The organism is Caulobacter sp. GW821-FHT11A05, from assembly GCF_058809015.1.
Window position 1 is genome coordinate 166,144 of the sequence record NZ_JBXASF010000007.1, and the last position, 86,567, is coordinate 252,710.

General features: G+C 69.4%; 75 protein-coding genes (1 of these 75 running past the window's edge). 36 read left to right on the forward strand and 39 right to left on the reverse strand.

Annotated features, from left to right (window positions below):
- A protein-coding gene (locus AC1RSK_RS12145) for a crotonase/enoyl-CoA hydratase family protein (RefSeq protein ID WP_492907803.1) crosses the window boundary here: on the forward strand, nt 1-422 show its final stretch. It extends 454 nt beyond the left edge of the window; 422 of the gene's 876 nt are visible here — the last part of the coding sequence; the start codon falls outside the window, past its left edge; its stop codon occupies nt 420-422.
- A 2-nt stretch (nt 423-424) separates the two neighbouring features.
- Here the strand turns inward: AC1RSK_RS12145 and AC1RSK_RS12150 are convergent, their stop codons facing one another.
- The 4 genes from AC1RSK_RS12150 to AC1RSK_RS12165 all read right to left on the reverse strand — a co-directional run bounded on the left by AC1RSK_RS12150 (nt 425) and on the right by AC1RSK_RS12165 (nt 4,866).
- Nucleotides 425-1,633 carry a pentapeptide repeat-containing protein gene (locus tag AC1RSK_RS12150; protein ID WP_492907805.1) on the reverse strand — a complete coding sequence of 403 codons (1,209 nt, stop codon included), beginning with the start codon at nt 1,631-1,633 and terminating at the stop codon, nt 425-427.
- 131 nt (nt 1,634-1,764) lie between these two features.
- Nucleotides 1,765-2,730 (reverse strand): magnesium transporter CorA family protein, encoded by a 966-nt coding sequence (locus AC1RSK_RS12155; protein WP_492907806.1) that lies wholly within the window; start codon nt 2,728-2,730, stop codon nt 1,765-1,767.
- A gap of 293 nt (nt 2,731-3,023) precedes the next feature.
- The gene (locus AC1RSK_RS12160) at nt 3,024-3,698 is read right to left on the reverse strand and encodes a CHAP domain-containing protein (protein ID WP_492907807.1); all 675 of its coding nucleotides are present in this window, start codon (nt 3,696-3,698) and stop codon (nt 3,024-3,026) included.
- 70 nt (nt 3,699-3,768) lie between these two features.
- The gene (locus AC1RSK_RS12165; protein WP_492907808.1) at nt 3,769-4,866 is read right to left on the reverse strand and encodes an acyltransferase family protein; all 1,098 of its coding nucleotides are present in this window, start codon (nt 4,864-4,866) and stop codon (nt 3,769-3,771) included.
- A gap of 77 nt (nt 4,867-4,943) precedes the next feature.
- On the opposite strand from AC1RSK_RS12165, the gene AC1RSK_RS12170 reads away from it, so the two are divergent.
- Entirely contained in the window at nt 4,944-5,711 is a 768-nt protein-coding gene (locus tag AC1RSK_RS12170) for a TerC family protein (RefSeq protein ID WP_492907809.1), read from the forward strand.
- Between the two features lie 185 nt (nt 5,712-5,896).
- A complete protein-coding gene (locus AC1RSK_RS12175; protein WP_492907810.1) occupies nt 5,897-10,618 on the forward strand; it encodes a beta strand repeat-containing protein in 4,722 nt (1,573 codons plus the stop codon).
- A 175-nt stretch (nt 10,619-10,793) separates the two neighbouring features.
- Here the strand turns inward: AC1RSK_RS12175 and AC1RSK_RS12180 are convergent, their stop codons facing one another.
- Nucleotides 10,794-12,422, reverse strand: coding sequence for an ABC-F family ATP-binding cassette domain-containing protein (locus AC1RSK_RS12180; protein WP_492907811.1), 1,629 nt, complete (start codon nt 12,420-12,422; stop codon nt 10,794-10,796).
- A 176-nt stretch (nt 12,423-12,598) separates the two neighbouring features.
- Here AC1RSK_RS12180 and AC1RSK_RS12185 point away from each other — a divergent pair, with 176 nt between their 5' ends.
- Nucleotides 12,599-12,958 carry a hypothetical protein gene (locus tag AC1RSK_RS12185; protein ID WP_492907812.1) on the forward strand — a complete coding sequence of 120 codons (360 nt, stop codon included), beginning with the start codon at nt 12,599-12,601 and terminating at the stop codon, nt 12,956-12,958.
- 153 nt (nt 12,959-13,111) lie between these two features.
- On the opposite strand, the gene AC1RSK_RS12190 is transcribed toward AC1RSK_RS12185, so the two are convergent.
- Both AC1RSK_RS12190 and AC1RSK_RS12195 read right to left on the reverse strand, forming a co-directional pair.
- Nucleotides 13,112-15,184, reverse strand: a complete 2,073-nt coding sequence (locus tag AC1RSK_RS12190; RefSeq protein WP_492907813.1) for a M13 family metallopeptidase — start codon at nt 15,182-15,184, stop codon at nt 13,112-13,114.
- Between the two features lie 124 nt (nt 15,185-15,308).
- Complete coding sequence (locus tag AC1RSK_RS12195; protein ID WP_492907814.1) at nt 15,309-17,471, reverse strand: primosomal protein N'; 2,163 nt, start codon at nt 17,469-17,471, stop codon at nt 15,309-15,311.
- Nucleotides 17,472-17,717: 246 nt separating this feature from the next.
- Here AC1RSK_RS12195 and fsa point away from each other — a divergent pair, with 246 nt between their 5' ends.
- The 4 genes from fsa to AC1RSK_RS12215 all read left to right on the forward strand — a co-directional run bounded on the left by fsa (nt 17,718) and on the right by AC1RSK_RS12215 (nt 20,489).
- The gene (fsa, locus tag AC1RSK_RS12200) at nt 17,718-18,371 is read left to right on the forward strand and encodes a fructose-6-phosphate aldolase (protein WP_492907815.1); all 654 of its coding nucleotides are present in this window, start codon (nt 17,718-17,720) and stop codon (nt 18,369-18,371) included.
- Nucleotides 18,372-18,388: 17 nt separating this feature from the next.
- Nucleotides 18,389-19,072, forward strand: a complete 684-nt coding sequence (locus tag AC1RSK_RS12205; protein ID WP_492907816.1) for a DUF484 family protein — start codon at nt 18,389-18,391, stop codon at nt 19,070-19,072.
- The gene (locus tag AC1RSK_RS12210; protein WP_492907817.1) at nt 19,069-19,989 is read left to right on the forward strand and encodes a tyrosine recombinase XerC; all 921 of its coding nucleotides are present in this window, start codon (nt 19,069-19,071) and stop codon (nt 19,987-19,989) included. Before AC1RSK_RS12205 ends, AC1RSK_RS12210 begins: the two co-directional genes overlap by 4 nt.
- 191 nt (nt 19,990-20,180) lie before the next feature.
- Nucleotides 20,181-20,489 (forward strand): hypothetical protein, encoded by a 309-nt coding sequence (locus AC1RSK_RS12215; protein WP_492907818.1) that lies wholly within the window; start codon nt 20,181-20,183, stop codon nt 20,487-20,489.
- On the opposite strand, the gene AC1RSK_RS12220 is transcribed toward AC1RSK_RS12215, so the two are convergent.
- Nucleotides 20,490-20,963: a GFA family protein gene (locus AC1RSK_RS12220; RefSeq protein ID WP_492907819.1), complete on the reverse strand. Its 474-nt coding sequence runs from the start codon at nt 20,961-20,963 to the stop codon at nt 20,490-20,492. It lies immediately after the preceding gene.
- Entirely contained in the window at nt 20,960-21,328 is a 369-nt protein-coding gene (locus AC1RSK_RS12225; protein WP_492907820.1) for a hypothetical protein, read from the reverse strand. Before AC1RSK_RS12225 ends, AC1RSK_RS12220 begins: the two co-directional genes overlap by 4 nt.
- A 226-nt stretch (nt 21,329-21,554) precedes the next feature.
- On the opposite strand from AC1RSK_RS12225, the gene AC1RSK_RS12230 reads away from it, so the two are divergent.
- Both AC1RSK_RS12230 and AC1RSK_RS12235 read left to right on the forward strand, forming a co-directional pair.
- Nucleotides 21,555-23,174, forward strand: a complete 1,620-nt coding sequence (locus AC1RSK_RS12230; RefSeq protein WP_492907821.1) for a cisplatin damage response ATP-dependent DNA ligase — start codon at nt 21,555-21,557, stop codon at nt 23,172-23,174.
- A 24-nt stretch (nt 23,175-23,198) separates the two neighbouring features.
- Nucleotides 23,199-23,855: a glutathione S-transferase family protein gene (locus AC1RSK_RS12235; protein WP_492907822.1), complete on the forward strand. Its 657-nt coding sequence runs from the start codon at nt 23,199-23,201 to the stop codon at nt 23,853-23,855.
- A gap of 204 nt (nt 23,856-24,059) precedes the next feature.
- On the opposite strand, the gene AC1RSK_RS12240 is transcribed toward AC1RSK_RS12235, so the two are convergent.
- Entirely contained in the window at nt 24,060-25,220 is a 1,161-nt protein-coding gene (locus tag AC1RSK_RS12240) for a DegT/DnrJ/EryC1/StrS family aminotransferase (protein WP_492907823.1), read from the reverse strand.
- A 132-nt stretch (nt 25,221-25,352) separates the two neighbouring features.
- Here AC1RSK_RS12240 and AC1RSK_RS12245 point away from each other — a divergent pair, with 132 nt between their 5' ends.
- Entirely contained in the window at nt 25,353-26,294 is a 942-nt protein-coding gene (locus AC1RSK_RS12245) for a mechanosensitive ion channel family protein (RefSeq protein WP_492907824.1), read from the forward strand.
- Here the strand turns inward: AC1RSK_RS12245 and AC1RSK_RS12250 are convergent.
- The 5 genes from AC1RSK_RS12250 to AC1RSK_RS12270 form a co-directional block, all read right to left on the reverse strand.
- Complete coding sequence (locus AC1RSK_RS12250; RefSeq protein ID WP_492907825.1) at nt 26,209-27,387, reverse strand: cystathionine gamma-synthase; 1,179 nt, start codon at nt 27,385-27,387, stop codon at nt 26,209-26,211. The genes AC1RSK_RS12245 and AC1RSK_RS12250 overlap by 86 nt on opposite strands.
- Nucleotides 27,387-27,824, reverse strand: a complete 438-nt coding sequence (locus tag AC1RSK_RS12255; RefSeq protein ID WP_492907826.1) for a GFA family protein — start codon at nt 27,822-27,824, stop codon at nt 27,387-27,389. The genes AC1RSK_RS12250 and AC1RSK_RS12255 overlap by 1 nt, the downstream gene beginning before the upstream one ends.
- Nucleotides 27,824-29,206 carry a pyridoxal-phosphate dependent enzyme gene (locus tag AC1RSK_RS12260; RefSeq protein ID WP_492907827.1) on the reverse strand — a complete coding sequence of 461 codons (1,383 nt, stop codon included), beginning with the start codon at nt 29,204-29,206 and terminating at the stop codon, nt 27,824-27,826. The genes AC1RSK_RS12255 and AC1RSK_RS12260 overlap by 1 nt, the downstream gene beginning before the upstream one ends.
- Before the next feature lie 85 nt (nt 29,207-29,291).
- Nucleotides 29,292-29,816 (reverse strand): D-glycero-alpha-D-manno-heptose-1,7-bisphosphate 7-phosphatase, encoded by a 525-nt coding sequence (locus AC1RSK_RS12265; protein ID WP_492907828.1) that lies wholly within the window; start codon nt 29,814-29,816, stop codon nt 29,292-29,294.
- A 42-nt stretch (nt 29,817-29,858) separates the two neighbouring features.
- Nucleotides 29,859-31,103 (reverse strand): glycosyltransferase, encoded by a 1,245-nt coding sequence (locus AC1RSK_RS12270; protein ID WP_492907829.1) that lies wholly within the window; start codon nt 31,101-31,103, stop codon nt 29,859-29,861.
- A 71-nt stretch (nt 31,104-31,174) separates the two neighbouring features.
- Here AC1RSK_RS12270 and AC1RSK_RS12275 point away from each other — a divergent pair, with 71 nt between their 5' ends.
- From AC1RSK_RS12275 to AC1RSK_RS12305, 7 genes are all read left to right on the forward strand, one after another.
- On the forward strand, nt 31,175-31,528 hold the full coding sequence (locus AC1RSK_RS12275; protein ID WP_492907830.1) for an ASCH domain-containing protein: 354 nt from the start codon (nt 31,175-31,177) through the stop codon (nt 31,526-31,528).
- A 218-nt stretch (nt 31,529-31,746) separates the two neighbouring features.
- On the forward strand, nt 31,747-34,044 hold the full coding sequence (locus AC1RSK_RS12280; protein WP_492907831.1) for a bifunctional salicylyl-CoA 5-hydroxylase/oxidoreductase: 2,298 nt from the start codon (nt 31,747-31,749) through the stop codon (nt 34,042-34,044).
- Nucleotides 34,041-34,802, forward strand: coding sequence for an SDR family NAD(P)-dependent oxidoreductase (locus AC1RSK_RS12285; RefSeq protein ID WP_492907832.1), 762 nt, complete (start codon nt 34,041-34,043; stop codon nt 34,800-34,802). Before AC1RSK_RS12280 ends, AC1RSK_RS12285 begins: the two co-directional genes overlap by 4 nt.
- Entirely contained in the window at nt 34,799-35,299 is a 501-nt protein-coding gene (locus AC1RSK_RS12290) for a MarR family winged helix-turn-helix transcriptional regulator (RefSeq protein WP_492907833.1), read from the forward strand. Before AC1RSK_RS12285 ends, AC1RSK_RS12290 begins: the two co-directional genes overlap by 4 nt.
- Nucleotides 35,296-36,105 (forward strand): enoyl-CoA hydratase family protein, encoded by an 810-nt coding sequence (locus AC1RSK_RS12295; RefSeq protein ID WP_492907834.1) that lies wholly within the window; start codon nt 35,296-35,298, stop codon nt 36,103-36,105. Before AC1RSK_RS12290 ends, AC1RSK_RS12295 begins: the two co-directional genes overlap by 4 nt.
- Before the next feature lie 4 nt (nt 36,106-36,109).
- Nucleotides 36,110-37,699: an AMP-binding protein gene (locus tag AC1RSK_RS12300; protein ID WP_492907835.1), complete on the forward strand. Its 1,590-nt coding sequence runs from the start codon at nt 36,110-36,112 to the stop codon at nt 37,697-37,699.
- A 1-nt stretch (nt 37,700) separates the two neighbouring features.
- Nucleotides 37,701-38,087 carry a RidA family protein gene (locus tag AC1RSK_RS12305; RefSeq protein ID WP_492907836.1) on the forward strand — a complete coding sequence of 129 codons (387 nt, stop codon included), beginning with the start codon at nt 37,701-37,703 and terminating at the stop codon, nt 38,085-38,087.
- 55 nt (nt 38,088-38,142) lie between these two features.
- Here the strand turns inward: AC1RSK_RS12305 and AC1RSK_RS12310 are convergent, their stop codons facing one another.
- Nucleotides 38,143-38,652: a DUF1993 domain-containing protein gene (locus tag AC1RSK_RS12310; protein ID WP_492907837.1), complete on the reverse strand. Its 510-nt coding sequence runs from the start codon at nt 38,650-38,652 to the stop codon at nt 38,143-38,145.
- A 251-nt stretch (nt 38,653-38,903) separates the two neighbouring features.
- Here AC1RSK_RS12310 and AC1RSK_RS12315 point away from each other — a divergent pair, with 251 nt between their 5' ends.
- The 3 genes from AC1RSK_RS12315 to cysN all read left to right on the forward strand — a co-directional run bounded on the left by AC1RSK_RS12315 (nt 38,904) and on the right by cysN (nt 43,132).
- Entirely contained in the window at nt 38,904-40,046 is a 1,143-nt protein-coding gene (locus AC1RSK_RS12315) for an AGE family epimerase/isomerase (RefSeq protein WP_492907838.1), read from the forward strand.
- 148 nt (nt 40,047-40,194) lie between these two features.
- Complete coding sequence (gene cysD / locus AC1RSK_RS12320) at nt 40,195-41,103, forward strand: sulfate adenylyltransferase subunit CysD (protein ID WP_492907839.1); 909 nt, start codon at nt 40,195-40,197, stop codon at nt 41,101-41,103.
- 136 nt (nt 41,104-41,239) lie between these two features.
- The gene (cysN, locus tag AC1RSK_RS12325) at nt 41,240-43,132 is read left to right on the forward strand and encodes a sulfate adenylyltransferase subunit CysN (RefSeq protein ID WP_492907840.1); all 1,893 of its coding nucleotides are present in this window, start codon (nt 41,240-41,242) and stop codon (nt 43,130-43,132) included.
- Nucleotides 43,133-43,342: 210 nt separating this feature from the next.
- On the opposite strand, the gene AC1RSK_RS12330 is transcribed toward cysN, so the two are convergent.
- The 8 genes from AC1RSK_RS12330 to AC1RSK_RS12365 all read right to left on the reverse strand — a co-directional run bounded on the left by AC1RSK_RS12330 (nt 43,343) and on the right by AC1RSK_RS12365 (nt 51,995).
- Nucleotides 43,343-44,629: a hypothetical protein gene (locus tag AC1RSK_RS12330; RefSeq protein ID WP_492907841.1), complete on the reverse strand. Its 1,287-nt coding sequence runs from the start codon at nt 44,627-44,629 to the stop codon at nt 43,343-43,345.
- Nucleotides 44,626-45,618 carry a polysaccharide pyruvyl transferase family protein gene (locus AC1RSK_RS12335; protein ID WP_492907842.1) on the reverse strand — a complete coding sequence of 331 codons (993 nt, stop codon included), beginning with the start codon at nt 45,616-45,618 and terminating at the stop codon, nt 44,626-44,628. The genes AC1RSK_RS12330 and AC1RSK_RS12335 overlap by 4 nt, the downstream gene beginning before the upstream one ends.
- Nucleotides 45,619-45,650: 32 nt before the next feature.
- Nucleotides 45,651-46,706 (reverse strand): EpsG family protein, encoded by a 1,056-nt coding sequence (locus AC1RSK_RS12340; protein ID WP_492907843.1) that lies wholly within the window; start codon nt 46,704-46,706, stop codon nt 45,651-45,653.
- A gap of 95 nt (nt 46,707-46,801) precedes the next feature.
- On the reverse strand, nt 46,802-47,740 hold the full coding sequence (locus tag AC1RSK_RS12345) for an FkbM family methyltransferase (RefSeq protein WP_492907844.1): 939 nt from the start codon (nt 47,738-47,740) through the stop codon (nt 46,802-46,804).
- A 9-nt stretch (nt 47,741-47,749) separates the two neighbouring features.
- A complete protein-coding gene (locus AC1RSK_RS12350) occupies nt 47,750-48,760 on the reverse strand; it encodes an NAD-dependent epimerase (RefSeq protein ID WP_492907845.1) in 1,011 nt (336 codons plus the stop codon).
- A 36-nt stretch (nt 48,761-48,796) separates the two neighbouring features.
- Nucleotides 48,797-50,074 (reverse strand): nucleotide sugar dehydrogenase, encoded by a 1,278-nt coding sequence (locus tag AC1RSK_RS12355; protein ID WP_492907846.1) that lies wholly within the window; start codon nt 50,072-50,074, stop codon nt 48,797-48,799.
- Nucleotides 50,075-50,090: 16 nt separating this feature from the next.
- A complete protein-coding gene (locus tag AC1RSK_RS12360; RefSeq protein WP_492907847.1) occupies nt 50,091-51,452 on the reverse strand; it encodes an O-antigen ligase family protein in 1,362 nt (453 codons plus the stop codon).
- Nucleotides 51,453-51,539: 87 nt separating this feature from the next.
- Nucleotides 51,540-51,995, reverse strand: coding sequence for a hypothetical protein (locus tag AC1RSK_RS12365; RefSeq protein ID WP_492907848.1), 456 nt, complete (start codon nt 51,993-51,995; stop codon nt 51,540-51,542).
- 491 nt (nt 51,996-52,486) lie between these two features.
- Between AC1RSK_RS12365 and AC1RSK_RS12370 the strand changes: the two genes are divergently transcribed.
- From AC1RSK_RS12370 to AC1RSK_RS12395, 6 genes are all read left to right on the forward strand, one after another.
- On the forward strand, nt 52,487-53,326 hold the full coding sequence (locus tag AC1RSK_RS12370) for a class I SAM-dependent methyltransferase (protein WP_492907849.1): 840 nt from the start codon (nt 52,487-52,489) through the stop codon (nt 53,324-53,326).
- Between the two features lie 11 nt (nt 53,327-53,337).
- On the forward strand, nt 53,338-54,372 hold the full coding sequence (locus AC1RSK_RS12375; protein ID WP_492907850.1) for a glycosyltransferase: 1,035 nt from the start codon (nt 53,338-53,340) through the stop codon (nt 54,370-54,372).
- A gap of 5 nt (nt 54,373-54,377) precedes the next feature.
- Nucleotides 54,378-56,363, forward strand: coding sequence for an asparagine synthase (glutamine-hydrolyzing) (asnB, locus tag AC1RSK_RS12380; RefSeq protein ID WP_492907851.1), 1,986 nt, complete (start codon nt 54,378-54,380; stop codon nt 56,361-56,363).
- The gene (locus tag AC1RSK_RS12385) at nt 56,360-57,538 is read left to right on the forward strand and encodes a glycosyltransferase family 4 protein (RefSeq protein ID WP_492907852.1); all 1,179 of its coding nucleotides are present in this window, start codon (nt 56,360-56,362) and stop codon (nt 57,536-57,538) included. Before asnB ends, AC1RSK_RS12385 begins: the two co-directional genes overlap by 4 nt.
- A 360-nt stretch (nt 57,539-57,898) precedes the next feature.
- Nucleotides 57,899-59,056, forward strand: coding sequence for a M23 family metallopeptidase (locus tag AC1RSK_RS12390; RefSeq protein WP_492907853.1), 1,158 nt, complete (start codon nt 57,899-57,901; stop codon nt 59,054-59,056).
- 68 nt (nt 59,057-59,124) lie between these two features.
- On the forward strand, nt 59,125-60,120 hold the full coding sequence (locus tag AC1RSK_RS12395; protein ID WP_492907854.1) for a GSU2403 family nucleotidyltransferase fold protein: 996 nt from the start codon (nt 59,125-59,127) through the stop codon (nt 60,118-60,120).
- A 106-nt stretch (nt 60,121-60,226) separates the two neighbouring features.
- Here the strand turns inward: AC1RSK_RS12395 and AC1RSK_RS12400 are convergent, their stop codons facing one another.
- The 4 genes from AC1RSK_RS12400 to AC1RSK_RS12415 all read right to left on the reverse strand — a co-directional run bounded on the left by AC1RSK_RS12400 (nt 60,227) and on the right by AC1RSK_RS12415 (nt 65,602).
- Nucleotides 60,227-61,516, reverse strand: coding sequence for a hypothetical protein (locus AC1RSK_RS12400; RefSeq protein WP_492907855.1), 1,290 nt, complete (start codon nt 61,514-61,516; stop codon nt 60,227-60,229).
- Nucleotides 61,517-61,519: 3 nt separating this feature from the next.
- On the reverse strand, nt 61,520-63,871 hold the full coding sequence (locus tag AC1RSK_RS12405) for a GumC family protein (RefSeq protein WP_492907856.1): 2,352 nt from the start codon (nt 63,869-63,871) through the stop codon (nt 61,520-61,522).
- A gap of 195 nt (nt 63,872-64,066) precedes the next feature.
- Complete coding sequence (locus AC1RSK_RS12410) at nt 64,067-64,765, reverse strand: polysaccharide biosynthesis/export family protein (RefSeq protein ID WP_492907857.1); 699 nt, start codon at nt 64,763-64,765, stop codon at nt 64,067-64,069.
- A 42-nt stretch (nt 64,766-64,807) separates the two neighbouring features.
- A complete protein-coding gene (locus AC1RSK_RS12415; RefSeq protein WP_492907858.1) occupies nt 64,808-65,602 on the reverse strand; it encodes a tyrosine-protein phosphatase in 795 nt (264 codons plus the stop codon).
- Between the two features lie 379 nt (nt 65,603-65,981).
- Here AC1RSK_RS12415 and AC1RSK_RS12420 point away from each other — a divergent pair, with 379 nt between their 5' ends.
- On the forward strand, nt 65,982-67,067 hold the full coding sequence (locus tag AC1RSK_RS12420) for an MraY family glycosyltransferase (protein WP_492907859.1): 1,086 nt from the start codon (nt 65,982-65,984) through the stop codon (nt 67,065-67,067).
- Here AC1RSK_RS12420 and pseC read toward each other — a convergent pair.
- Together pseC and pseB are read right to left on the reverse strand one after the other, a co-directional pair.
- The gene (gene pseC / locus AC1RSK_RS12425; RefSeq protein WP_492907860.1) at nt 67,064-68,221 is read right to left on the reverse strand and encodes a UDP-4-amino-4,6-dideoxy-N-acetyl-beta-L-altrosamine transaminase; all 1,158 of its coding nucleotides are present in this window, start codon (nt 68,219-68,221) and stop codon (nt 67,064-67,066) included. The genes AC1RSK_RS12420 and pseC overlap by 4 nt on opposite strands.
- Nucleotides 68,221-69,258: a UDP-N-acetylglucosamine 4,6-dehydratase (inverting) gene (gene pseB / locus AC1RSK_RS12430; protein ID WP_492907861.1), complete on the reverse strand. Its 1,038-nt coding sequence runs from the start codon at nt 69,256-69,258 to the stop codon at nt 68,221-68,223. Before pseB ends, pseC begins: the two co-directional genes overlap by 1 nt.
- 96 nt (nt 69,259-69,354) lie before the next feature.
- On the opposite strand from pseB, the gene AC1RSK_RS12435 reads away from it, so the two are divergent.
- Complete coding sequence (locus AC1RSK_RS12435; RefSeq protein ID WP_492907862.1) at nt 69,355-69,747, forward strand: Tat pathway signal protein; 393 nt, start codon at nt 69,355-69,357, stop codon at nt 69,745-69,747.
- Between the two features lie 16 nt (nt 69,748-69,763).
- Here the strand turns inward: AC1RSK_RS12435 and AC1RSK_RS12440 are convergent, their stop codons facing one another.
- The 4 genes from AC1RSK_RS12440 to AC1RSK_RS12455 are packed head-to-tail and all read right to left on the reverse strand — an operon-like array spanning nt 69,764 to nt 71,964.
- Nucleotides 69,764-70,549, reverse strand: coding sequence for an SDR family oxidoreductase (locus tag AC1RSK_RS12440; protein WP_492907863.1), 786 nt, complete (start codon nt 70,547-70,549; stop codon nt 69,764-69,766).
- Nucleotides 70,550-70,583: 34 nt separating this feature from the next.
- Nucleotides 70,584-70,880, reverse strand: coding sequence for a 4a-hydroxytetrahydrobiopterin dehydratase (locus AC1RSK_RS12445; protein ID WP_492907864.1), 297 nt, complete (start codon nt 70,878-70,880; stop codon nt 70,584-70,586).
- Nucleotides 70,877-71,302 carry a hypothetical protein gene (locus tag AC1RSK_RS12450; protein ID WP_492907865.1) on the reverse strand — a complete coding sequence of 142 codons (426 nt, stop codon included), beginning with the start codon at nt 71,300-71,302 and terminating at the stop codon, nt 70,877-70,879. Before AC1RSK_RS12450 ends, AC1RSK_RS12445 begins: the two co-directional genes overlap by 4 nt.
- A gap of 2 nt (nt 71,303-71,304) precedes the next feature.
- A complete protein-coding gene (locus AC1RSK_RS12455) occupies nt 71,305-71,964 on the reverse strand; it encodes an HAD-IA family hydrolase (protein WP_492907866.1) in 660 nt (219 codons plus the stop codon).
- A 109-nt stretch (nt 71,965-72,073) separates the two neighbouring features.
- Between AC1RSK_RS12455 and AC1RSK_RS12460 the strand changes: the two genes are divergently transcribed.
- Both AC1RSK_RS12460 and AC1RSK_RS12465 read left to right on the forward strand, forming a co-directional pair.
- Nucleotides 72,074-72,433 carry a VanZ family protein gene (locus AC1RSK_RS12460; RefSeq protein WP_492907867.1) on the forward strand — a complete coding sequence of 120 codons (360 nt, stop codon included), beginning with the start codon at nt 72,074-72,076 and terminating at the stop codon, nt 72,431-72,433.
- 93 nt (nt 72,434-72,526) lie between these two features.
- A complete protein-coding gene (locus AC1RSK_RS12465; protein WP_492907868.1) occupies nt 72,527-73,114 on the forward strand; it encodes a hypothetical protein in 588 nt (195 codons plus the stop codon).
- Here the strand turns inward: AC1RSK_RS12465 and modA are convergent.
- On the reverse strand, nt 73,111-73,863 hold the full coding sequence (gene modA, locus AC1RSK_RS12470; RefSeq protein WP_492907869.1) for a molybdate ABC transporter substrate-binding protein: 753 nt from the start codon (nt 73,861-73,863) through the stop codon (nt 73,111-73,113). The two genes, AC1RSK_RS12465 and modA, sit on opposite strands and share 4 nt — an antisense overlap.
- A gap of 295 nt (nt 73,864-74,158) precedes the next feature.
- On the opposite strand from modA, the gene AC1RSK_RS12475 reads away from it, so the two are divergent.
- The 4 genes from AC1RSK_RS12475 to AC1RSK_RS12490 all read left to right on the forward strand — a co-directional run bounded on the left by AC1RSK_RS12475 (nt 74,159) and on the right by AC1RSK_RS12490 (nt 79,097).
- The gene (locus AC1RSK_RS12475) at nt 74,159-76,387 is read left to right on the forward strand and encodes an AsmA family protein (RefSeq protein ID WP_492907870.1); all 2,229 of its coding nucleotides are present in this window, start codon (nt 74,159-74,161) and stop codon (nt 76,385-76,387) included.
- 195 nt (nt 76,388-76,582) lie between these two features.
- On the forward strand, nt 76,583-77,743 hold the full coding sequence (rlmN, locus tag AC1RSK_RS12480) for a dual-specificity RNA methyltransferase RlmN (protein WP_492907871.1): 1,161 nt from the start codon (nt 76,583-76,585) through the stop codon (nt 77,741-77,743).
- An 84-nt stretch (nt 77,744-77,827) separates the two neighbouring features.
- Nucleotides 77,828-78,256, forward strand: a complete 429-nt coding sequence (locus tag AC1RSK_RS12485) for a DUF350 domain-containing protein (RefSeq protein ID WP_492907872.1) — start codon at nt 77,828-77,830, stop codon at nt 78,254-78,256.
- Nucleotides 78,257-78,260: 4 nt separating this feature from the next.
- Nucleotides 78,261-79,097, forward strand: a complete 837-nt coding sequence (locus tag AC1RSK_RS12490) for a S1 family peptidase (protein ID WP_492907873.1) — start codon at nt 78,261-78,263, stop codon at nt 79,095-79,097.
- 294 nt (nt 79,098-79,391) lie between these two features.
- Here AC1RSK_RS12490 and AC1RSK_RS12495 read toward each other — a convergent pair whose 3' ends face one another.
- The 3 genes from AC1RSK_RS12495 to AC1RSK_RS12505 are packed head-to-tail and all read right to left on the reverse strand — an operon-like array spanning nt 79,392 to nt 83,955.
- Nucleotides 79,392-81,476 carry an AmpG family muropeptide MFS transporter gene (locus AC1RSK_RS12495; RefSeq protein ID WP_492907874.1) on the reverse strand — a complete coding sequence of 695 codons (2,085 nt, stop codon included), beginning with the start codon at nt 81,474-81,476 and terminating at the stop codon, nt 79,392-79,394.
- A 39-nt stretch (nt 81,477-81,515) separates the two neighbouring features.
- Entirely contained in the window at nt 81,516-83,024 is a 1,509-nt protein-coding gene (locus AC1RSK_RS12500; protein ID WP_492907875.1) for a response regulator, read from the reverse strand.
- A 25-nt stretch (nt 83,025-83,049) separates the two neighbouring features.
- A complete protein-coding gene (locus AC1RSK_RS12505; protein ID WP_492907876.1) occupies nt 83,050-83,955 on the reverse strand; it encodes a helix-turn-helix transcriptional regulator in 906 nt (301 codons plus the stop codon).
- 116 nt (nt 83,956-84,071) lie between these two features.
- On the opposite strand from AC1RSK_RS12505, the gene AC1RSK_RS12510 reads away from it, so the two are divergent.
- A complete protein-coding gene (locus AC1RSK_RS12510) occupies nt 84,072-84,914 on the forward strand; it encodes an outer membrane beta-barrel protein (RefSeq protein WP_492907877.1) in 843 nt (280 codons plus the stop codon).
- Here AC1RSK_RS12510 and AC1RSK_RS12515 read toward each other — a convergent pair whose 3' ends face one another.
- The gene (locus AC1RSK_RS12515) at nt 84,915-86,372 is read right to left on the reverse strand and encodes a serine hydrolase domain-containing protein (protein WP_492907878.1); all 1,458 of its coding nucleotides are present in this window, start codon (nt 86,370-86,372) and stop codon (nt 84,915-84,917) included.
- Between the last annotated feature and the right edge of the window lie 195 nt (nt 86,373-86,567).

Sequence of the window (86,567 nt, forward strand, 5' to 3'; positions counted from 1 at the left end):
TCTTCGTCATCCAGGAGATCAACATCGGCATGACCGCCGACGTCGGCACCTTCCCGCGCCTGTGCAAGCTGATCCCCGAGGGCTGGGTGCGCGAGCTGGCCTACACCGGCCGCCGCCTGCCGGCCGCCAAGGCGCAACAGATCGGCCTGGTCAACGAGGTGTTCGAGACCCACGACCAATGCGTCGAGCACGCCCTGGCCACCGCCCGCGAGATCGCGTCGAAGTCGCCGCTGGCCGTCGCCGGCTCCAAGGTGATGATCAACTACGCCCGCGACCACACCATCAAGGACGCCCTGGACTACATCGCCGTCTGGCAGACCGGCATGTTCAGCGGCCCGCACATGGCCGAGGCCTTCAAGGCCAAGGCCGAAAAGCGCGACGGCGACTTCCCCGACCTGATCCCACTGCGCAAGGGGATGTGAGCCTAGAACTCCCGCTCCGCCCCGGACAGGTCGGCGCCGGCCAGCTTGGCGCCGGTGAGGTCGGCTTCCAGCAGCCGGGCCCGCGGGGCCCGGGCGTCGCGCAGGTCGGCCTGGTGCAGGACGGCGCGGGTCAGGTTGGCGCGCAGGTAGCGGCCCTCGCCGATCAGCAGGGGGCCGAGGTTGGCGCCGCGCAGATCGGCGCGGTCCAGCCGGGCGTCCTGCAGCTTCACGCCGCGCAGGTCGGCGCAGCGCAGGTTGGCGCCGCGCAGGTCGGCGCCGGAAAGGTCGCAGCCCTGCAGCTCGACGCCCTCCAGGTCCATGCCGAAGAACACCGCGCCAGGGGCCTGCATGCCGGTCAGCACCCGCCGGCGCAGCTGGCGCATGCTTCGGAAGTCGACCCGGGAGACCTTGGCGGCGACGCCGGCGGCGCCGTGTGTGGCGCAGAACCGCTCATGGTCGGCCAGCACGTCGCCGAGCGGCAGATCGTCGATGTAGACGATCGGCGGCGGAGCGCGCAGCACGTCAGTGAGGTCGGCCCGCTCCATGTTGGCCGTCGAGGTGTCGACCCCGGCCAGCACCGCTCGCTTCATCGAGGCGCCCGAGAGATCGGCGTTGAACACCTCGGCGTCGGACAGGTCGGCCCCGTCGAGCAGGGCCTTGACCAGCCGCGCCCCTCCCAACTGGGCCCCCAGAAGAACGGCGTCGGTGAGGTCGGCCGAGCGCGACTCGTCGGAGAGCTGGGCCCCGTCGAGGGTGGCGCCGGACATCACCGCATAGCCCAGCTCCCCCGGGCGGGCGTCGTGGGTGAGGATGCGGAAGCCCAGGGCGTTGTCCTGCACGGCGATGCGGCCCTCGCGCAGGTCGGCCCCGGTCAGGTTGGCGTAGGAGAGGTTGGCGCCGCGCAGGCAGACGCCGCGCAGGTCGGCCTTGCTGAGGTTGGCGGTGCGCAGGTCGGCGTCGCGCAGGTCGGCCCCGAACAGCACGGCGCGGGACAGATCGCCGCCCATCAGGCTGGCCCCGTTCAGCCGCGCCCCGGTCAGCTCCGCCTCGGAGAGGTTGACCCCCTCCAGCATGGCGTTGCTGAGGTCGGCATGCGCCAGGTTGGCCCGCTTGCCGCCCGGCCGGCCGGTGAGGAATCGCTGATGCGCGTCCAGCGTCTGCTTGAGGCTGGCGTGTTCGAGCGCACGGAGCAGGTTGGGGGCGGCCGACATCGAACAGCGATATTTGGTCGCAGGCCCTTAAGGAAGGGTGAGACCCCAGCTAAAATCCTCGTTTTTAGTCACGTCTCTTAGCGCCCGTCCGGGCGGCGGAACCGCACACACTTCCGCCTGACGGGCGCGCCTCAGAACCAGCCTTTGCGCTTGAACCACAGCATCGGCAGCACGATGGCCACGACCATCAGCCCCAGGGCCAGCGGCTCGCCCCAGGGCAGGTCGAACTCGGCCATATGCTTGAAGTTCATGCCGAAATAGCTGGCCACCAGGGTCGGCGGCAGGAAGATCACGGCGGCAATCGAGAAGAATTTGATGATTCCGTTCTGCTCGATGTTGATCATGCCCAGGGTGGCGTCGAGCAGGAAGGTGATGTCGCCCGACAGGTGGCCGGCGTGGTCGGTCAGGCTGGCCACGTCCCGCTGCAGCGACTTGATGCGCACCGTGTCGTCCTGGCCCTCGGCGATGGACGGCGACAGGTTGGCGTAGACCAGCAGGCGCGACAGGCTGATCAGGCTGTTGCGGACCTTGGCGGTGATGCCGCGCCAGCGGCCCAGCTTGCCGAGGATGATCTCGAAACGGGCCGTGCGGCGGGGCCGCTCGAAGATGTGGTTGGAGAGGTTCTCGACCTGCTCGGAGGCCGATTCGAGGATGTCGGCCACCCGGTCGACGATGGCGTCGAGCAGGCCCAGGAACACCGACTCGCCTTTTGCGCAGAGCGCGCCTCCGCGCTCGGCCAGGGTCGCCTCGAACAGGGTGAAGGCGCGGGGGTGGGCGTAGCGGATGGTGATCAGCCGGTCGCGGATCAGGACGAAGGTCACCGGCGCCAGCCTGGGCGCCTCGGCCGCCGCCCCGGTGATCACCTCGACGGTCAGGTAGGTGGCGGCGCCCTCGCGATAGAGCCGCGAGGTGGCCTCGATCTCGGACATGTCCTCGCGGGTCGGCAGTTCCAGCTTGAGCTGCCGCTCGATGAGGATCTCCTCCTCGCGGGTCGGCTCGACCAGGTCGATCCACACCGTCTGTTCGGGCAGGACCCAGTCCTCGCCCGGGGTGATCTCCTCCACCGTCTGGGCGTCGCGCTGGAGCAGTCGGATCATCTTGGTGTCCTGGCCGTGGCGTCGCCCGAGCCATGGCGCGGGTCGGCGGCGGCGTCAACGGAGGCGCATCGAAGCGGCAAGCCATTATAGCAGGTCCTGCGGCCTGAAAATCCCTGAAATACCTTATGATTCAATGAGTAAAGCATGGGGATAGGCTGGCGGTCGGCTCGGCAAAACGCAGGGACGGGATAGGAGCGCCATAGGGGTTTTTCGGCCCGACGCCGGGCTTGGCCACATAGCAAAGGGGCCGGCGTTTCCACCGGCCCCCGCAAGCTTTTGAATTCCGGGTACGGCTACTTCTTGTCGCCGCCGGTCGCCTTCTGGATCATGTCGGCGATGGTGTCGGTGGTCTCGGCGGCCTTGTTGAGGATGGCCAGCGGCGAGGCGCCCGGCTGCACCGAGCCGACGACATGGCCGGCGGCGCTGTTGGCCACCAGGGTGGCGGTGTCCTGGGCCAGGGCGAAGCGGCCGGAAGCCTGGGCCAGCTTCTGGGCCTGGCCGTCGGGATAGATGAAGCCGTGGGTCGGATAGACGCTGGTGCCGAGATCGCGGATCGGGTCGTACCAGACCTTGACCATGGTCCAGTCGCCGGAGGGCGAGACATCGACCACGGTGACGTCCTTCTCGACCTTGCCGCGGGCCCCGCCGATGGCCGACCAGTTGGCGTGGGTGATCTGGATGACGCGGTCGGTCAGCACCCGGGAAACCACGGCCACATGGCCGAGCTTCATGCGGGCGGTGGCCTTGAAGCTGAGCACGGCGCCCATCTGCGGGATGCTGCCGGTCTGGTAGCGCTGCACGGCCTGGCCCCACCAGGTGTGGGCGTCGCCGAAGATCTGGATGCCCGACAGCAGGCGGGCGAAGGGCACGCATTGCCAGTAGGTTTCAGCGGACGAGACCGCAGGGATCAGGCTGATCATCAGAGCAGCGGTCAGTGACCCGAGAACGGTACCAGCCCGTGAACGCATGCTGGAGTGCTCCCCCGCGGAAACGATCGGTAACGCTTAGTCATCTCACAGGGGAATGAAAAGACTCTTTTCACGCTGCCGGCGCGACAGATCGTCTTTTGGCCCATAAATCGAGCATCAGCTTCATGCGGGCGCGGGCCGGTCGTTCGATCAGGTGATAGCTGGCGGCGGCCAATGGAACCACCGAGACGATGAACAGCAGCCAGATGTACCAGGGCAGTCGATCGCCTTCTGTATTAAGAAGCTTTGTTGCTGCATTCACAAACAGAAGCTTCCAGGGCACACAAACCATATAGACCGAATAGCTGATCTCACCGAGATAAACGAAGCTTTGGCCACTGGCGAATCGCGATCCATGCTCCGCCATCCCCGCCAGGCACAGGATCAGCCCACCGAACCCGGCCACGGCCAGCAGATCAGGCGCGCCCGACACCGCCGCCATCAAGGCGCCGGCGCCCATAAAAGCGGCGCCGACGGCCCCTGTGCGCAGATTCTTGACCGCCCCGGCCCGCCACAGGCCGTGCATGGCGCAGCCCAGGGCGAAGCAGGGAACGATGCGCAGGGCCCCCCAATGGATGGTGGCCTCGGTCAGGCTCTCGCCGGTCAGGGCGGTGTAGGCCGGATAGAGGATGGCCATGAAGCCGAGCGCCAGGGCGGCGCCCAGCCAGGCGCGGTGGCGCAGCTTCCAGGACACCCAGGCGAAGAGCGGGAAGCTCAGATAGGCGAACCACTCGGCCGAGATCGACCAGCTGGGATGGTTGAAGGCGGCCTGCGGCGCGAGTCCCCAGGCCTGCAGCAGCAGCAGGTTGGCCGGCAGCGACTCCCAGCTGAGGATGTTGCCGTCGATGGCGAAGCCGGCGGCCGTGGCGGCCAGGCCCAGGGCCATCACCCCCAGCAGGGTGGCCAGGTGCAGCGGATAGACCCGCGCCAGCCGGTTCCACAGGAAGGCGCCATACTTGAAGCGCCCCTCGCCGAAGCTCTCCAGATAGACGTGGCAGAGGATGAAGCCCGACAGGGTGAAGAACAGCTCGACCCCCAGGTAGCCCTTCTCGACCAGGGCCGGGCTGAGGCCCACCTGCAGGTTCGGCCAATAGTGGTAGAGCACCACCCACATGGCGGCGAAGAAGCGCAGCGCCGTCAGCGGCTTGATGTGGGCGGCGTCATTCATTGTGGCCGGATGCTTCCAATTGTCGCAGTCGACCCCAAGTATGCCCCCACGAAGGTTTAGGGAGGCTTGAGAGCCACGTGGACGGTATCGCGCAACTTCTGACGGATCCGGCGGCCTGGGCGGCCCTCGTCACCCTGGTGGTGATGGAGGTGGTGCTGGGCATCGACAACCTGGTCTTCATCTCGATTCTCTCGAACAAGCTGCCCGAGGCCAACCGCCAGAAGGTGCGGCGGCTAGGGATTGGTCTCGCCCTGGTCATGCGGCTGGTGCTGCTGTCGACCATCGCCTGGATCGTCGGGCTGACGCAGCCGGCCCTGACCCTGCTGGGCAACGAGTTCAGCTGGAAGGACCTGATCCTCATCGCCGGCGGCCTGTTCCTGGTCTGGAAGGCGACCAAGGAGATCCACCACACGGTCGACCCGGCCGAAGGCAACGGCGGCGTGCTCGACAAGACCGACGTGGTCATCTCCAACGTCGGCTCGGCCATCTTCCAGATCGTGCTGCTCGACATCGTCTTCTCGATCGACAGCATCCTGACCGCGGTCGGCATGACCGACGAGCTGCCGATCATGGTGGCGGCGGTGCTGGTGGCGGTGACGGTGATGCTGCTGGCCGCCGACCCGCTGGCCAACTTCATCAACAAGAACCCGACGGTGGTGATGCTGGCGCTGGGCTTCCTCTTGATGATCGGCATGGTGCTGATCGCCGACGGCTTCGGCATGCATGTGCCCAAGGGGTATATCTACGCGGCCATGGCGTTTTCGGCCGGGGTCGAGGCGCTGAACATGTGGAGCCGGGCCCGGGCGGCGAAGCGGAAGGCGCCGCCGGAGGAGACGCTGCACTAGGCTCGCGCATGGCGCGTTGGCAGGATGCGAAAGCCGCGGCGTACGGACCTCGTTCGCCGACCACTAATCGATGAGAAAGTCCTGCGCCTCTCTCGCCCGGTGATTGCAGCGTTCATGAAGCCGTGCTGGATTAAGCGCGGGGGCTGTCCCAGTCGGGCGTGCCAGTAATTCGACAGGGAACTAGCGTGGCTACCATCACGGGCACGACGGGCGACGACACTCTGGTGGGCACCGGAGTCGCCGACACCATCACCGGCCTGGCCGGCGCCGACACCATCAGCGGGGGCGCCGGCAACGACACGATCGACGGTGGGGACGGCGACGACAATCTGGATGGCGGAACCGGCAGCGACGTCCTCAGCGGCGGGACGGGCAACGACACCCTCAATGGCGGCTCCGGAGATCCGGCGGGCATTCTGGATACGGCGAGCTACGCCGCGGCCACGGCCGGAGTGCAGGTCAACCTCGGCATCCAGGGCGTAGCCCAGGACACCATCGGCGCCGGCGTCGACACGCTGATCAGCATCGAGCAGATCATCGGCTCGGCCTACAACGATGTGCTCATCAGCGGCGCGGAGGCCGGTCGGCTGACCGGCGGAGCCGGGGATGACCAACTTCTGGGTAACGACGGCAACGACTTGCTGACCGCCGGCCTCGGCGACGATCTGGTCGATGGCGGCGCCGGCACCGATCGAGTGCTCTACACCGACGCGACGGCTGGCGTGACCATCGACCTGAGGACCCAGGGCGTCGCCCAGCAGACCGGCGGCGGCGGCGTCGACACCCTGATCGGGATCGAAGGGATCACCGGCTCCAACTTCGACGACACCCTGACGGGCTCGGGCGGCGCCAACCTGCTCTTCGGCGGTCTCGGCAACGACGTGATCGACGGCAGCGACGGAGACGATCAGCTCAGCGGCGGCCTGGGCGACGACACGCTCATCGGCGGCGGCGGCGTCGACTGGGTCAACTACGACCCCGCACCGTCCTCCATCTCCGTCAATCTCGCCCTCGGGATCGCCATCGGCGCTCAGGGCTCCGACACCCTGAGCGGCATCGAGAACGTAACGGGATCGTTCGGCAACGACACCATTATCGGCGACAGCGCCGACAACATCATCGATGGCCGCGATGGCCACGACCACCTGGAGGGCGGCGCCGGGGTCGACACCGTCACCTATTCCAGCGTGACCAGCGCCACCCTCTTCGTCGACCTGGTGGAAGGCTACGGCTTCGCGAGTTTCCAGAGCAGCTATTTCCAGGACAGCTTGACGGGCTTTGAAAACGTCACCGGCGGCGCGCTCAGCGACACGATCAAGGGCGATCTCAAGGCCAACCGCCTGACCGGCGGCAGCGGCGACGACACGCTGGAAGGCGCGGCGGGCGACGACCTGCTCAATGGCGGCTCCGGGAACGACACCCTGGATGGCGGCGAGGGCGTCGACACCGCCACCTACGTGACCGCCGCGTCCGGCGTGGCGGTCAGCCTGGCGGTGGACGGCGTGCAGCAGAATACCGGCGGCGCGGGACTGGACACCCTCAGCCGCGTCGAGAATCTGGAGGGCTCCGCCCACGCTGACACCCTCACGGGCAACGCTGGCGCGAACCGCCTGACCGGCGGCCTGGGCGACGACACTCTGAACGCCGGCGACGGGGCGGACGTGCTGGACGGCGGCGAAGGGGCGGACACCCTGGACGGCGGCGAGGGCGCGGACGTGCTGAATGGCGGCGCGGGCGCGGACGCGCTGGATGGCGGCGCTGCGGATGACGCCATCACCGCGGGCGCGGGCGACGATACCGTGACGGGCGGCGAAGGGAGCGACCGCCTGGTGCTGAGCGGAAACTTCGCCGACTACACCATCGTCGAAGACGGCGGGGTCTTCACCGTCAGCGACAATCGCGCCGATGGCGACGGCGTCGACACCGTCACCGGCATCGAGGTCTTCCAGTTCGCGGACGGCGACATCGCGGCCGAGGCGTTGATCATCAAGCCGATCGAACTGCACGACGACGAACTGGTCATCACCCGTGGCGTGGCGAGCGCGATCAGGGCGACGACGCTGTTTGGCAACGACACCGTCAACTACAACAACGTGGTGGGCTCGGTCTCCAACGCCGAGGGCGCGACGGTCAGCCTGATCGACGGGCGGCTGGTCATTCTGGCGACGGGCGAAAGCGCCTCGTTCGATTACACCGTGGTCGGCGAGGAAGGCCCGCGCACCGCCCATGTGGTGGTGCGAACCGTGCCCGCCGGGACAGCCGCCGACACCCTGACCCCCGGGGTGACGGCGACCGGCGCCGACTTCCAGGGCCTGGCCGGCAATGATGTGCTGCATGGCACGGCCGGGCAGGACCGGCTGGTCGGCGGCATCGGCAACGACACCCTCTACGGCGGCGCGGGCGACGAACTGATCGGCGGGGCCGGCAACGACATCTACCGCCTGTCGGGGACGCTGCGGACCCTGATCATCGAGCAGGCCGGCGAAGGGACCGACAGCGTCGAGGCCGATGGCGACCATGCGCTGTCCCAGAACGTCGAGAACCTGCTCCTGACGGGGACCGGGAACTGGAGCGGCACGGGCAACGCCCTGGCCAACAAGATCACCGGCAACAGCGGCGCCAACCTGATCGACGGCGGCGCGGGCGCCGACACCCTGAATGGCGGCGCCGGGAACGACACCTATGTGATCGACGACCTCGCCGACCGCGTGATCGACATCGCGGGCATCGACGAGGTGCGCACGGCGCTGGCGACCTACACCCTCGCAAGCGTGGTGGAAAACCTCACCTACACCGGCTCGGGGAATTTCCACGGCATCGGCAACGCGGCGGCCAACGTCCTGGTCGGCGGCGACGGCGACGACATCCTCGACGGCAAGGGCGGCAGCGACCGGCTGGTCGGCGGCGCCGGCGCGGACGCCTACCATGTCGACCGCAGCACGGACGTCGTCGTCGAAAGCAAGGACGACGAGGACCTCGATGTCGTCTATGCCTCCGTGACCTACGCGCTCGGCGTGGGCGTCGCGGTGGAGCTGTTGCAGGCCACCGGGACCGCCGCCGTCAAGCTGACCGGCAACGAACGCGACCAGGCCCTGATCGGCAACGCCGCCAACAACGTCCTGGACGGCGGCGGCGGCCTGGACATCCTGGCGGGCGGCCTCGGCGACGACACCTACTACGTCCATGAGCAGGACGAGGACGAGGACCAGTACGCGGTCATCGTCGAGCTCGACGGCGGCGGGTACGACACCGTCATGGTCGACGGCTACTATTCGATGGACGATTACGTCGAACGCGCCATCCTGACGGCAACCGGCCGGTCCATCTACGGCAACGACCAGAACAACGTCCTGGTGGGCAACGCCCTGGCCAATACCCTGAACGGCGCGGCCGGCGCGGACCTGATGCAGGGTGGGGCCGGGAACGACCTCTACAAGGTCGATAACGTCGGTGACGTCGTCCAGGACAGCAGCGGTGTCGACACGGTCGAGATCACGATCGGGGACTATACGCTCGGGACGGGTCTGGAGAACCTGCGCGTGACGGTGACGGTCGGTGACACCCAGACCCGCGTGCTGACTGGCAACATCCTGGTCAACACCATCCAAGGCGGGGACGGCAAGGACACGATCTACGGCCTGGCGGGCAACGACATCCTTATCGGCGATACCTACTGGGAGGGCGCCTGGGGCGACGACACCCTCGACGGCGGGGACGGCAACGACCGGCTCGACGGCCGGCGCGGCAATGACACGCTGATCGGCGGGGCCGGCGACGACTACCTCGACGGCGGCATGAACGACGACGTCCTGAACGGCGGCGCGGGGAACGATACCTACGTCATCAACTCGCTGCAGGACGTCATCATCGACTCCGGCGGCTACGACACGGTGAGATCCGCCAGTCTGGACTATACGATGGCCGAAGGCATCGAGCGCTTCGTGCAGTATGTCCCGTTCAGCGTCACCATCAGGGGCAATAGCGCCGACAACGAGATAGCCATCGAGAACGCCGCCGGCTCCGGCAACGGCACCTTCTTCGGCATGGGCGGCGATGACCGCCTGGTCGGCATGAACGGCAACGACTGGTTCTTCGGCGGGGAGGGCGACGACGTCCTCGTCGGCGGCGGCGGCGGCGACTACCTCGACGGCGGCGACGGTAACGACAGACTCTATGTGACGGGGCCCAACGGGGGCACCCTGGTCGGAGGCGCGGGCCACGATAGCTACTACCTCGACGCAGCGTTCTACACGATCAACGAAGCGGTCGGCGGCGGGGTGGACACCATCTACGCCCGCGCCGGAACCGGGGTCAGCTTCACCCTCGCCGATAACGTGGAACGGCTTACCGTCACCGGTTCGGGCGACTTCACCGGCGTCGGCAATGGCGACAACAACCTTATCCGCGGCGCGGCCGGCAAGGACGCCCTGTCGGGCCTGGGTGGCAACGACACCCTCTATGGCGACGCCGGCGATGACGAGCTCCGGGGCGAAGACGGCAGCGATGTGCTGAACGGCGGCGACGGGGAGGATACCCTCTACGGCGGCGCGGGCAACGACCGGCTTGCCGCCGGGGCAGGCGATGACAGCCTGTTCGGCGGCGCCGGCGTCGATGTCTTCATCTTCAGCGCGGTCGGCGACAGCACTGGCGGCGACGTGATCCAGGACTTCGACGCCTCCGACATCATCGACCTCGCGAAGATCGACGCCGACAACGGCGCGGCCGGCGACCAGGCCTTCGCCTTCATCGGCGCGGCCGCGTTCAGCGGGGTCGCGGGCCAACTTCGCTCCAGCTACGACGGCGCCTTCACGCACCTGCTGGCGGACGTCGACGGCGATGGCCAGGCCGACTTCGATCTGCTGCTCTCCGGCAACATCGCGCTGAACATCAACGACTTCCTGCTCTGAACGCGGCGAGCGGGACGGCGCCCCTGCCTCCGCCAGGCAATCGAGGTCACAGGAAGCTGTACGGGTCGGTGTCGATGGTCAGGCGGGGGGGCAGGCAGGGACACACGGTGACGGTGCGCCAATTGCCGAAATCTGGGCGATCGAATGATCGGATTCGCTACCGTCCGACCTGCCCCTACCCTCCCGGATGCAGCCCCGGCGCTTCCTGACCCGTGCGGGCGACGTATTCGGTGTAGCCGCCGCCGTACTGGTGGACGCCCTCGGGGGTCAGTTCCAGCACCCGGTTCGATAACGCCCCGAGGAAGCGGCGGTCGTGGCTGACGAAGAGCATGGTGCCTTCGAAGTCGGCCAGGGCCGTGACCAGCATCTCCTTGGTCGCCATGTCGAGGTGGTTGGTCGGCTCGTCGAGGACCAGGAGGTTGGGCGGATCGAACAGCATCTTGGCCATGACCAGCCGCGCCTTCTCGCCGCCGGACAACACGCGGCAGGGCTTTTCGACGTCGTCGCCGGAGAAGCCGAAACAGCCCGCCAGGGTGCGTAAAGCCCCCTGGCCCGCCTGCGGGAAGGAGCGGTCCAGGGACTCGAAGATGGTCTCTTCGCCGTCCAGCAGGTCCATGGAGTGCTGGGCGAAATAGCCCATCCTGACGCCGGCCCCGATGTTGACCACGCCTTTGTCGGGCGTCGTGGCGCCGGCCACCAGCTTCAGCAGCGTCGACTTGCCGGCCCCGTTGGCGCCCAGGACGCACCAGCGTTCCTTGCGGCGCACCAGGAGGTCGAGGCCCTCATAGATGGGCTGGTCGCCGTAGCCCTTGTGGACCTTGCGCAGGCTGATGACGTCGTCGCCGGACCTGGGGGGCTTGAGGAAGTCGAACTGCACCGACTGGCGACGGCGCGGCGCCTCGACCCGTTCGATCTTGTCGAGCTTCTTGACCCGGCTCTGGACCTGGGCGGCGTGGCTGGCGCGGGCCTTGAACCGCTCGATGAACTTGATTTCCTTGGCCAGCATGGCCTGCTGGCGCTCGTACTGCGCCTGGCGCTGGGCCTCGCCGAGCGCCCGCTGCTGGTCGTAGAAGTCGAGATCGCCCGAGTAGGTGATGAGCGAGCCGCCGTCGATCTCCACCACCTTGCCGATGACGCGGTTCATGAAGGCGCGGTCGTGCGACGTCATCAACAGGGCGCCGCCGTAATTCTTGAGGAAGGCCTCCAGCCAGATCAGGCTTTCCAGGTCGAGGTGGTTGCTGGGCTCGTCGAGCAGCATGCCGTCGGGCCGCATCAAGAGGATGCGGGCCAGGGCCACGCGCATCTTCCAGCCGCCGGACAGCAGGCCGACATCGCCGTCCATCCGCTCCTGGCTGAAGCTCAGGCCGGCCAGCACCTCACGCGCCCGCGCCTCCAGCGCATAGCCGTCCAGCGCCTGGAACTGCTCCTGCACCTCGCCGTAGCGTTCGATGATGGCGTCCAGCTGGCCCTCCTGGTCCGGATCGACCATGGCCGCCTCCAGCCTGGTCATCTCGGCGGCCAGGGCGCTGACGGGACCGACGCCGTCCATCACCGCGGCGACCGCGCTCTGGCCCGACATCTCGCCGACGTCCTGGCTGAAATAGCCGATGGTCAGGCCCGGATCGATGACGACCAGTCCGTCGTCGGGCTGTTCCTGGCCGGTGATCATGCGGAACAGGGTGGTCTTGCCGGCCCCGTTGGGGCCGACCAGCCCGACCTTTTCACCCTTCTGGATGCCCATCGAGGCGTCGATGAACAGGAGCTGGTGGCCGTTCTGCTTGGAGATGTTGTCGAGGCGGATCATGGGGCGGTCTGCTAGCCCGGGGTTGCGAAGAGCGCCAGCCTTGGAGCCTTGCCATTTCGCGGTGCGATGATTGGTCCATCCTCTCGCCCCGCGACGACGGGGCCGGGAACCCCCGATTTTGGGGCGACAGGGCCCGGGCGTCGGCTAGATTGACGGCCTCACGTTCGAGGGTCGCCATGTCCAGAGTTTCCGCCGCGTTCGCCGCCCCCCTGCTGATGCTGTCGTTGACGGCCGGGCCGACCCCCGCCCTCGCCGCCCACGGCGAGGAGGGCAAGCCGGTCTATGAGGAGTGCATCCGCCAGGAGATCGAGATGGACCAGTGCCGCTGTTACAGCCGCTACGTCCGGCTCAACGGCGGCGAATACATGGACCAGACCCTGCTGGTCCGGATCATGGGCCACTACCCCCTCAGCCAGAAGCAGAAGATCGGCGATGAGGTCTTCAAGAAGGTCTATGCGCCGAGCACCGAGGCCATGTGGGGGGCGGTGACCGTGCTGACCGACGCCGCCAACCACTGCTCGCGCAGCGACCCCTAGAGCCGATCATTCAGCTTTCTACTTCGGCCATCCCGGGGACCCGAAGGGCGGCGAAGCCAATGCCCGGGTGGCCGAAGTGGTGACACACACCACGTTCATCCCGTGGCCTCTCCAGACACGAAAGTGGTGCGTTCCCCCACCCACTGCATCGCATCACCAGACGCGCACCCGCTGCGCCGGATCGAGATAGAGCCGGTCGCCGGGCTGCACGGAGAAGGCCTCGTACCAGGCGTCCAGATTGCGGACGACGCCGTTGACCCGGAACTCGACGGGGCTGTGAGGATCGGTCAGCACGTCCTTTCGAAGCTGGGCCTCGCGGACCTTGCCGCGATAGGTCTGCGACCAGGAGAGGAAGAAGCGCTGCTCGCCCGTGAAGCCGCCGAGGACCGGCGCCGGCCGGCCGCCGAGCGAAAGCCGATAGGCGTCGAGCGCGACGCTGAGCCCGCTGTTGTCGCCGATGTTCTCAGCCAGGGTCAGGGCCCCGTTGAGGCGCAGGCCGGGCAGAGGCTCGTAAGCCGCGAATTGCGCCACGAGGGCGCCCGTCCGCGCCTTGAAGCGGGCGACATCCTCGTCGGTCCACCAGGCGCGCAGGACGCCGTTCTCGTCCGACTGCGAGCCCTGGTCGTCGAAGCCGTGACCCATCTCGTGACCGATCACCCCGCCGATGCCGCCATAGTTGACCGCGGCGTCGGCGGCCGGGTCGAAATAGGGGGGCTGCAGGATGGCGGCCGGAAACACGATCTCGTTGAAGAAGGCGTTGTAGTAGGCGTTGACCGTCTGGGGCGTCATGCCCCAGGCGTCGCGGTCGGTGGGTTGGCCGAGGCGGCCGGCCTTGCGCCGCCACGCCCACAGCCTGGCGCGGGCGCGGTTGCCGACCGGGTCGCCGGCCCGGACCTCCAGGCCGGCGTAGTCGCGCCAGGTATCGGGATAGCCGATCTTCACCCGTAGCCTGTCCAGCTTGCGCTGCGCCGCCTGTCGGGTGGCCGGGGCCATCCAATGGGCCTCAGCGATACGGGTCCGGTAGGCGGCGCGCAGGGTCTCGACCAGGGCGACCATCCGGGCCTTGGCGTCGGCGCTGAAATGGCGGTTCACATAGAGCCTGCCCACGGCTTCCCCGAGCGCCGTATTGAGCGCCGCGGTGGCGCGTTTCCAGCGTTCCCGCTTGCGGGGCTGGCCGGACAGGGCGGCGCCGTTGAAGGCGAACGCCAGGTCGTCGAAGGCCAGCGGCAGCAGGTCGGCGGTAGCGTTCAGGTAGTGGAAGGTCAGATAGGCGCGCCAGGTCTGGACGGATGTCGTGCGAAACAGCCTGGCCAGGCCCTGGATGGCATCGGGCTGCTTGGCGCCGAACAGGTCGTGATCGTCCGGGATCTCCAGGGTCGCGAAGACGTCTTCCCAGGGGAACTCCGGCGCCAGCGCCTTGAGGCCGGCGCGGGTCTTGGGGTTGTAGGTGAGGTTGCGGTCGCCGCGTTTCTCGGCTGGCCAGTGCAGGGCGGCGATGGCGGTCTCGAGCGCCAGGATCGACGCCGCGGCCGGCGCCGGCTCGGGGTCGCCGGCCATCGACAGCATGGCTTCGATATAGGTCCGATACCTGTCCCGCGCGTCCGTGAAGCTCGCGCTGGCTTTCAGATAGTAGTCGGGGCCCGGCATGCCCAGGCCGGCCTGGCTGACGTTGACGGCATGGCGGTCCGGATCCCTGTCGTCGGCCCAGATGTCGATCGAGAGGGGCCCGCCGGCCCCGAGGTCGACGCGCATGGTCAGCCGGGCGATCTCCTCGTGGGATCCGGCCCGGGCGATCAGGGCCAGGTCTGCCTGGACGGGACGCAGGCCGGCCGCTTCGATCGCGGCCGTATCGAGCCAGGCGGTGTAGAAATCGGCGATCTTCTGTTCCGCGGAGCCCGGCGCCCGGGGCCGGCGGATCAGGTCGTCGAGGATCGCCTTCACATCGGCCTCGGCCTTGGCGCGCAGGGCGTAGAACGGCCCCCAGGAGGCGCGGTCGGGTGGAATTTCGGTGGTCTTCAGCCACGACCCGCCGCCGTAGCGAAAGAAGTCGTCGCCCGGCCGGACCGCCCGGTCCATGCCCGCGACGTCGAAACCCCAGGCCCCGATGGCCGGCCTGGTCGCCGCGGCGATCGCGCGCTTCGGCGGCAGGGGAAGGCAGAGCGCGGCGCCGGCGGAGGCGAGCAGGCCACGCCGGCTGGCCCCTCGTGACGGGCCTTTGCTGTCCATGGACTCCCTCACCGCCTCGAAGCCTGATGTGACATGAGTAGGCGCCTACGGACTTTTGGGGGTCAAATGAATTCCTGGACACCCTTTCGGCCGAAGGTGGCGTCCCGCTCGAATGGGGGAACGCCTACAGGAAGCTGTAGGGGTCGATGTCGATGGTCAGGCGCAGGGCCCCGCGCGGCTTCACCCTGGCCTTCCACGCCGCCATGTAGGCGGAGAGATCGACATTGCGGTCGGCGCGGACCAGCAGGCGTTTGCGGCGGCGGCCGCGGATCAGACCGAGCGGGGCGTCGGCGGGGCCGAAGATCTCGACCCCCGCGGTATTGGGGGCGACGCGGGCCATGTCCTGGGCGAAGGCCTCCAACTGGGCGGCGTCGGGGCCCGACAGGATGACGGCGGCGAGGCGGCCGAACGGCGGCAGGCCCGACAGCCGGCGCAGCTCCATCTCGGCCTCGACGAAGCTGTCGCGGTCGGAAGCGGCCAGGGCCTGCATGACCGGGTGGTCAGGGGCGTAGGACTGCATGAGGACGCGGCCCGGGCGGTCGGCGCGGCCGGCCCGGCCGCCGGCCTGGGCCAGCAGCTGGAAGGTCCGCTCGCCGGCCCTTAAGTCCCCGCCACGCAGGCCCAGGTCGGCGTCGACCACCCCGACCAGGGTCAGGCCCGGGAAGTTGTGGCCCTTGGCGGCCGCCTGGGTGGCGACCAGGATGTCGATCTCGCCGCGCTCCATGGCCTCGACCAGCTCGCGGGCCGACTGGCTGGAGAACATGGTGTCGGAGGAGAAGATGGCGGTGCGGGCCTGCGGGAACAGGCGCTTGGCCTCCTCCTCCACCCGCTCGACGCCGGGGCCGATGGAGACCAGGCTGTCCTTGGCGCCGCAGTGGGGACATTTGTCCGGCTTGGGCATCGAGAAGCCGGTCAGGTGGCAGACCAGCCGGCCGGTGTAGCGGTGCTCGACCAGCCAGCTGTCGGTGTCCGGCGCGGTCAGCCGCTCGCCGCAGGCCCGGCAGAGGACGACAGGGGCATAGCCCCGGCGGTTGAGGAACAGCAGGGTCTGCTCACCGCGCTCGAAGGTTTCGACCATGGCCTGGACCAGGGGCGGCGAGAGCCAGTGGTCGCGCTCGGGCGGGGTCTCGCGCAGGTCGATCATCGTCACCTCGGGCAGGGTGGCGACGCCGTGGCGGGCGACGAGCTTCAGCCAGCCGTAGCGGCCCTGTTCGGCGTTCCAGAGGGTCTCCAGGCTGGGGGTGGCCGAGGCCAGGACGACGGCGCAGCCCTCCAGGTGGGCGCGGGCCACGGCCAGGTCGCGGCCCTGGTAGATGAAGCCGTCCTCCTGCTTGTAGGACCCGTCGTGCTCCTCATCGACGACGACGAGGGCGAGCTTGGTAAAGGGCAGGAACAGGGCCGAGCGGGCCCCGACGACGATGCGGGCCCGGCCGGCGGCGACGTCTTCCCAGAGGGTGCGGCGGCGGGGCGGGGGGACGGCGCTGTGCCACTCGCCGGGGGGGCTGCCGAAGCGCTGCGTCACACGGGCGATGACGGCCTGGGTGAGGGCGATTTCGGGCAGCAGGATCAGGACCTGGGCCTCGGGATCCCTGGCCAGCGCATGGGCGGCGGCCTCGAGGTAGACCTCGGTCTTGCCCGAGCCGGTGACGCCGTCGAGCAGGGTGGCGGAGAAGGCGTTCGTATCGAGCTTCTTGATCAGTTCGGCAGCGGCGGCGGCCTGGCCGGGGTTGAGGGTGTCAGCGCGGGGGGAAAGGTCGAGCAGGGGCGGGGTGCGGTCGGGGAGGCGCTCTTCGATGGCCAGGCAGCCCTCGTCGACGAGACCTTTGACGACGCCGGAAGAAACGCCGGCGGCTTCGGCCAGGCGCGGACCGGGGAGAGCCTCGCGGGCGGCGGCTTCGAGGACCTTGGCGCGGGCCGGGGTCGGGCGTTTGGGCGCGACGCCGGTCGGGACGAGGACACGCTCGGGCTTGGGCTTCGGCGCGCGCAGGCCGCGCAGGGCCATGGCCAGGGGGAAGCCCGGCGAATCGGCGGCATAGCGGGCGGCCCAGTCGATGAAGGCCAGGGTCGAGAGGGGGAGTGGGGGATCGTCAATTCGGTGGTCGATGGGCTTCAGCGGCCGGTTGCCGCCGGTCCCGTCGCGCAGGGCGGTGACGACGCCTCTGAGGAGGCGCGGACCGAGCGGGGCGGCAACCTGGTCGCCGACGACCAGATCCATGCCCTCGGGCTCGGCGTAGTCGAAGGCCTCGGGCAGCGGCATGGGCAGGAGGACGGAGGCGATGCGGCTCACTGGTCCTTCTCCCGCTTGTCGGGAGAAGGTGGCCCCCGAAGGGGGTCGGATGAGGGCAGCGCCAGATCGGAAAGGTCAGCGACGGCTCCGAACGCGCCAGAACGTGCATAAACGCAGAGAGCCGGTGCTGCCCTCATCCGACCGCTTCGCGGCCACCTTCTCCCGACAAGCGGGAGAAGGGATCGTGATGCATCGGCCGCCGCCTTGGTGTAGAACGCCCGACCCAAACCTGTGGACACCTTCGCGATGCAGCTCTTCCTCGACACCACCGACACCGCCGTCCTGGCGGACCTGGCCAAGACCGGTCTTGTGGACGGGGTCACCACCAATCCCACGCTGATCGCCAAGTCGGGTCGTCCCATGGCGGAGGTCATCGCCGAGATTTGCGGTCTCGTCGAGGGGCCTGTCAGCGCCGAAGCCGTCGCCACCGACGTCGACACCATGATCGCCGAGGGCCGCAAGCTGGCCGACATCGCCGGCAACGTGGTTGTGAAACTGCCGCTGACCCGCAACGGCCTGGTCGCCTGCGCCCAGTTCGCCGCCGACGGCATCGCCACCAACGTCACCCTCTGCTTCTCGGTGGCCCAGGCGCTGCTGGCCGCCAAGGCCGGCGCCACCTATGTTTCGCCCTTCGTCGGCCGGCTGGACGACCACGGGGCCGACGGCTGCGGCCTGATCGGCGACATCCGCACCGTCTACGACAACTACGGCTACGACACCGAGATCCTCGCCGCCTCGATCCGTTCGACCGAGCACATCGCCCGTTGCGCCGAGCTGGGGGCCGACTGCGCCACCCTGCCGCCGAACGTCTTCGAGGCCCTCTTCAAGCACCCCTTAACGGACAAGGGGTTAGAAGCCTTCCTGAGCGACTGGACCAAGACGGGCCAGACCATCCTCTAGAAGAGAGTTAAGCGGGCATGTCGGACGGGGCGCGGATCAAGAGACTGGATGGCGCCCCGGACCTGGCGGCGCTGCGCGAGCTGATCCGCGACAACGGCGCCCTGCTGCGCGACGATCCCGAGCTGCTGGCCGACCTGGGCCTGCGGCTCGACGCCGCCAACCTGGTCGACTTCGGCCCAGCGGCCCTGGCCCGGGTGGCCGCCACCGCCAAGCGCGAAACCAAGGCCCGGCGCATGCTGGAGGCCACCGCCCGCGCCAACTTCTCGGCCCAGGCCCAGACCCACGCGGCGGTCATCGACCTGCTGGAAGCCCGCAACCATTCCGACCTCGCCCGCCGGGTGGACGAGGTGGCGACCCTGCGCTTTGGCCTGACCGGCGCGGCGATCGCCCTGGAAGGCCCCGAGCGCGTTCCGGCCGGCTGGCATCCGCTGGTCGAGGGACAGGTGGACCTTATCCTCGGACCGCAGAAGCTGGCGCGGATGGGTTTCCACGCCCCGGCCCTGGGCCTGTTCGGCGACAAGGCCGCCCATGTGAAATCCATGGCCATGGTCCGCATGGCCATCTGGGAGCCGGCCCGCCAGGGCGTGCTGGCCTTCGGCTCGCCGGAGCCGGAAGGCTTCACCAGGGACATGGGCCACGAACTGGTCGACTTCATCGGCCGGGTGTTCGAACGGACGGCCGAACGCTGGCCGGTGCTGTGACCGCCGATCAAGCGCTAGAGACCTGGATCACCCATCTGGCGGCCGAACGGCGCGCCTCGCCCCGGACCTTGGAAGCCTACCGCGCCGGCGCCGCCTCCTACCTGACCTTCCTGGCCCGCCATCGCGGCGAAACCATCACCGTAGAGGCCCTGGGCACGGTGTCGGCCGCCGAGGTGCGCGCCTGGCTGGCCGACAAGCGCGAGCGGGCCGATGGCCGGCAGCTGGCCGCCCGCTCGCTGTCGCAGGCCCTGTCGGCGGTGCGCAGCTTCCATGGCTTCGTCGACCGACGGATGGGCGTCCCCTGCCCGGGCCTGGCCCTGGTGCGCGGTCCCAAGGTGGCGCCCGGCGCCCCCCGGCCGGTCAGCGAGGACCAAGCCCGTGGCCTGCTCATCGAGGCCGGCGCCGACCCCGACCGCGATCCCTGGGAAGGCCTGCGCGACCAGGCGGTGCTGACCCTGCTCTACGGCTGCGGCCTGCGGATTTCGGAGGGCCTCAGCCTGACCCGGGGCGACGCGCCCCTGGGCGATGCCCTGCGCATCACCGGCAAGGGCGGCAAGACCCGCATCGTGCCGGTGCTGCCGGTCGTCCGCGAGGCGGTGGACGCCTACCTCGCCGCCCTGCCCTGGCCGACCGAGCGGGGCGACCCGCTGTTCATCGCCAAGCGCGGCGGAGCCCTGTCGCCGCGCCACGTCCAGGCCGCTATGCAGCTGCTGCGCGGCCGCCTCGGCCTGCCCGACCGCGCCACGCCGCACGCCCTGCGCCACAGCTTCGCCACCCACCTGCTGGGAGCCGGCGCCGACCTGCGGGTCATCCAGGAACTGCTCGGCCACGCCTCGCTGTCGACGACCCAGCGCTACACCCAGGTCGACGCGGCGGGCCTGCTGGCGGCCTATTCGGCGGCCCATCCGCACGCCTAGCGGTGAGGCGCATTCATCGTGCTTTTAAGATGTTTTTCGCAACCCGATTGAATTTAACAGTTAACTTGCGATTAATGTATTGAAGATGCGCGTTAACTCCCCGTTAAGCACACGAGGCCATAGTAAAGTGGCAGGATTTTCGTGGTTAACTTTCCACGTAATCATGCTATGTCATGTCTCGCAGGCGAGACATGACCACGGACATCAACGAGCCCCTTGAAGCTTTGCCCACCCCCCTCACCGGAGGGGCGCCTCCCCCAGCGATTCCGCATCCTTACTTCACCGCGATGCTTTTCGAAATTATGGGACCCGGGCGTGTGCGGAGGGCTCTTATGAGGAATGTTTGGCAGGGTGGAGAAGTGGAAGCTGCTCAGAAGTGGCTAGCGCTGGCTGATGCAGCACGCAAAGAACAGCTTGATAGGATACGCAATTGGCTCGCGGCGGCGGCGGTCGCGGCAACGGCCATCGGAATTCTCATCCACTGGATGTTGACCAGCTAGTCAGTCGAGTTCAACAGGATCCAGCCGCTTCTTGCGCGGCCGCTCGCGCATCACCCCCGGATAGCCCTTCAGCGGGCCCAGCGGCTCGCCCCAGTAGGTCCAGTCGGCGCGTTCGGTCAGGTTCATGTGGTAGCGGGGCTCGCGGCCGGTCCGCTGCGGGAACAGGCTGCGGGGGATGTTGATGAAGCGCGGCGAGCGGGCCTTCTCATAGGCCACCGGCGTGCCGCAGCGGCGGCAGAAGCTGCGGGTGGTGCGGGCCTCAGCGTCCTCGTAGCGGGTAAGCTCCTCCTCGCCCTCCAGCCAGCGGAAGCGGCTTTTCCAGGTTCCGACATAGGTGGCGTAGGCGCAGCCCTGGGCCCGGCGGCTGGCCTCGGAATGGTCATGCCAGGCCCAGACGGCGGGCACGTCGATCTCGAAGCGGACCGCGCCGCAGACGCACTGGCCTTCGGACTGGACGGCGGAGGCCTTGCTCATCGGCGGCTGCGCAGCAGGTAGGTGAGGAAGAGGCCGGCGAAGGCGAGGTCAGCGAGGCTCAGCCAGAAGCTCGACATCGGGGCGCGGCCGGCCTGGACGTTCAGCCAGACGATCAGCGGCAGCGGCGTCTTGCCGATCACCCCCAGCCAGAGAATACCTCGATGGGCCACCGGATCGCGGGCCACCATGGCGTATCCGAGGCCGAAGACGGCGATCAGCAGGCCGGCCGTCTGGCTGGACAGGATGTCGGGGGGCGGCGGCTGGCCGAGGGCGGCGTAGAAGGCGGCCGGGGCGATGAGCAGCGGCAGGCCGACCAGCAGATTGAACAGCGCGGCGACGGCGAAGACGGCTTTCCACAGGCGCATGCTGGTTTTCTCCCGACGGGCAGGCTGGGGCTTCCGCGGGACCGGCGCAAGACCACCCTTCTTTCCGATTTCCCCGACGAAAGTCGGGGCCCAGTGTCCACTCCCGCAAGAGGCGCGGCTCTGATCAGCGCCCGCTCGTCTTCTGGTTTGCCAGCTGGGCCCCGACTTTCGTCGGGGAAATCGGTGGTGGTGTTGAACTGCTGGCCGCGCGCTACATTCCCCCTCCATGCGCGCCCTCGCCCGCCTGCTCGACCGGCTCAGCCTCACCGCTTCGCGCAACGCCAAGCTGGTGCTGGTGCGCGACTTTCTGAACGGCCAGCCGGACCCGGACCGCGGCTGGGCGCTGGCGGCGATGACCGGCGACCTCAGCTTCTCCGCCGCCAAGCCGGCGGCCATCCGCAAGGCGGTGGAGGCGCGGATGGATCCAGTGCTGTTCGGCTGGTCCTACGACTATGTCGGCGATCTGGCCGAGACCGTCGCCCTGGTCTGGCCGGCCGAGCGCGGGGCCAACCGCGAGCCGGAACTGTCGGAGGTGGTCGAAGCCCTGCGCACCGCCAAGCGGGCCGAGGTGCAGCCGATGATCGAGCGCTGGCTCGACGCCCTGGAGCCGGACGGACGCTGGGCCCTCTTGAAACTGCTGACCGGTGGCTTGCGGGTCGGATTCTCGGCCCGGCTGGCCAAGCAGGCCTGCGCCGATCTGGCCGCCCTGCACGGCCAGGCCATAGGCGTCCCGCAGATCGAGGAGGTCTGGCATGCGATGGAGCCTCCCTACGAGGACCTGTTCGCCTGGCTGGAAGGCCGCTCCGAGGCGCCGAGCGCCGACCATCCCGGCCGTTTCCGCTCGGTGATGCTGGCCCATCCGATCGACGAGGAGACCCACTTCCCCAAGCTGGACCCGGCCGACTATGCGGCCGAATGGAAATGGGACGGCATCCGCATCCAGGCGGTCAGCGAACGAGGAGAGCGGCGGCTCTACACCCGCACCGGCGACGACATCAGCCATACGTTTCCGGACGTGCTGGCCCATATGAGCTTCGAAGGCGCGATCGACGGCGAGCTGCTGGTCATCCGCGACGGGGCGCTGGCCAGCTTCGGCGATCTGCAGCAAAGGCTGAACCGCAAGGCCGTCGACGCCAAGCTGATGGAGCTCTACCCGGCCGCCATCCGCGCCTACGACCTGCTGCTCGACGGCGAGACCGACCTGCGGGACATGAGTTTCGCCGTGCGCCGCAAGCGCCTGGAAGCCTTTGTCGCAGGCGCCGCCTCGCCGCGCATCGATCTGTCGCCCATGCAGCCCTTCGCGTCCTGGGAAGAGCTGGCGGCCTTGCGGGCCCATCCGCCCGAGGGCGACGCGGCCCTGTCCGAGGGGCTGATGCTCAAGCGCTGGGACAGCCTCTATGAGGCCGGGCGGCCGAAGGGGCCGTGGTTCAAGTGGAAGCGCGATCCGCACCTGATCGACGCGGTGCTGATGTACGCCCAGCGCGGCCACGGCAAGCGGTCGAGCTTCTATAGCGACTACACCTTCGGCGTCTGGCGCGAGGACGAGGCCGGCAACCGGGCGCTGACGCCGGTCGGCAAGGCCTATTTCGGCTTCACCGACGAGGAGCTGAAACAGCTCGACAAGTTCGTCCGCGACAACACCGTCGACCGCTTCGGCCCGGTGCGGTCGGTGAAGGCGAACCTGGATTTCGGCCTGGTGCTGGAGGTGGCCTTCGAGGGGCTGCAGCGCTCCAGCCGCCACAAGAGCGGGGTGGCCATGCGGTTTCCGCGCATCAGCCGCATCCGCTGGGACAAGCCGGCCCGCGAGGCGGACGAACTGGAGACACTGGAGCGAATGCTCGATTAGGGTAGGCGCAAACGGAGACGCCCGATGCTCGCCCTCTATGGCCACCACTTCTCGTCCTACACCCAGAAGGCCAAGACCGCCCTCTACGAGAACGACACCCCGTTCGAGTTCCGCGAGATCGGGCCGGACACGCCGCAGCACGTCGGGGTCTGGCTGGAGAAGTGGCCGCTGGCCAAGTTTCCGATGCTGGTCGACGGCGACACCACCGTGGTCGAGGCCAGCATCATCATCGAGTACCTGCAGCTAAAGCATCCGGGGCCGGTGCGGCTGATCCCGGACGATGCGATGAAGGCGCTGGACGTGCGCTTCATGGACCGCTTCTTCGACCTGCATGTGATGGACGCCATGCAGGTGGCGGTGGCCAGCAAGATCGGCCAGATCCCGATGAAGAGCGCGGACGGCCTGATCCTGGCCCACGAGCGGCTGCGCAAGGCCTACGGCTGGCTGGACGGGGCTTTGGCCGGAAAGACCTGGGCCTGCGGCGACGACTACAGCATGGCCGACACGGCGGCCTCGATGTCGCTGTTCTATGCCGACTGGGTGCTGGAGATCACCGACGAATGGCCGGTGCTGCGGGGGTACCGACAGCGGCTGCTGAAACGGCCGTCGTTCGCGCGGTGCGTGGAAGAGGCGCGGTATTTCCGGGCGTTCTTCCCACTCGGCGCGCCGGATCGGGATTAGGCCTTCGCTCTCCCCCATTGAAAATGGGGGAGTGGCTTTGGCGAGCGCTGCAAGCGAGCCAAACCGAGGGGGTCCCCCCACTGCCGGTTCAGAACGACACCCTTCAACCGTGGCGCTGCCCCGCCTCCTGGTCCGTCGCTCACGCTCCGAACCGTCCTCCGCCCCCTCTCGGGGGCGGAGAGCGAAGCTCACTGCCGGCCGCCGCTAGCCGTTGAAGCCCTTCACCGCGTCGATGATCTGCTGCTGCACGGCCTCGTCCATGTAGGGGTGCATCGGCAGGGCCAGAACGGTCTCGGCCAGGGCCTCGGTCACCGGCAGGCCGCCGGGGCCTTGCGGGAAGTGGGCGTAGGGCGCCTGCACATGCATCGGCACGGGGTAGTAGACGGCGGTCGGCACGCCCTGCGTCTTCAGGTGGGCGGCGAGGCCGTCGCGGTTGGCGTGCTCGATGACGTACTGGGCCCAGACCGAGACGCCGCCGTCGATGACCTTGGGGGTCGAGGTCACCGAGCCCGCCAAGCCCGCCGCATAGCGGTCGGCGACGGCCTGGCGCATCTGGATCTCCTCGGGGAAGATGGCCAGCTTCTCGATCAGGATGGCGGCCTGGATGGAGTCCAGGCGGCTGTTCATGCCGATGCGGGTGTTGAGGTACTTGGTCTCGTGCTCGAAGGTGCGGCCGACGAGGTCAGGGGTCACCGCCTTGCCGTGGACGCGGTAGCTGTCCATCAGGTCCCACAATTCCTGGTCCTTGCAGACCACGGCCCCGCCGTCGCCGTAGCAGCCGAGCGGCTTGGCCGGGAAGAAGCTGGTGGTGGCGACATCGGCCCAGTGAATCGGGTGATGGCCGTTCAGGGTGCAGCCGAAGCCCTGGGCGCTGTCGCTGATCAGCTTGAGGCCGTGTTTGTCACAGATGGCGCGCAGGGCCGGGTAGTCGGCCGGCTGGCCGAACAGGTCGACAGCGACGACCACGGCCGGGCGCAGGCGGCCTTCGGCCTTGGTGGCCAGGATCGTCGCCTCCAGATGGGCCGGGTCCATGTTGAAGGTGTCCGGCAGCACATCGACGAACACCGGCGTGGCGTTCGTCCAGGGCACGACTTCCGGCGTCGCCGCGAAGGTGAAGCTGGGGCAGAAGACCGCGTCGCCCTCGCCGATCCCCCAGGCCATCAGCGGCAGGGCGATGGCGTCGGTGCCGTTGGCGCAGGAGAGCGCCAGCGGGGCCTGGCCGAAGGCGGCGAGTTCGGCCTCGAACTGGCGGACCTCCGGGCCCATGACATAGGCGCCGTGGTCGAGGACGCGGGCGATGCCGGCGTCGATCTTGTCGCGGATGCGCCGCTGCTGGGCGGCGAGGTCGATGAAGGCGATGCTCATGGCCCGGCCCTTTAGGCTCCCCTGCCCGTGGTTTCGACACAACAGTCGTAACCGGATGTTTCCCCGATTCAGGAACCCGTTGCGAGGACTTCCGTTGCCGGTATGGGGTGGGCGTATGACTCACACGGATTCATGGCTGGCTTTTCGTTCGCGGACATTCCGCGCCTGTTGCCCAAGGTGAGCGCCCAACAGCTTCTCGGCGCCGGGCTGATCGATCGCGGCACGCAGCTGGCGATCGACCTGTTGGTCGCGCTGATCATCGCGGTGGTCACCTTCTGGGCCGCCCGCTGGCTGTCGGCCCTGGTCAGGCGGGCGCTCAGCGTCGGCCGCCACCATCCGCCCGACGCCACCCTGCAGACCTTCGCCTCCAGCCTGGTCCGCTACATCGTCATCATCGTCGGGGCGGTGGCGGTGCTGCAGCAGCTGGGGGTCAAGACCACCTCCATCATCGCCGTGCTGGGCGCCGCCTCCCTGGCGGTGGGTCTGGCCTTGCAGGGGGCGCTGACCAATGTCGCGGCCGGGGTGATGATCCTGGCCTTCCGGCCCTACCGGGTCGGCGACGTCATCGAGACCGGCGGCAGGAAGGGCACGGTGCGGGCGCTGGACCTGTTCACCACCGAGCTGACCACGGCCGACAACCTCAAGGTCATGCTGCCCAACAGCAAGGTGTTCGGCGACGTCATCGTCAACCACAGCTTCCATGAGCGCCGCCGCGCCGACGCCCTGCTGAAGATTCCCGTCACCGCCGACCTGATGGCGGTGATGGCCGGTCTCAAGGCCCGGGCTGAAGCCGATCCGCGGGTGCTGAAGGACGCCCCCGTGGCCGTCGAGGTGGTCAGCGTCGGCCACGACAATGTCGAGGTGGCGGTCCGCGCCTGGGTCCTGCCGCATGACCACGGCGACGTAACGGCCGACCTGCTGCTGGCGGGCCGGCTGTTGGCGGCGGGCCAGCCGCCGCCGCCGCCACCGCCCGAGCCGCCGAAGAAGCTCAGCCCGCCAAAGCCTGCGAGAGGTCGGAAATCAGGTCTTGGCAATCTTCGATCCCGACTGAAAGGCGGACCAGACCGTCCGTGATGCCCACCGCCGCCCGCTGCTCGGGCGGGATGGAGGCGTGGGTCATGATGGCCGGATGCTCGATCAGGCTTTCGACGCCGCCGAGGGATTCGGCCAGGGTGAACAGGCGTGTGCGTTCCAGCAGCTTGCGGCTGGGGGCCAGGCCGCCCTTGATCTCCACCGAGATGATGCCGCCGAAGCCGCCGGTCATCTGGCGTTTGGCCAGCTCATGCTGCGGGTGGGACTTGAGGCCCGGGTAGATGACCTTCTCGACGGCCGGATGCGCCTCGAGCCATTCGGCGATCTTCAGGCCGCTTTCGCAGTGGCGCTGCATGCGCAGGGCCAGGGTCTTGAGGCCCCGCAGCGCCAGGAAGCTGTCGAACGGGCCGCTGATGGCCCCGACGGCGTTCTGCAGGAACTTCATCTGGGCGCCGAGCTCCTCGTTGTCGCCGACGATGGCGACGCCGCCGACCATGTCCGAATGGCCGTTGAGGTATTTGGTCGTCGAGTGGGTGACCAGATCGAAGCCCAGCTCCAGCGGCCGCTGCACATAGGGGCTGGCGAAGGTGTTGTCGGCGACCGTGAGCAGGCCATGCTTCTTGGCCAGCTGGGCGACGGCCGCCAGGTCGACCAGCCGCAGGGTCGGGTTGGTCGGGGTCTCGACCCACAGCATCTTGGTCTCGGGCCGGATGGCGGCCTCGATGGCGGCCAGGTCGCTCATGTCGACGAAGCTGAACGACAGGCCGGCCGAGCGCTTCTTGACCCGCTCGAACAGCCGGTAGCTGCCGCCGTAGAGGTCGTCGGTGGCGATGACGTGGGCGCCGGTGTCCAGGCACTCCATCACCGTCGCCGCGCAGGCCAGGCCCGAGGCGAAGGCGAACGCCTGAGTCCCGCTCTCCAGGTCGGCGATGCAGCGCTCGAAGGCGAAGCGGGTCGGGTTCTGGCTGCGGGCGTACTCATAGCCCTTGTGCACGCCGGGGCTTTCCTGGGCGTAGGTGCTGGTGGCGTAGATCGGCGGCATCACCGCCCCCGTCGTCGGGTCGGGGCTCTGGCCGGCGTGGATGGTGCGGGTGGCGAAGGCCAGGCGGTTCTTGCCGTCGGTGGGGGTGCTCATCACTCTTCGGGTCCTGGCATCTTCTGGAAGTTGAAGCGGGCCGGTTGCGGCGTGATCCAGCCGGCGGCCTCGCTGAGATAGACATTCGACACCGCGACGAAAGTCTCGGGTGCGTCGAGGGTGGCGGCGAACAGGTTGACCAGGGCCGTATTGCCCGCCGACTGGGCCCAGACCCGCCCACCGCAACGGGCGCAGTGATGGGTCTGGACCCGGTGGCCGGTCTCGGAATCGCGATGGTAGGCGTGAGTCTCGCCGGTGAAGGCCACCGTCCCGGCCGGAACCGAGAAGGCCGAAACGAACGGCGCGCCGCTCAGCTTCTGGCAGGCGTTGCAGTGGCAGTTGACCGACCACACCGGCGGGGCCGTGCAGACATAGCGCACGGACCCGCACAGGCAGCCGCCGGAAAACGGCGGCGCCATCCCGGCCAGGGCCTTCATCAGGCGGTCCGGCGCAGGTGGTTGATGAGGTCCACCCGGGTGATCAGGCCCAGCAGTTCGTCGCCGTCCATGACCACCGCCACCTCGTCGCGCTCGAACACCGGGTTGAGCGCCGACAGCGGCTGGTGGCTTTCCAGGGTGCGGACGTTGCGGGTCATGGCCGCCCCGACCTTGGAGGCGAAGCCTTCGCCGTCATGAGCGCGTGCGACGGCGGTCAGGACGTCGCTCTCGTCGAGGATGCCGACCAGCTTGCCGTGATCGACCACCGGCAGCTGGCTGATGTCGGCGCTGCGCATGCGGTTGTAGGCGGTCAGCAGGGTGTCGTCCGGGCCGATGGTAATCACCCCGCCGTCGCTGTAGCGCTTGGCGATCAGGTCGGAGATGTCGCCCCGCGCCTGGCGGTCCTCGAAGCCGTGGGCGGAGACCCACAGGTCGTTGAACATCTTGGTCAGGTATTTGGCGCCGGTGTCGCAGACGAGACTCACCACCCGCTTGGGCTCGGTCTGCTCGCGGCAGTATTTCAGCGCCGCCGCCAAGAGGGTGCCCGACGAGCTGCCGGCCAGGATGCCTTCCTTCTGCAGCAGTTCACGGGCCGTCTCGACGCTCTCGCGGTCGCTGATGGCGTAGGCCTTGGAGACCAGGTCCATCTGGGCGTTGGCCGGGATGAAGTCCTCGCCGATGCCCTCGACGATCCAGCTGCCGGCCTCGCCGTAGGTGCCGGTGTTGACGTAGTCGTAAAGGATCGAGCCGACCGGATCGGCCAGGATCATCTTGGTCTTCGGACTGTGCTTCTGGAAGTAGCGGCCAAGGCCGGTGAGCGTGCCGCCCGACCCGACCCCGACCACCATGGCGTCGATGTCGCCGTCCATCTGGGTGAGGATCTCGGGGCCCGTCGTCGTCTCGTGGGCGTAGGGGTTTGCCGGGTTCTCGAACTGGTTGACGTACAGCGAGCCCGGCAGGCCCTGGGCGATGGTCTGGGCCATGTCCTGGTAGTATTCGGGGTGGCCCTTGCCGACGTCCGAGCGGGTGATGCGCACATCGACGCCCATGGCCCGCAGGTGGAGGATCTTCTCCCGCGCCATCTTGTCCGGCACGATCAGGATCAGCTTGTAGCCCTTCAGGGTGGCGACCTGCGCCAGGCCCAGGCCCGTGTTGCCGGCCGTCGCCTCGATGATGACCCCGCCGGGCTTGAGGGTTCCGTCCTTCTCGGCCGCCTCGATCATCGAGCGGGCGATGCGGTCCTTGATCGAGCCGCCGGGGTTCTGGTTCTCCAGCTTGAGGAACAGGCGGCAGAGGCCGGTGTCGATCTTGCTGACCTCGACCATGGGCGTCATGCCGATGAGGTCGAGCGCCGAGTGCGAGGCGGCGGGCAATTGCGTCATGGGGTTTTCCGGTGAACGCCCCTCAGGAGGCGGAATTGTCCCCTGCCTAACGCGTCAGCGGGCATGAAGGAAGCGCAAGCCTGCGTTACAGCGGCAGACCCGTGCGCGAGGCGGCGTCGAGCAGGAAGTCCTCCAGGTCGCCTTCCTCGTAGAGGTAGCCGTCGATCCCGGCCGCCCTGGCCGCCTGCATGTCGGCCGGCTTGTCGCCGATCATCAGGGCGCGGCCGGGCGCGATGCCGAAGTCGCTGAGCGCCCGCAGGATCATGCCGGGGTTGGGCTTGCGGTCAGGGTGGTCGGCCTGGCGGTAGCGATCCTCAGCGGCGGCCTCGTGGAAGGGGCAGAAGTAGATGCCGTCGATGCGGCCGCCCTCGGCCGCCAGCTGCCGCTTCATCTCGGCATGGAAGCCGTGCATCTGGTCTTCGCTGTAGTAGCCCCGGCCGATCCCCGACTGGTTGGTGGCGATCAGCACCATCCCGCCAGCCTCGTTGACCCGCCGGATGGCGGCCTTGGCGCCGGGGATCCAGACCAGCTTGGCCGGCTCATAGGCATAGCCGTAGTCCTCGTTGAGGACGCCGTCGCGGTCGAAGATCACGGCGAAAGGGGCGGGCATGGGCCGTATGTAGGGTGCGTCGGCGACCCGGGCCAAGCCCGCTCACGTCGGCATGGACCGCCTTTTTCGATCCGCCATCTCCAGGAGCAGGGTCGCCGCCACCCTGGCGCCGTCGGTGCGGATCTGGCCCGCCACCTCTGTCGCCCGGTCGCGGGTTTCGGGGGCCAGGGCGATGCCAAGCGCCGCCGACAGCGACTCCGCCGTCAAGGCCGGCCCGTCGTGGGCCGCGCCGACGCCCAGCGCCGCCACGCGGGCCGCATGGTAGGGCTGGTCGGCGATCTGGGCGACCACCACCTGAGGCGCCCCGGCCCGGGCGGCCGTGTGGGTGGTGCCGGCCCCGCCGTGGTGGACGACGGCGGCAAGGCGGGGGAACAGGGCCTGCTGGTTGATCTCGCCGATGACCAGGACGTCGTCGCCGGCCGCCTCCAGGTCGAGTCCGGCCCAGCCCTGGCCGAGGATCAGCCGGCGGCCGTGGGCGCGGGCCGCCTCCAGGCCGGCCCGGGCGGCGGCCTTCAGCACCGGCATCGGCATGCTGCCGAAGCCCAGGTAGACCGGCGGCGCGCCGGCGCTCAGGAAGGCTTCGACGGGCTCCGGCAGGGGGCGCTCGTCGGGCAGGATCCAGGCGCCGGTCTGCACCGGATGGATGAGGTCGGTCGGCAGCCAGGGGGCCAGCACCGGGTCCGCCGCCAGCAGGGGCCGGTCAGTCATCACGTGGTCGCGCAGGCCCGCCACCGGCGGCAGGCCGAGGCGGCTGCGCAGGGCGCTGGTCGCGGCGCCGAAGATGCCGTTCATCGCATCGCTGTTCAGCGCCCAGAGCCGCCGGTTATCGGTGATCTCCTCAGGCACGGGGTGGCCCGGGAAGGCCAGGGGTCGGTGATGCTCCGACGGCAGGAAGGCCGGGCAGTAGGCGCCATGGACGTGCGGCAGACCCCGCAGCTCGGCGACGCAGACGGCGGCGACCGTCGAAGGAAACAGGCCGATGTCAAAGATCGCGTCGCAGCCCTCGGCCGCCGCCATCAGGACCTCGAACTGGCCGTTCAGCACCAGGGCGGCGCGCTCGGGCAGGGTCATGGGCGGATCGTTGGCCAGGGCCCCGGCGATCCACTGGCGCACGGAGGTGAAGGCGGGAACCAGGGTGGCGCCGGCCCGCGTCACCAGGGCGGCGAATTCCGTATCGGGCGGGGCGCAGACCACCGCCTCTCCGCCGAGCGCCTGAACCTGAGCCGCCAGGCCCGCCACCGGCTCGACATCACCCCGCGATCCAAAGGTCGACAGCAAGATACGCATCTGATGCTCCCATGGGTTTGAGGGCTCCGAAGACTGCGCATAAATCGCCGCCTGCCAATTCTTGATCTTGGATGTTTCGTCCCCACTTCCAATCCAGGCAGGGCGAGACGTCCGCCGTTTCCCCTATGCTGGCCGCCATGGGCCTGATGTTCACCAAACGCCTGCGCGAGCCGATCCGGCGTGGCGAGATCGACTGCACCGTGCGCATCTGGCAGTCGCCCAGGGTCAAGGTCGGCAACCGCTACGCCATGGAGGGCGGGGAGGTGGAGGTGCTGCGCATCCGCCAGATCGAGCTGGCCGACATCACGCCGGCGCTGGCGCGGCGGTCAGGGTTCGAGGGGGTCGTCGACCTTTTGAAGGTCGCCAAGCATGGCTCGGGGCAGAACGTCTATCTGATCGACTTCGTGTTTCACCCGGCCGAGTGACGGCGCCCTAAGGGGACAGGTTGGCTGCGGAGCAGCCTACCTGTCCCCGGTCAGCGCCGGCGACGGGGCCTGGCGGGATCCAGCCGCCTAAAACGCCCTGCCAACCGGCCGGGCAGGCGCCTTCTCCAGTCAGCGAGCAAACCGGGGACAGGTAGCGCACTTGCGTGCGCAACCTGTCCCCCCTCGACGGCCGAACCATTTTATTTTAAGCTTAAAGCATGTCGAGACAGCCGCCTGTCCGCAACATAGCCATCGTCGGGGCCGGCCCCGGCGGGCTCTATCTCGCCATCTCCCTGAAGCTGCGCGATCCGACCCTCCAGGTGACGGTGCATGAGCGCAACCGGCCGGACGACACCTTTGGCTGGGGGGTGGTGTTCTCGGATCAGACGCTGGCCAATCTGAAGGCCAACGATCCGGAGACGGCGGGCCTCATCGAGGCGGCCTTCGTCCACTGGGACGACATCGACGTCCATATCCATGGCCAGACGATCCGCTCCGGCGGCCATGGCTTCGCGGGGATCGGGCGGCAGCGGCTGCTGAACATCCTGCACGGGCGGGCGCGGTCACTCGGCGTCGATCTGCGCTTCGAAAGCGAGGTCGATCCGGCGGCGCTGGAGGCCGATCTGGTGGTCGCCGCCGACGGGCTGAACAGTCGGGCGCGCAACGAGCGGCCCGAGGTGTTCGGCGTCGATGTCGACGTGCGGGCCAACAAATATGTCTGGCTGGGGACGGCCAAGGCCTTCGACGCCTTCACCTTCGCCTTCGCCCTGACCCCGCACGGCTGGATCTGGGCCCATGCCTACCGGTTCGAGGAGGGCGGCTCGACCTTCATCGTCGAATGTTCGGAGGCGACCTGGCGCGGGCTGGGCTTCGACCGCATGGACCAGGACGAGACCTGCCGGGCGGCCGAGGCGCTGTTCGCCGACTGGCTGGACGGCCATGCGCTGATGAGCAATGCGCGGCATCTGCGCGGCTCGGCCTGGCTCAACTTTCCGCGGGTGGCCTGTTCGAGCTGGCGGGACGGCAGGCTGGTGCTGCTCGGCGACGCGGCCCACACGGCCCACTTCTCGATCGGCTCGGGCACCAAGCTGGCCTTCGAGGACGCCATCCGTCTCGCCGAGGCGGTGACGGAGAGCGACGATCTGGATGCAGGCCTCGCCGCCTACGAGGCCGACCGGCGGGTCGAGGTGCTGAAGCTGCAGAGCGCCGCCCGCAACTCGACCGAATGGTTCGAGACCCTGGAGCGCTACACGAGCCTCGACCCCCTGCAGTTCGCCTACAGCCTGCTGACCCGCAGCCAGCGGGTCAGCCATGAGAACCTGCGGCTGCGCGACGGCGACTTCCTGGCCGGCCTCGAGCGCTGGTTCGCAACCCAGGCCGGGGCGCCGCCGAGCCGCAAACCGCCGCCGCCGATGTTCACGCCGCTGCGGCTTAGGGGACTGACCCTGCCCAACCGCGTGGTGGTCTCGCCGATGTGCATGTACGCCGCCGAGGACGGCCTGGTCGGCGACTTCCACCTCGTCCACCTCGGCGGCCGGGCGCTCGGTGGCGCCGGCCTGGTGTTCACCGAGATGACCGACGTCAGCGCCGACGGCCGCATCTCGCCCGGTTGCGCCGGGATGTACCGCGAGGACCATCGCGACGCCTGGGCCCGTATCGTCGACTTCGTTCATGCCCAGGGCGCGCGGATCTGCCAGCAGCTGGCCCACGCCGGCCGCAAGGGTTCGGTCGAGCGCCCCTGGGGGCCGCGCGCCGACCTGCCGCTGGAAGAGGGCGGCTGGGAGCTCATCGCCCCCTCCCCCATCCCCTGGTCGGACCGCGACCAGGTCCCGCGCCAGATGACCCGCGCCGACATGGACCGGGTGACCGCCGACTTCGTCCGCGCCACGCGCCTGGCCGACGAGGCCGGCTTCGACATGGTCGAGCTGCACTGCGCACACGGCTATCTGCTGTCGTCCTTCCTGACGCCCGTCTCCAACAAGCGGACTGACGACTACGGGGGCGGGCTCGAGAACCGCCTACGCTTTCCGCTGGAGGTGTTCGCCGCCATGCGCGCCGCATGGCCGGACGACAAGCCGATGTCGGTGCGGCTGTCGGCCACCGACTGGGTGGACGACGGCATCACCCCGGAGGAGTCGGTCGCCATCGCCCGGGCCTTCGCGCAGGCCGGTTGCGACCTGATCGACGTCTCGGCCGGCCAGACCAGCGAGGCGGCCCAGCCGGTCTACGGCCGCATGTTCCAGACCCCGTTCAGCGACCGCATCCGCAACGAGGCCGGGGTGGCGACCATGGCGGTCGGCAACATCTACGAGACCGACCACGTCAACTCGATCCTGGCCGCCGGCCGGGCCGACCTCTGCGCCCTGGCCAGGCCGCACCTGGCCGACCCCAACTGGACCCTGCGGGCCGCCGCCGAGCAGGGCTGGTTCTCAGCGCCGCCGCCCGTGCAGTACCTGGCCGGCTTCAGCCAGCTGGCCCGCAATCTTGAACGTCAGCAACAACAGGGACCGGTATGAGCCTCACAGGCAGACACGCCGTGGTCACCGGCGCCGGCTCGGGCATCGGCCGGGCCTGCGCTTTGGCCCTGGCCGGCGCGGGCGCCTGCGTCACCCTGATCGGCCGCCGGCATGAGGCGCTGGAAGAGACCCGCCAGCTGATCGGCGAAGCCGCCGCCACGGCCGCCGCCGACGTCACCGACGCGGCCGCCCTGGCCACCGCCCTGGAGCGGGGCCGGATGCACTTCGGCGCCATCGACATCCTGATCAACAACGCCGGCGGGACCAGCTCGGCCCCCTTCCTGAAGACCAGCGCCGCCGATTTGCGGGCCTCTCTGGCCCTCAACCTCGAGGCCCCGGCCGAGGCCGCCCGTCAGGTCCTGCCGGCCATGCTGGAGCGGGGTTGGGGCCGCATCGTCAACATCGCCTCGACGGCGGGGCTGAAAGGCTACGGCTACGTCTCGGCCTATGTCGCCGCCAAGCACGGCCTGGTCGGCCTGACCCGCGCCCTGGCCCTGGAGGTCGCCGCCAAGGGGGTGACGGTCAACGCCGTCTGCCCCGGGTTCACCGACACCGACCTGGTCGCCCGCTCCGTGCAGACCCTGGTGGGCAAGACCGGGCGCAGCGAGGACGAAGCCCGAGCCGCCCTGTTCACCACCAACCCGCTGGGCCGCCTGATCACACCGCAGGAGGTCGCCGCCCTGGTGCTCTGGCTGTGCGGCGAGGAGGCGGCGGCCGTCAACGGCGCGGCCCTGCCGGTCGCCGGGGGCGAGCTGTGAGCGCCGACGGCGGCGCTCTGCCCGACCGCCTCGGCGGCGCGCCGGACGGCAAGCGCTCCCTGCGCCTGTGGCTGCGGCTGCTGACCTGTTCCACCGCCATAGAGCAGCGCATCGCCCAGCGCCTGCGCGACGATTTCGGCTCCACCCTGCCGCGTTTCGACATGCTCTCGGCCCTCGACCGGGCCGGCGAGGCGGGCCTGACCATGGGCGAGCTGTCGCGGATGCTGATGGTCAGCAACGGCAACGTCACCGGCCTCGCCGCCCGGCTGAAGGCCGACGGCTGGGTCGAGCGGCTGGCCAGCGGCGACCGGCGGGTGCAGCGGCTGCGGCTGACGGCGCCCGGCCAGACGCGGTTCGACGAGATGGCCGCCGCCCATGAACACTGGATCGAAGACCTGCTGTCCGGCCTGACCGCCGGCGAGGCCGAAGACCTGACCCGCCTGCTGGAGCGAACCAAGAAATCGCTGCAGGCCACCGCTGGAGGAGCGAACCCATGAAGGCGAGCGATTATCGCGCCGAGCATTTCCTGTGGTCGGTGGAGGGCGGGGTCGGGACCCTGACCCTCAACCGGCCGGAGCGGAAGAACCCGCTGACCTTCGAGAGCTACGCCGAGATGCGCGACCTGTTCCGCAGCCTCGCGCAGGCCGACGACTGCAAGGCGGTGGTGATCACCGGGGCCGGCGGCAACTTCTCCTCCGGCGGCGACGTGCATGAGATCATCGGGCCGCTGACGAAGATGAGCATGCCGCAGTTGCTCGCCTTCACCCATATGACCGGCGATCTGGTGAAGGCCATGCGGGCCTGTCCCCAGCCGTTGATCGCCGCCATCGACGGGGTCTGCGCCGGGGCCGGGGCGATCATGGCCATGGCCAGCGACATGCGGATCGCCACCCCCAGGGCCAAGACCGCCTTCCTGTTCACCCGCGTCGGGCTGGCCGGCTGCGACATGGGCGCCTGCGCCATCCTGCCCCGGCTGATCGGCCAGGGACGGGCCTCGGAGCTGCTGTTCACCGGCAGGACGATGACCGCCGACGAGGGCGAGCGCTGGGGCTTCCACAATCGGCTGGTCGAGTCCGAGGCGCTGATGGAGACGGCCGTCGAACTGGCGAGGAGCCTGGCCAGTGGCCCGACCTTCGCCCACGGCATGACCAAGACCCAGCTCAACGTCGAATGGGACATGAGCCTGGACGCCGCCATCGAGGCCGAGGCCCAGGCCCAGGCCATCTGCATGCAGACCCAGGATTTCCGCCGCGCCTACGAGGCCTTCGCCGACAAGCGCCAGCCGGTGTTCGAGGGGAACTAGGGCGATGGGCGAGAGCGCGCATCTCGACCGCTTCGTCCTCGACAACCTGCCGGCGGAGGATCAGCGGCCGGTCCTGCTGCTGGACGGTCTCGACTATCCGCCCCGCCTGAACGCCGCCGCCGAACTGTTGCGGCGGGCCAGGGCCGCGGCCGGGCCGGACGGGCCGGCGCTGCTGTGGAAGACCGGCCGGCTGGGCTGGGATGAGCTCGACGCCGCTTCCGACCGCATGGCGCGGGTGCTGGTCGAGGACCTCGGCGTCGTGCCCGGCAACCGGGTGCTGCTGCACGGGCCCAATGTCGCCTGGGTGCTGACCGCCTGGTTCGCCATCCTCAAGGCGGGCGGGGTGGTGGTGGCGACCATGCCGATGCTGCGGCCGGGCGAACTGGCGACGGTGGTCCAGAAGGCGCAGGTCGCCGTCGGCCTGATCGACGCGGCCCTGATCGAGGCCGCCGCCGAGGCCCGCGCCGCCGCCCCGGTCCTCAGCCGCGTGATGGACAGCGGCGTCCTGCAGGCGGCCGCCGCCGGCAAGCCGCCCGGATTCGAAGCCGTCGACACCGCCGCCGAGGATCCGGCCCTGATCGCCTTCACCAGCGGCACGACCGGCAAGCCCAAGGGCTGCGTCCACCTGCACCGCGACATCCTCAGCCTGGCCGACACCTTCGCCCGCCATATCCTGCGGCTGACGCCGGCCGACGTCGCCGTCGGCACCCCGCCGATCGCCTTCACCTTCGGGCTGGGCGGGCTGGTGGTGTTCCCGGCCGCGGCCGGGGCCGCCACGGCCCTGTGCGACCGCCCGGGCTTCGAGGCCCTGGCCGAGACCATCGCCGCCCATCGGGCCAGCGTGCTGTTCACCGCTCCGACCGGCTACCGCGCCCTGCTCAGGCTGGCCGCCGACCATGACCTGTCGTCCCTGAAGACCTGCGTCTCGGCCGGCGAGCCCCTGCCGGCCGCCACCTCGGACGCCTGGTACGAGGCGACGGGGGTGCGGATCATCGACGGCATCGGCTCGACGGAGATGTTCCACGTCTTCATCTCGGCCCGGGGCGAGGACATCCGGCCGGGCGCCACCGGCAAGGCGGTCCCGGGCTTTACGGCCCGCATCCAGGACGAGGCCGGCCAACCCCTGCCGGCCGGCGAGACCGGCCGGCTGGCCGTGCGCGGCCCGACCGGCTGCCGCTACCTGGCCGATGAGAGGCAGCAAAGCTACGTGCGGGACGGCTGGAACCTGACCGGCGACATCTACCGGCTCGACGAGGACGGCTACTTCTGGTTCGTGGCCCGGGCCGACGACATGATCATCTCCTCCGGCTACAACATCGGCGCGCCGGAGGTGGAGAACGCCCTCCTGCGCCATCCGGCCGTCGCCGAGGCGGCGGTGATCGGCGTGCCCGATCCCGAGCGCGGCCAGATATGCAAGGCCTTCGTGGTGCTGAACCCCGGCTTCGCGGGCGGCGATGACCTGAAAGCGGAACTGCAGGCCCATGTGAAGGGCGCCATCGCCCCCTACAAATACCCGCGCGCCCTGGAGTTCCGGGAGACGCTTCCCAAGACCCAGACCGGCAAGCTGCAACGCTTCCGGCTCAAGGAGACGTAAGGTGCACACCGTCCTGCTCCCCGAAGGCTGGCCCCGGCCCAAGGGCTATTCGAACGGCATTTCAGCGCAAGGCCGCATGGTCTTCGTCGCCGGCCAGATCGGCTGGGACCCGGCCGGCGCCTTCCCGGACGGCTTCGCCGCCCAGCTGCGCCAGGTGCTGGTCAATACGCTGGCCGTGCTGGCCGAGGCGCAGGCGGGACCCGAGCACATCGTCCGGATGACCTGGTACGTCGTCGACAAGCGCGAGTACCTGGCCTCCCTCCGCGAGATCGGCGCCCTCTGGCGCGAGCTGATCGGCCCCCACTATCCGGCCATGGCCGTGGTCGAGGTCAAAGGGCTCGTCGAGGACGCCGCCTTGGTTGAGATTGAAACGACGGCCGTCCTCTAAACTCCGTCATCCCGGAAGCCCCGCAGGGGCATCCGGGATGACGGGCTAGAGGGGATCAGGCCGCCTGACGACCACCGGCCAGGAAGTCCATCTTGCCGATCGGGGCGCCTTCCTTGCGCAGCAGGCCGTAGGCCGTGACGCAGTGGAAGTAGAAGTTCGGCAGCGAGAAGTTGAACAGGAAGTCGCGGCCGGTGAAGGTCATGGCCCCGTTCGGGAACTTCAGCTCGATGGAGGCGGCTTCGCGGCCGTTGACCTGTTCGGGCTTGATGGTCTGCAGGAAGGCGATGGTCTTGGCCAGGCGGTCGCGCAGCTGGTCGATGGTGGTCTCGGTGTCCGGCATCGACGGCGCCTCGATGTTGGCCAGGCGGGCGGCGCCGCCCTTGGCCGAGTCGCTGACCATCTGGATCTGGCGGGTCAGGGGATGCATGTCGGGGGCGAGACGGGAGTCCAGCCAGCTGGCGATGTTGGGGCCGGCGTGGCTGCTCGACTTGTCGAGGATGGCGACCAGGTTGCGCAGGCCGTTGAGATAGACCGGGATCGAGACGTCGTAGAGCGACAGGGACATTTAGGCGTTCCTCCTGAAACAGCGTTGGCGTGGAGATGGGGCCCGAGCGGTTCGTTGCCAATAGGAACCATCGCTTCAAAATTCCGATCATCCCGACGAAAGTCGGGACCCAGGGGCCACTTGCCCAAGGGGTTCAGCTCTGATCAGCGCCAGCCCGTCGCCGGGTTTGCCAGCTGGGTCCCGACTTTCGTCGGGATGATCGGAGGGGGGGGGTATGGCGGTGGGCTTTGCCCCGGCCTAGAAGCGAAAGCGTGCCAGCCCCATCCGACATCCTCGATCTTCGTGACCGGCTGAAGGCCTGGCTGTTCGAGGACGCCCTGCCGCTGTGGTGGAATGTCGGGACCGACCATGCGCGCGGCGGGTTTTTTGAGAAGCTGACGCTGGACGCCGAGCCGGTCGCCCTGCCCCGGCGCACGCGGGTGGTCGCCCGGCAGACCTATGTCTTCGCCCAGGCCGGCCGCATGGGCTGGACCGGGCCCTGGCGCGAGGCGGTGGCCCATGGGCTGGCCAGCCTGACCGGGCCGTTGACCCGGCCTGACGGCCTGTTCCGCTTTTCCGTCGACGAGGCCGGGGTCCCGGTCGACGACAGCGCCCAGCCCTATGAGCAGGCGTTCGGCCTGTTGGCCCTGTCGGCCGCCCGGCAGGCGCTGGGGCCGGGGCATGGGCTGGAGTCGCTGGCCCAGCGGACCCGCGCCGCCCAGGCGCAAGCGATCGGTCGGCCCGACGGCGGGGTGCATGACGACGCCTCGCGCACAGCGCCGCTGCGGGCCAATCCGCTGATGCATCTGTTCGAGGCGGCGCTGGCCTGGCGCGAGGCCGGCGACGACGGCGGCTGGAGCGACCTGTCGAACCGTATCGCCCGGCTGGCCCGGGAGCATCTGATCCAGCCCAGCGGCGGTCTGCCCGAGCTGTTCGATCTCGACTGGGCCCCGCTGCCCGAGGCTGAGGTCGAGCCGGGCCACCAGTTCGAATGGGGCTTCCTGCTGCTGCGCCACGCGGCCCTGGCCGACAACGAGGCCTCGCGGCAGGCGGCCCGGGCCCTCATCGCCCTGGCCGAACAGACCGGCATCGATGCCGGACGCGGCGTCGCCCTCGCCGCCCTCGACCAGCACTTCGGCCCCCTCGACCGCACCGCCCGCCTGTGGCCGCAGACCGAGCGGACCCGGGCCGGCGCCCTGCTGGCCGCCATCGATCCGGAGGGCGGCTGGCCGATCGCCGGGCGCGGCGCGCGAAGCCTGCTCGCCTACCTCGCCACCCCGCGCCCGGGCCTGTGGTTCGAGAACATGGAGGCGGACGGCGCCTTCCGCGACGAGCCCTCGCCGGCCTCGTCGCTGTACCATCTGGTCGGGGCCATCCAGGCGCTGGATGAAGCTTGTCTGACAGCGCCATCATGATCGCTCGTTTGCGCGCCGCCGCCTCGCTCCCTAAGTCCCACGGCGAAGGGGCCCCCCGGCTGTTCGCGGCCGGGTCTTCAACAGGATCGTTTGCACCGTGGCCCTCCTTGCGCCAGTTCTCGAGCGCGCCCTCCCGCCAGAGCCGTTCATGACGCCTTCCCGCCTGACCCACCTGCAGCGCCTGGAGGCCGAGAGCATCCACATCATGCGCGAGGTCGTGTCCGAGGCCGAGCGGCCGGTGATGCTGTACTCGATCGGCAAGGACAGCGCGGTCATGCTGCACCTCGCCGCCAAGGCCTTCTATCCGTCCAAGCCGCCCTTCCCGCTGCTGCACGTCGATACGACCTGGAAGTTCCAGGCCATGTACGAGATGCGCGAACGCATGGCCCAGGAGCTGGGCTTCGAACTGCTGGTCCATAAGAACCCCGAAGCGGTCGAGAAGGGCATCAACCCCTTCGACCACGGCTCGGCCGTTCACACCGACGTCTGGAAGACCGAGGGCCTCAAGCAGGCGCTCGACAAGTACGGCTTCGACGCGGCCTTCGGCGGGGCCCGCCGTGACGAGGAGAAGTCCCGCGCCAAGGAACGCATCTTCTCCTTCCGCTCAGCCCAGCACCGCTGGGACCCCAAGAACCAGCGGCCGGAGCTGTGGAAGCTCTACAACGCCCGCAAGAGCCCCGGTGAGAGCGTGCGGGTGTTCCCGATCTCCAACTGGACCGAGCTGGACATCTGGCAATACATCCACCTGGAGAACATCCCCATCGTGCCGCTCTACTTCTCGGATGTCCGTCCGGTCGTGGAACGCGACGGGACGCTGATCATGGTCGATGACGACCGCATGCCGCTGCGGCCGGGCGAGACACCGATGATGAAGTCGGTCCGCTTCCGCACCCTGGGCTGCTACCCGCTGACCGGCGCCGTCGAGAGCACGGCGACGACCCTGCCGCAGATCATCCAGGAGATGCTGCTGACCACCACCAGCGAGCGCCAGGGCCGGATGATCGACCACGATCAGGCGGCGTCCATGGAGAAGAAGAAGCAGGAGGGGTATTTCTGATGGCCGCCCCCTCCACCGACCATGCTCGCGAAGGCGGGCATCCATGCATGGCCAACCCGATGCGCCGGCGCCCAGAGGCCACCCGCGTATGGATGCCCGCCTTCGCGAGCATGGTCGGGGTTGAGGTGAGCGTCTGATGGCCCACGTTTCCGAACTCATCGAGACCGATATCGAGGCCTACCTCGAGGCCCACCACCACAAGAGCCTGCTGCGCTTCATCACCTGCGGCAGCGTCGATGACGGCAAGTCGACCCTGATCGGGCGGCTGCTCTACGATTCCAAGATGATCTTCGAGGACCAGATGGCGGCCCTCGAGGCCGACTCCAAAAGGATCGGCACCCAGGGCGGCAAGATCGATTTCGCCCTGCTGGTCGACGGCCTGGCCGCCGAGCGGGAACAGGGCATCACCATCGATGTCGCCTACCGCTTCTTCTCGACCGAGAGCCGCAAGTTCATCGTCGCCGACACCCCCGGCCACGAGCAGTACACCCGCAACATGGTCACCGGGGCCTCGACCGCCGACGTCGCGGTGATCCTCATCGACGCCCGCAGGGGCGTGCTGACCCAGACGCGGCGGCACAGCTATCTGGTCTCCCTTCTGGGCATCAGGAACATCGTCCTGGCCATCAACAAGATGGACCTGGTGGACTGGTCGCAGGACCGGTTCGAGGCGATCCTCGCCGAGTACCGCGCCTTCGCCGCCCAGATCGGCCTGACCGGCTTCACCGCCATCCCGATGTCGGCGCTCGACGGCGACAACATCACCGCCCCCAGCGACAAGGCCCCCTGGTACGACGGCCCGCCGCTGATGCGCTGGCTGGAGGAGGCGCCCGTCGAGGCTGACCTGCAGGGCCAGTCGTTCCGCATGCCGGTGCAGTGGGTCAACCGGCCCAACCTCGACTTCCGGGGCTTCTCCGGCCAGGTCGCGGCCGGCACGGTCAAGCCGGGCGACCGTATCCGCGTCCTGCCGTCGGGCCGCGAGTCCAAGGTGGCCCGCATCGTCACCCTGCCGGGCGATCTCGACCAGGCCGTCGCCGGCCAGTCGATCACCCTGACCCTGGCGGACGAGATCGACATCTCCAGAGGCGACGTCATCGCCGCCGCCGACGATCCGGTCGCCGTCGCCGACCAGTTCGAGGCCACCCTGGTCTGGATGGACGACGAGCCGATGCTGCCCGGCCGGCCGTACCTGCTGAAGATCGGGGCCCAGACCGTCCAGGCGACGATCACCGAGCCCAAGTACCGGGTCAACGTCAACACCCTGGAACACACCGCCGCCAAGCGCCTGGACCTCAACGAGATCGGGGTCTGCAACCTGTCGCTGGCCAAGGCCATCCCGTTCACTCCCTATGCCGAGAACCGCGATCTGGGCGGCTTCATCCTCATCGACCGGATCAGCAACCGCACGGTCGGGGCCGGCATGCTGCACTTCGCCCTGCGCCGGTCGGACAACATCCACTGGCAGGCCACCGACGTCGACAAGGCCGCCCGCGCCGGCCTGAAGGGCCAGAAGGGCCGGGTCGTCTGGTTCACCGGCCTGTCCGGGGCCGGCAAGTCGACCATCGCCAACCTGGTCGAGAAACGCCTGCACGTCCTGGGCCGCCACACCTACCTGCTGGACGGCGACAACGTCCGCCACGGCCTCAACCGCGACCTCGGCTTCACCGAGGAGGACCGGGTGGAGAACATCCGCCGGGTGGCCGAGGTGGCCAAGCTGATGGTCGACGCCGGCCTGATCGTGCTGACCGCCTTCATCAGCCCCTTCCGCGCCGAGCGCCGCCTGGCCCGCGAGCTGATGGGCGAGGGCGAGTTCGTCGAGGTCTTCGTCTCCACCCCGCTGGCCGAGGCCGAGAAGCGGGACGTGAAGGGCCTCTACGCCAAGGCCCGGGCCGGGCAGTTGAAGAACTTCACGGGGGTGGATTCTCCTTATGAAGCGCCGGAGCACGCCGAGATCGTCGTCGACACCACCGGGCTGTCGCCGGTCGAGGCGGCGGAAGTCATCGTCGCCTGGCTGGATGGCGCCGACTAGGTCGAAGCGGCTATTATAGCAGATCGCTTGGAGATTTCTTCCAGTGATTTCAAGGTCATAAGACCAACCGGGTGTCGGCCGAAGACCGTCCGGGTCGCCGCTTTGGCGCCGGATTGGACCACCCTGAAACCACCTTGCCGCGGCGAAAGCCCGGCGGCGTGATCCGCCCGCCCGCAGACGCGGTCGGACGACATTTGAATCCCGGGTATGTCAGGCTTTGGCGAGGGCGAGCAGGTCGGCCAGGGTCGGTTCACGACCGGGCGCGATGGCGGTCCAGGCGGTCTCGAACAGGGCGGCGTTCAGACGTTCGGCGGCGGCCTTCAGACCGGCGGCGGTGTCGGCCTTGAGCGGAAGCTGAGCCAGGGCGCTGGAAGGGTCGAGGCCGCCACCGCCGTAGAGGATGGGCAGGACGCCGAGCTTCAGGGCGTCGAGGGCCACCGTCGAGGGGGTGGAGACGACCACGGCGAAACCGGCGGCGCGGGCGAGGTCGTCGCCCTCGGGCCAGCGGTCGAAGCCGAGGGCGGCGGCGCGGGCCTCGATGGCCTGGCGGACGGACGGATCCAGGCTGTCCAGGATGGGGTGGGGTTTCCAGACCTTGCGGGCCGGGCCGGCGGCCGCGGCGACCGCTTCAAGCAGCGCCGCCTCGCCGGCGACGCCATGGCGGCGGTAGTCGGCGTTCATCGGGTGGATCAGGTTGGAGAGGACCAGCCAGCCTTCGCCGCCGACGGCCGGGGTTGGCGGATCGGCGGGCAGGCTGACAGCGGCGCCGTAGCCGCCGAGCGCCCGGTGCCAACGGGCGTCGGAACCGCACTGGAAGAGGCCGAGGTCGGAGCCGCCGACGAAGTTGAGACCCAGGCTGACGCCGTGCACCCAGTGGACGGTGCGGGCCCCGCGCGCCTGCAGGGCTCGCTCCAGCAGGTGGCTGTCGGCGACACCGGTGTGGCCGAAGACCACCGTGCGCGGGCCGACGGGGAAACGGGCGGCGGCCCAGCGGGCGTGGGTCTCGCCGAGCGCCACGCGGAAACAGATGGCGGCCAGGTCGCGGGAAGCCGGGCGCCAGTCGGCTGTCCCAATCAGGCGGGCGCCTTCGGCCAGGCGGCGGAGGATGGGCGGCAGGGCGGCCAGGGCGCTGGCCAGGTCGAAGGGACGGACCAGGGGGCCGTGCAGGCCGGCCTTCGACAGCGCGCCGCGCAGGGCGACGCGGCTCAGCTGCGGCCGGCCGAGCAGCAGGATGGGGGCGTCCGGCGCCTCGGCGGCGAGGGCGGCGATCAGGTGGCGGGTGCGGTTGGAGATCTCGCCGTGCAGGGCGCCGATCAGCGGGGCGCCGGGGAGCGGCTCGTCGGAGGGCGTAAGCAGGACGGTGCGGACCCAGGCGGCAAGGCCCAGCAGGGCCGCCGGCCAGAAGCCGCCGCCCGCGGAGGGCGCGTCCGGTCCCGCCGCCTGCCGCGCCTTGGCCAGCTCCAGGGCCCAGAGATCGTCTGGCGCGGGCGCGATCACGCCGCCAGCCTCGCCAGGTCGTCGAACAACGCCCCGGTGGCGCGCCGGCCGTCGGCCAGGAAGTCGCCCAGCGCCGCCGCCTCGTCCGGCTCCCAGCGGGCGGCCCGGGCCAGCAGGTCCGGGCTCAGGTCGGCCGGCGTGATGCGCCGCCAGGGGGCCAGGCCGACGTCGTCGAAGGTGGCGCCGATCTTGTGGGTGTTGGACTCCACGGCCAGCACCGGGGTTCGAGCGGCCAGGGCGAAGGTGGCGGCGTGGAAGCGGCCGGTGACCAGCAAGTCGAGCGCGGCGACCTTGGCCATGTAGGCGGCTTCGCCCTGCGTCTCGGCGGCGCGCCAGGCCAGGCGGGCGGCGATCGAACGCAGCAGAAAGGCCGGGTCGGCGAGGTCGCGTTTGGCCACCCCGTCGCGCAGGTTTCGCAAGTCGCCCTTGAGGCCCGGAGCGTTGAAATGGATCGGCAGGGCGAGGCCGCCCAGCCGTTTGCGGGCCGCCTCCAGCTCCAGGGCGACGCCGCGCAGCACGCTGTCGGTGAAGCCCACGCCGGCCCGTTGGCCAGGCGGCGTCACCGGCTCGAACAGCGACAGGTCGGGAACCACCCGGGCGGCGATTTTGGCCGCCTTGACCTGGGCGGCGGAGCGGCTCTCCCGCACGCTGACCAGGGAAAAATCGGCCAGAGCGCGGCTATAGGCCGGGCCGTTGGCGTCCCAGCTGGCGTTGATCAGGGCGGCGGGGACCCCTGCCGCCTTGGCCGCGGCGCCGACGGCCAGCAGGGCGGCGCCGGCCGGCCGGTCGTGATGGATGGTGCCCTCGCCGTTGACGATCACCAGGGCGGCCTTGCGAAACGCCTCGGCGATGGCGGCATCCTTGCGCCAGTCGGCATGGGCCGGAGCGCGGGCGATGACCTCCAGGCCGACCCGGGCCAGCTGCGTTTCCAGCGTGCGCATCACCCGCCAGCAGCCGTGATGCAGGTCGGCCCGGGTGTCGTTGATCAAGACGACCGGCCGCCCCGTAACGGGCCTGGGGCTCACAGACCCGCTTTCCCGCCGGTCCACAGGAAGTTCTCGTAAGGCACCCAGGAGATCTGGGCGAAGGGCGAGAAGAACAGCCAGATGCCCAGGAGCAGGGTGAAGCCGGCGAACACCGCCAGGATCACCGGCACCCGGAACTGCAGCGGCACGAGGTTGGGCAGGCGGGCGAAGATGGCGATCTGGATGGGCAGCAGATACATGCTCATCCGGTCGGTGGCCGCCGCCGCGAACAGCACGGCCGGCGCCATCAGGAGGATCACCCCGGCCATGATGGTGAACAGCGGCCCGTCGTCGTAGCGCTCCATCCATTTGCGCCGGTAGAAGAAGAAGATGCCGGCGGCCAGGATGTTCAGGGCCGCGCGCGGCAGGGCGCCGGAGGCCTGGATGTCGGTGCCGACGTAGCTGGCCTGGTAGTAGGTGGCGGCGTCGCGCAGGAACAGCGAGGCGGCGAAGAACACCAGCCCGCCCAGCACCAGCGGCCAGATCTGCAGCCGGCCATGGATGAACCAGGCGGGCAGGAAGAACACGGCGGTGGAGCGGTGGAACAGCACGCCCAGGCCCACGAACACCAGGTAGCGGAAGACCTTGCGGTCATGGAAGGCGTTGAAGGCCAGCATCAGGAAGCCGATGGCCGTCGCCTGCCGCGTCGCCCCCATGGCGATGCCGATCAGCATGACCGGGGTGGCGAGCGCCAGGGCGCGCCAGAAGTTGGGCTGGCGGTCGAGGAACTTGAACAGGCCAAAGACCAGGATGGCCGCGCAGACGGCGTTGACCCCGTAGATGCCGAGGCCCAGCCGCGAACTGGCCCAGTTGAGGAAGGCGTAGCCCGGCTCGACCGAGGTGATCACATAGTAGAAGTCCGAGGCGTCGGCGCGCTCGAACATTCTCATATAGTTGTTCCAGTCGTGGCCGACGTGGTCACGCAGGCCGATGATCCCGGTCAGCAGGATGCCCAGCAGCACCATCATCACCGCCCGCGACAGGCGGTCGAGACGGTAGGGCGACATGCTGGCCATGACCGGCAGCAGGAACATGGTCCAGTAGAGGATCATTCGGCGATACGCCCCTCACCGGGCGCGTGACGTCGCGCCCCAGAACAAACGATAACTACCCTCGCCGTCCGTCGGACGGAAGGCGGGGCAAAAGGTCAGTCGGCCTCGATCCGGGCCACGAAGGCGTCAGCGTCCGGCCGGGCCGAGAGGAACCAGTCGCGGTCGCGCCTCACCCCCTCGACGGTGTCGGCGGCGATCATCCCCTCGTCGCTGAAGCGCCAGAAGCGATAGCCCAGCGGCGCCAGCGCCGTCTGCACCGCCTCGCCATGGCCGCGCAGGACCTCGCAGATGATGTCCGGCTTGAGCCGGGCCAGGAGGCCCGCCCCGCCGCGCAGCACCTCGCCCTCGAAGCCCTCGACGTCGATCTTCATGGCCATCGGCCCGGTCTCGCCGCCAAAACGGCTGTCCAGGGTGTCGACCGGAATGCTGATGCCGCCCTCGAAGGTCGAGCCCAGCGACAGGGATGAGGGCAGGCTGGAGAGGTCGTTGCTGCGCGGCATGGTCATCGTCCCGACCTCGCCGCCGAGGCCGCAGAGATGGGCCTGCACCCGGCCGATCAGGTCGTTCTCGACGATGTTGCGCTGGATCAGCTGGTGATTGCCGGGAACGATCTCGAAGGCGTGGCTGCGGATGGCCGGATTGACCCGCGCCGCGGTCAGGGCGAACAGGCCGGTGTAGGAGCCGATGTCGAGGAAGAGGTCCGCCTCTGCGCAGAGCAGCTCCATCGCCCGCATGGCCAACCGGTCGCCGCGCCGGCCGGGCCGGCCGTCATGCCAGAACAGCTCGCGGGCGATCTGGTCGACGGTGGGGTCGAGCAGCCGCACCTCCTGGCCGTCCAGGGTGCGGTAGGCGGCCGAATGGATGGCGACCGGCAGGCGATGTTTCCAGGTCCCGCCGGTGACGCGAGCCAGGCCGACCAGCGCCGGGTTGATCAGCGGCAGGGATATGACATTGCGGACCCAGGGCTTGAAGCCGCCCCAGTTCATCCGGCGCATGTCCCGGTCGGAGATCGCTTTTCCTGCCGCCTCGCCCATGCCGATATCCTACAGCACGCCGTTGTAGCCGCGATACCAGTCGACGAAATTACGCACGCCCTCCTCGACGGTCACCTTGGGTTTATAGCCGACGACGCGGGCCAGGTCAGTGACGTCGGCCTCGGTGTCGGGCACGTCGCCGGGTTGCAGGGGCAGCATTTCCATGACCGCCTTGCGGCCGAGGCAGTCTTCCAGCACCTCGATGTAGCGCAACAGCTCGACCTGCTGCTCCGCCCCGATGTTGAACAGGCGGTACGGCGCATTGCTCGTCGCCGGGTCGGGATTGAGGCTGTCCCAAGCCGGGTCTGGCGCGGCCGGCTGGTCCAGCACGCGGACAACGCCTTCGACGATGTCGTCGATGTAGGTGAAGCTGCGCTTGTGTTTGCCGTGGTTGAAGACCTGGATCGGCTCGCCGGCGAGGATCTTCTTGGTGAACAGGAACAGCGCCATGTCCGGCCGGCCCCAGGGGCCGTAGACGGTGAAGAAGCGCAGGCCCGTGCAGGGAAAGCCGTAGAGGTGGGCGTAACTGTGCGCCATCTGCTCATTGGCCTTCTTGGTCGCCGCATAGAGGGTCAGCGGGTGTTCGGCGCTGTTGTGCACCGTGAAGGGCATGTTGGTGTTGGCCCCGTAGACGCTGCTGGTCGAGGCGAAGACCAGGTGCTCGACGCCATTGTGGCGGCAGCCCTCGAGGATATGCAGGAAGCCGGTGACGTTGGACTGCACATAGACGTGGGGGTTGGTCGCCGCGTAGCGCACCCCGGCCTGGGCCGCCAGGTTGATGACCCGCTGGGGCTGGTGTTTGGCGAAGGCCGCCTCCATCGCCTCGCGGTCGGCCAGGTCGATCTTCAGGTGGGTGTAGTTATCGTGGTCGAAGGTTCGGGCCAGGCGGGCGCGCTTCAGCTCGGGATCATAGTAGTCGTTCATGACGTCGAGGCCGATGACCTCGTCGCCGCGCGCCAGCAGCTTCATTGAGACGGCCGAGCCGATGAAACCGGCGCTGCCCGTGACCATGACCTTCATTCTAGGCTTTCCCTCGCCGCTTCATCCGGGCCACCTCTAAAGGCGTCCGTCGACCTTGTCGCGGGGCAGGGCGGATTTGACATCGTACAGGACCGCGCCCGGCTTGCCGAACGCCCGCACACCGTCGGCTCCAAGCTCAAGGAACTGCTTGTGGGCGACGGCCAGAACCACGGCGCTATAGTCGCCGGCCTTCGGTTCGGGGGTGAGGGTCAGGCCATACTCATGCACCGCCTCGGCCGGATCGACCCAGGGGTCGTGGATGTCGATGTCGAGGCCATAGGCCTTCAGCTCATCGACCAAGTCCTTGACCTTGGTGTTGCGCAGGTCCGGGCAGTCTTCCTTGAAGGCCAGGCCGAGGACCAGCACCTTGGCCCCGATCGGATTGATGCCGCGGCCCAAGACGAGTTTGAGGATCTGGCTGGCGACATGGGCGGCCATGCCGTCGTTGATCCGCCGCCCGGCCAGGATGACCTCCGGATGGTGGCCGATCTCCTGGGCCTTGTGGGTCAGGTAGTAGGGGTCGACGCCGATGCAGTGGCCGCCGACCAGGCCCGGCCGGAAGGGCAGGAAGTTCCACTTCGTCCCGGCCGCCTGCAGCACCTCCAGGGTGTCGATGCCCATCTTGCCGAAGATCATGGCGATCTCGTTGATCAGGGCGATGTTCAGGTCGCGCTGGGTGTTCTCGATGACCTTGGCGGCCTCGGCCACCTTGATCGAGCTGGCCTTGTGGGTGCCGGCCGTCACCACCCGGGCGTAGAGGTCGTCGACCAGGGTGGCGGCCTCCTGCGTCGAGCCGGCGGTGACCTTGGTGATGGTGTCGAGGCGGTGCAGCTTGTCGCCGGGATTGGCCCGCTCGGGGCTGTAGCCGCAGAAGAAGTCCTTGTTGAAGGTCAAGCCCGACTTGGCTTCCAGGATCGGGACGCAAACCTCCTCGGTGCAGCCGGGATAGACGGTCGATTCATAGACCACCACGGCGCCGGGGGTCAGGTGGGCGCCGATGCTCTCGCTGGCCTTGCGAATGGCCGTCAGGTCGGGGCGCTTGGCCTCGTCGATCGGGGTCGGCACGGTGACGATGAAGATGTTGCGGCCGGCCAGGTCGGCGGGCTTGTCGCTGTAGGTCAGGCGGCTGGCGGCGGCCAGTTCGTCGGCGGTGACCTCCAGGGTGTGGTCGACGCCGCCCTTGAGGGCGGCGATGCGCGGGGCGGAAAGGTCGAGGCCCAGGGTGTCGAACTGCTTGCCGAACGCCACGGCCAGCGGCAGGCCGACGTAGCCAAGGCCGATGACCGCGATGCGCGCGTTGCTCAGGGACAGCATCGAAGAACTCCGGGCATCAGACTTGCAGGTTGCGGGGCGGCGTGTCGGCTGGATCGGCGCGGGGCGCCAGCATCAGGCCGCAGGCCAGGGCGAAGACGCACATCATCGCCGGCGAGCGCAGGGGATAGTCGACCAGGCTGTGGGTGAGCAAGAGGCCGATGACCAGGCTGGCGGCCCGCGCGCCGAGGCCGCCCTCCGCGCCTTGCGAGGTCCGATGCCGCCGCCAGGCCCGCAGCGTCTGGCGAGCGAACCAGAACAGGAAGGCGAGCATCACCGCCACCGCCAGCAGGCCGGCCTCGACCAGCAGCTCCAGCCAGTCGTCATGGGCGTGGTTGACGTAGGTGTTCTGCATCGCCGCCGGCGTCTCATGCATCATGTAGATCGGCACGAAACTGCCCAGCCCCGAGCCGAACGGGGCGTAGGTCCCGGCGGCGCCGGCCGCCACCTGGGCGGCCTGGAGGCGCAGGTCGCCGGTGAAGCCGCCCTCGAAACGATCGAAGGTCCCGGCGAAGAGGATGGGCGCCGACAGGGCGGCGAGGGCCAGCAGCATCACGCCGCCAGCCAGGATCAGCCGGCCACGGCCCTTGGCCAGGCCGGCGCGCCAGGCCATGGCGACGCCGCCCAGCAGGCTGAGGCCGAGCAGCAGGGCGCCGGCCCGCGACTGGGTCATGGCCACGCCCGTCGCCGCCAGCAGGATCAGCGCCAGCATCACGGCGATGCGCACCCTGCCCGTCGGCCGGCGCGCGGCGGCCTCCAGCGCTTCGAGGGTGGCGAACGGCACGACGCAGACGAACAGCGCCGCCAGATGGTTGCGGTTGGAGAAGAAGCCGACGGCCGGCTCGGGATTGGTCACCGCATAGAAGCGCAAGGGGCTGTCCGGGCCGCCAACCACCTGCAGGCCGCCCACCACGGCGCTGGCCACGGCCACGCCGAGGATCAGCAGCACCAGCTGGCGACGGCCGGGCTGGTCCAGGGTGCGAAGGCTGAGGAACAGGGCGGCGGCGGGGATCAGGGCCAGCAGGGCGGCGACGGTCGCCTGCGGCTTGAGACTGATCGGCGCCCAGCCCGGGGCGATCCCGGCGGCGGCGAGATCGGCGACGAAGGGCGCGCGGCCCGGCAGGGCGGTCCACAGGGCCGGCGGCAGGGGAATGAGCTGGATCAGCCCGACCCCGAAACAACCGGCCAGAATCGCGAAGGCCAGGCGTTCGGACGGCTCAGGGGCGCGATCCCGCAGGCGCCAGATGGCCCAGCCCAGCAGCGGCAAGGCGAGCAGGCCGACGATATCGGGAGCGATCACCTCTTCCCGGGTCGCCCCGCCAAGCAGCAGGGCCAGCAACAGGAAGCCGGCGCAGGCAAAAGAAAAGAGCCGCGAGGTCATGGCGTTTTTGAAACGGCCCCTCGCGGCTCTTGACTATGCATCTCTAAAGCAGATCGGCCGGGGCCCAACTCCACAAGGAAGATTGGCCTACGGGGAAGACGGGTCGGCGCTGTTGTTCATCACAGCGGCGGTGACGCCGATGGTCACGACGCCGAAGGTCGCCCACAGCCAGAAGTCCCAGCCCTGTCCGGGCGGGTTGGTCGGGCCAGTGCCGTAGCCTTCCTGGTCGTCGGCGTAAGCGGCGCGGACGATGTTGCTGGAGCCGCCGGCGCAGGTCGCGGCGTCGCCGATGGTGGCCATCGAGCGGGCCGAGATGGCGACGCTGCAGCCCGAGCCGTAGGTGACGGTGGCCGAGCCATCCATCGCCATGACGCGATCACCGGCGCGGAGCACCGTCGAGGAGGTCACCGGCACATAGCGGCCGTTCTGATTCACCAGCACGGAGCCCTGCACGCCACCGAGGCGCGCGCCTTCGGCGGCCATGGCCACCTGGCCCGTGAGAAGCAGGCCGACCGAAGCGGCGACGATAACATTCCGGATCATTGCATACCCCTCAAAGCGACCTGCCCAGTGCGACGTTGCGCCACAGGACGATCTAGCCAATACCTCAGGCTCTCCGACACAGCAACCGGTCACCGACCGAAAACCCATGTTTTTTGAACCCCGCGCGGCGAATCTGCCACTGTTGTAAGCGCACTGTCGTCGAATGTGTTCCACGCTTAAAAAAGCGCCATTCAACCAAACTGTTACACGACGCTCGCGGCAATTTCCGTCGCCGGAAAATGTCGTATGAACGTCAAGCATTTCTTAACCGTCCGATACCCCTAAAACCCATTACGGGTATAAAAGTCGGGCGGTCATGACCTCTATACGCGCGACTCTCGCAAATGGATTTGATCCACATCACAACTTTCGCGCCACGCCCGAATGGGGGGCCAGATGGCCGAAGCCGGACCCCTCCGTCCGGGTTGTGCGCGGCCGTCGCTTACGGCAAGGGTGGGCCCTGGCGTCACGGCCGATAGGATTTTGAGCGGATGGCCCTGGACGGGGAGAACATCGACCCTGAAGTGGTCAGCGACTTCGGCGCCGAATGGGCCCGGTTCGACCAGGCCGGCATGGGCGAAGCCGAGACCCAGGCCCTGTTCGACCGCTACTTCGCCGTCTTCCCCTGGGAGTCGCTGCCCGCCAATCCGGTCGGTTTCGATCTCGGTTGCGGCAGCGGCCGCTGGGCCCGGCTGGTGGCGCAGCGGGTCGGAACCCTGCACTGCATCGACCCGGCCGAGGCCGCCCTGGCCGTGGCCAGGGCGAAACTCAGCGAGCAGCCGGGCGCCGTCTTCCACCATGCCGGGGTGGGGGCCATCCCCCTGGCCGACGGCTCGATGGACTTCGGCTATTCGCTGGGCGTGCTGCACCATGTGCCCGACACCGCCGCCGGCATCGCCAGCTGCGTCGCCAAGCTCAAGCCCGGCGCGCCGATGCTGCTGTATCTCTATTATGCGCTGGACGGCAAACCCTGGCTGTTCCGGGCCATCTGGCGGGCCTCCGACCTCGTTCGCCAGGTGGTCAGCGCCCTGCCCCGGCCGCTGAAGTTCGCCGTCTGCCAGCTGATCGCCGCCGTCGTCTACTGGCCGCTGGCCCGGCTGGCCGGCCTGCTGGAGAAGGCCGGGCTGAAGGTCGACGACCTGCCGCTGTCCGACTACCGCACCTTGAGCTTCTACAGCATGCGCACCGACGCCCTGGACCGCTTCGGCACCCGGCTGGAGCAGCGGTTCACCCGCGTCCAGATCGACGCCATGATGCGCGCGGCCGGGCTCGAGGACATCCGCTTCCTGGAGGGTCCGCCCTACTGGTGCGCCGTCGGCGTCAAGCGCTGAGCCGCCTTCGCATGACGGCGTTTCTGCACATTCTGCCCGAGGACGGGCTTGGCGGGGCCGAAATCGCGGCCCGCGCCGCCGCCGCCGCCTTGCCGGAGACGGTCACGGTCGCCGCCCTGGCCGGGCTTCCGGTCGCGCCCGAAATGGACAATGTCATCGCCCTGGGCGGCGGCCACCCTTTGAGCCCTGTCGCCGCCTGGCGGGCCGGACGGCTGGCGCGAAAGTATCCGGTGGCGGTCTTCTCGCTATGGAAATCGACCCTGGCCATGCTGGCCAGCGCCCTGCTGGCGCCAGGCACGCGGCGGGTGCTGTTCCTGCATTCCGACCGGCGGGTGCACCTGCCCGACACCCTGGCCACCTGGCTGGCCGGCTGGATGGCGGACGAGGTCTGGGGCGATTGCCAGCGCTCGCTTGACGGGGTGGCGCGGCTGAAGCGGGACGGCACGCCGAGCCGGGTCATCTCCTTCGTGCTCGGCCGGATGACGCCGACGCGGCGGACCGCGCCCCGGCCGCGGTTCATCTTCTGGGGCCGGCTCAATCCGCTGAAGCGCATCGACCGGGCCATCGACCTTTTCGCCCACCTGGCCAAGGACCGCCCCGAGGCGCGGCTGCTGCTGATCGGACCGGACGCCGGCAGCGAGGCGGCCCTGCGGGCGCAGGTCGCCGCGCTCGGCCTGGAGGACAGGGTGACCTTCGCCGGGCCCAAGTCCCTGGCCGAGATCGCCGCCCTGTCGGCCGACTACGACATCTTCCTGCAGCTCAGCGAGCAGGAGGGGGCGGCGATGTCGCTGATCGAAGCGATGCAGCTGGGCCTCGTCCCCGTCGTCACGCCGGTGGGCGAGATGGGCGGCTATGTGCGGCCGCTGGAGACGGGGGTGATCTATGAGAGCGCCGGGCAGGCCGCCGCCGATCTGGAACGCATTCTCGGCGACGACGCCCTTTTCTCGGCGATCAGCGCCGCGGCGGTCGACCACTGGGCCGGTCGGCGGCTATATCAGGAAGACGTTGCGGCGGCCGCCGAGGCCTTGGCTGGACAGAAGAGGTAGGCGTCATGTGCGGCATCGCCGGTCTCTATGCGGCGCGTGAACCCAGGCTGGCCGGCAAGGCCGCCCTGACCGCCATGCTGGACGCCCTCTATCACCGCGGGCCGGACAGCGAAGGCGTCTGGACCGAGCCAGAGGCCGGCATCGGCTTTGGCCAGCGGCGCCTGGCCGTCATCGACCTCTCCGAGGCGGGCCTGCAGCCGATGGTGAGCGCCAGCGGTCGCTGGGTGATCAACTACAACGGCGAGATCTTCAACTATCTGGACGTCCGCGCCGAGCTGGAGGCCTGCGGCGGCGCGCCGAACTGGCGCGGCCATTCCGACACCGAGGTGCTGGTCGAGGCCGTCGAGCACTGGGGCCTGGAGGGCGCCCTGGAGCGGATCGAGGGCCAGTTCGCCATCGCCCTGTGGGACCGCCAGGAGCGCCGGCTGCACCTGATCCGCGACCGCTTCGGGGAGAAGCCGCTCTACTACGGCTGGGTCGGCGGGGCGCTGGCCTTCGGCTCGGAGCTGAAGGCGCTGCGCACCCTCCCCGGTTTTCCGACGGCCATGGACGCCGACGCCCTGTCCAGCTTCCTGCGCTATGGCTACGTGCCCCATCCCTGGTCGATCTGGCGGGGCGTCTTCAAGCTGCCGCCCGGCGGCCGGATCAGCTTTGGGCCGGAAGACGCGGTCGGCGAGCTGCCGGCGCCCGTCCGCTACTGGGACCCCGACCAGGCCATCCTCGCAGCCCTCGAACGGCCCTGGACGGGCGGCGAGGACGAGGCGGTCGAGGCGCTCGACGCCCTGCTGAACGAGACGGTCGGCACAAGGATGATCGCCGACGTGCCGCTCGGGGCCCTGCTGTCGGGCGGCGTCGATTCCTCGGCCATCGTCGCCCAGATGGTCGCCCGCGGCGGCAAGGTGAAGACCTACACCATCGGCTTCGACGAGCCGGGCTTCAACGAGGCCGAGCACGCCAAGGCGGTCGCCCAGCACCTGGGGACGGAGCACACCGAGCATTACGTCACCGCCGCCGACTGCCTGGCCGTGGTGCCCAGGCTGCCGACCCTCTACGACGAGCCCTTCGCCGATTCCTCGCAGATCCCGACCTATCTGGTTTCCCAGCTGGCCCGGCGCGAGGTCACCGTGGCGCTGAGCGGCGACGCCGGCGACGAGATCTTCGGCGGCTACAACCGCTACTTCCACGCCCCCCGGCTGTGGGACAGGGTCGGCGGCCTGCCGCGTCCCCTGCGCGCCGCCGGGGCCGGAGCCCTGCGCAGCCTGTCGCCTGACGGCTGGAACAGGGTCACCGGCGCCCTCGCCGGCGTCCTGCCGGCCGAGCTGACCGGCGGCCGGGCCGGCGAGAAGGCCCACAAGTTCGCCAGCGTGCTGGGGGCCGCCAACCGCGACGACTACCACATGGGCCTGCTCAGCCAGTGGACCCATCCCGAGGCCGTGGCCAGGAGCGGCGCGCGGGGCCTGCGCCTGCCCGAGGACAGGCAACCGCCGGAAGCCCTGGCCGGCTTCGCCCGCCGGGCCATGGCGGTGGATACCCGCAACTACCTGCCCGACGACGTGCTGGCCAAGGTCGACCGCGCCGCCATGGGCGTCAGCCTGGAGGCCCGCGCCCCCTTCCTCGACCGCAAGGTGCTCGACTTCGCCTGGCGCCTGCCGATGGAGATGAAGATCACCGGCGGCAAGGGAAAGCATATCCTGCGCCGTGTCCTCGACCGCCATGTGCCCCGCGCGCTGATCGAACGGCCCAAGCAGGGCTTCGCCGTCCCCATCGGCCGCTGGATGCGCACCGAGCTGCGCGACTGGGCCGAGAGCCTGCTCAGCGTCGAGGCCTTGAACCGCGAGGGCCTGTTCAATCCGGGGCCGGTGCGCGCCGTCTGGGACGAGCACGTCAGCGGCCGCCGCGACCACGACCTGCGCCTGTGGTCGGTGCTGACCGCCCAGGCCTGGGCGCAGGCCCAGCGGGACGCCGTCTCCGCCCCCGGCGTGGCGGCGTGAGCGCCGCTGGGGTGACGCAACCGGCCGCGCGTTCGCTTGAAGGGGTGGCCATCGCCCTGTTCGGCAACACCGACTGGTATCTGTTCAACTTCCGCCTCTCGCTGATCCGGCGCCTGCGCGACGAGGGGGCGCGGCTGCTGCTGATCTCGCCGCCCGGCGAGTATGGCGAGAAGCTGCGGGCCATGGGCTTCGACTGGCGGCCCCTGCCGATGGAGCGCCGCAGCCTCAACCCCTTGGCCGAGGCCCGGCTGCTGCTGCACATCGCCGGCCTGATGAAGGCCGAGCGCATCGCCATCATCCATGGCTTCACGATCAAGCCGGCCATCTACGCCGGCATCGCCGGGCGCCTCGCCGGCGTCACCGGCCGGGTCAGCGCCGTGGCCGGCATGGGCTTTGTGTTCATCAGCGACAGCCTCAAGGCCCGGATGCTGCGCCCCGTCGTCCGCACCCTGGCCTGGCTGGCGTTCGGCGGACCGCGCGCCCGGCTTATCGTCCAGAACCCCGACGACCGCGCCGCCTTCGTCGACACCCGCCTGGTCCACCCGGCCAAGGTCCACACCATCCCCGGCAGCGGCGTCGACCTGACCCGCTTCCAGATCACCCGCCGGGTACGGGGCGAAGGCGAGCCCCTCAAGGTGCTGCTGGCCGCCCGCATGCTGTGGGACAAGGGCCTGGCCGAGTTCGTCGAGGCCGCCCGTATCCTCAAGGCCGAGGGCCGCAACATCCGCTTCCTGCTGGCCGGCGAGCCCGACCCCGGCAACCCGGCCGCCTGCGCGCCCGAGGACCTGGCCGGCTGGACGGCCGAGGGCCTGGTCGAACACCTGGGCCACGTCGATGACATGCCCTTACTGCTGGCCGAGGTCGACGTCGTGGTCCTGCCCAGCTACCGCGAGGGCCTGCCCAAGACCCTGATCGAAGCGGCCGGCTGCGCCCTGCCGCTGGTCACCACCGACGTGCCCGGCTGCCGCGAGGTGGTCACCCATGAGGAGGACGGCTTGCTGGTCACGGTGCGCGAGCACCAGGGCCTGGTGGAGGCCATCGGCCGGCTCGACGACGACCCCGACCTGCGCCGGCGCCTCGGGCTGGCGGCGCGGGAGAAGGCTCTGCGGCTGTTCGACGAACAGATCGTCCTGGCGCGGACGCTGGAGGTCTACCGCGAGCTGCTGGCGGGTTAGCCCGGGCCTATCGAAGCGGCCAACCATTATACCGCCGATCACGGGGGAAGGGGCGATCGCGCCCTATGGCCTTTGAAAACATTGGCGGTTTCGCGCCCGCCGGTTGGCTGAGGCGCGGCGAATGTGGCCCCGGGCGTGGGTCGCGGCGGTGGCCAAACGTTGTCGGATGTTGGCCGGATTGTCGTCGCCTGACCAACCTTTGGCCGTGGCTTCCGGCGCGCCGCCTGGCCCGCGCCCATGAGGGCCAGAATGAATATGTCTAGACATATTCATCGGGGTGGAGGGCGGTGCTGTCGGCGAATTAACTTGGGCCGCTTGACCAGCCGTGGTCCCTTTCGGCGACTTTCGAGAGGGCTCCCCATGCGCAGCATCATCGCCGCGACCCTGTTCCTGCTGGCCATCGCCGGCTCGGCGAAGGCGGCCGAGGCCACGGTGAAAGCTTTTCCGGCCGGGCCGCTGAACGCCTTCCCGCTCGACAGCGTGCGCGGGGTGCAGAGCCTGATGCTGCACAATGTGGCGGTCATCAACACCACCGGCGCCCCGGTCACCCTCGCCAGCCTGGAGTTCGAACTGCTGCGCGGCGGCGAGGCGGTCGAGCGGCGCACCCTGGGGCCGGCCGATCTGGCGCGGCTGTCGGCTGGAGGGGCGGGGCTGCAACAGGCCGGCATGGTTGAGGCGGTCGGCTTCCAGTTCGGCGATGTGCTCGGCAAGCCGGCGGCGAAGCTCAGCGCCACCGCCACCCTGGCGCCCGGCGAGGGCCTGCTGGTCACCTCCCAGGTGCTCAGCTTCAGCGGCCAGCGCGAGGCGGTCCGCGTCACCGCGCGGGGCCCCGACGGCGCCGTCGTCGCCCGCCTGTCGATCCCGGTCATCGTCGCCCAGCCGCCAGCCCGCTATCGTTTCCCGCTGCAGGGCGCCTTCTACGTCGCGGCCGGCCCCAGCCTGAACACCCACCACCGCTGGGCCGTGCCGGAGGAGTTCGCCCTCGACATCGGCCAGATCGGAGCCGGCCACCGCACCTACCGCACCGACGGCCTGCATTTCGCCGACTACCTGGTCTATGGCCTGCCGGTCCTGGCCGCCGCCGACGGCGAGGTGGTCAAGGTCGTCGATCGCTGGGGCGAGGACGAGGGCCTGATCCGCAAGGCCAGTGAGACCCAGCAGGCCTATTACGAGCGCATCGTGACGGCGCAGAACACCCGCCTGGTCGCCGAAGGCGCGGAAGTGCTGGCTGGCAACGCCGTCGTCATCCGCCACGCCTGGGGCGAATACAGCGTCTACGGCCACCTCAAGCCCGGCTCGGTGAAGGTCAAGGTCGGCCAGGCGGTGAAGGCCGGCGAGGTGCTGGCGGCGGTCGGCAGTTCAGGGTCATCGACGGAGCCTCACCTGCACTTCCACATCTGCGACGGGCCGAGCGCCCTGAACTGCGTCGGCAAGCCGGCGACGTTCAGCAATGTGGAGAACCCGATGGCCCTGCTGCCGGGACCGATCCAGAGTGGGGACCTGGTGGAGACGAAGTAGGGTTTGCATTGTTTTTGAACGATTATCCCACATTTGGTCAATTTCTATTTTTGTGGGATAAATGGGTGATGATCCGGCCCTTCACAGACGAGCAATCCCGAACGCTGATCAATCTTGAGCAGCAGTACCAAGTTTGGATGGAGGCGGAGCAGAGTCTCGCCGCCCTGCCTTACGACCTCCGTCGCAAGACCGTCGGCGACAAGGCCTATCTCTATGAAATCAACGACCGCGGCGGAAACGGTCGAAGCCTGGGCCCCTGGACCGACGAACTTGCGCGCAGGCTGGAGGACTACAGGTCTGCCAAAGAGGTGGCCAAAGCCCGGCGGGCCACCGCCCGCATTGCGCTGGACGAGACCGCGCGGATCTGCCGGGCCCTGCGCGTTCCGCTGCTACCGACGGAAGCGGGAGCGATCGTGCGCGAGGCCGACCGGCGCGGCCTTCTGGGCGAGCATCTGCTGGTGATCGGCACGAATGCCATGACAGCCTACAGCATCGAGGCGGGCGGCTTCATCCCGGCGCCGACGGAAACGCAGGATTTCGACCTCGCCTGGTCGTCCACGGCGACGCCGTCGGACGCGCCAGCGGTCTGGGAGATGCTGAAGGCGGTCGATCCCACCTATACCGTCAACATGGAGCGCTCATTCCAGGCGCGGAACGCCAAGGCCTACGAGGTCGAACTGCTGGTGGCGCCCTCTCGCGCCTCCAGCTTGGCGCGACTGGACAAACCACGCCCTGTTTCGTTGCCGGAACAGGAGTGGTTGCTCAACGGCAGAGTCGTCGATCGCGTCACGGTCTGTCGGGACGGATCACCGGCCCGAATCGTGGCCCCTGACCCTCGCTGGTTCGCCTTGCACAAGCTGTGGATGTCACGCCAGGCCAAGCGCGCGCCCTTGAAGCGGGGCAAGGACGGCCAGCAGGGCGTCGCCCTTCTGAACGCAGTTGACCTGGCGATGCCGCAGTACCCCTTGGACCCGGCATTCGAGGCCGCGCTCCCAGCCGAGCTGGCCGGGGTCTATGCCGATTGGCTGCCACAGCGGCCGAAGCCGGCGGCGCCCCGGTGGTAGCGCCCCTAGAGCAGGGCGCGATTTGATGGAATCAATTCGCTTGCTCTAGCTTTTCCGTTGGCGCGCGTTTGATCCGATAACCGGTTCCCACTTATCGGAACGCCCCCTACCGCGTGATCTTCAGATCGTCGAACCAGGCCTCGCCCTCCGACCGCCCGCGCCCCGGCGACGACAGCGTCAGCCACTGCGCCTGGCAGCCGGGCGGCACATCCACCGTGCCCGCGAAGGTCGTCCACCCGGTCGTGCCCGACAGGCTGGTCCCCGGATCGACGATGGCGGCGTTGCGTTCGGCGCAGCGGAAACCCCAGACCAGGGGGCGGGCCACGGAGATGCCGTCGGCTTTCCAGCGGCCGGTCAGGGTGTGGCGGCCGGGGGGCAGGGCGAGCAGCTGGCGGGCCAGGACGCCGGGTGACTGGGCCTGGGTGAAGCGCAGATAGAGGGCCTTGCCATCGCCGTCGGTCTTGGGCGCCGGCTCGGCGATGACGCCGGTGCGGTCGAAATACTGCCAGTTGAACGGGGCGGGGCCGGGCAGGCCCTCGAAGCCGCCGTCGTAGGGGTCGGCCAGGTTGGCGATGCCCTCGGGCGGCAACAGCTGGGCCCAGACCAGGAAGGCGGCCGGGTACTGGTCGTCCTTGACCAGCCGGTTGACCAGGGCGCCGGCCTCGATCTCGCTTGGTGGCTTCTTGCCCTTGGCCATGGCGGTGAACAGGGCCATGGCGGCGCCGGGATTGTCGCCGGTGCGCGCCATGTTGAGCAGGAACGCCCCCCGCCAGGGCGGATCGCCGTCGAGCCGGGCGGCGAGCAGTTCGGCCCCGCCGGGGGCCGCCGCTAGCCGGCCCAGCTGCCGCTCCATCGCACCGCGCAGCGACACCGGCCAGGCCCTGAGCAGGCCGTCGGCCCGGTCGGCGGCCTCGGCCAGCTTGCCCTTCTCCAGGCGATCGGCGACCAGCCAGGCGACGGCCGGGATGTCACGCTTCATGTGGTCGCCGGCGACGGTCATCAGCCGGTCGCGCGTGGCCGGATCGCCGGCCGCGAAGGCCAGGGTGCGGTAGGCGGACCCCGACGTCGGATCGCGCCTCAACGCCGCCAGGGCCAGGCGGCGGGCGGCGGCGGTCTCGCGCCGTTCCAGCCGGCGCTCGGCCAGCCTGGCCATGGCCTCGGCGTCGGACGGCCGCCAGGCCAGGGCCTGGGCCGGATGCTCCTGGGTCAGGGCGTCGGCGGCGGCCCGCTGGACGATCAGGGTCCCCAACCCCAGGCCGCCCAGCGCCAGCACGGCCGCCAGGACCACGTCGCGCCAGGGGAAGACCCGCTTGGGCGGCTCTGGCGGGACGGGCGGCACGACCCGCAGGATCGGCCGTTCCCGCTCTCGGCTGGCGCGCGCGTCCGGCGTCGGCATGGATCAGCCCTTGTTGCGGCCCAGCTTCTTGGTGTCGTTGTTGCCGTACTCGTAATTGTAGGCGTAGCCGTAGCCGTAGCCGTACCCGTAGCCATAGCCGGCCGCCTTGAGGCTGAACTTGGACAGCAGGGCGCCGAGGATGCGGGCGTGGCCGAGGTCGAGGCGGCGCAGGGCCGCCTTGGCCAGGCCCTGGCGGGTGGTGCCGGCCTCGATGACCAGGATGGTGCCGGCCACCGAAGAGGCCAGCAGCGGGGCGTCGGCCAGGCCCATCACCGGCGGACCGTCGATGACCAGGAGGTCGAAGTGCTGCTGGGCCTCGGCGACCAGGGCGCGGATGCGGGCCCCGGCCAGCAGTTCGGCCGGGTTGGGCGGCAGCGGACCGCAGGGGATGAAGGCCAGGTTCGGCTGGTCGGTGGCCTGGGCCAGCTCGATCAGGGTCGCCGAGCCGGTCAGGTAGTTCGACAGGCCGGCGCTGGAGTCGGCGCGCAGGGTGCGGTGCAGGGACGGGTTGCGCAGGTCGCTGTCGACCAGCAGCACGTTCATGCCCAGCTTGGCGAAGTTCTTGGCCAGGGCCACCGAGGTGGTCGACTTGCCTTCCGACGGCCGGGCCGAGGTGACCAGGATGTTCCGCGGCACGCCCTCGTTGGTCGAGAACTGCAGCGCCGTGCGCACCGAGTAGTAGGCCTCGGAGAAGGCGCTGCGCGGATCGGCCATGGCCTCTTCCGGGGTGACGCCCTTGTCGAGCATCGGGATGGCGCCGAGCAGCGGCATGCCCAGCTTGCCCTCGATGTCCTCGGGGACCTTGATGGTCTCATCGAGGCTTTCGAGGCCGAAGGCGGCGCCCAGGCCGAGCAGCAGGCCGATACCGCTGGCGATCAACAGGTTGATCAGCATGTTGGGCTTGTAGGGGCTGCGCGGGGTCTGGGCCCCGTCGACGACGGAGACGTTGTTGGAGCCGACGCCGCCGGCGACGCCGATGTCCTTGTAGCGCTGCAGCAGCCCGTCATAGAGGGTGCGGTTGGTGTCCACGTCGCGCTGCAGGATGTTGTACTGGATCGAGCGGTTGCGCAGGTCCATGACCCCCGACTTCAGGCCCGAGACCTGACCCTGGAGCGAGGCCTCCTGGTTGCGGGCGATCTGGTACTGCTGCTGGATCGACTGGCGGACGTTGGCCGCCTCGCTGGCGATCGACTGGTCGATGTCGGCGACCTGGCCGCGGATGGCGATCAGGGCCGGCCATTCCTCGCCGTACTGGGTGGCCATCTGGGCGGCCTGGGCCTTCAGCACGGCCTGCTGCTGGCGCAGGGTCTGGATGGTCGGGCTGCCGACCACTTCCGGCAGGCTCATGATCGCGCCCGACTGGGCCTGGCGCCACTTCTGCTCGGCGTTGATGCGGGCGCTCTTGGCCATGCCGAGCGCGGTGTTCATTGCCACCAGGTCGGTGGCGGTCAGCGAGGTGCTGGCCGTCTGCTCGGCCCCGCCGCCGCCGGGCGTTCCGGTGGCGCCGGCCGGGGTGACGTTGATGATGCCCTGGCTTTGGGCGTAGGCGACGAGGGCCTTTTCAGACTCCTCCAGCTTGACCTTGGCCTCGGCCAGCTTGTCCTGCAGGAAGTCGCGGGCGTCGTTGGAGGCCTCGAACCGGCGGTTCATGTTGAAGCGCACGTACTGCTCGGCGAACTGGTTGGCGACCCGCGAGGCGATGGCCGGGTTGGGGCTCTCGTAGGAGATCTTGACCAGCCGCGAATTGCGCACCGGCTCGATGGTGATGCCGGCCATCAACAGGGCCGTCGCCTGCCGCTCGCGCGCCGCCAGCGGGGCGGTCAGGTTGGCGGCCTGGGTCTTGTTGCGGCCCAGCAGCTTGTTGAGAGCGTCCTTCAGGCCGGACGGCTTGGACTGGTTCATGAAGTTGGGGTCGGCGGCCAGGTTTTCCTTCTGCACCACCCGCAGCGCCAGCGTGCGGCTCTTCAGCTGGCCGTACATGGTCTGGTAGAATTCCAGGTTGCGGCTGTCGTCCGGCGTCACCTGCTCGATGTTGGTGATGTTGGCCACCTCGCGGTCGATCTGGATCATCGTCGTGGCGCGATAGATCGGCGTCGTCAGCAGGGTGAAGATCAGGCCGAGGATCAGCATCACCCCGACCGCGCCGGCGATGACCAGCCGGTGCTTGACCAGCACATGCCAGTAGGCCAGCAGGTTGATCTCGGGCGCGAGGCCCTGCTGTTCGTCAAAGCGGGCGTTGGCGGGGGCCAGGGCCCGGCCGCCGCGCACCACCAGCGGCCGGGGCATGGCCGTGGTCAGGTAGGTCCGGCCTTCCGGCTCGCCATCCCAGGTCTCGTCATTGTCGCGGCGGTTCATTCGTCCTCAAGCCCCTTCACCGGCCCAAGCCAGGGCGCGGCGTCTATTCCGTTCAAACTGTTCTAGAGCCCGTCAGGCGGAAGTGACTACGGTTCCGCCGCCCGGACGGGCTCTTCTCTCTTATAGTCGGACCCGTTCTGTCCGGATCACATGCCTCATGTGATCCGGACAGAACGGGTCTGGCGACCGATGCGATCAGAGCACCGGCACGAACATGCCGATCAGCGGCACCGCCGAGATCACATCGCGCCACAGGGTCTTGCCGCCCGAGCGGTCCACGAAGACCACGTCGTTGGCGTAGATCTGCGGGTCGTCCATCTTGCCGGTGCGAATCTGGTCGAGATCGAAGACCGCCACCATCCGCTGGCCGTTGACCACCCGGAAGACAGCCACCTTCTTCTGGTTGGCCTCGCGGTTGACGCCGCGGGCCATGGCCACCGACTGCACCAGGGTGGTCTTGCCGATCAGCGGATAGACGCCGGGCTGGCCGACGGCGCCGTCGACGGTGACCTTCTGGCTGGCGAACTCCTTCACCGCCACGGTCACCTCCGGCGACTTCAGGTAGCGGTTCTTCAGGCGGTCGACGATCTCGGTGCGGATTTCGGTCACCGTCTTGCCGGCCACCGGCACCGAACCGATCAGCGGCATGCCGATCTGGCCGGCGGCGTCGACCTGGACCACGCGGGTCAGGTCGGGGGCCTGGTAGACGTTGATGTCGAGGGTGTCCATGGGCCCGACCCGGTACTCCTCGGCGCCGACGACGGCGCGGGTGGGATCGGGCGGCGGCATGGCCGTTCCATAGATCGCGCCGTCGGCCATCTTGCCGGACCCACCGGTCGAACAGGCGACAAGCAACAGGCTGCTCGCCAGCGCAAAAACCAGGGCACGGATCATGAATAGCTCCCCACTGCGTAATTCTGACGCATCATAGCCTCGTCAGGCCGCTTTAAACAAACGCCGCAGGAAGCCCAATCCCGTCGCGGCCTTCGGCGCCCCGACCGCGCCGGGCAGCATCGATGGCGGCTGGTTCTCGAGGACGGCCCGCGGCCGGGTGACGACCATGTCGATGGCCGCCTGCTCGCCCAGGCGCTGGGCGACCGCGTCGCGGGCCGGCGACAGCAGCGGGCGGCGGTTTCTCATGTTGTGGGCGTCGGTGGCCAGGATATGGACCAGGCCCTCGTCCAGCATGCGCTCGGACCAGTATTGCGGCCGCTTGCCGAACCGGCCGGTCACGGACCCTGACGTAAGCTGCATCCAGGCCCCGGCCTTGGCGATGCGGACCATGGTCTCGTAGTGGCTCTCGATCCAGTGCAGGCGCTCTGGATGGGTGATGATCGGGTGGTAGCCGGCGGCCATGGCCGCGAACACCGTGTCCTCGATGCGCGGCGGGGCGGTGTGGTGCGGCGGCTCGAACAGGAAGTAGCGGGTGTCGCCGAGGCTGAGGATCCGGCCGTTGCGCAGCCCCTGCACCAGGTCGACGCACAGCTGCACGTCGGCGCCGGTGGTCAGCTTGAGGGGGATTTCCTCGCGGTCCAGCTCGACCTGCAGGGCGGCGACCGCCTTGCGGATCTGCGGGCCGGTGTTTTCGTACAACCCCGGGAAGATGTGCGGCGTGCAGGCGACGACCTTGATGCCGTCCTCGACGGCGCAACGGGCCATGGCCAGTGACGTCTCGAGATCGGGGGCCCCGTCGTCGATGCCGGGAACCATGTGGCAGTGAAGGTCGATCAAACCCGCAACTCCAAAACCAAGCCCTTCGCGGACCTCGACCTGCAGGCGCGCGGAAGCGCGCGCGCCTGAAAGTTATGACGCCCGCCCACCCGACGCTGCGTTATCCTGCCGCACCCCGGAGAGGTCAAGGCGCAAACAGCGTTACCGCAAGCCTGTTGCGCAAACTGCACAAGTCTTGTGACAGGCCGGCGCGTGCTACACCCAAATGGGGGGCGGCGCGTGAACAGAGCCGCTCTTTTTCTTCAATATTATGAAGGGTAGCCGACACAGGGTTTCTTTCGGAACGTCGGTTGCCAGCTTGCGGCGACGGCTCTAAGGGACAGGCTTCCTGTAGCGGCGGTCGGCGGGCCTGCCGCATCTGCCTGGGGGGCTATTAAGGGTGTTTCCGACGGTCGAGTTCCTGCGCACCGCCGCCCTCGAATTCATCGCGGCCTTCAGCGCCGTCACCGCCATCATCTTCCTGCTGTCGCCCTTCGCGGCCCGGCTCGGCCTGGTCGACAAGCCCGGCGGCCGCAAGGATCACGCCGCCCCGACCCCGGTCACCGGCGGCCTGGCCATCGCCGTCGGCACCATCCTGCCGGCCCTGGCCCTGACCCCGCCTAACGCCCAGGTTGTCGGCCTGGGCATCGCCGCCGTCATCCTGGTGGTGGTCGGGGTGCTCGACGACATCTACGACATCCCCTGGCCGATCCGGGTGCTGGCCCAGTCGGGCGCGGCCCTGGCCATCGTGCTGGTCGGCGACGTGCGGGTGGCCAATATCGGTCCGGTGTTCGGCCTGGGGCCGCTGGACCTGGGCTATCTGTCGGTCCCCTTCACCATCATCGCCACGGTCGGGTTGATCAACGCGCTGAACATGGCCGATGGCATCGACGGTCTGGCCGGGTCGCTGTGCGTCTGCGCCCTGGTCATGCTGGTGGCCGCCTCGCTCTACGCCGGCAACGCCGACCTGGCCCACGGGCTGACGGTCATCACCGGGGCGGTGATGGCCTATCTCGCCTTCAACCTGCGCCTGCCCTGGCGCAAGCGGGCGCGGATCTTCCTCGGCAATTCCGGCAGCGCCTACCTCGGCCTGATCATCGCCTGGGCCGCCTTCCGCCTGACCCAGAACCCGGTCTATCCGGTGACGCCGGTGCTGGCCCCCTTCCTGATCGCCCCACCGCTGATCGACTGCCTGGTGCTGATCGTGCGCCGCCTCCTGCACAGGCGCTCGCCCTTCCACGCCGATCGCACCCATGCGCATCACCTGATGCTGGACGGCGGCTTTTCCGTCACCGGCGTGGTCGTCACGCTCTGCGCGCTGTCGCTGGCCCTTGGGCTCGGCGTCGCCCTGGCCCTGCGGGCCGACGTGCCCCAGCCGGTGCTGCTGGCCATCTTCGCCGGGCTGACGGGCGCCTACTTCCTGTTCACCCGCCACCCCGAGCGGGCCATCGCCGTCTACGCTCGCCTGACCGGCAAGAAGCGCTAGAGACCGAGCGCGCCTTCCAGCGCGGAAACCACCCGCTCGACGTCGCTGTCGGCCATGGCCGGATACAGCGGCAGGCTGAGGCAGCGGTCGTACCAGGCCTGGGCGCCGGGCAGGTCCAGCGCGCCGTTGCGGGCCCGCCAGTAGGGCTGGGTATGGACCGGGATGTAGTGCACCTGGCTGCCAATCCCCGCCGCCGCCAGCCGCGCCACGACCTGCGCCCGGGTCACGCCCAGCGCCTCGAAGTCGATCAGCACGCACAGGAGGTGCAGCGCCGGGTCGGACCAGGCCGGGCTGTCGGCCAGGCGGACCGCGTTCAGCCCCGCCAGCCGGTTTTGGTAGAGGGCGGTCAGCCGCCGCCGTCGGTCGGTGAAGCGGTCCAGCTTGGAGAGCTGCGACAGGCCGAGCGCGCAGTTGATGTCCGGCAGGCGGTAGTTGAAGCCCGGCTGCGCCATCTCATAGACCCAGGGGTCGGCGCCCGGCGGCCGGGTCATGCCGTGGCTGCGCAGGGACTTGAGGCGTGCGGCCAGCTCGCCGTCGTTGGTGGTCAGCATGCCGCCTTCGCCGGTGGCGATGGTCTTGACCGGGTGAAACGAAAAGCTGGCCATGGCCGCGTGAGCGCAGTCGCCGACCCGCTCGGGTCCGCCGCCGAAATCCATGGTCGTGCCCAGGGCGTGCGGCGCGTCCTCGACCAGCACCGCCCCCGCCTCGCCGGCCAGCCGCGCCAGCCCGGGCAGGTCGCAGACGTCGCCGCGCAGATGCACCGGCAGCACCGCCTTCACCGGTCCCACGGCCCGCGACAGCGCGTCCGAAAGGGTCTGGGGCGTCATCAGGCCGCTGTTCGGGTCGACATCGGCGAACACCACCTGCGCCCCGACGTAGGCGGCGCAGTTGGCGGTGGCCAGGAAGGTGATCGAAGGAACGATGCAGACATCGCCCGGTCCCACCCCCAGCGCCAGCATGGCCAGATGCAGCGAGGCGGTGCCGTTGGAGCAGGCCACGGCATGGGCGGCGCCGACCTTGCCGGCGAAGGCCGTCTCGAAGGCCTCGACCGTCGGGCCGGTGGTCAGGAAGTCGCCGCGCAGGGCCTGGGCCACCGCCGCGATATCGTCTTCCTCGATGGTCTGGCGACCGTAGGGCAGAAAGGGCTGGGTCATCAGACCCCTTGGGCCTCCAGCATGGCGCGCAGGCCCTCGGGGCTCAGCCAGTCGGTATTGCTGTCGCTAGCGTAGGCGAAGTCCTCGGCCACCGGCCGGGCGCCGTCCTTCTCGCCGAACGCCTCGCGGGCGTATTCGACGAAGGCCGGCTCGATGACGTAGCGGTCGTCCAGCTCGCAGGTCTGGCGGGCGTCGTCGGCCCCGACCATGATCTCATGCAGCTTCTCGCCGGGCCGGATGCCGACGATGTCGATGCCGGCTTCCGGAGCCATGGCCCGGGCCAGGTCGGGCATGGCCATCGAGGGGATCTTGGGCACGAAGATCTCGCCGCCGCGCATGATCTCCAGCGAGGAGAGGACGAACTCCACCCCTTCGTCCAGCGTGATCCAGAAGCGGGTCATCCGGGCGTCGGTGATCGGCAGGCTGGTCGCGCCCTTGGCGATCAGCCGCCGATAGAGCGGCACCACGCTGCCGCGCGAGCCGACCACATTGCCGTAGCGCACCACCGAGAAGCGGCAGCCGAGGTCGCCCGACAGGTTGTTGGCGGCCACGAAGGTCTTGTCCGAGGCCAGCTTGGTGGCGCCATAAAGGTTGACCGGGTTGCAGGCCTTGTCGGTCGACAGCGCCACCACCTGCCGGACCCGGTTGGTCAGGCTGGCCCAGACCACGTTCTCGGCCCCGACGACATTGGTCTGGATGCATTCGGACGGGTTGTACTCGGCCGCCGGCACCTGTTTCAGGGCGGCGGCGTGGATGACCACATCGACGCCGCGCAGGGCCAGGGTCAGGCGCGAGCGGTCGCGCACGTCGCCGAGGAAGAAGCGCAGTTTGGAATAGTCTTCCGGCCCGAACTTCTCGCGCAGGTCCTGCTGCATCTCGCTCTGCTTGAGCTCGTCGCGGCTGTAGACGATCAGCTTGCGCGGCGCGTAGCGGGTCAGCACCGTCTCGATGAACCGCTTGCCGAACGAGCCGGTGCCGCCGGTCACCAGGATCACCTGGCCGTCCAGGTCGAGGGTCTTGGGCGCGAATCGGGTCATTCAAAGCTCCAGATCGGCCCCGAATCTGGGCCGAAGCGCCGAATCTGTCACCTGCGCGTAAATCACGCATAAACCATGCGGGCGTAAGAGCGGGCCATGGACCGCCGCCTCGCCCTCGCCGCCCTCATCGCCCTGGCCCCGACGGCCGCGCTTGCGAGCAGCCCCGAGAAGAAAAAGGGCGGCGGGATCAGCTATATCCAGATCCAGACCCTCACCGCCTCGATCATGCGCCGAAACGGCAGCCGGGGTGTGATGACCATGGAGGTCGGGGTCGACGTCGCCAACGAACAGCTGCGCGACCTGGCCACCGCCTCGACCCCGCGGCTGCGGGCCGCCTACGCCCAGGTGCTGCAGATCTACGCCTCGGGCCTGCCCGCCGCGACGCCGCCGGACGCCGACTTCCTGGCCATGAAGTGCCAACGCGAAACCGACCGCATCCTCGGCAGGCCGGGCGCGAAGCTGCTGGTCGGGACGATTTTGGTCAACTGAGCCCCACGGGGGCGGATCACATCGCCGAAATGCCGCCATCGAGCTTCAGCTCCGCCCCCGTCATGAACCGGCTCTCGTCCGAGGCCAGGTAGAGCACCGCGTCGGCGATGTCCCGGGGCGTGCCGATGCGGCCGAGCGGCACCTGGCGGCCGAGCTTGGCCTCGCCCTCCTCCTTGCCGAACCGTTGGCGGATCGGGTCGAGGATGGGGGTGTCGATGAAGGTCGGGTGGATGGAGTTGGAGCGGACGTCCAGCTTCTGCTTGGCGCAGTAGAGGGCGATGTTCTTGCTGAGCAGCCAGACCGCCGCCTTGGAGGCGTTGTAGGCCGGGCCGTTGTGGTTGGCGATCAGGCCGGCGATCGAGCTGATGTTGATGATCGAGCCCGGCTGATTGTCCTTCAGATATTTGATGGCGTGCTTGGCGCCGAGGAAGACGCTGTCGACATTGACGCTCATGGTCATGCGGAAGTCGTCGAGGGTGCAGTTCTCGATGTCGGCGCCGCGGCTGATGCCGGCGTTGTTGAGCAGCACCGAGAGGCCGCCCAGATCGGCATTGGCCCGGAACAGGGTATCAATCCATTGCTCTTCCTGGGTGACGTCCAGGCGGTAGGCGAAGGCCGTGCCCTTGCCGTAAGCGGCGTTCAACTCGTCGGCGACGCCCTGGGCCCCTTCGAGGTTGAGATCGGCCAGGGCGACCTTCGCCCCCTCCTCGGCCAGCCGGCGGGCGGCTCCGGCCCCGAGGCCCTGGGCGCCGCCGGTGATAAAGGCTTTCTTGCCCGCCACGCGGCCTGAAGTCGAAGCCATGGGTCGTCTCTCCGATTGTTCTTTCAAACAATCGTTAGAGCGAGGCGGCGACCTCGTCCATGAACTTTGCCAGGGTAACGTCCAGGTCCGTCACGCCGTCGGCGTCATGGGTGGCGAGCAGCACCTCGACCCGGTTGTAGACGTTGAACCATTCGGGGTGGTGGTCGAGCTTGTCGGCCAACAGGGCGACCCGGGTCATGAAGCCGAAGGCGGCGTTGAAGTCCTTGAATTTGAAGGCGCGGACGATGGCGTCGCGGTCGCCCTCGGCAGCCTTCCAGTCAGGCAGGGATTTGAGGGCTTCGGCGGCGCCGATCTTCGAGGGGCGGGTCATTGCTGGCCTCCATCCTGCCTGGACAAGCGATAGCGTTGGATCGCGGCCCGTTCGGTGGCGGTGTAGCCGCCGATCCGGATGATCTCGCGGTTATAGCGTTCCGCGTAGTCGCGCGCGCGCATGTTCAGCCGGCTGTGCTCGTCGTCCTGGAGCATATCTCCCGTGCCGGCCAGGAAGCGTGCGCGTTTGCTGTCGATACCCCCGCCCGCGAGGTCCGTGCCCGGGAGGGTGATGGCGATCCCGCCGACGGACAACAGTCGCCAGTCCCCGGCGGCGACCGCCTTCCTGGCGTCGGCTTCGGCGGCGTCGATATCCAAAGCCCGCAACGCGCGAAGCTCGGCGGGAGTGACGATGGGCCGGCGGCACCCACCCGCAAGGCCGATCAGACCCAGGACCAGCAGGGATCGCCGGACACGGTCCACGCCTAGCTCCCGAACGTCAGCCCGGTCGCCGCGGAGAGTTCCGCCAGCGCCTGGGCTTCATTGGAGACCTTGATGGCCTTCATGCCCAGCGTCGCCGCCGGCTTGCAGTTGATGCCGAGGTCGTCGAGGTAGATGCAATCCGAAGGTTCGACGACCAGCAGTTCGCACATCATCTGGTAGATGCGCGGGTCGGGTTTGCGCACGCCCGCCTTGCTGCTCTCGATCACCGCGTCGAACAGCTCCATCACCCCGGCCACCTGGGCGGCCTTGTCGCTGGTCCCGGCCATGCCGGCGCCATGGCCGGTCTGGACGTTGTTGGTGATGCAGCCGACCTTGAAGACCGTCTTGCAGGCCTTCAGCGCCGCCACCATGCCGGGCCGCACGTCGCCCGACAGCAGGGTCAGCACCTCGGCCCCGCGCACCGGATGGCCGAGCGCCGTGGATTCCTCGAGGAACATCGCGTCGAAGCCGGGGGCGTCGATCTCGTTGCGCTCGAACAGGGCCCAGGCGTTGTGGTCGGGGTTGGTCGAGTTGACCGTCCGGAACAGGTTGTGCGGCAGGCCCTTCTGCGCCTCGTAGCGGTTGAACGCCTCGAACGGCGAGGTGGTGATCACCCCGCCGAAGTCCCAGATCACCGCCCGAACCGCTGAGTTGACCGTCATCTTGTCGTCCCGTTGCCTGATGCGGCGAACGCTTAGTCGGCTTTGCGCGCATCGTCTTCACCAAATCTCCTCTTGCAGCGGCGGCGTGAGCCGTCACCCTTGGTGACACATGTTTTTCCCCGCCCCCCTCCGCTTCGCCCTGTTTGCCATCGCCTGCGCGGTTATCGCCTGGCTGTCGCTGAGCCCGACCGAGGCCCTGCCGCAGGGACTGACCTTCTGGGACAAGGCCGAGCACGCCATCGCCTATCTGACCATGACCCTGTTGGGCGCCTGGGCCTTTCCCAGCCGCCTGGGCCGGCTGGCCGTCGGGCTGTTCCTGGCCGGCGTCGGGGTGGAGATTCTGCAGGCGACCATGGGGCTTGGGCGCCAGGGCGACGCCTGGGACGCGGTCGCCAACAGCACCGGCATCGCCGCCGGCCTGGCGCTGGCCCTGGCCTTGCGGCGCCTGCAACGCAGAGGGGTGGGTTAACCCTACCCCTCCCCCGGCGGGTGAATGGGCGGGCCTTCTGCAGAGGTTGAGCGCAGCCTGAGGTCGGATCCATCCGTCTATGCGGGCCTTGTCATGCGTCTTCTGTCCTTCGCCCTTCTGGGAATTTCCGCCCTGGCCCTGTCGGCCTGCGACAGCTTCTCGCCGCGGAGCGGGCCGGAGCCGAAGGCTCAGGCAAGCGCCGACTGTTGCTGCAAGGACCGCTGCCCGACCAAGGCGCCGGCCACGGAAAAGGCCGCCACTGAGGCCGATACCGGGACCACCGTCGAGGTCGCCAGCCGCGAGCAAACCGTCCGCACCGGCGGCCATGTCCGCAAGGCCGTGCACCGTCGCGGCGGCGGATCCAGCGGCTATCGCTACAGCTACCGCTCCGGGACCGAGGGCGTCGGCTATCTCGATGAGGGTCTGGATGGCGCCTATCGCGGCGGCTACCGCCGGGTGGGGACCTCGGTCAGCGTCGAAGCGCGTGAGACCTATGAGGAAAGCCGCCGGTCTTCCGAGAGCGGCTACGCCTATTCCAGCAGCGGCGGGTCCTACGAGGCCTATGGCTATGAAGGCCGCGACGGCTACGGCGGCGGTCATCGCAGGCACGGCCGGCGCGGTGGCTACGCCGGCGTCGATCGCGACGGCTACCTGACCTGGCCCGGCAAGACCGAGGACTAGGGCCTCAGGAAACCCTCGGCGGCGAACACCGCCATGGCCTTGGGGCCCGACAGGTAATCCAACACCGCCCGGCCGGCCGGCGTCGGCTTCGTAAGCGCGGCCGGATAGAGGATGCGCGGATGGGTCGAGGCCGGGAAGGTCCCGACCACCTTCACCCTCGGCTCGGCACGGGCGTCGGTCGCATAGACGATGCCCAGCGGCGTCTCGCCCCGGGCGACATAGGCCAGGGCGGCGCGGACGTTCTCGGCTGGGGCCAGCCGGCCGGCCACGCTGTCCCAGACCCCCAGCCTGGTCAGCGCCGCCTTGCCGTACTTGCCGGCCGGCACGGCGACCGGGTCGGCGATGGCCAGCCGTCCGCCGCCCAGCGCCTGGGCCAGCGGCATGCCGGGCGCGATCTTCAGTGTCACGGTCGAGGTCTTGGGGCCGATCAGCACCAGCCGGTTGGACAGCAGATTGCGCCGCGTCCCCGCCGCGATCAGCCGCCGCTGGGCCAACCAGTCCATCCATTCGATGTCGGCGCTGATGAACAGGTCGGCGGGCGCGCCCTGGGCGATCTGGCGGGCCATGGCCGAGGAGGCGCCGAACGACACCTGCATCGGCCCGCCCGGGCCGCGATAGCCGGCGGCGATCCTGGTCAGCGCCGTCTGCAACGAGGCGGCCGCGAAGATGCGGGTTCCGGGTGGTTGGGCAAAGGTGGGGCCCGCCGCCAGGGCGAGGCCGCCGATCAGGACTGTGCGGCGCGCGATCATGAAGCCGACTCCTGCCAGACGCCCGCCGACCCGGCAACCTTAACTGGCCCGCCGATTGCGGAGGACTCCCCCCAGTGGATCAAACCGGGACAAGGAGAATCCCCATGCGTTCGCCCAACGGACCAATGTTCAAACGCTACGAGATCGTCGCCATCGTCGCCTTTCTCGCCGTCGCCGCCCTGGTGACCGGATTCCGCCTCGTCTACTGACCCGCGCCCAGCCCCTCCCCGGATGGGCATGAAACAACCAGCCCGCCCTGACGTTACCGACCCTTGGGGGATTCGGAGACGTTTGCTTGAGCCAGGACGCCAACAGGCCTGACAAAGGATCGGCCGCGCGCTTTTCGGCGCGCGCCCGCGCCTGGCTGAAGCACGCCTTCGAACCCGAAACGCCTGAGCAGGCCGCCGCTCGCCGCGAACGACACGATCCCAAGGTGGCCCGGCGGGTGGTCATCGGCCTGTCGGCCTTGCTGCTGCTGGTGGTCGGCTTCCTGGTCATCTTCGACTGGAACTGGCTGCGTGGCCCCGTGGGGGCCGTCGCCTCGGCCCAGCTGCGCCGCACGGTGGTGCTGGCCGGCGACCTCGACGTCCATCCCTGGTCACTCAATCCCTCGGCGGAGATCCACGACCTGCGGATCAGCCAGCCGGCCTGGGCCTTCGACGCCGGGGCCAGGCCGGGCGAGCCGATGGCGACGGTCGGCCGGCTGGAGGGCAGCCTGCAGCTGGCCGACCTTTTCAGGGGCGACACGGTGCTCGGCTACGTCCGCGTCCGGCAGGCGAAAATCCACCTGATCCGCGACAGGGACGGACGCGGCAACTGGGAGTTCGGGGCCCGCGACAAGGGCCGCTCGGCCAGGCTGCCGGCCATCCGCCGGCTGCTGATCGACCGCGCCGACCTGCGGCTCGACGACGCCCAGCGCAAGGCGGTGTTCGTCGGCGTGGTCTCGACCGAGGAAAGCACCACCGGCGAGACGGCCGGCCGCTTCCTGCTGAACGGCGACGGGACGCTCAACCGGGCCAAGTTCACCGCCCGGGTCGAGGGTGAGCCCCTGCTCAACATCTCGCCCGACCGGCCCTACCGCTTCAAGGCCAGGGTCCAGGCCGGGGCCACCCGCATCCTTGCCGACGGCCATATCGACCGGCCCTTCGACCTCAACCACTTCGGGGCCCGCTTCCAGCTGTCGGGCGCCGACATGAACGACCTCTATGTGGCGACCGGCGTCGTCCTGCCCAACACCCCGCCCTACCGGGTCAGCGCCGGCCTGGTGCGCGACGGCGGCCGCTGGCACCTGAACAAGGCGCGCGGCGTCATCGGCGAGAGCGACATCGCCGGCCAGCTGACCGTGGATACGAGCGGCGACAAGCCGATGCTGACCGCCAACCTGCGCTCGCGGCGGGTCGACTTCGACGACCTGGGCGCCTTCTTCGGCATGCGCACCCGGCAGGTCGGCGGCGAGAGCAAGTCGACCCCAACCACCGGCGGCCGACTGCTGCCCGACTCTACCCTGCAGGTCGACCGCATCCGGGCGATGAACGCCGACGTCACCTATCGCGCCGAGACCATCAATGCGCCGGGCCTGCCGCTACGCCGGCTGTCGCTGGATCTGACGCTCAACGACGGGGTGCTGAAGATGAACCCCATCGCCTTCAGCCTCGACCGCGGCGACATAAAGGGCATGGTGGTGCTGAACGCCAGCGGCGCCGTGCCGCGAACCGACGTCGACCTTAGGATGACGGGCGCCCGCATCGAGGACTGGGTCTCGCAAAAGGTGCAGGGGATGCCGGTCATCGAGGGGGCGCTGGCGGCGCGGCTCAAACTCAGCGGGACCGGCAATTCGGTGCACCGGGCGGCCTCCAACGCCAACGGCAGCTTCACCCTGGTCGCCCCGCGCGGCGAGATGCGCCAGGCCTTCGCCGAACTCTTGGGCGTCAACGCCAGCAAGGGGTTGATCATGCTGCTGTCGGAGGACCCGAAGACGACGCCGCTGCGCTGCGCCGTCGCCGACTTCCAGGTCCGCAACGGCGTCGCCCATTCCAACCGCATCCTGGCCGACACCGGCGTGGTGCTGGTCGAGGGCAGCGGCTCGATCAACCTCGAGACCGAGCGGATGAACCTGCGCTTCGAGGGCGATTCCAAGAAGCCGCGCCTGCTGCGCCTGTTCCTGCCGATCACCGTCAGCGGCCCGATCACCAAGCCCGGCGTCGGCGTCGAGGCCGGGCCCGCCGTGGCGCAAGGCGGCCTCGCCCTGGCGGTTGGGGCGCTGCTGTCGCCCCTGGCCGCCATCCTGCCCTTCGTCGATCCGGGCCTGGCCAACGACGTCAACTGCGGGGCCCTGGTCCGCGAGGGCCGCAAGCGCGGCGCCCCCGCCAGCCTCGACACCGCCCCCCTCACCGAGAGCCAGCTCGAAGGCGCCCGGAAGGAGGAGAAGGACCGCCAGAAGGCGATTCGCGACGCGCGCCGTGATCGCGAGAAGGCGGCCCGCGAGGAACGCCAGGACCGGGATCGCGGTCGGAAGAGGGAGTAGCTCCCAAAGTCCGATCACCCCGACGAAAGTCGGGGCCCAGTGGGCAGGCGGTCTGGGGTTCTGCTCTGATCGGAGCGGACCCGGACCCGTCGCGGCCGCTGGATCCCGACTTTCGTCGGGAAGGTCGGAAAGTGGTGCATTTCTCAATTCCGGCCCCATCTGCTATGATCTCGCTTCAACCTCAAAGCATCGCACGTGACCACGACCCTCGACCTTTCCCGGGCCGCCAAGCCTGTTTCAATCGTCAACCTGTCCGGTCTGACCCGTGACGGCCTGCGCCAGGCGCTGATCGACGGCGGCGCTGTGCCGGCCGACAAGGCGCGGATGCGGGCCAGCCAGATCTGGCGCTGGATGCACCAGGCCGGGGTCACAGACTTCGCCGACATGACCGATGTCGCCAAGGACACCCGGGCGAAACTGGCCGAGACCTTCACCATCGCCCGGCCGGAAATCGTCGAGCGGCAGGTATCGAAGGACGGCACCCGCAAGTGGCTGATCCGCACCGCGCCGGGCATCGAGATCGAGACCGTCTACATCCCCGACGTCGGCCGTTCCGGGGCCCTCTGCGTCTCCAGCCAGGTCGGCTGCACGCTCAATTGCACCTTCTGCCACACCGGCACCCAGGCCCTGGTCCGCAACCTGACGGCGGCCGAGATCGTCGCCCAGGTGCAGGTGGCCAAGGACGACCTGGCCGAATGGCCGTCCGACAAGGAAGACCGGCTGCTCAGCAACATCGTCTTCATGGGCATGGGCGAGCCGCTCTATAACCTCGACGCCGTCACCGACGCCCTGGACATCCTCAGCGACAACGAGGGCATCAGCATCAGCCGCCGGCGGATCACCGTCTCCACCTCGGGCGTCGTGCCGCAGCTGCAGACGCTCGGCGAGCGGACCCAGGCCATGCTGGCCATCAGCCTGCACGCCACCAACGACGAACTGCGCAACGAGCTGGTGCCGCTCAACAAGAAGTACCCGATCGCCGAGCTGATGGCCGGCATCCGCGCCTATCCGGGGCTGTCCAACGCCCGGCGGGTGACGTTCGAGTACGTCATGCTGAAGGGTGTCAACGACAGCCCGGCCGAGGCCCGCGCCCTGGTCGCCCTGCTCAAGGGCATCCCGGCCAAGGTCAACCTGATCCCCTTCAATCCCTGGCCCGGCAGCCCCTATGAATGCTCCAGCTGGCCGGTGATCGAGACCTTCGCGGCCATCCTCAACAAGGCCGGCTACGCCTCCCCGATCCGCACCCCGCGCGGCCGCGACATCCTCGCCGCCTGCGGCCAGCTGAAGAGCGAGAGCGAGAAGGTCCGGGCCTCGGCCCGCCGCAAGGCCGCTCCGGACGCGGAAGCGGCGGCGTAGGGCCGCACGCCCAGCCGGCGAAGTGCTTGTCACACCCGGCCGTTCCCGTGCTAACCATCGGCGCCCGTTCTTTCGAGATCCGTGATGCCGCCTGAACTGCAGTCCCCGGAAATCGCCGCCTTCGCCAACGGCTTCCCGCTGGCGCTGGGCCAGGCCGGCGTCACCCTGGTCATGCTGATCCTCGGCGCCACCCTCTACGCCCTGCTGACCCCGCACAAAGAGATCACCCTGATCCGCGAGGGCAACTCGGCCGCCGCCCTGTCCTTCGCCGGCGTGCTGGTCGCCCTGACCATCCCGCTGTGCACGGCCCTGTCGACCTCCGCCTCCCTGCTGGAGATCGGCCTCTGGGGCGTGGCGGTGACCTTCGTCCAGCTGCTGGTCTTCCGGCTGACCGACATGGTGCTGCACGGGCTGCCGCAGCGCATCCAGGAGGGCGAGATCTCCGCCGCCCTGCTGCTGGTCGGGGCCAAGATCGCCACCGCCCTGATCCTCTCGGCCGCGATCACCGCCTGACCTGATGAATTTTCCGCGGCTCCCGGACTGGTCGATCTACGGCGCCGTGGTCCTGGCCCTGGTGATCGCCTCCGTGGGCCGTCGCGAGAAGGCCGACGCCCCCGCCCCGCCGCCGCCGGTGCCCGGCGAGGAAGGCTTGCCGCTCGGCCCCGCCTCGCCCTTCGACCCGGCCGTCGTCGTCGAGATGCAGGACAAGCCCCAGCCGAGCAGCGGCACCGCCTTCTCGATCGCCGACCGCGGCGTCTGGATCACCGCCCGCCACGTGGTCGAGGGCTGCCAGCAGGTCGCCATCGTCGTCGCCGAGGGCCGCGGCGTCGCCACCCGGGTCAGCGTCGACACACAGGGCGACGCCGCCGTGCTGATCAGCGACGGCGGCTCGCCGGCCATGCCGGTCATTCCGCAGGCCGACGCCCAGAAGCTCAGGCGCGGCGACCGCGCCTTCCATCCCGGCTTCCCGCAGGGCCAGGCCGGGGAGGTCACCTCCCGGCTGCTGGGCCGCGAGAACCTGGTGGTGCGCGGCCGGGGGGCCCGCACCGAGGGGGTGCTTGTCTGGGCCGAGGTCGGCCGCACCAACACCCTGAAAGGGCCGCTGTCGGGCCTGTCGGGGGCGCCGGCGCTGGACGCCGCCGGCCGGGTGATCGGCGTCACCGTCGCCGAGGCCCCGCGCCGGGGCCGCATCTACACCACCACGCCGGAAACCCTGCTGAGCGCCATGAACGCCGCCGGCCAGCCGGCCAGCCACTTCGCCACCGGCGAGCCGGTCAACACCGAGAACTACGGCCGCGTCGCCGACGCCCTGCGGCGGGACCTGCGGGTGGCGCAGGTGGTCTGCCTGGCCTGAGCGAAGCGATTATAGCACGGACGGTCCGTGATGTCGGCTATATTATTACGAAGTTTCAATGACTTAATGACCACCCGATAGGGCCGGATCGACCTGTCCGGAGCGTCAAACCCACCCCTCGGAACCCGCCGGGGGTCCACCGCCGAACCACCCCGCCGGCCGGCGAGAGGGGACACATTGAATGACCGGGGAATGGCCGGGCGCCGCTGGAGCGAGCCTTGGCCCCGGCGCTGACGGCAATTCAAGGCGTCCCGGCTTCCTTCAGATGAATAAGTCTAGACATATTGCCGGCGGCTAAGCCGGCGCCTCGTCCGCTGCCGTTTCCGGCTTGGGCTGGCGCGCCGCGACGTAGAAGACCAGCATCATGCCGGCGAAGCCGACGATGGTCGTGTAGACGTAGAACACCAGATAGCCGACGCCGAGGGCGGCGGGCGTGACCTGGCTCTTCTCCAGGGCCGCCGCATAGCTTTCCGGCGGCAGGCCGCTCATCAGCCCGCGCAGGCCGGCGAACACGCCGCCGCCTTCGGCCGCCTTGGCCGACTCCTCGACGATACGGCCCGACTGGGTGGCCAGGAGTTTGCCGATCAGGGCGTAGAGGGAGCTGAACAGGGCGTACTGGGTGGCGGTGAAGCCGATGCTGGTCAGGCTGGACATGTAGGCGATCAGCGCCGTGCCGGCGAAGCCGCCGCCGATGTTGTCGGCCGCGATGGCGAACATGAAGGCGTAGACGCTGTGGCCTTCCATCGCCAGCCAGGCGAAGGCCAGGTTGCTGAGCGAACCCAGGAAGGCGCCGATGATCAGGGTGCGCATGAGGCCAAGCTTGAGCACCGACCAGCCGCCCAGCGAGACGCCGATGATCGACATCACCGCCCCGAACACCTTCCGCACCTCGGCGATCTCCGGCTTGGTGAAACCGAGGTCGAGGTAGAAGGCGCCGTTGATGTTGATGACGAAGTCACTGACCCGGTAGAGGCAGATCAGGGCCAGGATGAAGAGGGCAAGACCCTTGTAGCGGTCGATGAAGTCGATAACCGGCTGGAACAGGGCGGTGAACAGATACCGTCCTGGCCGGGTCGGCAGGTTGAAGAGCGGCAACGCAGCCAGGATGATGAGTCCGAAGCCGCCGATCACGCCCCCAAGTTGCCAGAGCGCCTTCCAGTCGCCTTTGAAGGCCGCGACGATCCAGGCCCCGCCCGCCTCTTCGCCGCCCATCATCACCGCCGGCAGGCTGGCGTCGCCGGTCAGGCCGACGCCCAGGAACAGGGCGCCTCCGAAAAGCAGGGCGAGACGCACGGCGTATTCGACGACCTCAACGGCCGGACGGGCCGGGATGTCTCCGGTGTCGATCGCTCGGACGGCGTGGACCTTCTCACGTGGCGCGGCAAACACCGCAAGGACGCCGACGGCCATCAGGGCGGCCATCACGGCATAGGAGATGTGCCAGTCGAAGACCTCGGCCAGGATCAGCGGCACGGTGCCGGCGATGACCATCGAGACTCGGTAGCCCCACTGGTAGGCGGCGGCCATGGCCCCCTGTTTCTCGGTCTCGACGGCCTCGATCCGCCAGGCGTCGATGACGATGTCCTGGTTGGCCACGAAGAAGCCGACCAGCACCGCGAAGGCGGCCAGGGCGACCAGGTTCTGGGCCGGGCTGAGGCCTGAAATCAGCCACAGGCCGAGGATGATCACCGCCTGCGAAACCAGCATCCAAGACCGACGGTGACCCAGCCACTTGGTCAGGAAGGGCACGGCCGTGCGGTCGATGATCGGGGCCCAGAGGAACTTCAGGGCGCTGAACAGCGTGGCCAGGGTGAAGAAGCCGATGACCTTGAGGCTGATCCCCTCGTCACGCAGCCAGACCGACAGGGTGTCGAAGATCAGCAGGCCGGGCAGGCCGGCGGAGAAGCCAAGGAAAAACATCACCGTGACGCTGCGGATGTCGCGCACCCCGCCGTCCTGGTCGAAGGCCGGCGCGCCGTATTTGTTGGCGCCGGCCACGCCGGAGGAAACGCCCAGGTCCCAGATCAGCCAAGCCCAGCCGATCACCGGCACGAGGACGGCCAGCAGCCACCAGCCGCTGCGGCCCCGATCGTGACAACGTTTCAGCCCGATGGCGACCAGCGGCCAGATCAGGCCGACGGCGATGATCCAGGGCATGGCTTCGAGAATCGCCGAACCCGGCGGGCGCGGCGGCGGCGGGAGGGTGGGATCGACCGGCGACTTGAGGTTCACCATCGACCAGAACAGGCCGAACACCGCCGCCGAGGCGATCATCACCAGCCAGAACTGCAGCCGGCCGGCCCGTCCGGCGAAGCCGAACAGCAGGTCCTTGGCGCTCTGGCCCTTCGGCGCTTCGGTCGTCTCGGCGGTGCTGGCCATCGGCTCCCCTCCCTAAGGGCCGGGAGCCGGCGCCCCCGTCTAGCCGGCCAACTTGGCCTGAGCCGTCGGCGGCGTCCAGCGGGCCCAGCGGGCCAGGGCGGTGCGCAGGGCGTCGGCGGTCAGCGGCTTGACCAGGAAATCGTCCATGCCGGCCGCCAGGCAGGCGCGGCGATCGTCCTCGAAGGCGTCGGCGGTGAGGGCGACGATGGGGGTCGAGACGCCTCTGGCCCGCAGGGCGCGAGCCGCGTCGATCCCCGACAGGCCGGGCATGCGCACGTCCATCAGGATCAGGTCGTAGCGGCCCGCCTCCATGGCCGCCAGAGTCTCCTCGCCGCTGGCGGCGCGGTCGACCACGGCGCCCTCGCGCTCCAGGAGGGTGCGGGCCAGGAAGGCGTTGATCGGGTTGTCCTCGGCCAGCAGCACCCGGGCCCCCGGGGCGGCGGCGGGCGCGATGCGTTCGTCCTCGCTGCTGGCGGCCTCGATCGGCGGAACCTCGCCCTGCGCGGCCAGCACCCGGGCGGCGAGGGAGGCCCGGCGCAGGGGCTTGATCAGATAGCCGGCGAAACCGGCGGCGCGGCAGGGCTCGATGCGGTCGCGCTCGTCAGGGCGCAGCAATACGATGGCCTCGTGGCCGGCCGGGGGTTTCAGGCCCCGGCGGCCCTTGAGCAGGCCGTGGTCGATCAGCAGCACGGCCCCGGCCGGCGCCTTGGACACCGCCCCGGCGACGCCCGCCGCCGTGATGGCCGCGCCGCCGCAGGCCTCGATCTGCCGCGCCGCCGCGGCCCGCACAGCCGGGTTGGGGCTGGCGACGACGACGGTGCGGCCGGCCAGGCTGGTGTCCGGAACCTGTTCGCCGACGGCTTCAAAGTCGGCGCTGAACCAGAAGCGGGCGCCGCCGCCGGGCGCATCCTCGACGCCGACATAGGCGCAGTGGGCCTCGGCCAGCAGCTGGACGATGGCCAGGCCCAGGCCGGCCCCGCCGAGCGCCGAGCCGCCGTGGCTGGGGTCGGCGTGGGTGAAGGGCTCGAAAATCCGGCCCTTGGCGGCGTCGGGCACGCCGGGGCCATTGTCGGTGACGGTGAAGCGGATGCGGCCGGGCCCTTCCGGCTCGGCGGCGATCAGCACCCCGCCCTTGTCGGTAAACTTCACGGCGTTGCCGGCGAAGTTGAGCAATACCTGGCGCAGGCGGCCCTCGTCGCCCATCACCGTTCCCAGCCCCGGGGCGGCGGCCCAGGCCACCTCGATGCCCTTCTCATGGGCGCGCGGGCTCATCAGCTCGGCGACCTGGCGCAGCAGGCTCTCGACCTCCATGGGCGCGGGGTGCAGCTCCAGCTTGCCGGCCCCGAGGCGCGCCAGATCGAGCACATCGTTGATCAGCCCCAGCAGGTGATCGCCGCTCTCCTTGAGCGCCTTCACATAGTCGCGCTGCTCCGGCGACAGGTCGGTGCCGTCCAGCAGCCGGGCCATGCCCAGCACCCCGTTCAGGGGCGTGCGGAACTCGTGGCTCAGGGTGGCCAGCTGCTGGGGGGTGATGGCGTCTGTCGTCATGGGCCGCGACCTTAAGAGGGGCGGCTTAACGGTCCGTTGGCTGCGCGGCGTCCTGACGCAGAGCGGCCTGGCGCACGGCGGCCGGCGCATGCAGGCCCTGGACCGGCGCGCCCAGCAGGGCGGCGCGCTGGTCGCCGGCCTCGCGCATGAAGGGCTGGGGCCGGGCGAAATAGGCGCGGGGCGACATGCCCAGGTAGTAGTGGAACTCGCGGATGAAATGCGACTGGTCGACATAGTGGGCGTCGATCAGCCCGCTCCAGCCGCCGGACGGGGTGTCGCGCATGGCCGCCAGGGTGCGCAGGAACCGCTGGCGGCGCAGCAGCCGCTTGGGGCTGAGGCCCAGGTAGCGCAGGCAGGACCGCTCGAGCTGGCGCGGCGACAGACCGACCTCCGCCGCCCAGGCCTCGACCGAACGCGGCTGGGAGGAGACCAGCACCGCCTGGGCCCGGGCGACGATCGGCGAGGCGGCCGGCCGGGCGGCGATCAGCGCCGACAGCTGGGCATCGAGGATCTCCACCGCCCCGCCGTCCGACCCCGCCTGGCGCAGGGCCGGCAGCAGGGCGGCGGCGGCCGGGCCGAAGGCGTCGGACAGGGGCCGCAACCGATCGGCGAAGCCGGCGGCGGCCTGGCCCGTCAGCCGTTCCCAGCCCTCCGGCAGGATGCCGAAACCAACGAGGACGCCCGGTGATCCCCACGCCACCACGCCGCGCTCCAGCACGCCGCTGATCGCCGCCTCCGGCAGGTGCTCTTCGGACCGTTCCGGGAAACGCACCCGCCAGTCGCCCGACAGCACCAGCCGGACATTGGCCCATTCGGGATGGATGATGTCCTCGACGCCCTCCGGGGCCTGGATGCGCAGGACATAGTAGGCGGAGACCGCCTCCCGCAGCACCGGCGCGGGGAGATAGAAGCGGACGCTGGCCGCCGACATGGCGCCTCCCAACTCGGTCTCAGCCGATCGGCTGCGGCAGGATGTCGCGATCCTACAATTACCGCGCGAATGGCGCCCCTAAAAAACGGTGGTCGTTCATTGGAGAAACGCGCGTCATGAAAACCGTCCTGATCACCACCGCCGGGCTGCTGGTCCTGGTGGGCGGAGCCGCCGAAGCCGCCCCTCGGGGCTATCTGGGCGGGGCCTACGGCGGCGCGAATGTCGAGGCGCCGGGCGTCGGCGAGGTCGACGCCGAGTTCTGGAACCTGCAAGGCCATCTGGCCCTGCCGCTTGGTTCGGCGGCGTCCGGTGAGTTCACCGTCGAAGCCAGCCAGTTCGAGGGCGACGACGCGGTCTGGTCGCCGACCGCCCGGCTGCTGTTCGACGTCGGCGGCTCCAAGCTGGGAGCCTTCGTCGGGGCGACGACGGGCGAGACTTTCGATCTCACCGGCGGCGGCGTCGAGGGACGATTCAGCCTGGCCGAGAACTGGCGCCTGGACGGCGCGGCCGGCTACGCCTCGGGCGATGCCGAGGGCTGGGGCGCGCGCGGTGAGCTGCGCTTCTTCGCCGGCGACAACAGCCGGCTGGACGCCTTCGCCGCCTTGAGCACCTTCGACACCGACCTTGGCGACTTCGAGGGCTGGAGCCTGGGCCTCGGCGGCGAGCACCAGTTCGGCAGCGCGCCGATTTCACTGTTCGCCCGCTTCGAGCACAGCGAGGCGGAGGACCTCGACCTCACCGCCGACACCTTCCGCATCGGCCTGCGCTGGAACTTCGGCGGCGGCACCCTGCGCGACCGCTACCTGGAGGGCCAGTCAGCGCCGGCGTTCACCGACCTGTTCGGCGGCGACCTGCTGCGCGCCGCTGGCAGCATCGAGGTCGAGGAGGACGATGGCGGCGGCGGCGGCTGTGGCGACGATTCCGTCGGCCCCTGCGGCAACGACCTGCTGGAGCCCTGATCAGGGAGGCGAGGCATCCTGGCGGACGGCGGCGATGCTGCCCGCCAGGGTGGCCCGGCCCTCGGCCGCCTCGCTGAAGTCGAAGGTGAAGCCGGTCGAGAGGATGAAGAAGCGGGTCGGACTCTCGGCATGGAGCTCGACCCGGTCCGGCCCGAACGGCCCGCCCTGGACGAACAGCCGGCCGTCCTCGGCGATCACCGCGAAGGCCGGGGCGCCGTCGGCCAGCCAGGTCCCGGCGTAGGCGGCCAGGACGGCGGGGGCGACGGCGACGGTGTCGCGGATGGTCTGGGTAAAGCCAGGCCAGCCGTATTCGCGGGCCACGGCCATGACGATCTCCAGGAAGAAGCCCGACTGGCTGGCGCCGTTGGTCATCACCGCCAGGCCCTGGCGGCGGCCAGGGATGAAGATCAGCCAGGCCTGGTAGCCGGGGTTGGTCCCCACATGGCTGAAGCTGACCTCGCCGGGGATCGCGGTCAGGTCGACGCCGAGGCCCCAGTCGCCCGACTGGCGGGTGAGCATCTGGCCGGCCAAGGCCTGGCCCATCAGGCGGTCGGCCCCGTCGGCTTCGGCATTGAGGGCGATGGCCATGCGGGCCAGGTCGGCGGGCGTCGACCACAGGCCGGCGGGGGCCAGCTCGGGGAACACCATGGCTCCGCCGGGCAGCGGCCGGCCGTCGGCGGCGTGGCCGCGGGCGACGTTGTCCCACAGGGCCGCCGGCAAGGGCTGGTCTATGCGGCTGCGGGTCATGGCCGCTGGGGTCAGGACGGTGCGTTGCAGGGTGGCGGCGAAGGGTTCGCCCGTGACCTCGGCCGCCAGCTGCTGCAGGACCATGTAGCCGCCGCCGGAATAGCGCCAGGCCGCGCCCGGAACGGTGTCGACGGTCACCGGCGGATTGTTGGCCGGTACGGCCCCGGCCAGGATCTGGACCGGGGTCGGCAGCGGCTCGCCGGGCCCGTAGCCGGCGAACCCGTGCACCGTCACCCCGGCGCTGTGGCTGAGCAGGCGGCGGACGGTGACCTTCTCCCTGGCGGTGAAGGGGGTGTCCGGCAGGCGCCAGCCGCTCAGGCGCGTCGCGACGTCGGCGTCGAGGTCGAGGCGGCCTTCGCGGACCAGCCGCAGCAGGGCGATCGCCGTGGCAAGCTTGCTGACCGAACTGGCCTGGAACAGGGTGTCGGCATCGACCTTGCGGCTCGAGCCGGCCTCCAGCACCCCGTGCTGGCGGGTCCACAGCACCCGCTCGTCGTCGAAGAAGGCCAGGCTGACGCCCGGCACGCGATAGTGGGCCATGCGCTCGGCGAGGCTGCGCGGCGGCTCCGGGGCGTTGCGCAGGACGATGCGGGGAACCAGCCGGCGCTCGATGCGGGCGACGGGGTCGTCGGACGCCTGGGCCACAGAAGTCGGGGCTGCGCCGGCGAAGGGCAGGAGGCCGGCGGCGAGGACGGAGCGGCGGGGGATCATGTGGGGCATGTTAGGACGGGTTTGCCTGGATCGAACAGGGCTCTGCTCCCTCCCCTGGAGACAGGGCAATCGCATATCGGACAGGCGGCCAAGACTGGGTCCGCTGCCGTGAGAGGTTCCTTCTCCCCTTGTGGGAGAAGGTGGCCCGAAGGGCCGGATGAGGGGTCGATAGGTCTTTCAGCTGCGCAGAGGCGG

Coding starts and splice junctions, on each gene's coding strand:
- AC1RSK_RS12150 (WP_492907805.1), bottom strand. CDS start 1,633: ATGTCGGCCGCCCCCAACCTGCTCCGTGCGCTCGAACACGCCAGCCTC.
- AC1RSK_RS12155 (WP_492907806.1), bottom strand. CDS start 2,730: ATGATCCGACTGCTCCAGCGCGACGCCCAGACGGTGGAGGAGATCACC.
- AC1RSK_RS12160 (WP_492907807.1), bottom strand. CDS start 3,698: ATGCGTTCACGGGCTGGTACCGTTCTCGGGTCACTGACCGCTGCTCTG.
- AC1RSK_RS12165 (WP_492907808.1), bottom strand. CDS start 4,866: ATGAATGACGCCGCCCACATCAAGCCGCTGACGGCGCTGCGCTTCTTC.
- AC1RSK_RS12180 (WP_492907811.1), bottom strand. CDS start 12,422: ATGATCCGCCTCGACAACATCTCCAAGCAGAACGGCCACCAGCTCCTG.
- AC1RSK_RS12185 (WP_492907812.1), top strand. CDS start 12,599: ATGTCCAGAGTTTCCGCCGCGTTCGCCGCCCCCCTGCTGATGCTGTCG.
- AC1RSK_RS12190 (WP_492907813.1), bottom strand. CDS start 15,184: ATGGACAGCAAAGGCCCGTCACGAGGGGCCAGCCGGCGTGGCCTGCTC.
- fsa (WP_492907815.1), top strand. CDS start 17,718: ATGCAGCTCTTCCTCGACACCACCGACACCGCCGTCCTGGCGGACCTG.
- AC1RSK_RS12205 (WP_492907816.1), top strand. CDS start 18,389: ATGTCGGACGGGGCGCGGATCAAGAGACTGGATGGCGCCCCGGACCTG.
- AC1RSK_RS12215 (WP_492907818.1), top strand. CDS start 20,181: ATGACCACGGACATCAACGAGCCCCTTGAAGCTTTGCCCACCCCCCTC.
- AC1RSK_RS12220 (WP_492907819.1), bottom strand. CDS start 20,963: ATGAGCAAGGCCTCCGCCGTCCAGTCCGAAGGCCAGTGCGTCTGCGGC.
- AC1RSK_RS12225 (WP_492907820.1), bottom strand. CDS start 21,328: ATGCGCCTGTGGAAAGCCGTCTTCGCCGTCGCCGCGCTGTTCAATCTG.
- AC1RSK_RS12230 (WP_492907821.1), top strand. CDS start 21,555: ATGCGCGCCCTCGCCCGCCTGCTCGACCGGCTCAGCCTCACCGCTTCG.
- AC1RSK_RS12235 (WP_492907822.1), top strand. CDS start 23,199: ATGCTCGCCCTCTATGGCCACCACTTCTCGTCCTACACCCAGAAGGCC.
- AC1RSK_RS12240 (WP_492907823.1), bottom strand. CDS start 25,220: ATGAGCATCGCCTTCATCGACCTCGCCGCCCAGCAGCGGCGCATCCGC.
- AC1RSK_RS12245 (WP_492907824.1), top strand. CDS start 25,353: ATGGCTGGCTTTTCGTTCGCGGACATTCCGCGCCTGTTGCCCAAGGTG.
- AC1RSK_RS12250 (WP_492907825.1), bottom strand. CDS start 27,387: ATGAGCACCCCCACCGACGGCAAGAACCGCCTGGCCTTCGCCACCCGC.
- AC1RSK_RS12255 (WP_492907826.1), bottom strand. CDS start 27,824: ATGAAGGCCCTGGCCGGGATGGCGCCGCCGTTTTCCGGCGGCTGCCTG.
- AC1RSK_RS12260 (WP_492907827.1), bottom strand. CDS start 29,206: ATGACGCAATTGCCCGCCGCCTCGCACTCGGCGCTCGACCTCATCGGC.
- AC1RSK_RS12265 (WP_492907828.1), bottom strand. CDS start 29,816: ATGCCCGCCCCTTTCGCCGTGATCTTCGACCGCGACGGCGTCCTCAAC.
- AC1RSK_RS12270 (WP_492907829.1), bottom strand. CDS start 31,103: ATGCGTATCTTGCTGTCGACCTTTGGATCGCGGGGTGATGTCGAGCCG.
- AC1RSK_RS12275 (WP_492907830.1), top strand. CDS start 31,175: ATGTTTCGTCCCCACTTCCAATCCAGGCAGGGCGAGACGTCCGCCGTT.
- AC1RSK_RS12280 (WP_492907831.1), top strand. CDS start 31,747: ATGTCGAGACAGCCGCCTGTCCGCAACATAGCCATCGTCGGGGCCGGC.
- AC1RSK_RS12285 (WP_492907832.1), top strand. CDS start 34,041: ATGAGCCTCACAGGCAGACACGCCGTGGTCACCGGCGCCGGCTCGGGC.
- AC1RSK_RS12295 (WP_492907834.1), top strand. CDS start 35,296: ATGAAGGCGAGCGATTATCGCGCCGAGCATTTCCTGTGGTCGGTGGAG.
- AC1RSK_RS12300 (WP_492907835.1), top strand. CDS start 36,110: ATGGGCGAGAGCGCGCATCTCGACCGCTTCGTCCTCGACAACCTGCCG.
- AC1RSK_RS12310 (WP_492907837.1), bottom strand. CDS start 38,652: ATGTCCCTGTCGCTCTACGACGTCTCGATCCCGGTCTATCTCAACGGC.
- cysD (WP_492907839.1), top strand. CDS start 40,195: ATGACGCCTTCCCGCCTGACCCACCTGCAGCGCCTGGAGGCCGAGAGC.
- cysN (WP_492907840.1), top strand. CDS start 41,240: ATGGCCCACGTTTCCGAACTCATCGAGACCGATATCGAGGCCTACCTC.
- AC1RSK_RS12340 (WP_492907843.1), bottom strand. CDS start 46,706: ATGATCCTCTACTGGACCATGTTCCTGCTGCCGGTCATGGCCAGCATG.
- AC1RSK_RS12345 (WP_492907844.1), bottom strand. CDS start 47,740: ATGGGCGAGGCGGCAGGAAAAGCGATCTCCGACCGGGACATGCGCCGG.
- AC1RSK_RS12350 (WP_492907845.1), bottom strand. CDS start 48,760: ATGAAGGTCATGGTCACGGGCAGCGCCGGTTTCATCGGCTCGGCCGTC.
- AC1RSK_RS12355 (WP_492907846.1), bottom strand. CDS start 50,074: ATGCTGTCCCTGAGCAACGCGCGCATCGCGGTCATCGGCCTTGGCTAC.
- AC1RSK_RS12360 (WP_492907847.1), bottom strand. CDS start 51,452: ATGACCTCGCGGCTCTTTTCTTTTGCCTGCGCCGGCTTCCTGTTGCTG.
- AC1RSK_RS12365 (WP_492907848.1), bottom strand. CDS start 51,995: ATGATCCGGAATGTTATCGTCGCCGCTTCGGTCGGCCTGCTTCTCACG.
- AC1RSK_RS12370 (WP_492907849.1), top strand. CDS start 52,487: ATGGCCCTGGACGGGGAGAACATCGACCCTGAAGTGGTCAGCGACTTC.
- AC1RSK_RS12375 (WP_492907850.1), top strand. CDS start 53,338: ATGACGGCGTTTCTGCACATTCTGCCCGAGGACGGGCTTGGCGGGGCC.
- asnB (WP_492907851.1), top strand. CDS start 54,378: ATGTGCGGCATCGCCGGTCTCTATGCGGCGCGTGAACCCAGGCTGGCC.
- AC1RSK_RS12390 (WP_492907853.1), top strand. CDS start 57,899: ATGCGCAGCATCATCGCCGCGACCCTGTTCCTGCTGGCCATCGCCGGC.
- AC1RSK_RS12395 (WP_492907854.1), top strand. CDS start 59,125: ATGATCCGGCCCTTCACAGACGAGCAATCCCGAACGCTGATCAATCTT.
- AC1RSK_RS12400 (WP_492907855.1), bottom strand. CDS start 61,516: ATGCCGACGCCGGACGCGCGCGCCAGCCGAGAGCGGGAACGGCCGATC.
- AC1RSK_RS12405 (WP_492907856.1), bottom strand. CDS start 63,871: ATGAACCGCCGCGACAATGACGAGACCTGGGATGGCGAGCCGGAAGGC.
- AC1RSK_RS12410 (WP_492907857.1), bottom strand. CDS start 64,765: ATGATCCGTGCCCTGGTTTTTGCGCTGGCGAGCAGCCTGTTGCTTGTC.
- pseC (WP_492907860.1), bottom strand. CDS start 68,221: ATGACCCAGCCCTTTCTGCCCTACGGTCGCCAGACCATCGAGGAAGAC.
- pseB (WP_492907861.1), bottom strand. CDS start 69,258: ATGACCCGATTCGCGCCCAAGACCCTCGACCTGGACGGCCAGGTGATC.
- AC1RSK_RS12435 (WP_492907862.1), top strand. CDS start 69,355: ATGGACCGCCGCCTCGCCCTCGCCGCCCTCATCGCCCTGGCCCCGACG.
- AC1RSK_RS12440 (WP_492907863.1), bottom strand. CDS start 70,549: ATGGCTTCGACTTCAGGCCGCGTGGCGGGCAAGAAAGCCTTTATCACC.
- AC1RSK_RS12445 (WP_492907864.1), bottom strand. CDS start 70,880: ATGACCCGCCCCTCGAAGATCGGCGCCGCCGAAGCCCTCAAATCCCTG.
- AC1RSK_RS12455 (WP_492907866.1), bottom strand. CDS start 71,964: ATGACGGTCAACTCAGCGGTTCGGGCGGTGATCTGGGACTTCGGCGGG.
- AC1RSK_RS12460 (WP_492907867.1), top strand. CDS start 72,074: ATGTTTTTCCCCGCCCCCCTCCGCTTCGCCCTGTTTGCCATCGCCTGC.
- AC1RSK_RS12465 (WP_492907868.1), top strand. CDS start 72,527: ATGCGTCTTCTGTCCTTCGCCCTTCTGGGAATTTCCGCCCTGGCCCTG.
- modA (WP_492907869.1), bottom strand. CDS start 73,863: ATGATCGCGCGCCGCACAGTCCTGATCGGCGGCCTCGCCCTGGCGGCG.
- AC1RSK_RS12485 (WP_492907872.1), top strand. CDS start 77,828: ATGCCGCCTGAACTGCAGTCCCCGGAAATCGCCGCCTTCGCCAACGGC.
- AC1RSK_RS12490 (WP_492907873.1), top strand. CDS start 78,261: ATGAATTTTCCGCGGCTCCCGGACTGGTCGATCTACGGCGCCGTGGTC.
- AC1RSK_RS12495 (WP_492907874.1), bottom strand. CDS start 81,476: ATGGCCAGCACCGCCGAGACGACCGAAGCGCCGAAGGGCCAGAGCGCC.
- AC1RSK_RS12500 (WP_492907875.1), bottom strand. CDS start 83,024: ATGACGACAGACGCCATCACCCCCCAGCAGCTGGCCACCCTGAGCCAC.
- AC1RSK_RS12505 (WP_492907876.1), bottom strand. CDS start 83,955: ATGTCGGCGGCCAGCGTCCGCTTCTATCTCCCCGCGCCGGTGCTGCGG.
- AC1RSK_RS12510 (WP_492907877.1), top strand. CDS start 84,072: ATGAAAACCGTCCTGATCACCACCGCCGGGCTGCTGGTCCTGGTGGGC.
- AC1RSK_RS12515 (WP_492907878.1), bottom strand. CDS start 86,372: ATGATCCCCCGCCGCTCCGTCCTCGCCGCCGGCCTCCTGCCCTTCGCC.